Source organism: Nocardioides ferulae, from assembly GCF_003660455.1.
GTDB lineage: Bacteria > Actinomycetota > Actinomycetes > Propionibacteriales > Nocardioidaceae > Nocardioides > Nocardioides ferulae.
Window position 1 is genome coordinate 1 of record NZ_QZVR01000004.1, and the last position, 112,524, is coordinate 112,524.

General features: G+C 72.8%; 105 protein-coding genes, 1 tRNA gene and 2 pseudogenes (1 of these 108 only partly in view). 72 read left to right on the forward strand and 36 right to left on the reverse strand.

Annotated elements, in window-relative coordinates; genetic code table 11:
- Window positions 1-40: 40 nt before the first annotated feature.
- Window positions 41-1,123: a DNA integrity scanning diadenylate cyclase DisA gene (disA, locus tag D6B71_RS06280; RefSeq protein ID WP_121253185.1), complete on the reverse strand. Its 1,083-nt coding sequence runs from the start codon at window positions 1,121-1,123 to the stop codon at window positions 41-43.
- A gap of 47 nt (window positions 1,124-1,170) precedes the next feature.
- Window positions 1,171-2,604: a DNA repair protein RadA gene (radA, locus tag D6B71_RS06285; protein ID WP_121253187.1), complete on the reverse strand. Its 1,434-nt coding sequence runs from the start codon at window positions 2,602-2,604 to the stop codon at window positions 1,171-1,173.
- 178 nt (window positions 2,605-2,782) lie between these two features.
- Here radA and D6B71_RS06290 point away from each other — a divergent pair, with 178 nt between their 5' ends.
- Window positions 2,783-3,820 carry a LacI family DNA-binding transcriptional regulator gene (locus D6B71_RS06290; RefSeq protein ID WP_121253189.1) on the forward strand — a complete coding sequence of 346 codons (1,038 nt, stop codon included), beginning with the start codon at window positions 2,783-2,785 and terminating at the stop codon, window positions 3,818-3,820.
- A 4-nt stretch (window positions 3,821-3,824) separates the two neighbouring features.
- Here D6B71_RS06290 and D6B71_RS23385 read toward each other — a convergent pair whose 3' ends face one another.
- From D6B71_RS23385 to D6B71_RS06315, 5 genes and pseudogenes are all read right to left on the reverse strand, one after another.
- Window positions 3,825-5,363, reverse strand: coding sequence for an Ig domain-containing protein (locus tag D6B71_RS23385; RefSeq protein WP_121253191.1), 1,539 nt, complete (start codon window positions 5,361-5,363; stop codon window positions 3,825-3,827).
- Between the two features lie 302 nt (window positions 5,364-5,665).
- Window positions 5,666-6,634: pseudogene (locus D6B71_RS23895) on the reverse strand (hypothetical protein); the annotation flags it as partial.
- Window positions 6,635-6,828: 194 nt separating this feature from the next.
- Entirely contained in the window at window positions 6,829-7,554 is a 726-nt protein-coding gene (locus D6B71_RS06305) for a class I SAM-dependent methyltransferase (RefSeq protein WP_121253194.1), read from the reverse strand.
- A gap of 157 nt (window positions 7,555-7,711) precedes the next feature.
- Window positions 7,712-8,350: a VOC family protein gene (locus D6B71_RS06310; protein WP_121253196.1), complete on the reverse strand. Its 639-nt coding sequence runs from the start codon at window positions 8,348-8,350 to the stop codon at window positions 7,712-7,714.
- A gap of 117 nt (window positions 8,351-8,467) precedes the next feature.
- Window positions 8,468-9,229 (reverse strand): DUF3109 family protein, encoded by a 762-nt coding sequence (locus D6B71_RS06315; protein ID WP_121253198.1) that lies wholly within the window; start codon window positions 9,227-9,229, stop codon window positions 8,468-8,470.
- 33 nt (window positions 9,230-9,262) lie between these two features.
- On the opposite strand from D6B71_RS06315, the gene D6B71_RS06320 reads away from it, so the two are divergent.
- From D6B71_RS06320 to proC, 7 genes are all read left to right on the forward strand, one after another.
- Window positions 9,263-10,219 carry a Ppx/GppA family phosphatase gene (locus tag D6B71_RS06320; RefSeq protein ID WP_121253200.1) on the forward strand — a complete coding sequence of 319 codons (957 nt, stop codon included), beginning with the start codon at window positions 9,263-9,265 and terminating at the stop codon, window positions 10,217-10,219.
- 16 nt (window positions 10,220-10,235) lie between these two features.
- Window positions 10,236-11,036 (forward strand): sugar phosphate isomerase/epimerase family protein, encoded by an 801-nt coding sequence (locus D6B71_RS06325; protein WP_121253202.1) that lies wholly within the window; start codon window positions 10,236-10,238, stop codon window positions 11,034-11,036.
- Window positions 11,033-11,659, forward strand: a complete 627-nt coding sequence (locus D6B71_RS06330) for a TetR/AcrR family transcriptional regulator (RefSeq protein WP_240641178.1) — start codon at window positions 11,033-11,035, stop codon at window positions 11,657-11,659. Before D6B71_RS06325 ends, D6B71_RS06330 begins: the two co-directional genes overlap by 4 nt.
- Window positions 11,660-11,937: 278 nt before the next feature.
- Window positions 11,938-12,654: an ABC transporter ATP-binding protein gene (locus tag D6B71_RS06335; protein WP_121253204.1), complete on the forward strand. Its 717-nt coding sequence runs from the start codon at window positions 11,938-11,940 to the stop codon at window positions 12,652-12,654.
- Window positions 12,651-13,391, forward strand: coding sequence for an ABC transporter permease (locus D6B71_RS06340; RefSeq protein WP_121253206.1), 741 nt, complete (start codon window positions 12,651-12,653; stop codon window positions 13,389-13,391). The genes D6B71_RS06335 and D6B71_RS06340 overlap by 4 nt, the downstream gene beginning before the upstream one ends.
- 53 nt (window positions 13,392-13,444) lie before the next feature.
- Complete coding sequence (locus D6B71_RS06345; RefSeq protein ID WP_240641179.1) at window positions 13,445-14,380, forward strand: proline dehydrogenase family protein; 936 nt, start codon at window positions 13,445-13,447, stop codon at window positions 14,378-14,380.
- Between the two features lie 59 nt (window positions 14,381-14,439).
- Window positions 14,440-15,264, forward strand: a complete 825-nt coding sequence (gene proC, locus D6B71_RS06350) for a pyrroline-5-carboxylate reductase (RefSeq protein WP_121253208.1) — start codon at window positions 14,440-14,442, stop codon at window positions 15,262-15,264.
- Window positions 15,265-15,267: 3 nt separating this feature from the next.
- Here proC and trpS read toward each other — a convergent pair whose 3' ends face one another.
- Window positions 15,268-16,302: a tryptophan--tRNA ligase gene (trpS, locus tag D6B71_RS06355; RefSeq protein WP_121253210.1), complete on the reverse strand. Its 1,035-nt coding sequence runs from the start codon at window positions 16,300-16,302 to the stop codon at window positions 15,268-15,270.
- A gap of 295 nt (window positions 16,303-16,597) precedes the next feature.
- Here trpS and D6B71_RS06360 point away from each other — a divergent pair, with 295 nt between their 5' ends.
- The 5 genes from D6B71_RS06360 to D6B71_RS06380 all read left to right on the forward strand — a co-directional run bounded on the left by D6B71_RS06360 (window position 16,598) and on the right by D6B71_RS06380 (window position 20,753).
- Window positions 16,598-17,788, forward strand: a complete 1,191-nt coding sequence (locus D6B71_RS06360; protein ID WP_121253212.1) for an acetoin utilization protein AcuC — start codon at window positions 16,598-16,600, stop codon at window positions 17,786-17,788.
- A 178-nt stretch (window positions 17,789-17,966) separates the two neighbouring features.
- Complete coding sequence (locus tag D6B71_RS06365) at window positions 17,967-18,173, forward strand: helix-turn-helix domain-containing protein (protein WP_121253214.1); 207 nt, start codon at window positions 17,967-17,969, stop codon at window positions 18,171-18,173.
- 183 nt (window positions 18,174-18,356) lie between these two features.
- Window positions 18,357-18,458 (forward strand): 30S ribosomal protein bS22, encoded by a 102-nt coding sequence (locus D6B71_RS06370; protein WP_008356322.1) that lies wholly within the window; start codon window positions 18,357-18,359, stop codon window positions 18,456-18,458.
- Window positions 18,459-18,481: 23 nt separating this feature from the next.
- Window positions 18,482-19,525: an NAD-dependent epimerase/dehydratase family protein gene (locus D6B71_RS06375; RefSeq protein WP_121253216.1), complete on the forward strand. Its 1,044-nt coding sequence runs from the start codon at window positions 18,482-18,484 to the stop codon at window positions 19,523-19,525.
- Window positions 19,518-20,753, forward strand: a complete 1,236-nt coding sequence (locus tag D6B71_RS06380; RefSeq protein WP_121253218.1) for a lysophospholipid acyltransferase family protein — start codon at window positions 19,518-19,520, stop codon at window positions 20,751-20,753. Before D6B71_RS06375 ends, D6B71_RS06380 begins: the two co-directional genes overlap by 8 nt.
- 63 nt (window positions 20,754-20,816) lie before the next feature.
- On the opposite strand, the gene D6B71_RS06385 is transcribed toward D6B71_RS06380, so the two are convergent.
- The 3 genes from D6B71_RS06385 to D6B71_RS06395 form a co-directional block, all read right to left on the reverse strand.
- Window positions 20,817-22,040: a DUF5667 domain-containing protein gene (locus D6B71_RS06385; RefSeq protein WP_121253220.1), complete on the reverse strand. Its 1,224-nt coding sequence runs from the start codon at window positions 22,038-22,040 to the stop codon at window positions 20,817-20,819.
- Window positions 22,041-22,143: 103 nt separating this feature from the next.
- Window positions 22,144-22,944, reverse strand: a complete 801-nt coding sequence (locus D6B71_RS06390) for a sigma-70 family RNA polymerase sigma factor (protein ID WP_121253222.1) — start codon at window positions 22,942-22,944, stop codon at window positions 22,144-22,146.
- A gap of 153 nt (window positions 22,945-23,097) precedes the next feature.
- Window positions 23,098-23,985 (reverse strand): HAD family hydrolase, encoded by an 888-nt coding sequence (locus D6B71_RS06395; protein WP_476739131.1) that lies wholly within the window; start codon window positions 23,983-23,985, stop codon window positions 23,098-23,100.
- A gap of 106 nt (window positions 23,986-24,091) precedes the next feature.
- On the opposite strand from D6B71_RS06395, the gene D6B71_RS06400 reads away from it, so the two are divergent.
- From D6B71_RS06400 to hemB, 7 genes are all read left to right on the forward strand, one after another.
- Entirely contained in the window at window positions 24,092-25,804 is a 1,713-nt protein-coding gene (locus D6B71_RS06400; RefSeq protein ID WP_121253224.1) for a class I adenylate-forming enzyme family protein, read from the forward strand.
- On the forward strand, window positions 25,801-26,058 hold the full coding sequence (locus D6B71_RS06405) for a glutaredoxin family protein (RefSeq protein WP_121253226.1): 258 nt from the start codon (window positions 25,801-25,803) through the stop codon (window positions 26,056-26,058). Before D6B71_RS06400 ends, D6B71_RS06405 begins: the two co-directional genes overlap by 4 nt.
- 274 nt (window positions 26,059-26,332) lie before the next feature.
- Window positions 26,333-26,998: a redox-sensing transcriptional repressor Rex gene (locus D6B71_RS06410; protein WP_121253228.1), complete on the forward strand. Its 666-nt coding sequence runs from the start codon at window positions 26,333-26,335 to the stop codon at window positions 26,996-26,998.
- A gap of 73 nt (window positions 26,999-27,071) precedes the next feature.
- Entirely contained in the window at window positions 27,072-28,394 is a 1,323-nt protein-coding gene (locus D6B71_RS06415) for a glutamyl-tRNA reductase (protein WP_121253230.1), read from the forward strand.
- Window positions 28,391-29,365: a hydroxymethylbilane synthase gene (gene hemC / locus D6B71_RS06420; RefSeq protein WP_121253232.1), complete on the forward strand. Its 975-nt coding sequence runs from the start codon at window positions 28,391-28,393 to the stop codon at window positions 29,363-29,365. The genes D6B71_RS06415 and hemC overlap by 4 nt, the downstream gene beginning before the upstream one ends.
- Window positions 29,366-29,425: 60 nt before the next feature.
- Entirely contained in the window at window positions 29,426-31,105 is a 1,680-nt protein-coding gene (locus D6B71_RS06425; RefSeq protein ID WP_121253234.1) for a bifunctional uroporphyrinogen-III C-methyltransferase/uroporphyrinogen-III synthase, read from the forward strand.
- 164 nt (window positions 31,106-31,269) lie between these two features.
- Entirely contained in the window at window positions 31,270-32,271 is a 1,002-nt protein-coding gene (gene hemB / locus D6B71_RS06430) for a porphobilinogen synthase (RefSeq protein WP_206051601.1), read from the forward strand.
- Between the two features lie 27 nt (window positions 32,272-32,298).
- On the opposite strand, the gene D6B71_RS06435 is transcribed toward hemB, so the two are convergent.
- Window positions 32,299-33,402 carry a lytic transglycosylase domain-containing protein gene (locus D6B71_RS06435; RefSeq protein WP_240641180.1) on the reverse strand — a complete coding sequence of 368 codons (1,104 nt, stop codon included), beginning with the start codon at window positions 33,400-33,402 and terminating at the stop codon, window positions 32,299-32,301.
- A gap of 493 nt (window positions 33,403-33,895) precedes the next feature.
- On the opposite strand from D6B71_RS06435, the gene hemL reads away from it, so the two are divergent.
- The 6 genes from hemL to ccsB are packed head-to-tail and all read left to right on the forward strand — an operon-like array spanning window position 33,896 to window position 40,078.
- On the forward strand, window positions 33,896-35,251 hold the full coding sequence (gene hemL, locus D6B71_RS06440; protein WP_121253238.1) for a glutamate-1-semialdehyde 2,1-aminomutase: 1,356 nt from the start codon (window positions 33,896-33,898) through the stop codon (window positions 35,249-35,251).
- A complete protein-coding gene (locus D6B71_RS06445) occupies window positions 35,248-35,952 on the forward strand; it encodes a histidine phosphatase family protein (protein WP_240641181.1) in 705 nt (234 codons plus the stop codon). The genes hemL and D6B71_RS06445 overlap by 4 nt, the downstream gene beginning before the upstream one ends.
- Window positions 35,953-35,954: 2 nt before the next feature.
- Complete coding sequence (locus D6B71_RS06450; protein WP_121253242.1) at window positions 35,955-36,569, forward strand: TlpA disulfide reductase family protein; 615 nt, start codon at window positions 35,955-35,957, stop codon at window positions 36,567-36,569.
- The gene (locus D6B71_RS06455; protein WP_121253244.1) at window positions 36,562-37,317 is read left to right on the forward strand and encodes a cytochrome c biogenesis CcdA family protein; all 756 of its coding nucleotides are present in this window, start codon (window positions 36,562-36,564) and stop codon (window positions 37,315-37,317) included. Before D6B71_RS06450 ends, D6B71_RS06455 begins: the two co-directional genes overlap by 8 nt.
- Window positions 37,314-39,056, forward strand: a complete 1,743-nt coding sequence (gene resB, locus D6B71_RS06460; RefSeq protein ID WP_240641182.1) for a cytochrome c biogenesis protein ResB — start codon at window positions 37,314-37,316, stop codon at window positions 39,054-39,056. The genes D6B71_RS06455 and resB overlap by 4 nt, the downstream gene beginning before the upstream one ends.
- Entirely contained in the window at window positions 39,053-40,078 is a 1,026-nt protein-coding gene (ccsB, locus tag D6B71_RS06465; RefSeq protein ID WP_121253246.1) for a c-type cytochrome biogenesis protein CcsB, read from the forward strand. Before resB ends, ccsB begins: the two co-directional genes overlap by 4 nt.
- Window positions 40,079-40,182: 104 nt before the next feature.
- Here the strand turns inward: ccsB and D6B71_RS06470 are convergent, their stop codons facing one another.
- Window positions 40,183-40,395, reverse strand: a complete 213-nt coding sequence (locus tag D6B71_RS06470) for a hypothetical protein (RefSeq protein ID WP_121253248.1) — start codon at window positions 40,393-40,395, stop codon at window positions 40,183-40,185.
- A 44-nt stretch (window positions 40,396-40,439) separates the two neighbouring features.
- Between D6B71_RS06470 and D6B71_RS06475 the strand changes: the two genes are divergently transcribed.
- The gene (locus tag D6B71_RS06475) at window positions 40,440-40,679 is read left to right on the forward strand and encodes a DUF4229 domain-containing protein (RefSeq protein ID WP_121253250.1); all 240 of its coding nucleotides are present in this window, start codon (window positions 40,440-40,442) and stop codon (window positions 40,677-40,679) included.
- Between the two features lie 92 nt (window positions 40,680-40,771).
- Here D6B71_RS06475 and D6B71_RS06480 read toward each other — a convergent pair whose 3' ends face one another.
- Entirely contained in the window at window positions 40,772-41,647 is an 876-nt protein-coding gene (locus tag D6B71_RS06480) for a 1,4-dihydroxy-2-naphthoate polyprenyltransferase (protein ID WP_121253252.1), read from the reverse strand.
- Between the two features lie 81 nt (window positions 41,648-41,728).
- Here D6B71_RS06480 and D6B71_RS06485 point away from each other — a divergent pair, with 81 nt between their 5' ends.
- From D6B71_RS06485 to menD, 3 genes are read left to right on the forward strand one after another with little or no spacing between them, the layout of a single operon-like run.
- Window positions 41,729-42,778, forward strand: coding sequence for an AMP-binding protein (locus D6B71_RS06485; RefSeq protein ID WP_121253254.1), 1,050 nt, complete (start codon window positions 41,729-41,731; stop codon window positions 42,776-42,778).
- Window positions 42,775-43,755, forward strand: a complete 981-nt coding sequence (locus D6B71_RS06490) for an o-succinylbenzoate synthase (protein WP_121253256.1) — start codon at window positions 42,775-42,777, stop codon at window positions 43,753-43,755. The genes D6B71_RS06485 and D6B71_RS06490 overlap by 4 nt, the downstream gene beginning before the upstream one ends.
- Complete coding sequence (menD, locus tag D6B71_RS06495) at window positions 43,752-45,518, forward strand: 2-succinyl-5-enolpyruvyl-6-hydroxy-3-cyclohexene-1-carboxylate synthase (RefSeq protein ID WP_121253258.1); 1,767 nt, start codon at window positions 43,752-43,754, stop codon at window positions 45,516-45,518. Before D6B71_RS06490 ends, menD begins: the two co-directional genes overlap by 4 nt.
- A gap of 131 nt (window positions 45,519-45,649) precedes the next feature.
- Here the strand turns inward: menD and D6B71_RS06500 are convergent, their stop codons facing one another.
- Window positions 45,650-46,189, reverse strand: a complete 540-nt coding sequence (locus D6B71_RS06500) for a GNAT family N-acetyltransferase (RefSeq protein ID WP_121253260.1) — start codon at window positions 46,187-46,189, stop codon at window positions 45,650-45,652.
- On the reverse strand, window positions 46,186-46,851 hold the full coding sequence (locus D6B71_RS06505; protein WP_164519562.1) for a LysE family transporter: 666 nt from the start codon (window positions 46,849-46,851) through the stop codon (window positions 46,186-46,188). The genes D6B71_RS06500 and D6B71_RS06505 overlap by 4 nt, the downstream gene beginning before the upstream one ends.
- On the opposite strand from D6B71_RS06505, the gene D6B71_RS06510 reads away from it, so the two are divergent.
- Complete coding sequence (locus tag D6B71_RS06510) at window positions 46,850-47,485, forward strand: MBL fold metallo-hydrolase (RefSeq protein ID WP_121253264.1); 636 nt, start codon at window positions 46,850-46,852, stop codon at window positions 47,483-47,485. The two genes, D6B71_RS06505 and D6B71_RS06510, sit on opposite strands and share 2 nt — an antisense overlap.
- A gap of 82 nt (window positions 47,486-47,567) precedes the next feature.
- Here D6B71_RS06510 and D6B71_RS06515 read toward each other — a convergent pair whose 3' ends face one another.
- Window positions 47,568-48,839, reverse strand: coding sequence for an isochorismate synthase (locus tag D6B71_RS06515; protein ID WP_121253266.1), 1,272 nt, complete (start codon window positions 48,837-48,839; stop codon window positions 47,568-47,570).
- 65 nt (window positions 48,840-48,904) lie between these two features.
- Here D6B71_RS06515 and D6B71_RS06520 point away from each other — a divergent pair, with 65 nt between their 5' ends.
- Window positions 48,905-49,522, forward strand: coding sequence for a hypothetical protein (locus tag D6B71_RS06520; protein ID WP_121253268.1), 618 nt, complete (start codon window positions 48,905-48,907; stop codon window positions 49,520-49,522).
- Between the two features lie 17 nt (window positions 49,523-49,539).
- On the opposite strand, the gene D6B71_RS06525 is transcribed toward D6B71_RS06520, so the two are convergent.
- Window positions 49,540-50,511 carry a L,D-transpeptidase family protein gene (locus tag D6B71_RS06525; RefSeq protein ID WP_121253270.1) on the reverse strand — a complete coding sequence of 324 codons (972 nt, stop codon included), beginning with the start codon at window positions 50,509-50,511 and terminating at the stop codon, window positions 49,540-49,542.
- 206 nt (window positions 50,512-50,717) lie between these two features.
- Between D6B71_RS06525 and D6B71_RS06530 the strand changes: the two genes are divergently transcribed.
- Window positions 50,718-51,407 carry a demethylmenaquinone methyltransferase gene (locus D6B71_RS06530; RefSeq protein ID WP_121253272.1) on the forward strand — a complete coding sequence of 230 codons (690 nt, stop codon included), beginning with the start codon at window positions 50,718-50,720 and terminating at the stop codon, window positions 51,405-51,407.
- A gap of 87 nt (window positions 51,408-51,494) precedes the next feature.
- Here the strand turns inward: D6B71_RS06530 and D6B71_RS06535 are convergent, their stop codons facing one another.
- Together D6B71_RS06535 and cobT are read right to left on the reverse strand one after the other, a co-directional pair.
- A complete protein-coding gene (locus D6B71_RS06535) occupies window positions 51,495-52,271 on the reverse strand; it encodes an adenosylcobinamide-GDP ribazoletransferase (RefSeq protein ID WP_121253275.1) in 777 nt (258 codons plus the stop codon).
- Window positions 52,268-53,344, reverse strand: a complete 1,077-nt coding sequence (cobT, locus tag D6B71_RS06540) for a nicotinate-nucleotide--dimethylbenzimidazole phosphoribosyltransferase (RefSeq protein ID WP_240641183.1) — start codon at window positions 53,342-53,344, stop codon at window positions 52,268-52,270. The genes D6B71_RS06535 and cobT overlap by 4 nt, the downstream gene beginning before the upstream one ends.
- Window positions 53,345-53,746: 402 nt before the next feature.
- Here cobT and D6B71_RS06545 point away from each other — a divergent pair, with 402 nt between their 5' ends.
- The 16 genes from D6B71_RS06545 (at window position 53,747) to D6B71_RS06620 (ending at window position 72,013) form a co-directional block, all read left to right on the forward strand.
- Window positions 53,747-54,106: an NADH-quinone oxidoreductase subunit A gene (locus tag D6B71_RS06545; RefSeq protein WP_121253277.1), complete on the forward strand. Its 360-nt coding sequence runs from the start codon at window positions 53,747-53,749 to the stop codon at window positions 54,104-54,106.
- A gap of 78 nt (window positions 54,107-54,184) precedes the next feature.
- Window positions 54,185-54,739: a NuoB/complex I 20 kDa subunit family protein gene (locus D6B71_RS06550; protein WP_121253278.1), complete on the forward strand. Its 555-nt coding sequence runs from the start codon at window positions 54,185-54,187 to the stop codon at window positions 54,737-54,739.
- A complete protein-coding gene (locus D6B71_RS06555; RefSeq protein WP_121253280.1) occupies window positions 54,736-55,476 on the forward strand; it encodes an NADH-quinone oxidoreductase subunit C in 741 nt (246 codons plus the stop codon). Before D6B71_RS06550 ends, D6B71_RS06555 begins: the two co-directional genes overlap by 4 nt.
- Window positions 55,477-55,534: 58 nt before the next feature.
- The gene (locus tag D6B71_RS06560) at window positions 55,535-56,875 is read left to right on the forward strand and encodes an NADH-quinone oxidoreductase subunit D (RefSeq protein WP_121253282.1); all 1,341 of its coding nucleotides are present in this window, start codon (window positions 55,535-55,537) and stop codon (window positions 56,873-56,875) included.
- 61 nt (window positions 56,876-56,936) lie between these two features.
- Window positions 56,937-57,728 (forward strand): NADH-quinone oxidoreductase subunit NuoE, encoded by a 792-nt coding sequence (gene nuoE / locus D6B71_RS06565; protein WP_121253284.1) that lies wholly within the window; start codon window positions 56,937-56,939, stop codon window positions 57,726-57,728.
- A gap of 5 nt (window positions 57,729-57,733) precedes the next feature.
- Entirely contained in the window at window positions 57,734-59,038 is a 1,305-nt protein-coding gene (nuoF, locus tag D6B71_RS06570) for an NADH-quinone oxidoreductase subunit NuoF (RefSeq protein ID WP_121253871.1), read from the forward strand.
- The gene (locus D6B71_RS06575) at window positions 59,038-61,506 is read left to right on the forward strand and encodes an NADH-quinone oxidoreductase subunit G (RefSeq protein WP_121253286.1); all 2,469 of its coding nucleotides are present in this window, start codon (window positions 59,038-59,040) and stop codon (window positions 61,504-61,506) included. The genes nuoF and D6B71_RS06575 overlap by 1 nt, the downstream gene beginning before the upstream one ends.
- Before the next feature lie 2 nt (window positions 61,507-61,508).
- Window positions 61,509-62,831 (forward strand): NADH-quinone oxidoreductase subunit NuoH, encoded by a 1,323-nt coding sequence (gene nuoH, locus D6B71_RS06580; protein WP_420846314.1) that lies wholly within the window; start codon window positions 61,509-61,511, stop codon window positions 62,829-62,831.
- Window positions 62,831-63,430, forward strand: a complete 600-nt coding sequence (gene nuoI, locus D6B71_RS06585) for an NADH-quinone oxidoreductase subunit NuoI (protein ID WP_121253290.1) — start codon at window positions 62,831-62,833, stop codon at window positions 63,428-63,430. Before nuoH ends, nuoI begins: the two co-directional genes overlap by 1 nt.
- Window positions 63,427-64,302 carry an NADH-quinone oxidoreductase subunit J gene (locus tag D6B71_RS06590; RefSeq protein ID WP_121253292.1) on the forward strand — a complete coding sequence of 292 codons (876 nt, stop codon included), beginning with the start codon at window positions 63,427-63,429 and terminating at the stop codon, window positions 64,300-64,302. Before nuoI ends, D6B71_RS06590 begins: the two co-directional genes overlap by 4 nt.
- Window positions 64,299-64,601, forward strand: a complete 303-nt coding sequence (gene nuoK, locus D6B71_RS06595) for an NADH-quinone oxidoreductase subunit NuoK (RefSeq protein WP_121253294.1) — start codon at window positions 64,299-64,301, stop codon at window positions 64,599-64,601. Before D6B71_RS06590 ends, nuoK begins: the two co-directional genes overlap by 4 nt.
- Window positions 64,602-64,623: 22 nt before the next feature.
- Window positions 64,624-66,546, forward strand: a complete 1,923-nt coding sequence (gene nuoL / locus D6B71_RS06600; protein WP_420846315.1) for an NADH-quinone oxidoreductase subunit L — start codon at window positions 64,624-64,626, stop codon at window positions 66,544-66,546.
- Between the two features lie 61 nt (window positions 66,547-66,607).
- Window positions 66,608-68,248, forward strand: a complete 1,641-nt coding sequence (locus tag D6B71_RS06605) for an NADH-quinone oxidoreductase subunit M (protein WP_121253298.1) — start codon at window positions 66,608-66,610, stop codon at window positions 68,246-68,248.
- A complete protein-coding gene (gene nuoN / locus D6B71_RS06610; protein WP_121253300.1) occupies window positions 68,248-69,843 on the forward strand; it encodes an NADH-quinone oxidoreductase subunit NuoN in 1,596 nt (531 codons plus the stop codon). Before D6B71_RS06605 ends, nuoN begins: the two co-directional genes overlap by 1 nt.
- 44 nt (window positions 69,844-69,887) lie before the next feature.
- Complete coding sequence (locus tag D6B71_RS06615; RefSeq protein ID WP_420846305.1) at window positions 69,888-70,859, forward strand: polyprenyl synthetase family protein; 972 nt, start codon at window positions 69,888-69,890, stop codon at window positions 70,857-70,859.
- Between the two features lie 71 nt (window positions 70,860-70,930).
- Window positions 70,931-72,013: a winged helix DNA-binding domain-containing protein gene (locus D6B71_RS06620; protein ID WP_164519563.1), complete on the forward strand. Its 1,083-nt coding sequence runs from the start codon at window positions 70,931-70,933 to the stop codon at window positions 72,011-72,013.
- Window positions 72,014-72,104: 91 nt separating this feature from the next.
- Here D6B71_RS06620 and D6B71_RS06625 read toward each other — a convergent pair whose 3' ends face one another.
- Together D6B71_RS06625 and rarD are read right to left on the reverse strand one after the other, a co-directional pair.
- Entirely contained in the window at window positions 72,105-74,174 is a 2,070-nt protein-coding gene (locus D6B71_RS06625) for a PhoX family protein (protein WP_121253304.1), read from the reverse strand.
- A 144-nt stretch (window positions 74,175-74,318) separates the two neighbouring features.
- Window positions 74,319-75,227 carry an EamA family transporter RarD gene (rarD, locus tag D6B71_RS06630; protein ID WP_121253875.1) on the reverse strand — a complete coding sequence of 303 codons (909 nt, stop codon included), beginning with the start codon at window positions 75,225-75,227 and terminating at the stop codon, window positions 74,319-74,321.
- Window positions 75,228-75,347: 120 nt separating this feature from the next.
- On the opposite strand from rarD, the gene D6B71_RS06635 reads away from it, so the two are divergent.
- Window positions 75,348-75,752, forward strand: a complete 405-nt coding sequence (locus tag D6B71_RS06635) for a hypothetical protein (RefSeq protein WP_121253306.1) — start codon at window positions 75,348-75,350, stop codon at window positions 75,750-75,752.
- Window positions 75,753-75,846: 94 nt separating this feature from the next.
- Window positions 75,847-76,164 (forward strand): hypothetical protein, encoded by a 318-nt coding sequence (locus D6B71_RS06640; RefSeq protein WP_126688197.1) that lies wholly within the window; start codon window positions 75,847-75,849, stop codon window positions 76,162-76,164.
- 34 nt (window positions 76,165-76,198) lie between these two features.
- On the opposite strand, the gene D6B71_RS06645 is transcribed toward D6B71_RS06640, so the two are convergent.
- A complete protein-coding gene (locus tag D6B71_RS06645; RefSeq protein ID WP_121253310.1) occupies window positions 76,199-77,305 on the reverse strand; it encodes a 2-oxoacid:ferredoxin oxidoreductase subunit beta in 1,107 nt (368 codons plus the stop codon).
- On the reverse strand, window positions 77,302-79,302 hold the full coding sequence (locus D6B71_RS06650; protein WP_121253877.1) for a 2-oxoacid:acceptor oxidoreductase subunit alpha: 2,001 nt from the start codon (window positions 79,300-79,302) through the stop codon (window positions 77,302-77,304). Before D6B71_RS06650 ends, D6B71_RS06645 begins: the two co-directional genes overlap by 4 nt.
- A 257-nt stretch (window positions 79,303-79,559) precedes the next feature.
- Between D6B71_RS06650 and D6B71_RS06655 the strand changes: the two genes are divergently transcribed.
- From D6B71_RS06655 to D6B71_RS06675, 5 genes are all read left to right on the forward strand, one after another.
- Window positions 79,560-80,612 carry a sulfate ABC transporter substrate-binding protein gene (locus D6B71_RS06655; RefSeq protein ID WP_240641185.1) on the forward strand — a complete coding sequence of 351 codons (1,053 nt, stop codon included), beginning with the start codon at window positions 79,560-79,562 and terminating at the stop codon, window positions 80,610-80,612.
- Between the two features lie 3 nt (window positions 80,613-80,615).
- Complete coding sequence (gene cysT, locus D6B71_RS06660; protein ID WP_206051603.1) at window positions 80,616-81,497, forward strand: sulfate ABC transporter permease subunit CysT; 882 nt, start codon at window positions 80,616-80,618, stop codon at window positions 81,495-81,497.
- Entirely contained in the window at window positions 81,490-82,299 is an 810-nt protein-coding gene (locus D6B71_RS06665; RefSeq protein ID WP_121253313.1) for a sulfate ABC transporter permease, read from the forward strand. Before cysT ends, D6B71_RS06665 begins: the two co-directional genes overlap by 8 nt.
- Before the next feature lie 61 nt (window positions 82,300-82,360).
- The gene (locus tag D6B71_RS06670; protein ID WP_121253315.1) at window positions 82,361-83,386 is read left to right on the forward strand and encodes a sulfate/molybdate ABC transporter ATP-binding protein; all 1,026 of its coding nucleotides are present in this window, start codon (window positions 82,361-82,363) and stop codon (window positions 83,384-83,386) included.
- A 56-nt stretch (window positions 83,387-83,442) separates the two neighbouring features.
- Window positions 83,443-86,136, forward strand: coding sequence for an AMP-binding protein (locus D6B71_RS06675; protein WP_121253317.1), 2,694 nt, complete (start codon window positions 83,443-83,445; stop codon window positions 86,134-86,136).
- Here the strand turns inward: D6B71_RS06675 and D6B71_RS06680 are convergent.
- The 4 genes from D6B71_RS06680 to D6B71_RS06695 form a co-directional block, all read right to left on the reverse strand.
- Window positions 86,025-87,116 carry an ABC transporter ATP-binding protein gene (locus D6B71_RS06680; protein WP_121253319.1) on the reverse strand — a complete coding sequence of 364 codons (1,092 nt, stop codon included), beginning with the start codon at window positions 87,114-87,116 and terminating at the stop codon, window positions 86,025-86,027. The two genes, D6B71_RS06675 and D6B71_RS06680, sit on opposite strands and share 112 nt — an antisense overlap.
- On the reverse strand, window positions 87,116-88,801 hold the full coding sequence (locus D6B71_RS06685; RefSeq protein WP_121253321.1) for an ABC transporter permease: 1,686 nt from the start codon (window positions 88,799-88,801) through the stop codon (window positions 87,116-87,118). Before D6B71_RS06685 ends, D6B71_RS06680 begins: the two co-directional genes overlap by 1 nt.
- A 59-nt stretch (window positions 88,802-88,860) precedes the next feature.
- Window positions 88,861-89,898: an extracellular solute-binding protein gene (locus D6B71_RS06690; protein ID WP_121253323.1), complete on the reverse strand. Its 1,038-nt coding sequence runs from the start codon at window positions 89,896-89,898 to the stop codon at window positions 88,861-88,863.
- A gap of 118 nt (window positions 89,899-90,016) precedes the next feature.
- The gene (locus D6B71_RS06695) at window positions 90,017-90,508 is read right to left on the reverse strand and encodes a YajQ family cyclic di-GMP-binding protein (protein WP_121253325.1); all 492 of its coding nucleotides are present in this window, start codon (window positions 90,506-90,508) and stop codon (window positions 90,017-90,019) included.
- 189 nt (window positions 90,509-90,697) lie between these two features.
- Here D6B71_RS06695 and D6B71_RS06700 point away from each other — a divergent pair.
- Window positions 90,698-90,779, forward strand: a tRNA-Tyr gene (locus D6B71_RS06700).
- Between the two features lie 110 nt (window positions 90,780-90,889).
- Here the strand turns inward: D6B71_RS06700 and D6B71_RS06705 are convergent.
- On the reverse strand, window positions 90,890-92,344 hold the full coding sequence (locus D6B71_RS06705) for a CAP domain-containing protein (protein ID WP_164519564.1): 1,455 nt from the start codon (window positions 92,342-92,344) through the stop codon (window positions 90,890-90,892).
- Window positions 92,345-92,841: 497 nt separating this feature from the next.
- Between D6B71_RS06705 and D6B71_RS06715 the strand changes: the two genes are divergently transcribed.
- A complete protein-coding gene (locus D6B71_RS06715) occupies window positions 92,842-93,357 on the forward strand; it encodes a hypothetical protein (RefSeq protein WP_121253330.1) in 516 nt (171 codons plus the stop codon).
- A gap of 33 nt (window positions 93,358-93,390) precedes the next feature.
- Here the strand turns inward: D6B71_RS06715 and D6B71_RS06720 are convergent, their stop codons facing one another.
- Together D6B71_RS06720 and D6B71_RS06725 are read right to left on the reverse strand one after the other, a co-directional pair.
- On the reverse strand, window positions 93,391-94,113 hold the full coding sequence (locus tag D6B71_RS06720) for a DUF305 domain-containing protein (RefSeq protein ID WP_240641186.1): 723 nt from the start codon (window positions 94,111-94,113) through the stop codon (window positions 93,391-93,393).
- A 150-nt stretch (window positions 94,114-94,263) separates the two neighbouring features.
- On the reverse strand, window positions 94,264-94,671 hold the full coding sequence (locus tag D6B71_RS06725; RefSeq protein WP_121253331.1) for a four-helix bundle copper-binding protein: 408 nt from the start codon (window positions 94,669-94,671) through the stop codon (window positions 94,264-94,266).
- A 788-nt stretch (window positions 94,672-95,459) separates the two neighbouring features.
- On the opposite strand from D6B71_RS06725, the gene D6B71_RS06735 reads away from it, so the two are divergent.
- From D6B71_RS06735 to D6B71_RS06770, 8 genes are all read left to right on the forward strand, one after another.
- A complete protein-coding gene (locus tag D6B71_RS06735; protein ID WP_121253333.1) occupies window positions 95,460-96,842 on the forward strand; it encodes an HNH endonuclease signature motif containing protein in 1,383 nt (460 codons plus the stop codon).
- Between the two features lie 112 nt (window positions 96,843-96,954).
- The gene (locus tag D6B71_RS06740) at window positions 96,955-97,278 is read left to right on the forward strand and encodes an ArsR/SmtB family transcription factor (RefSeq protein WP_121253334.1); all 324 of its coding nucleotides are present in this window, start codon (window positions 96,955-96,957) and stop codon (window positions 97,276-97,278) included.
- Window positions 97,275-98,327, forward strand: coding sequence for a permease (locus tag D6B71_RS06745; protein WP_121253335.1), 1,053 nt, complete (start codon window positions 97,275-97,277; stop codon window positions 98,325-98,327). Before D6B71_RS06740 ends, D6B71_RS06745 begins: the two co-directional genes overlap by 4 nt.
- Window positions 98,328-98,361: 34 nt before the next feature.
- Entirely contained in the window at window positions 98,362-98,601 is a 240-nt protein-coding gene (locus D6B71_RS06750; RefSeq protein WP_121253336.1) for a thioredoxin family protein, read from the forward strand.
- A gap of 41 nt (window positions 98,602-98,642) precedes the next feature.
- The gene (locus tag D6B71_RS06755) at window positions 98,643-99,029 is read left to right on the forward strand and encodes an ArsR/SmtB family transcription factor (RefSeq protein WP_121253337.1); all 387 of its coding nucleotides are present in this window, start codon (window positions 98,643-98,645) and stop codon (window positions 99,027-99,029) included.
- Window positions 99,026-100,156, forward strand: coding sequence for an ACR3 family arsenite efflux transporter (arsB, locus tag D6B71_RS06760; RefSeq protein WP_121253338.1), 1,131 nt, complete (start codon window positions 99,026-99,028; stop codon window positions 100,154-100,156). The genes D6B71_RS06755 and arsB overlap by 4 nt, the downstream gene beginning before the upstream one ends.
- Window positions 100,153-100,614 carry an arsenate-mycothiol transferase ArsC gene (locus D6B71_RS06765; protein WP_121253339.1) on the forward strand — a complete coding sequence of 154 codons (462 nt, stop codon included), beginning with the start codon at window positions 100,153-100,155 and terminating at the stop codon, window positions 100,612-100,614. Before arsB ends, D6B71_RS06765 begins: the two co-directional genes overlap by 4 nt.
- A 67-nt stretch (window positions 100,615-100,681) precedes the next feature.
- The gene (locus D6B71_RS06770) at window positions 100,682-102,253 is read left to right on the forward strand and encodes a peptide chain release factor 3 (protein WP_121253340.1); all 1,572 of its coding nucleotides are present in this window, start codon (window positions 100,682-100,684) and stop codon (window positions 102,251-102,253) included.
- Window positions 102,254-102,288: 35 nt separating this feature from the next.
- On the opposite strand, the gene D6B71_RS23980 is transcribed toward D6B71_RS06770, so the two are convergent.
- The 5 genes and pseudogenes from D6B71_RS23980 to D6B71_RS06790 all read right to left on the reverse strand — a co-directional run bounded on the left by D6B71_RS23980 (window position 102,289) and on the right by D6B71_RS06790 (window position 105,978).
- On the reverse strand, window positions 102,289-102,726 hold the full coding sequence (locus tag D6B71_RS23980) for an STAS domain-containing protein (protein WP_476739132.1): 438 nt from the start codon (window positions 102,724-102,726) through the stop codon (window positions 102,289-102,291).
- Between the two features lie 27 nt (window positions 102,727-102,753).
- Window positions 102,754-103,709, reverse strand: a pseudogene (locus D6B71_RS23900) (SulP family inorganic anion transporter); the annotation flags it as partial.
- A 272-nt stretch (window positions 103,710-103,981) separates the two neighbouring features.
- The gene (locus D6B71_RS06780) at window positions 103,982-104,383 is read right to left on the reverse strand and encodes a MerR family transcriptional regulator (protein ID WP_121253341.1); all 402 of its coding nucleotides are present in this window, start codon (window positions 104,381-104,383) and stop codon (window positions 103,982-103,984) included.
- A gap of 145 nt (window positions 104,384-104,528) precedes the next feature.
- Window positions 104,529-105,179 (reverse strand): maleylpyruvate isomerase family mycothiol-dependent enzyme, encoded by a 651-nt coding sequence (locus D6B71_RS06785; RefSeq protein WP_121253342.1) that lies wholly within the window; start codon window positions 105,177-105,179, stop codon window positions 104,529-104,531.
- Window positions 105,180-105,237: 58 nt separating this feature from the next.
- A complete protein-coding gene (locus D6B71_RS06790) occupies window positions 105,238-105,978 on the reverse strand; it encodes a hypothetical protein (RefSeq protein WP_121253343.1) in 741 nt (246 codons plus the stop codon).
- A 177-nt stretch (window positions 105,979-106,155) separates the two neighbouring features.
- Here D6B71_RS06790 and D6B71_RS06795 point away from each other — a divergent pair, with 177 nt between their 5' ends.
- From D6B71_RS06795 to D6B71_RS06820, 6 genes are all read left to right on the forward strand, one after another.
- Window positions 106,156-107,106 (forward strand): pirin family protein, encoded by a 951-nt coding sequence (locus D6B71_RS06795; protein WP_121253344.1) that lies wholly within the window; start codon window positions 106,156-106,158, stop codon window positions 107,104-107,106.
- Entirely contained in the window at window positions 107,103-108,986 is a 1,884-nt protein-coding gene (nhaA, locus tag D6B71_RS06800) for a Na+/H+ antiporter NhaA (RefSeq protein WP_206051604.1), read from the forward strand. The genes D6B71_RS06795 and nhaA overlap by 4 nt, the downstream gene beginning before the upstream one ends.
- 115 nt (window positions 108,987-109,101) lie before the next feature.
- A complete protein-coding gene (locus D6B71_RS06805; RefSeq protein WP_121253345.1) occupies window positions 109,102-110,145 on the forward strand; it encodes an ABC transporter ATP-binding protein in 1,044 nt (347 codons plus the stop codon).
- The gene (locus D6B71_RS06810) at window positions 110,142-110,948 is read left to right on the forward strand and encodes an ABC transporter permease (RefSeq protein ID WP_121253347.1); all 807 of its coding nucleotides are present in this window, start codon (window positions 110,142-110,144) and stop codon (window positions 110,946-110,948) included. The genes D6B71_RS06805 and D6B71_RS06810 overlap by 4 nt, the downstream gene beginning before the upstream one ends.
- A gap of 13 nt (window positions 110,949-110,961) precedes the next feature.
- Window positions 110,962-112,161, forward strand: coding sequence for a sensor histidine kinase (locus D6B71_RS06815; protein WP_121253349.1), 1,200 nt, complete (start codon window positions 110,962-110,964; stop codon window positions 112,159-112,161).
- Window positions 112,158-112,524, forward strand: partial view of a response regulator transcription factor gene (locus tag D6B71_RS06820; RefSeq protein WP_121253351.1) — the 5' portion only. The gene runs 239 nt beyond the window's last position; 367 of the gene's 606 nt are visible here — the first part of the coding sequence; the start codon lies at window positions 112,158-112,160; its stop codon lies beyond the right edge, outside the window. Before D6B71_RS06815 ends, D6B71_RS06820 begins: the two co-directional genes overlap by 4 nt.

Here is a 112,524-nt window from a genome sequence, read left to right on the forward strand (position 1 = left end):
TCGCTCAGGGCTGGCGGGGGTTCCGCTGCGCAGCGGCTTCTCAGACGTAGCGCTCGAGGATGGTGGACTCGGCGAGGCGGGAGAGGCCCTCGCGCACGCTGCGCGCCCGCAGCTCGCCGACGCCTTCGACGGCCTGGAGGTCGTCGATGCCGGCCGAGAGCAGCTTCTGGAGGGTGCCGAAGTGGTCGACCAGGCGGTCGACGACGGTCGGTGGGAGGCGCGGCACCTTGGCCAGGAGCCGGTAGCCGCGGGGGGCGACGGCGCCGTCGAGGTGCTCGCCGTTGCCGAGGCCGAGCACGCGTGCCGCCGAGGCGGGGTCGACCAGCTCGGTGGGGGAGAGCGCCTCGAGCCGGGTCAGCAGCTCCTCGGCGCTCTTGCTGCGCTTGCCGCCGGGCAGGTAGTCGCGGATGACCAGCTCACGCTCGGCGTCGACGCCGGTGATCAGCTCCTCCAGTTGCAGGGAGAGGAGGCGGCCGTCGGTGCCGAGCTCGAGGACGTAGTCCTCGATCTCGCGGGCGATGCGGGTGACCATCTCGAGCCGCTGGGCGACGACGGCGACGTCGCGCACGGTGACGAGGTCCTCGATCTCCAGCGCCGACAGGGTGCTGGCGACCTCGTCGAGGCGCAGCTTGTAGCGCTCGAGGGTGGCCAGCGCCTGGTTGGCGCGCGAGAGGATCTGTCCGGAGTCCTCGAGGACGTGGCGGGTGGCCCCGACGTAGGCCGCGATGATCTGCATCGACTGGGAGACCGAGATGACCGGGAACCCGGTCTGCTTGGCCACCCGGTCGGCCGTGCGGTGCCGGGTGCCGGTCTCTTCGGACGGGATCGTGTGGTCGGGCATCAGGTGGACGGCGGCCCGGAGGATGCGGGTGACCTCGCGGTCGATGATGATCGCGCCGTCCATCTTCGCCAGCTCCCGCAGCCCTGTGGCGGTGAAGGGCACGTCGAGGACGAACCCGCCCGTCGCGATCGACTCGACGGTCTTGTCGGAGCCGAGCACGATCAGGGCGCCGGTGCGCCCCCGCAGGATGCGTTCGAGACCGTCACGCAAGGCGGTGCCGGGGGCGATCGCCTCCAGCGTCGCTCTCAGGCGCAGGGTCTCGTCCGAGCGGTCCGTGGCCACACGCCCTCCGTTTCGGCTGCGGCGCTGGTCAGGCCGCGGGCAGGAGTCTATCCGTCGACCGCCATGTGGAGCGGCGTCTGGCCCGCGGGTGCCTGAAGCTGCAGCACCCGCAGCGCGCTGGCGAGGTCGGGGACGTCGACCACGCGCATGCCGTCGACGACGCGGGCCGAGGCGCGGGGCGCCCGCGGGTCGGCCACCTCGGAGGGGACCACGGCCAACGAGAACCCCAGCCGGGCCGCCTCGGCCAGCCGTTGCGGCAGGTCGCGGACCCGCCGCAGCTCACCGGCCAGGCCGATCTCGCCGAGCACCACGGCCCCGCGCGGCGGTGGCTTGCCCAGCCACGCCGAGGTGAGCGCCACCGCCAGCGCCAGGTCGGTCGCGGGGTCGGTGAGCCGTGCGCCACCGACCGAGGAGGCGAAGACGTCCATCTGGTGCAGCCGCACCCGGCAGTGCTGCTGCAGCACCGCGAGCACCAGCGCCACCCGGGAGGAGTCGATGCCGGTGGTGGTGCGCCGCGGTCGCTCCAACGCCGAGTGGGTGACCAGGGCCTGCACCTCGGCCAACAGGGGGCGCCGGCCCTCGAGGGTGACCGCGACACAGCTGCCCGGCACCCGGCCGTGCAGACTCTCGACGAACAGCCCGGTGGGGTCGGTCACCGCGTGGATGCCGTCGGAGCCGAGGTCGAAGCAGCCCACTTCGTCGACCGGTCCGAAGCGGTTCTTCACCGCCCGGACCATGCGGAAGCGGGAGGCCCGCTCGCCCTCGAAGTGGAGCACCACGTCGACGAGGTGCTCGAGCACTCGAGGCCCGGCGATGGAGCCGTCCTTGGTGACGTGACCCACCAGCACGGTCGTGATGCCCTGCGTCTTGGCGACCCGGATCAGCGCGGCGGCGACCTCCTTGACCTGGGTCACCCCGCCGGGGACGCCCTCGACGCCGGCCGCGGCGATGGTCTGCACGGAGTCGACGACGAGCAGGTCGGGGCGCACCTGCTGGATGTGGGTGAGCACGGCGCCGAGATCGGTCTCGGCGGCGAGGTAGAGCTCGTCGTGGACGCCGTCGGTGCGGTCGGCGCGGAGCCGCACCTGCGAGGCGGACTCCTCGCCGGTGACGTAGAGGGTGCGCCGACCCGAACCTGCGGTGCGCGCCGCGACCTCGAGCAGCAGCGTGCTCTTGCCGACCCCGGGTTCGCCGGCGAGGAGGATCGCCGCCCCGGGCACCAAGCCACCCCCGAGCACCCGATCGAGCTCGTCGACGCCACTGCCTCGGAAGCTGGCCTCGGCGACGTCGACCTGGCCGATCGGCACCGCGGGCCGGCTCACCGGCCCGGCCGCCGCCCGATGGACGGGAGCGGCCGCCTCGGCCACCGAGCCCCAGGCCTGGCACTCCCCGCAGCGGCCCACCCACTTGCCGGTCTCCCACCCGCACTCGGAGCAGCGGTACGCCGGTCGGGGAGGTCTGCTGCTCGTCCGCGATGCCATGCCCGGAACGCTAGGGGAGACCGCCGACAGCCGCCGCGACGCCACCCCGGCGACCATGGTCCGCGTCACAGCCTCCACGGGCCTCGCCGAGCGTGCCACGTTCGGCCGCTTCCGGGCCTAGACTCGACTTGGATCGATCCACGACCGTTCGGTCGCGGATGCTCGAGAGGGGGAGCCGGTGTCGTCCAGTCCTGGTCGCGCGGGCACACCACCCACGCTCGCCGATGTCGCGGAGCTCGCGGGTGTCTCACGTCAGACCGTCTCGAACGCGGTGAACAACCCCGACCTGCTGCGTGCCGACACCCTCGAGCGGGTGCAGCAGGCGATCGACGAGCTCGGCTACCTGCCGAACCGGGCGGCTCGCAACCTGCGTACCCGCGCCTCCCACCTCATCGGCATGCGGATCAAGCCCGCCCAGGAGGGCACGGCCAACGCCACGATGGACCGCTTCGTGCACTCGCTGGTCGACACCTCCCGCGAAGCCGGCTACCACGTCCTGTTGTTCTCCGGCGAGCTCGACGACCCGCTGGCGGGCTACGACGACCTGCTTCGCTCGACGGCCGTCGACGCGTTCGTCATCTCCGACACCTTCCTCGGCAACCCGCAGGCGGCCTGGCTGGAGACCAAGCGGGCACCGTTCGTGGCGTTCGGCCGGCCGTGGGACAACCCGGTCGCCCGCCACCCGTGGGTCGACGTCGACGGTGCCGCCGGGTGTGAGCTGGCCACCAACCACCTGCTCGACCGTGGCCACGAGCGCATCGCCTGGATCGGCTGGCGCAAGGACTCCTTCATCGGAGAGGACCGCCGCGCCGGCTGGGCGCGGGCCATGCGCACCCGGGGCCTCTCGACCACCGGTCTCGCCTCACGGGTCGAGGACACGGTCGCCAGTGGGCGGGAGGCGGCCACCGTGCTGCTCGACGAGGCCCGCCCGAGCGGCTTCGTGTGCGCCTCCGACACCTTGGCCATGGGGGTGTTGCACGCCCTGAGCGAGCGGGGCCTGCTGCCCGGTCGCGACATCGCCGTGGTCGGTTTCGACGACTCCCAGGTCGCCCAGGTGGTCCCACCCGGCCTGACGTCGGTGCGGCAGCCCCTGGAGGACGTCGCGATCGAGACCGTGAAGGCGCTCGAGGGGCTGCTCGCGCACCCGCCGACGGCCTCGGCAGGAGTGCTGCTGAAGCCGTCACTCGTGGTCCGCGGGTCGAGCGGGCCGGAGTGACCGGCTACCGGGTGACCCGCACCCGAACGACGCCGTGGGCGGTGGATCCTCCGCTGGTGACCTGCACCCGGCACAGGTAGCGCCCCGGGCGAGGAAGTACGCCGGTCAGCCGGCCGGCCTTCGAGACCCGGAGGCCTCGTGGCAGTGTCCGGGCTCGCCAGACGAAGGCGCCGTCGCCACCGCTTGCGGCGAGCCGGAGCCGAACCTGCCGGCCCGCGCGGACGGCCACCGACCGGTCCACGACCGAGACCGGCCCCGGTGACACCAGCACGGTGACCTGGGCGCCGGCCCGCTGCGTACCCGACACCACCTGGACCGGGAACCGGTGCTCGCCCACGGAGGCCCGGGCAGCGGTCACGACACCGTCGCCGGATAGCAGTACGCCGGGCGGCAGGTCGTGGGCCTGCCACGCGTACTCCCCGGTGCCGCCGGCGGCGGCCAGTCGCAGACCGTCGGCGGTGCCGTAGCCGAGGCGCACCGTCTGGTCCGTGACCGTCAGGGGGGCCGGGGTCACCTCTACGGTCACCGTCGCCTCCCCGACGAGCCCGGCGGAGTGGGCCCGGACGACGAACCGGAAGGTGCCGGCCTCGTGCGCCAGGCCGCTCAGCGTGCCTCGGTCGCCGAGCGCGAAGCCCGGGGGCAGGGCCTGGGCCGACCAGGTGAAGCTCCCGTCGCCGCCTCGCGCCGAGAGTGTGGCCACGAACGGGTGGCCGGCGACCGCGGCGAGCCGGTGGTCCTCGACGACGACGGCGGCCGGTGCCTCGGTGACGTCGACGGTCACCTGGACCGTGAGTCGCTGGGTGCCCGACTCGACCGTCACGGACCAGGTGGACGAGCCCGGACCGGGCGGCGTCCCGGTGAGGACGCCGTCCGCGGCCACGCGCAGCCAGGGGTGCGGGGCGGGGGCCGACCAGGCATGGGAGCCGGTGCCCCCGGCTGCGACGAGCCGGGCGGCGAACGGCTCGCCGGCCTGCCCGACGAGATCGTGAGGGCCCGCTGTCAGCTCGGGAAGGACGGTCAGCGTGAGGGGGATGGACGCCGACGCGTCGCGGCCGTCACGCACGGTGACCGTGGCCGCGAAGGTCCCCGCCACGGTGGCGCGTCCGTGGAGCCGGCCGGTCGCCGGGTCCAGGGACAGGCCGCTGGGCAGACCGGTGGCTGACCAGGTGTAGTCCGGCGTGCCTCCCGCCGCCTCACCGGCCGGAGCGTCGACGGGGCGACCGGACACCAGCTCGGGAAGCAGTGCCGGGCCAAGGGTGAGTGCCGTGTCGGTGACGCCGACCTCAACGGTGTAGCCGCCGAGCGAGCCGTAGTCGTCGTAGCCGCCGGGGGTGCTTGGTGAGCCGTGGCCGACGCCGTCGAGCCGGACCAGGTAGCGGCCGGCCGGCAGCGTCCCGGACCAGGTGGCGTCCAGGCCCGCCGCCGTCCGGCGACTGAGCTCGACAGCCGGCGGGTCCGCGAAGCCGACGGTGTTCCCGGCGAGATCGAGCACGGTGAGCGAGAGGTCCAGGTTCGGGGCGCCGGAGGTGGGTGCGGCGGACACGTGACCGGGCCGGCGCCGGTGGTGAACGTGAACGTGTCGACATCGCTGCGCTGCGCGATCACACCGGGGGTCGCAACGCCGGGGACGAGGGGGGAGGCGCTCGCCGCGACGTCACCGTGGTCGTCGGCGCGCGGCCCGGCGACCGCGGCGATGATCGCGACGTCGTCCTCGCGGTTGCTCGCGCCTGGGTAGTCCCCGCGCGACCACTGGGTGATCGGATGGTAGTAGCCGGCACCCATGATCGGAGCCCAAGGTGCCCACCCGAGGCTGTACTGCCTGGTGCTGTCGCCGTCGTGCCTGAGGCCGAAGCTGTGCCCGGCCTCGTGGGAGGCGGCCTCCCCGATCGAGTGCCCGTCGGGGCCGGTGCCGGCGGTGAACACCCAGGCCGGGGAGTAGTAGCCGTAGGAGGTGTCCCTGCCGAGGATTCCGACGTAGGCGACGCCGGCGCAGCCGCAGCTGGTCCCGATCGGCCCGCTGTCCGTCACCACCACGCGGATGCCGAAGCGCGGGTCGGTGGGGCTGGACCGGTCGATCGCGTCGGGCCCCGGGTCGCGGGTGGTCACGTTGACGTCGAACGGCGCGTAGTCCTCGGCCACCACCTGCCAGGCCCGTTGGATCGAGGTGAGCTCGGCGTCGGTGAAGGCGGTGTCGGTCGGGGCGGAGAGGGAGAAGGGCGCGGCCACGGTCGGGTCGCCGTAGGTGCGGTTCCAGGCCGTGCCGCTCACGGTCTCGCCGGTGAAGTCGAGGTAGATCGTGACCGGGGCGCCGGGGCGGGACTCCAGGGCGAAGGTCTGGGGGAGCGGGGCGAGGCCGGCCGCTGCGGCGAGGTCCGGGGCCGGGGACTGCTCCTCGGGTGCGGTCGCCGGGTCGAGGTAGAAGGCACGTCCGCAGCGGTCGAGCCACAGTGACCCGTCGTCCGCGGCTCGGCGCAGCTCCTGTCGTCCGACGTCGTTGCGCTCGGCGGCCAGTGACAGGTCGTCACCGGACCGCGCCGCGAGCCTGGGCAGCGCGGCCGTGGCGGGTGCCGGGCGCGCCAGCAGGGGCCGCTCGCAGTCCTCGGCGCCGTCGCCGGCGGTGACGCCGAGCTCCGGCGTGAAGGCCGGTGCCGTGGCGGGGGACGCGGCTGCCGTGGGTGCCGCGAGCAACAGGCTCAGACCCACGGCCAGGCACAGTGAGTACGCCGTGCCGCCGGTGCGCGACCCTGGGTGCGGGCTGCCGGCTGGCCGTGCGGGCCTGGCCGGCCTGGCCGGCCTGGTGAACCACGTGGGCATGGTCGCGTCCTCGGGTCGGTGCTCGAACGCGTCCGGGGGCGGCCGCGCTCACGGCGGGACAGACAGGCGGGCCGCCCTCTCGTGGCATCGGTGAGGTGGGCCCTTCCTTGAGCATTTCCACCGTCTCGCGGGGTCGTGCGCCCCACGACGCGCCATGGCGCGACCTCAGGCACACGACCCGTGTGCCGCGGGCCTCAGAACCGCCGCCACCACAGGTTGACCGCGTAGTCGACCTCGGTGCCCTCGTGCTCGGCGAGCACCTCGGCCGCCACCGCCGTGGGCAGTTCGATGCCGACCACCGCCTCGAGGTCGGCGCGCGAGTCGAACGACCACCGCAGGTCGACCGGGAGGCGGCCCCATCCACGGTCGGACCAGAACCGCTCCACCGCGGCCGGGTCGACGTCGGGGAAGCCGCGCCGGAACCAGCCGCCGAACGTGGACCGGGTGGCGTCGTTGTCGATGACCAGCGCGACGCCACCGCGGCGCACGACCCGGTCGAGCTCGGCGAGCCCGGGTTCGCAGCCTGGTCCGAAGAAGTAGGCCCAACGGGCGTGGACGACGTCCACCGACGCGGGCGGCAGCGGCAGCGCCTGCGCGGTGCCCTGCTGCACCGTCACGTGCGGCAGCCGGCGGGTACGCCGTCTGGCGAGCGCCGCCAGGTCGGGGTGCGGCTCCACACCGACGACGGCCCTGGCCTCCTCGGCGAACCAGGGCAGGTGGAAGCCGGTGCCGCAGCCGATGTCGAGGACGTCGGCGCCCGCCCATCCCGCGGTGCGCCCCGCCGCGGCCAGCGCGGACCGCATCGCCTGCTCCAGGGCGCCGTCGGGGTCGACCGCGCGGTTCTCGAGCTCGTAGGTCGCGGGGTGGTGCCAGATGTTCGGACTGGGCACCGCGCCGCGGGGGAGCGAGCGGTTGGTCACGGCCCGTCCCCGAGAGTGGTGGCGGGCGTGGCTGGATGCCGGGTGGATCTCGACCCGCCCGTCGCGGCCTCGTGGCTCGGTCGCGGGGCTTGCTCGATCTCCCCGCGCACCGCAGCCCGCTCCTGCGTCGCGGTCTGCTGCGCGGTGAGCTGCGCGGTCAGATCCGGACCAGGCCGCTCGGGGTCTGGAACTGGGCGGCGATCACGCCCGGGGTGCCGTGGGGGGCCACCCACTCGACCTTGACGTCCTCCAGCGGCGACTCGACGGGCTCGCCGAGCCACTCGCTGACCCGCAGCGGGTCGCCCGCGATCTCGAGAGCGTGCAGGGACAGCTCGCCGGTGGCCCCGCTGCTCGGGTGCAGCTCGTCGGGGCTCTGCCACTGCACGAAGAACGGCAGCTGCGGGTCGGAGATCAGCCCGTTGACGCCGATCTGCCGCCACAGCAGCTCGGTGCCGTCGGGGCGGTGGCGGTTGCCCTTGACGGCTTCGCGGCCGAGTCGCTGTTCGACCACGGCGATGTCCTTGACGGCGACCACCCAGCCGAGCCAACCGCCGCCGAGTGCGGACCGGGCGCGGACCGCCTGGCCGAACGGGGCCTTGTCGGAGGCGGGGTGGTCGAGGACCTCCACGATCTCGAGGTAGGTCTTGTCGGCGAGCGGCAGGGTCATGTTGCGGGTGCCGAAGCGGGGGTGGATGCCTCCGTCGACGAACTCCTGCCCGAGCAGCTTCCCGATGCGCTGGGCGGTTCCGGCGAGCCCATCCGGTCCTGCTGCGTACGAAAGGTGGTCCAGGCGCATGCCAGATTGTGGACACAGTGCCGCGGGCCGCCCACATCGGGGTCGCTGTCTCTTGACGTCGAGACGGTTGAGATCCGCGCTGCCGCAGGTCAGGCCGGGTGTGCCGGCGCCGCGCGATCAGGCGGGGTCGGCGGGGTGCCGGCCGAGGGTCGAGCGGGAGCGCACGTGCGACTCGCAGTGCCGGACCAGCTCGGCGTACGCCGCCTGGCCCATCAGCGCGACCAGCTCGGCCTCGTGGGTGAGGTAGACCGGCTCGGCGGCGACGTGGGCCTCGGTGTTGCCCGAGCAGTACCAGTCGAGGTCGTGGCCCCCGGGCCCCCAGCCGCGGCGGTCGTACTCGCCGATCGTGACCTCGGTGTAGCTGGTGCCGTCCTGCCGCTCGACGTCGCGGAAGGTGCGCCGGATCGGCAGCTGCCAGCACACGTCGGGCTTGGTCTCCAGTGGGTGCCGGTCGAGGCGGAAGGCGAGCTGGTGCAGGGCGCAGCCGGTGCCCGCGGCGAACCCGGGGCGGTTGTGGAACACGCAGGCCTGCTGCCCGTCGACCTCGGCGGTGCGGGTCTTGCGCTCGCCGTCGTCGTCGGCCTCGACCCAGTCGGCCGCAGTCACCTCGCGCCCCGGGTGGAGCTGCCACTGCTCGGGGCCGAGCTGGGCGACGTACGCAGCCACTCGGCGCTCGTCGTCGGCGTCGGAGAAGTGCGCCCCGAGGGTGCAGCAGCCGGAGTCGGGGGCGTCGGCGTAGATGCCGCGGCAGCCCTGGCCGAAGATGCAGGTGTAGGCCGAGGTCAGCCAGGTGAGGTCGCAGCGCAGCACCTCGGCGTCGTCGTCGGGGTTGACGAACTCGACGTAGGCGCGCGGGAAGGCCAGGTCGACTTCGGGCACCGGGCCAGACTACGCGGCGGGTAGGTTGGAGCCATGCGGCTGGGCGTCCTCGACATCGGCTCCAACACGGGGCACCTGCTCGTGGTCGACGCCCATGGCGGCGCGGCACCGCTGCCGGCCTTCTCCCACAAGCAGCCGTTGCGCCTGGCCGAGCACCTCGACGCAACGGGGGCGGTCACCCAGGCCGGCGTCGACGCGCTGGCCGGGTTCACGGCCGAGGCGCTGGTCGTCGCCGAGGACAAGGGCTGCGAGGAGATGCTGGCGTTCGCCACCTCGGCGGTCCGCGACGCAGGCAACAGCGAGGCCGTGCTGGAGCACGTCCACCAGCGCACGGGCGTCGAGATCACGGTGCTCTCGGGCGAGGACGAGGCCCGGCTCACGTTCCTGGCGGTGCGCCGCTGGTTCGGCTGGTCGGCGGGCCGCCTGGCCGTGTTCGACATCGGTGGCGGCTCGCTCGAGATCGCGGCCGGGGCCGACGAGGCCCCGCACGTGGCCTGGTCGCTGCCGCTGGGTGCCGCCCGGCTGGCGAGGGCCTTCCCGTGGGCGGGGGGCGCAGAGGCCGCGGGTGCGGGCGAGGTCGAGGAGGCGGTGCGCGAGCTGCGCCGCCGCATCCGCACCGAGATCGCCCGCGACGCCGGGCAGCTGCTCCGCGGCGGCCCGCCGGACCGGGCAGCGGCGACGTCGAAGACGTTCCGGTCGCTGGCTCGCATCTGCGGCGCCGCGCCGTCGGGCGAGGGGCCGCTGGTGCCGCGCACCCTTCCGTTCGCGGAGCTGTGCGAGTGGGTGCCGAAGCTGGCCGGCATGCGGCTCGAGGACGTGGCGGCGCTGCCGGGGGTCTCGGCCAGCCGGGCGCACCAGGTGCTCCCGGGGGCGTTGGTGGCGGAGGCCTGCATGGACATCTTCGGGCTGACCGAGCTGGAGGTCTGTCCCTGGGCGCTGCGCGAGGGCGTCATCCTCGAGCGCCTCGACCGGCTGAGCGTGCTGGGCTGAGGGTGGGCAGCAGGAGATGACCACCTCCAACACTCGCGTGGGGCTGTCGAGCGCCTCGGTCTATCCCGAGAGCTCGGCCCGTGCCTTCGAGTACGCCGCCGAGCTGGGCTACGACGCCGTCGAGGTGATGGTGGGCATCGACGCGCTCAGCCAGCAGACCTCGGCGGTGCTCCAGCTCTCCGAGCACCACGGCGTGCCGGTCTGCTCGGTGCACGCGCCCACGCTGCTGTTCACCCAGCGCGTGTGGGGCACCGAGCCGTGGGGCAAGCTCGAGCGGTCCGCCGAGATGGCGAACGCGGTGGGGGCCGAGGTCGTCGTCGTCCACCCGCCGTTCCGGTGGCAGAAGGAGTACGCCCGCGACTTCGTCGACGGCATCGCGGCGCTGGAGGAGTCCAGCGGGGTCGCGTTCGCGGTCGAGAACATGTATCCGTGGCGGGCGACCTCCAAGCGCGGCGTCGAGATGTACCTCCCCGGGTGGGACCCCTCCGCCGAGCCGTATGCCAACACCACCATCGACCTCTCCCACGCGGCGATCGCCGGCGACGACCCCATCGAGATGGCCAGGCGGCTGGGGTCCCGGCTGCGGCACATCCACCTCACCGACGGCACCGGCTCGGCCAAGGACGAGCACCTGGTGCCCGGTCGTGGCGGCATCGGCGCGGCCTCGTTCCTGCGGCACCTGGCGCGCAGCGGGTTCGGGGGCGACATCGTCGTGGAGATCAACACCCGGCGCTGCGAGACGCGCGAGGAGCGCGAGATCGATCTTCGGGAGTCACTGGAGTTCGCCCGGCAGCACTTCGCGGTGACCACGCCGTGAGCGAGGACGCGGCTCCGTCGGCGACGGTGGGGCGCGCGCCGCAGCGGCGCGGCCGGCGTCCCGGCGCCCCCGACACTCGGGCGGCGATCCTGGCGGCCGCCCGCACCTCGTTCGCCGCCACCGGCTTCGCCGGCACCTCGATCCGCTCGGTCGCCGCCGCCGCGGGGGTCGACCCGGCGTTGGTGCACCACTACTTCGGCACCAAGGACGACCTGTTCCTCGCCGCGCTGGAGCTGCGGGTCGACCCGAGGGTGGCGCGGCTGCCGGTGCTCGAGGGCGGACCCGAGCACGCCGGGCGTCGGATCATGGAGCTGTTCGTCTCGGTCTGGGACGACGAGGAGACCCGGCTCCCGCTCCTGGCGCTGGTGCGGGGGGCGGTCGAGCCGGGCGGCGCCCGGCTGGTGCAGGACGGCTTCTTCCGGCTGGTGCTCCGGCCGATCGGCGACGCGTTCGACCTCGACCAGCCGGACCGGCGGATGGCGCTGGTGGCCTCCCAGCTGTTCGGGTTGATCGTGGTCCGCTACGTGCTCGCGCTGGAGCCGCTGGCCTCCGCGCCGGCCTCCGAACTGGTGGCGACGTACGCCCCCGTGCTGCAGGGCTACCTCACCGCCCCGCTGCCCTGACCTTCGTCGCCGCGCGCTCCCGTCCGCCCTCTCGGGGTGGTGGTGCGGTTTCCCCAGGGGATGCAGCCGAACCGGCACTTCCCTAGGCGGGTACGACGCGGGAAGCGTGGTTTCCCCAGGGGATGCAGCCGAACCGACACCGCCCCGGCACGGGGGTTTCGTCTGCATACCGTGGTGAAGCGACAGCAGTCCGCGCCCTGCCCGGTGATCGTCGCCGCGGCGGGCCGCCACGTCGAAACCGCTTGCACATCCCCGCCCCGAGGAGCACAATTCATCACATGATGAAAAACGTCGTGGAGGTGCGGGGGCTCACGGTGGTCCGAGGGGGGCGCGGGGTGTTGGACTCGCTCGACCTCACGATCGGCGGCGGGGTGACCGGGCTGCTCGGTCCGTCCGGCTGCGGCAAGACCACGCTCATGCGGGCGATCGTGGGCGTGCAGCGCACCGCGGGCGGTGAGGTCCGCGTGCTCGGCGCACCTGCCGGCAGCAAGGGGCTGCGCGACCGGATCGGCTACGTGACCCAGGCGGCCAGCGTCTACGACGACCTCACCGTCGCCGAGAACCTGCGCTTCTTCGCGCGCGTGCTCGGGGCCGACCCGGGCGAGGTCGACGCGGCGGTCGACGCCGTCGACCTCGCCGACCATCGCGACGTCGTCGTCGGACGCCTCAGCGGCGGTCAACGCTCGCGGGCGAGTCTCGCGGTCGCGCTGCTGCGGCACCCCGACCTGCTCGTGCTCGACGAACCCACGGTCGGCCTGGACCCGGTGCTGCGCCGCGACCTGTGGCGGCTGTTCCATCGCCTCGCCGACGCGGGCGCGGCGGTGCTGGTCTCCAGCCACGTGATGGACGAGGCCGAACGGTGCGACCGGCTGTTGCTGATGCGCGAGGGGCGGATCCTCGCCGACGACACCCCCGACGGGCTCAGGCAGCGCACCGGAGGCGCCGACATCGAGGCCGCCTTCCTCGCCCTGGTCGACGCGGAGGCCGCGGCATGAACGCCCGGATCCTGCTCGGGGTGACCGTGCGGGTGCTCCTCCAGCTGCGCCGCGACCACCGGACGCTGGCGATGCTGATGCTGCTGCCGTGCCTGCTGATGTCGCTGCTGTGGTGGATGTACGAGGACGTGCCCGGCGAGAGCATGTTCGACCGGGTCGGGCCCGCCCTGCTGGCGATGTTCCCGTTCATCGTGATGTTCCTGGTCACCAGCGTCACCACCCTGCGCGAACGCTCTAGCGGCACCCTGGAGCGGCTGCTGGCGATGCCCACCGGCAAGCTGGACTTCCTCGGCGGCTACGCCCTGGCGTTCGGCCTGGTCGCCGCCGTGCAGTCGGCTCTCGCCGTGGGGGTGAGCGTGGGTCTGCTCGGGCTCGAGATCACCGGCCCGCTGTGGCTGCTGACCGTGGTGTCGGTCGCCGACGCCGTCCTGGGCTCGGCGCTGGGCCTGTTCGTGTCCGCCTTCGCGCAGACCGAGTTCCAGGCGGTGCAGTTCATGCCCGCGCTGGTGATCCCGCAGATCCTGCTCTGCGGACTGTTCATCCCCCGCGACCGCCTCCCGGACGTCCTCGAGGTGATCAGCGACGCCTTGCCGCTCTCCTACGCCGTCGACGCCATGACCCAGCTGACCGTGTCGAGCTCGACCGGCGAGGTGTGGTCGGACCTCGCGGTCGTGGCGGCGTTCGCGGTGGCGGTGCTGGCCCTCGGCGCCGCCACCCTGCGACGGCGTACGGCGTAGCCTGGGGCCCGCGCCGGTCGGCACGGCGCTGCCAGTCCAGGACGAGGAGGACCATGTCTCTGCTCCGCCAGCCCTTGCTGCTCCTCGCCCGCAGCGCCAAGGTCAAGCGGCTCGTGACCACCATGCCGGTCACCTCCTCCCTCGTCGACGGCTACGTCCCGGGCGAGGGTCCGCAGGACGCCGTCCGGGCCACGGCCGACCTGGTCGACGACGGCCTGCGGGTGACGCTGGACTACCTCGGCGAGGACACCCGCGACGCCGACCAGGCCGAGCGCACGGTCGCCGCCTATGCCGAGGTCCTGCACCAGCTGGCCGCACGCTCGCTGACCCGGCACGCGGAGGTGTCGGTCAAGCTCACCGCCATCGGGCTGGCGCTGCCCGACCACGGCTACAAGATCGCGCTCGAGAACGCCCGCACGATCTGCCGGGCCGCCCGCAACGCCGGCACCTCGGTGACCATCGACATGGAGGACCACACCACCACCGACCGCACCCTGGCCATCCTGCGCGACCTGCGCAAGGACTTCCCCGAGACGGGCGCGGTCCTCCAGGCGGCGCTGCGGCGCACCGAGGACGACTGCCGCGCGCTGGCCCACGAGGGGTCGCGGGTGCGGCTGTGCAAGGGCGCCTACCTCGAGCCCGACGAGGTGGCGTTCACCGACCGGCACGAGATCGACCGCTCCTTCGTGCGCTGCCTCAAGGTGCTGCTCGCCGGGCAGGGCTATCCCATGATCGCCACCCACGACCCGCGGATGGTCGAGATCGCCTGCTCCCTGGCCAGCCGCTACGACCGCACCCAGGGCTCGTACGAGTTCCAGATGCTCTATGGCATCCGCCCCGCCGAGCAGCGCCGGCTGGCGTCGGTCGGCGAGGAGGTGCGCGTCTACGTCCCCTACGGCACCGAGTGGTACGGCTACCTGATGCGCCGGCTCGCCGAGCGACCGTCGAACCTGGCACTCTTCGCCACGTCGCTGATCTCCAAGAAGTAGCCCGGCGGCCCACAGCTTGCCCGACCGCAGCCACCACGAGTAGGACGGTGCCCCCCACCATGGCCGAACAGTCGCACTCCACCGGGCAGACCGCGATCCTCGGGGCGGGGGTGATGGGCGAGACCCTGCTGTCCGGCCTGGTCCGCGCCGGCCGCCGGGTCGACGCGCTGCTGGTCGGTGAGAAGCGCCCCGAGCGAGCCCGCGAGCTGGAGGAGCGCTACGGCGTCTCGGTGGTCAGCAACCGGGAGGCCGCCGCGGCCGCCGACACGCTGGCTCTGGTCGTGAAGCCCCAGGACATGGGCGACCTGCTCGACGAGATCGCCCCCGACCTGCGCTCGGGCCAGTTGATCGTGTCGCTGGCGGCCGGCATCACCACGGCGTTCATCGAGGCCCGGGTGCCCGAGGGCGTCGCGGTGGTCCGGGTGATGCCGAACACTCCCGCCCTCGTCGACGAGGGCATGGCCGCGATCTCCCCCGGCTCCCACTGCGACGAGGCCCACCTCGCCGAGGCCGAGGCGCTGATGGGCTCGGTGGGGCGGGTGCTGCGCATCCCCGAGCGCCAGCAGGACGCGGTGACCGCGATCTCCGGCTCTGGCCCGGCCTACATCTTCTTCGTGGTCGAGTCGATGATCGAGGCCGGCGTCCACCTCGGGCTGCCGCGCACCACCGCCAGCGAGCTGGCGATCCAGACGCTGCTCGGGTCGGCCAAGATGCTGCGCGAGACCGGCACCCACCCCGCGGTGCTGCGGGAGCAGGTGACGTCGCCGGCCGGCACCACGGCCGCGGCGCTGCGCGAGCTGGAGATCCACCGGGTGCGGGCCGCGTTCCTGGCCGCGATGGAGGCCGCCCGCGACCGCTCTCGCGAGCTCGCCGCCGGCAGCTGAGCCTCAGCGCAGTCCCATGGCGGCCTGGGCGGCGGTGAGGACCGGAGCGGTGACCTCCAGGCACCGCGCCGCGCCCTCGGCGTACACCCGCTCGACCGCGGCCGGGTCGTCGGCCAGCTCGGCGTAGCGGCGCTGGATCGGCTCGAGCCGGGCGACGACCGCGTCGGTGACCGCCCGCTTCAGCGCGCCGTACGTCGCGACGCCGTCGGTCGAGCCGCCGCAGGCCTCGAGCACGTCGAGCAGGTTGGTCACGCCCGGCTTGCTCTCGCGGTCGCGGCGCACGGCGTCGGGTCCGGTGTCGGAGTCGGTCACCGCCCGCGCCACCTTGCGGCGCACCACGTCCGGCGGGTCGAGCAGGTGGATCGTGCCCGCGGTCGACGCGTGCGACTTGCCCATCTTGACGGTCGGCTGCGCCAGGTCCATCACCCGGGCGCCGCTGGCCGGAGTCGTGATCTCCGGGACCGTGAAGACCGGCCCGTACGTCGTGTTGAAGCGCACCGCCAGGTCGCGGGTCAGCTCCACGTGCTGGCGCTGGTCCTCGCCGACGGGCACTCGCTGCGGGCGGTAGAGGAGGATGTCGGAGGCCATCAGCGTCGGGTAGGTGTAGAGCGCGGCGCGGGTGGAGTCGCGGCCGCGCCCCTTCTCCTTGAACTGGATCATCCGGTTCAGCTCGCCGGTGCTGGCGACGCACTCGAGGAGGTAGCCGAGCTGGTTGTGCGTGGGCACCCGGCTCTGCACGAACAGCGTGGCCCGGTCGAGTCCCGTGGCGAGCAGGAGGGTGGCCATCTCGCGGGTGCGCTCGCGGACGTCGGCGGGGTCCTGGGGCACGGTGAGCGCGTGCAGGTCCGCGACGCCGAAGAAGCAGTCGGCCCGGTCCTGGGCCGCCGCCATCGGTGCGAGCGCCCCGAGCAGGTTGCCCAGCGTGAGTCGACCGGTCGGCTTCAGCAGCGAGAGTTGGCGGGCCGTCGCGCCGTCCTCGGCGGCCGGGGGCAGGGTCGGACGGGTCTCCGGCCGGGTGTCCGGGGCGGTGGTGGTCATGGCTCCTCCTGGTGTCGTCGCCCGCGGGAGGGGCGCGTCGACCGGAGGTCCGGAGTCGAGCACGGCCGCCCGTGGGCGGCCGTGGTGTGGGATGTGCTGGTGGGGTGGCCGCCCTCAGGCGGGCCACCACGCGGTGCGCACGACAGTGCGGTTCTCGATCAGCACCGGGCCAGGATGCCACACCCCGCCGTCCGGACGGGCCGACCTCCCCGGGGCCCGTCCTGCTGGCCGTCCTGCTGCCCGTCCTGTGGCGTTGTGTCGGCGACCACCGCCGACGGCGAGTAGCGTCCGCCACATGGCCTCCTGTCCCGGACCGGCGTGCGTCGTCTTCGACTCCTCTCTCACCGACTACGACTTCGGGCCGGCGCACCCCATGTCGCCGCTGCGTGTCGACCTGACCATGCGGCTGGCCGGAGAGCTCGGCGTCACCGGACCGGGCGGACTGATGACGGTGCCGGCGGTGGCCGCCGACGAGGACACCATCGCCACGGTCCACGACCCGCGGCTGATCGAGGCGGTCCAGCAGGCCGGCCGCACGCCCAGCGAGGCCAAGGCGTCCTTCGGTCTCGGCACCGAGGACAACCCGGTGTTCGCGCGCATGCACGAGGCGTCGGCCCACGTGGTCGGGGCCAGCCTCGAGGCGTTCCGCAGGGTCTGGAGCGGCGAGGTGCTGCACGCGGCGAACATCACCGGCGGGCTGCACCACGCGATGCCCGACCGGGCTTCGGGATTCTGCATCTACAACGACGTCGCGGTCGGCATCAAGCACCTGCTCGCCCAGGGCGCCGAGCGGGTCGCCTACGTCGACGTCGACGTCCACCACGGCGACGGGGTCGAGCGGATCTTCTGGGACGATCCGCGGGTGCTGACGATCTCGTTGCACGAGACCGGCCAGATGCTGTTCCCCGGCACCGGGTTCCCCGTCGACCTGGGCGGCCCCGATGCCCGCGGCTCCGCGGTCAACGTGGCTCTGCCGCCCGGCACCTCCGACGCCGGCTGGCTGCGGGCCTTCCACGCCGTGGTGCCGCCGCTCCTGCGCGAGTTCCGCCCGGACGTGCTGGTCACCCAGCACGGGTGCGACTCGCACGCCGACGACCCGCTCGCCCACCTGATGCTCACCGTCGACGGCCAGCGCGCGGCGTACCTCGCGCTCCACGAGCTGGCGCACGAGGTGGCGGGGGGCCGCTGGGTGGCGACCGGCGGCGGCGGCTACGCCCTCGTCGGTGTGGTGCCCCGGGCCTGGACCCACCTGCTGGCGATCGTCGGCGGTCGCCCACTCGAGCCGGACACCGAGACGCCGGGCGGCTGGCGCGAGCACGTCCGGGCCAGCCTGGACCTCACCGCGCCGTTCCGGATGACCGACGGCCGGCACCCCCGCTACCGCGACTGGAGCGAGGGGTACGACCCCGAGACCTGGCTGGACCGGGCGATCCACGCGACCCGCACCGAGGCGTTCCCCCTGCACGGTCTCGACCCGATGCCCTGACCGCAGCGGCGCACCGGACTGGTCCAGTGGGCGATTGCAAGGCGACACGCCGAATTCACAGCAGTTGCTTCAGTGTTCCTCTTCCCCAGCAGTCACACAGGCCCTATTCTCACCACGTCGCGGCGTTTTGTTCACCGGTGGGGAAGCCGGAGCGTCCGCTCAGAAGGATCGGTGCACGATGGCTGCCAACTCGTCCGGTGAGATCTCCGAAGCGAAGTTCCTGACCGTCGCCGAGGTGGCGGCGATGATCCGCGTCTCGAAGATGACCGTCTACCGGCTCGTCCACAACGGCGAACTGCCCGCGGTGCGGGTCGGGCGCTCCTTCCGGGTTCGCGAGGAGGACGCCAACGAGTACCTCCGCAAGAGCTTCTACAACGCCGGGTAGTCTCGCGCGGGCTCCCCTGGCGGGCGTCGTGTCGCCTGGTGCGCGGACCTGCGGGCGCCCACCAGGCGTCGTCGGATTCTGCGGGTACTGGTCCGGCCGATAGGCTGTCCTGGTTCTCCGCCCTGTCCGGAGGACGCATCCGCCGGCAGGTGCCGGCCGTTGGTCATCATCGGAAGGTAACTCGTGGGTTCTGTCATCAAGAAGCGGCGCAAGCGTATGGCGAAGAAGAAGCACCGCAAGCTGCTGAAGAAGACGCGCGTGCAGCGTCGCAAGCTCGGCAAGTAGCACCCGGCCCCGCCGCACCACGCATGGGCTCGGCCGGCAAGACCGTTCTGGTCACCGGGGTCTCGCGAGACCTCGGTCGCCGGTTCGCGCGCGCGCTGGCCTCCGAGCCCGAGGTGGGGCGGGTCATCGGCGTCGACGTCGTGCCGCCCCGCGGCGACATCGGCGACGTCTCGTTCGTCCGTGCCGACATCCGCACGCCGGTGATCGCCAAGGTCATCGCCAAGGAGGACATCGACACGGTCGTCCATCTCAGCGTGGTCTCCACCCCCGGCATCGCGGGTGGCCGCAGCTCCATGAAGGAGCTGAACGTCATCGGGACCATGCAGCTGCTGGCCGCCTGTCAGCGCGCTCCCGGTGTCGAGCACCTGGTGGTCAAGTCGACCACGTCCGTCTACGGCTCGAGCAACCGCGATCCCGCGATGTTCACCGAAGACATGGAGCCGCGCCGCGCACCCCGCTGGGGCTATGCCAAGGACGTCGCCGAGATCGAGAGCTACGTGCGCGGCTTCGCCCGCCGTCGAGCCGACGTGCGGGTCACGATGCTGCGCACCGCCAACGTGATCGGGCCCGGTGTCGCCAATCCGCTCACCTCCTACTTCCGCCTCCCCGCGATCCCGACCGTGGCCGGCTACGACGCGAGACTGCAGTTCCTGCACGAGGCGGACCTGATGGCGGTGCTGGGGCACGCCGTGCGCAGCGAGGTGCCGGGCACCTTCAACATCGCCGGTGAGGGCATGCTCATGCTCTCCCAGGCGGTGCGCCGGCTTCGCCGGCCATCGGTGTCCCTCCCGGGCTTCATGGTCGGGCAGCTCGGCAGCGCGCTGCGCTCGGCCCGCGTCGCCGACTTCTCGCCCGAGCACGTCTCCTACCTGACCTACGGACGCGGCGTCGACACGACCCGGATGCGCGAGGTGCTCGGCTTCCGGCCCCGCTACTCCACCGCGGAGGCCTTCGCCGACTTCGCCGAGTCGCTCGGGGTCTCCGCCCGTCCGACCGAGCGGGCCCTGGCCGGCCTCGAGGGCCGACTCGCCGGCGGCTCCACGACCCTGGGAGGACCGCATGGGTGACGCCGAGATCATCCCGATCGGCACACGAGGACGCCCGGGGCGCGGCACCGGCACCGCGCCCTCGTCCGCCGCGAGGGGGCTCGCCGGCAAGGAGGCGCGTGGTGCCTCCGGCCAGGGTGCCGCGAAGGCCAAGGGCGCCGGGAGCGGCAAGTCGGCCTCGGCCAGGAGCGCCAGGGGCGGGCCTCGTCACGGCGCCGACCGTGCCGCCACTGACGCGCCGGCCTCGAGTCCGGCCCCGCAGACCGGGCAGGACTCGGCCTCCGAGGCAGCGTCTGCGGCGGCCGCGCCCACCCCCCGGCCGCCGATCACCACCGAGGAGCGCGCCCCCGGGGCGGGCATCCCGGTCGGTGACTGGCTGGCCGCCTTCCAGTACGCCGCCCGCGAGCTCTTCGGTGACGAGTGGGAGCCCGAGCTCGCTCGACTGCTGGCCTTCCTCCGGCGTCGGGTGACCGGCGACTACACCGTCGACGAGTACGGCTTCGACCCCGAGGTCACCCAGCGGTTCTTCCTGGCGGCGCTGCGTCCGATCGCGCAGAAGTGGTTCCGCATCGAGGTCCGCGGCATCGAGAACATCCCCGCCGAGGGCGGTGCGCTGGTGGTGTCGAACCACTCCGGCACGATCCCGGTCGACGGCCTGATGACCATGGTCTCGGTGCACGACCACGCCGGCCGGTTCCTGCGCCCGCTCGGCGCGGACCTGGTCTTCCGGCTGCCCCTGGTCGGCACGTTGGCGCGCAAGGGCGGCGCCACGCTCGCCTGCGGCGACGACGCCGAGCGGATGCTGCGCGGCGGAGAGCTGGTCGGTGTCTGGCCGGAGGGGTTCAAGGGCATCGGCAAGCCGTGGTCGGAGCGCTACAAGCTGCAGCGGTTCGGCCGGGGAGGCTTCGTCTCGGCGGCGCTGCGCACGGGCGTGCCGATCGTGCCGCTGTCGGTCGTCGGCGCCGAGGAGATCTATCCGCTCGTCGGCAACCTGCCGGCGGTCGCCCGCCTGCTGGGCCTGCCCTACGTCCCGATCACGCCGCTGTTCCCGTGGCTGGGGCCGCTCGGCCTGTTGCCGCTGCCGTCGAAGTGGCTGCTGGAGTTCGGCGAGCCGATCCGCACCGACGACTACGACGCGGCGGCCGCCGACGACCCGATGCTGGTCTTCAACGTGACCGACCAGGTGCGCGAGACGATCCAGCAGACGTTGTACTCGCTGCTGATGGAGCGGGGCTCGGTCTTCCGCTGACCGCGACCGGCCGGCTGCCCGTGCCGGACCGCCGGTGCCGGGTCGGGTACCGACTGCCCGGGCTCAGGGCTCGGTGGGCGAGTCGCCGGTGCCGAGCAGGGCGCCGGTGAGCTCCTCGAGCAGTGCGCCGACCCCTTCGAGCACCGGGCTGACCACCGGGATCGAGACCTCGGGAGCGCCGCCCTTGCCGCCGCCGGACCCGGTCGTGCCGGACCCGTCGTCGCCGGTGCCGCCGGCTCCGCCGAGCGGAGCGGTGCCGGGCAGACCCGGGGTGGGCTGGCCGGTGTCGGGGTTGCTGACGCTGCCCGGCTGGTCCTCGCCGAGCTCGATCTGGGGGAGCCCGGGCCGCCCATCGCCCTTGCCGGCCTTGCCCGGCTTGCCGCCCTTGTCGGAAGCGGCCGCGGGATCGGTCGGCTCGTCGTCGGTGGTGGTGAGCTCGGTGGCCAGGTCGGAGAGGAGGCTCTCCACGCTGACGGTGACGAACTGGGGCGGGATGACCGAGATGCCCTGGCCGCCGCAGACCGAGCAGAGGTTCTGCGCCTCGGCGTCGATGCGGGTGAGCGCCTGGGCCGCGGTGACCAGCGCGCCTCGCGCCGTCTCGGGGACGCTGGCCTCCAGCGCGGTGAGCTGATCCATGCTGGTGGCGGTGAAGTCGCGCAGCTCGGCGATCGCGCCGGCGTTGGCGTTGGTCTCGTAGTCGTCGACCAGCAGATCGGATGCCTCGGTGGCCTGAGCCGTGAAGGTGTCGAGCGTGGCGGCGATCTCGTCGGCCTGGTCGGCGTCGTCGCGGCTGGCGAGTGCGTCGGCCTCGGCGAGACGGCCGCGGGCGTTGGCCAGCAGGGTGGCGCCCTTCTGGTGCTCGTTGACGCTGAACCCGGCCTCCGCGTTCTCGATCGCGCGCTTGACGGGGTAGAGGGCGTCTCCGGGCAGGGCGGACTGGGAGGCGACCGCCACCGAGCCGGTGGCGCCGACCATGGCCAGTCCGGCGGCGGCGACGGCGAGGCGCCGGTCACGCGCGGTGCGCCGCGGGGCGACGGTGAGTCGTGCCTCGAGGCGATTGTCGGCGGAGCTGCCCGACTCGGGCGCCGTGGCGAGCGCGGTGGCCGCCTCGGCCATCAGCCGCTCTCGGAGCGAGGTCACGAACTCCGGGCGAGCCGTCGGCTGGGGGGTCGCCCGCAGCGCGGTGACGAGCTCGAGCAGCTGGGCGTCCTGCGCCGACGCGGAGCCGTGCTCGAGCGCGGCGTCGAAGGCCTCGGCGCGACGCTGCGCCGGAAACCGCGAGATCATCGCTGCCGTCCTGGGTTGGTCTGGGACATGGGGTTGACGGAGCGCGTGGTGGTGTGCGCCGTCGACAGGAGCAACGAGCCGGGGCGGGCGGAGGTTACGGTGCTCACGAGCCGCGAATCCCTTCCGGCATCAGCTTGGCGAGGTTGCGCACCCCGCGCAGCTGGAGCTGCTTGACCGCGCCGTCGCTTCGGCCCAGCACGGCGGCCGTCTCGGCGATGCTCATGCCCTGGAGGAAGCGCATCACCAGGCAGTCGCGCTGCTCGTTGGGCAGCTGGGTGAGGGCCTGGAGCAGGATCTCGTTGGTGAGTCCGGCGAGGACGGCCGACTCGGGCCCCTCGGTGGAGTCGTCGTGCTGTCCCATGTCCTCGGTGGTCAGCTCGAGGCGGGTGCGCCCTGCCTTGAAGTGGTCGGTGGCCAGGTTGCGGGCGATGGTCATCAGCCAGGCGCCGAAGTCCTTGCCCTGCCACCGGAAGCCGGTCATGCTCCGCAGCGCTCGGAAGAAGGTCTCGGAGGTGAGGTCCTCGGCCAGCGCCGCGGACCGCGTGCGATAGAAGAGGAAGCGGTAGACCGAGGGCTGGTAGTGGTCGTAGAGCAGCCCGAACGCCTCGGTGTCGCCCTTGCGGGCCAGCTCGACCAGGGCGATCAGTCGGGTGCGCTCGCTCTCGGACTCCTCCGAGGAGACGGCCAGCTCGGCGTCGTCGAAGCCGTCGCCGCCGTGGGAGGCCGATGTCGAGGCGGGGCCGGCCACGACGGTGCCGGGCGGGGCGCCCTTGGCCTCGGACCACAGCATCGAGGCGCTGCCGGCGGGGGCGGGAGAGAGCTGCGCCGGGGCGCTGAGTGCGACCGCGACGGCGCGACGCAGAGCCTCCCAGCCCAGCGCGTGACCCTCACCGTGGTACGGCATGCCGCTGCCAAACCCTCCCGTTGCGAACCCCCGAGCCCGACGATGATACGTCGGTCACACTTCCCTGACCAGGGAGTGGACAAACCACCGATCTCGGCTGGTCTGGCCCAGCCGCAGGCGCGCCGGTGCCCGGCGCGGGTCCGATGTGGCCGGTCAGCGCTCCCGGGACCGGAGCGCGGCGAGCGCCGCGGCCGCCCCGCCGGCGGCGCCCGCGACGGCGCCGGCCGCGAGCCCGGCTCGTGCGGCCCGGCGTCCGGTGCGGTAGTCGCGGATCCGCCACCGCTGTTCGCGAGCGTGGTGTCGCAGGCGCGCGTCGGGGTTGATCGCGCAGGGGTCGCCGACCAGGGAGAGCATGGGCAGGTCGTTGTAGGAGTCGGAGTACGCCGAGCAGCGGGCCAGGTCGAGCCCCTCCCGCTCGGCGAGTGCCAGCACTGCCTCGGCCTTGGCGGGCCCGTGCAGCAGGTCGCCGACCAGGCGGCCGGTGTAGACCCCGTCGACGTGCTCGGCGACGGTGCCCATGGCGCCGGTCAGCCCGAGCCGCCGGGCCAGCAGCGAGGCGAGCTCGATCGGCGCGGCGGTGACCAGCCAGACGCGTTGGCCCTGGTCGAGGTGGAGCTGCGCGAGCGCGCGGGTGCCGGGCCAGATCCGGTGGGCCATCGCCTCCTCGAAGATCTCCGAGCCGAGCTCCTCGAGCTCGGCGACGGTGTGCCCGGCGATGAACGCCAGGGCGGAGGCGCGGGCCTCCGCCACGTGCTCGGGGTCCTCGACCCCGACGAGGCGGAAGTAGGCCTGCTTCCAGACCGCGCCCAGGATCTCCCGCGTGGTGAAGAACTTGCGCCGGTAGAGGCCACGAGCGAAGTAGAAGATGCTCGCACCCTGCATCACGGTGTTGTCGACGTCGAAGAACGCGGCGGCCGTGGGATCGGCGGGGGTGTCGAGCGCGGCCTCGACCTCGGCGGCCGCGGCCGCGGCCTCTCCGGCCAGCGCCGAACGCTGCTGGAGGTTCATCAGCGGGCGAGGACGCTCCGCGGGCCGGGTCACGCCGGCCAGCGTAGGGCCTCCTCGGCCGGCGTCCCAGCCCCTCGGACGGCCGCGACCGGGCGGCGAGGGCCTGCCGAGGCTCGGCACGGTGTGCGACCATCCCGGCATGTCCTCCGACGCCACGGCCGCGGACCGAAGCGACCTGACCCACCTGGTGGCCCGCGCTGCCGGCGAGGCCCCCGACCGGCTGGCCGTGGTCGAGCCCGGCGGCCGCGGCCGCACCTGGGCCGAGCTCGACGACGAGGTGTCCCGGGTGGCGCACGGGCTGGTCGACGCCGGCGTGCTGGCGGGCCAGCGGGTGCTCTTCGCGCTCGGCAACCGGCTCGAGTTCGTGACCACCTATCTGGGGGTGTTGCGGGCCCAGGCGGTGGCGGTGCCGGTCAACCCGGGGTCGACCGTGGGGGAGCTGGCCCGGATGATCGCCGACTCGGGGTCGCGGCTCGTCGTCGCCGATGCCTCGACGGTGGAGCCGGTCCGCGCCGCGGCTGCCCTGCTGCGACGGGCATTGGGGCAGACGCCGGAGGGGGCGCAGGAACCGGCTGACCGGGACTCCGCTGCCGGTGACCGCCTGGACCCCGACCTGCTGCGTCGGGCGGTGCCGCCCCGGGTCGTGGTGGTCGACGTCGAGCCGGAGGCGGATGAGCGCACCTACCGCCAGCTCTGCGAGGCGCCGGCGGCGCGGCTGCCGCTGCTGCCCGACCCGGAGAAGCTGGCCGCGCTCCTCTACACCAGCGGCGCGTCGGGCCGGCCGCGGGCGGCGATGCTGAGCCACCGGGCGCTGCTCGCGAACATCGAGCAGGTGGCCGAGGTCCGGCCGCCGATGATCCACGGGGACGACGTGGTGCTCGGCGTGCTCCCGCTCTTCCACGTCTACGGCCTCAACGCGGTTCTGGGAGGCGTGCTGCGGCACCGCGCCAAGCTGGTGCTGGTCGACCGGTTCCACCCCCACGACGTCCTCGACCTGATCGAGGACGAGGCGTGCAGCGTGCTCCCGGTGGCGCCGCCGGTGTTCGGCTACTGGCGGGCCGAGCCCGACCTCGCCGACCGCCTCGGCCCGGTGCGACTGGTGCTGTCCGGGTCGGCGCCGCTGGCCGCCGAGCTGGTCGAGGAGTTCACCGCTCGCACCGGGCTGCCGGTCCACCAGGGCTACGGGCTCACCGAGGCGGCCCCGGTGGTCACCAGCACGCTCTGCTCAGCGGACCCGCGACCGGGATCGGTGGGGTCGGCGCTGCCGGGCATCGACATCCGGCTGGTCGACGACTCCGGTCGTCCGCCCGAGGGCGAGGACCCCGGCGAGATCTGGATCCGTGGTGCCAACCTGTTCGGGGGCTACTGGCCCGACGGCGCCGGCGCGCCCGATGACGAGGGCTGGTGGGCCACCGGCGACGTCGGCTTCCTCGACGCCTCCGGCGACCTCACCCTGGTCGACCGGCTCAAGGACCTCGTGGTGGTCTCCGGCTTCAACGTCTATCCGGTCGAGGTCGAGGACGTGATCGCCGAGGTGCCGGGTGTCGCGGGCGTGGCGGTGATCGGCGTTCACGACGCCGAGACCGGCGAGGCGGTGGTCGCCTACGTCCGAGGGGCCGGACCCGGCTCCCCCGAGGAGCTGGCGGAGGCGGTGCGGGCCCACTGCGCCACCCGGCTGGCCCGGTTCAAGTGGCCGAGCCGGATCGAGGTGGTCGACGAGCTGCCGATGACGGCGACCGGCAAGGTGCAGAAGGGGCGGCTGCGGGGCATCGAGCGGCGTCGCTCGCTCGGGCTGCTGGAGGCGGGTCCCGAAGCCGGTCCCGGAGCCGACACAGACGCGGGCCCCGCGTGAGCACCGACCCCGGCCCGGCCCGGGTGCTCCTCTACACCCGACCCGGGTGCCACCTGTGTGACGACGCCCGGGCGGTGATCGCCGCGGTCTGCTCCGACCTCGGTGAGCGCTTCGAGGAGCAGTCGATCCTCGACGACCCGGCGCTGCTCGAGCGGTTCGCCGAGGAGATCCCGGTGACCTTCGTCGACGGGCGCCAGCACTCCTTCTGGCGCGTCGACGAGCAGCGGCTCCGGCGCGCGCTGACCGGCGCCTGAGCCGCGGCCCGGCTCTCCGGCGTACGACGCGGAGCGGCCTCGCGACCCGCCTGCCGAGGCCCTCCCGCCGCCCGGGGAGACGGTGCCAATGCCGGCCGACGGGGGCGACGTGCCCGATATCACAGCACCTCCCGCCCGCCTGCCGGCGCCCCTGAGACCGGTTTGTTCTCGCGTTCACAAACTCATACAGTGAAGTCGCCCCCCGGTTCCGGGATGGCGGTTCCCAGCGCCGTCACCCCCGCGTCCGGCGACCTGTGGCCTGGAGAGAAGAGCTTTGACCGCACGGACTTCCACCGAGAGCTCTCGGGACATCCCCGAGGCGACGGTCGCCAGGCTCCCCGTCTACCTGCGCGCGCTCACCTCGCTCGCCGAGGCGGGCACCAGCACCTGCTCGAGCGAGGCGCTGGCCGCCGCGGCCGGCGTGAACAGCGCCAAGCTGCGCAAGGACCTCTCCTACCTGGGCAGCTACGGAACCCGCGGGGTCGGCTACGACGTCGACTACCTGCGCTACCAGATCGCCCGGGAGATCGGGGTCACCCAGGACTGGCCGGTCGTGATCGTCGGCATCGGCAACCTCGGCCACGCCCTCGCCAACTACTCCGGGTTCCGCAGCCGCGGCTTCCGGGTGGTGGCGCTGCTCGACGCCGACCCGGCCAGGCACGGCGAGCTGGTGGCCGGCATCGAGGTGCGTCCCTTCGACGATCTGGAGCGGATCGTGCGCGAGCACGCCGTCGCGATCGGCGTGATCGCGACGCCCGCCGGCTCCGCACAGGACGTCGCCGACCGGATGGTCGCGTGCGGCGTCGGCAGCATCCTCAACTTCGCGGCCACGGTGCTCACGGTGCCGGCCGGGGTCGACGTCCGGAAGGTGGACCTCTCCATCGAGCTGCAGATCCTCGCCTACCACGAGCAGCGCAAGGCCCAGGGGGAACCCGCATGAACACCCCACGAAGGCGCTCGCTGCGGACCCTCCTGAGCCTTCCGAAGGGCTCGCGCCTCCGCGGGGGCCCCGAATGAGCGTGCTGGTCGTGGGCATCTCCCACAACTCCGCCCCGGTGAGCCTGCTCGAGCGGGTCGCGCTGGACGGCGACGGCGTGCACAAGCTCATGCACGACGTGGCGGCCTGCGAGCACGTCAGCGAGGCGACGGTGATCTCCACCTGCAACCGGCTCGAGATCTACACCGACGTCGACCGCTTCCACGGCAGCGTGGAGGAGCTCTCCAAGCTGTTGGTCGAGCGGGCCGGGCAGACCACCGAGGCCATGCTGCCCCACCTCTACGTCCACTACGACGACGGCGCGGTCTCCCACCTGTTCCAGGTGGCGGCCGGGCTCGACTCGATGGCCGTCGGCGAGGGGCAGATCCTCGGCCAGACCCGCGAGGCGCTGCGGCTGGGCCAGGAGCTCGGCACGGTCGGACCGTCGCTGAACGTGCTGTTCCAGCAGGCGCTGCGGGTCGGCAAGCGCTCGCGCGCCGAGACCGACATCGACCGCGCCGCACCCTCGCTCGTCACGGCGGCGCTGGAGCGCTCGAGCGCCTCGGTGGGCGGGGTCGCCGGCAGCCGGGTGCTCGTGCTGGGCGCCGGCTCCATGGCTGGGCTGGCCACGGCCACCGTCGCCCGCCTGGGCGCCGCCGAGATCGTGGTGGCCAACCGCAGTGCCGACCGGGCGTCCCGCCTGGCCCGTGAGTACGCCGCCCGCCCGGTGCCGCTGGGCGAGCTCGCGGTCGAGCTGCGCCAGGCCGACCTGGTGATCGCCTGCACCGGCGCCACCGGGGTGCTGATCACCGCCGACATGGTGGCCGACGCCCGCCCCGACGGTCGGCCGCTGGCGCTGATCGACCTGGCGCTGCCGCACGACATCGACCCCGCGGTGTCCCGGCTGCCCGGAGTGAGCCTGGTCAACCTGGCCGACCTCGCCGCCGACCTGCACGACACCGACGCCGGCCGCGAGGTGGCCGAGGTGCGCCGCATCGTCACCCAGGAGGTCACCGCGTTCCTGGCGGCGCGCCGCCAGGCCAGCGTGACCCCGACGGTGGTCGCGCTGCGCTCGATGGCCACCTCGGTGGTCGAGGGCGAGATGGAGCGGCTCCTGGGCCGGCTGCCCGACCTCGACGACGAGGTGCGCTCCGAGGTCCAGCACACCCTGCGCCGGGTCGCCGACAAGCTGCTGCACGAGCCGACGGTGCGGGTCAAGGAGCTGGCCAACGAGGCCGGTGCGATCTCCTACGCCGCGGCGCTGGCCGAGCTGTTCGCGCTCGACCAGGACGCGGTCGAGGCCGTCACCCGGCCCACCGTGCCCGACGAGTCCGGCGAGCGACGGGAGGGCCGCGCATGAGCTCCCCGATCCGCGTCGGCACCCGCGCCTCGCTGCTGGCCACCACCCAGTCCGGGCAGGTGGCGCAGCTGATCCGCGAGCGGCTGGGGCGCGAGGCGACCCTGGTCGAGGTCAGCACCGAGGGCGACCGCAGCCAGGTGGCCGGCACCCCGCTCACCGAGGCCGGCGGCACCGGGGTCTTCGTGGCGGCACTGCGCGAGGCCCTGCTGGCCGGCGAGGTCGACGTCGCGGTGCACTCCCTCAAGGACATCCCCACCTATCCGACCGAGGGCATCACCCTGGTCGCCGTCCCGGTCCGCGAGGACCCTCGTGACGTGGTCGTCGCCCGCGACGGGCTGACCCTGGGTGAGCTCCCGGTGGGGGCCCGGGTCGGCACCGGGTCGCCGCGCCGGGTCGCCCAGCTGCACGCGCTGGGGCTGGGCCTGGAGCTCGTCGGCATCCGCGGCAACGTCGACACCCGCATCCGCAAGGTCACCGGCGGCGAGCTCGACGCGGTCGTGCTGGCGCGTGCCGGACTGGCCCGCATCGGCCGCCTCGACGAGGTCACCGAGGTGCTCGACCCGCTGCAGGTGCTGCCCGCGCCGGGTCAGGGCGCGTTGGCGGTCGAGTGCCGCAGCGACGACCCGCTGGCGGCAGAGCTGGCCGTCCTCGACGACGCGCTCTCCCGGGCGGCGGTCGAGGTGGAGCGTGCGGTGCTGGCGCGGCTCGAAGGCGGCTGCTCGGCCCCGATCGGCGCGCTCGCCGAGGTCGTCGAGGGCGACGACGGCGAGGAGCTGTGGGTGCGCGCGGTCGCGATGTCGCTCGACGGCGCGCTCGGCGTACGCCGCTCGGCCAGCGGCCGGCTCGACGACCCGGTCGGACTCGGAGTCCGGCTCGCCGAGGAGATGCTCGACGACGGTGCCGGCGAGCTCACCGCCCCGCCCCCGGTCCCGACCCCCCAGGACTCCGACTGGGCCGGCCCGCCGCCCTGAACTTCATGACCCCGCCCTGAGCAACACACCCGCACAATCAGCAGAACAGGTGCAGAACGCATGACGCGAGGTAAGACCACCACCAACGAGACCGCCCCGACCCGTGGGTGGGTGTCGTTCGTCGGCAGCGGCCCGGGCGACCCGGAACTGCTCACGGTGCGCGCCGTCGACCTGCTGCGGCAGGCCGACGTCGTGGTCACCGAGTCACCCGAGCACGTCGACCTGGTCCGCACGCTGCTCGGTCTCCCCGAGCCGGCGGTTCCGGATGCCGACGAGGCGGCGACGCCGGTCGGCCCGGAGCTGGTCGACGGGGGCTTCGGCGAGGACGGCCAGCCGCTCACGCACGCCGCGCGGGCCAAGGTCGTCGTCAAGCAGGCCAAGCGGGGCCGGCGCGTGGTCCGGCTGATCGGCGGCGACCCGTTCGTCTACGCCTGCGGCCCGGAGGAGGCGCAGGCGTGCGCCAAGGCCGGCATCGGCTTCGAAATCGTGCCCGGGGTCTCCTCGGTGTCCGCGGTGCCGGCCTACGCCGGGGTGCCGCTGACGACCAAGGACCACCGCGAGGTCACCGTGGTGACCTGCGGCGACAAGGTCGACTGGAAGCGCTACGCCGACGACCGCACCCTGGTGCTGCTCTCCGCGGTCGGGGCGATCGGCGAGATCAGCAAGCAGCTGGTCGCCGCGGGGCGCTCGCCGCAGACCCCGGTCGCGATGACCCGGGTCGGCACCACCACCCACCAGGCCACGGTCACCTCCACGCTGGAGCACATCGCCGCCGACGCCCGGGCCGCCCGGATGGCGCCGCCCGCGGTCACGGTGGTCGGCGACGTGGTCGACCTGCGCCAGACGCTGTCGTGGTTCGAGACCAAGCCGCTGTTCGGCTGGCGGGTGCTCGTGCCGCGCACCAAGGAGCAGGCGGCCTCGCTGTCGGTGCGGCTGCGCGGCTACGGCGCGGTGCCCGAGGAGGTGCCGACGATCTCGGTCGAGCCGCCGCGCAACCCGCAGCAGATGGACAAGGCCGTCCGCGGCCTGGTCGAGGGCCGCTACGAGTGGATCGCCTTCACCTCGGTGAACGCCGTCAAGGCGGTGCGCGAGAAGTTCGAGGAGTACGGCCTCGACGCCCGCGCCTTCTCCGGGCTGAAGATCGCCGCGGTGGGCGAGAAGACGGCCGCCTCGATCGCGGCGTGGGGCCTGCGCGCCGACCTGGTGCCCTCCGGCGAGCAGTCCGCGGCCGGACTGCTGGCGGAGTGGCCGGAGTACGACGAGGTCCTCGACCCGATCAACCGGGTCTTCCTGCCGCGGGCCGACATCGCCACCGAGAACCTGGTGGCCGGCCTGGTCGACCTGGGTTGGGAGTGCGACGACGTGACGGCCTACCGCACCGTCCGGGCGGCGCCGCCGCCGGCGCCGACCCGCGACGCGATCAAGACCGGCAAGTTCGACGCGGTCGTGTTCACCTCGTCCTCGACGGTGCGCAACCTGGTCGGCATCGCCGGCAAGCCGCACCCCTCGACGATCATCGCGGTGATCGGGCCGGCCACCGCCAAGACCGCCGAGGAGCACGGGCTGCGGGTCGACGTGATGGCTCCCAAGCCCGACGTCGACGTGCTCGTCGACGCGCTCGCCGACTTCGGTGCCGCGCGACGGGCGGCCATGGTCGAGGCCGGGCAGCCGGTCACCAAGCCGTCGGAGCGCAAGCCCGCCTCCCGTCGACGCGCGAGCGAAGCGAAGGCGTCGCTGTAAGGCGACGGGGTCGAGCCGGCGGCGCTCCTGAGGCACGAAGGAGCGTGCGCCGTGTCGAGACACCGGTGAGTGAGGCAGCGCGGTGACCGCCGCCGTAGTGTCGTAGGTCGAGCCGGAGGCGTGCCAGCGCCGACGAGTCGAGACCCGGTGAGAGAGGCAGCACCATGGTCGAGCAGGTTCCACCGATCACCCCGCCCACCGTCCGACCGCGTCGCCTGCGCACCAGTGCGGCGATGCGGCGGATGGTGGCCGAGACCGCGCTGGAGGCCCGTCAGTTGGTGCTCCCCGTGTTCGTGCGGGAGGGCCTCGACGAGCCGCGTCCGATCGGGTCGATGCCGGGCGTGGTTCAGCACACCCGCGACTCGCTGCGGGCGGCGGCCACCGAGGCCGCCGAGCTGGGCATCGGCGGGCTGATGCTCTTCGGCGTGCCCGCCCACCGCGACCCCGTCGGGTCGGGCGCGCTGGAGCCGTCGGGCATCCTCAACGTCGCGATCGCCGACGTGGTCGCCGAGGTGGGCGACGCGCTCACGGTGATGAGCGACCTGTGCCTCGACGAGTTCACCGACCACGGCCACTGCGGGCTGCTGACGCCCGACGGCCGGGTCGACAACGACGCCACGCTGGCGGTGTACGCCGAGATGGCGCGCGCCCACGCCGCGGCCGGCGTGCACATGGTCGGTCCGAGCGGGATGATGGACGGCCAGGTCGCCGTGGTGCGCGCGGCGCTCGACGGCGCCGGCCACACCGACGTCTCGATCCTGGCCTACTCGGCGAAGTACGCCTCCGCGTTCTACGGGCCGTTCCGCGAGGCGGTCGACTCGTGCCTCGACGGAGACCGGCGCACCTACCAGCAGGATCCCGCCAACGCGGTCGAGGGCGTGCGCGAGGCGCTGCTCGACGTCGAGCAGGGCGCCGACGTGGTGATGGTGAAGCCTGCCCTGGCCTACCTCGACGTGCTGCGCCGGGTGCGTGACGCGGTCGACGTGCCGGTCGCGGCGTACAACATCTCCGGGGAGTACGCCATGGTCGAGGCCGCCGCGGCGCGCGGCTGGATCGACCGCGAGGCGGCGATCCTGGAGACGCTCACCTCGATCCGCCGCGCCGGCGCCGACGTGGTGCTGACCTACTGGGCCGCCGAGGCGGCCCGGCTGCTGGCTCGCCGCTGATCGCGCAGCGACGAGCCGGCCACCCGGTCAGGGGTTCATGTAGCCCTCGACGCACTTGTCGAAGGGGTCGTCCTTCTTCAGGATGTTGTCGACGTAGCCGTCGAGGGTGCACTGCAGCACGGCCTGGGCGAACGAGAGCACCTCGTCGACCGGCTCGATCGACGTCGAGGGCAGCGGCGGCACGGTGACCGGGATGCTCGGCAGCGGGCCCTTGGGCTCGTCGGGCTCCGGCTCGGGCTCGGGCTGCTGGCTGGGCGGCGAGGTCGGGTCGGCCGGCGGAGGCTGCTCGCCGCCGCCGTCACCGGGACCGTTCGTGGAGACGTTGCTGCCCTGGTTGCCGCCGTTGCCCTGCCCGGGCTGGTCGCCCGCCTCGGCGGTGTAGTCGGGGTCGGGCACGAAGTAGCCGGCCGAGGTCGTGGAGTTCGGCACCGAGGTGAAGTCGCCGTCGAGGTAGGCCTCCATGATGGAGAGCACCAGGTCGACGTAGCTGGTGGAGTGGTTGTAGCGGAACACCGCGGCGCGCTGGCCGGCGCTGGTGGACAGGTCGTCGTCGCCGGAGCACAGGTAGACCGCGGAGGCGAGCGCGGCGTCGTCGATGTCCTGGGGGTTGCGCTTGCCGTCGCCGTCGGCGTCGACGCCCACCACCGACCAGGTGGACGGGATGAACTGCATCGGGCCGACCGCCCGGTCGAAGGTGGTGTCGTCGTCGACCTGGCCGGCGTCGGTGTCGCGGATCGTGGCGGTGCCGCGCTTGCCGTTGAGCGCGATGCCGTAGATGCCGGGCTTGGCGACGCCGTCGGCGTCGAGGCTGTTGCCGTCGAAGCGGCCGTGGTCGGACTCGACCCGACCGATGGCGGCGACCAGCTGCCAGGACAGGTTGCAGGTCTTGTCGGCGGCGTTGATGACGGTCTCGGCCCGCTGGTAGGCGGCCAAGGCCGCCGAGGGGATGCCGTTGGTGGAGGAGGTGCGCACGATCTGCGCGGCCTTCTTGGCGTTGGGCCCGTCGGCCACCACGCCGGGCGAGGAGACGCTGGCCGGCGCCTCGATCGCCTGGGTCGGCACGGTGGTGCCGTCCGGCATCGCCGGGTCGGCCGGCTGCTGCTGGCTGGCCACGGCCGAGGTGGCGCCCATCCCCGCCACGCTGGCCGTCCACGCCACCGAAAGCACCGCCAGCGGCACGATCGCCGAGGCGCGCTGCAGGCGTCCGGATCGCGGTGCTGGCCTGTTGTCAGGCTTGCTCGCAGGCATTGTCTGTCGCTCTCCCCTGTGTCATCCCCGGCGGCTCCCTCAAGCGCCGGTGACGAACACAACGAATCGTGTCACATCCAAGTTACGGGTGAGTTTGGTATCTGTTCTAGTTTCGCTCGAATCCGGGAGGGGTCCGCATCCTGGTGCGCCGACGACCGGACTCGCGACAGGGACGATGATCCCCGTCACATGTGACGCCGAAACCTCGAAGTGTTCCGTCTGGCGGGTGAAGACTTCGCCCCCCAGAGGGAGTTCCGGCCACCCAGTGGGGCGCCTGAGGCGAGAGTGGTGCCGGCGCCCGGCCTCAGGCGACTGCCCGCGCCCACCCGCTCGCCCCCACCTGATCCGGGTTGGCCCGCTCGGGGACAATGACCCGGTGAGCTCCGCCCGCCCCACCCCCGTCGACCGGTCCGAACCCACCCCGGCCCCCGCCTCCGAAGCGCTGTTCGAGCGCGCCCGGGCGGTCACCCCCGGCGGCGTGAACTCCCCGGTGCGGGCGTTCAACGCCGTCGGCGGCACCCCGCGGTTCATCCGTTCCGCCCGGGGCGCCTGGCTCACCGACGTCGACGGCACCGAGTACGTCGACCTGGTCTGCTCCTGGGGGCCGATGCTGCTCGGCCACGCCCACCCCGAGGTCACCGCCGCGGTGGCCGACGCGGTCTCCCGCGGGACCTCCTACGGCACCCCCACCCCGCCCGAGGTCGAGCTCGCCGAGGAGATCGTCGACCGCACCCCCGTCGAGCGGGTCCGGTTCGTCTCCTCGGGCACCGAGGCGACGATGTCGGCGATCCGGCTGGCCCGCGGGTTCACCGGTCGCGACCTGGTCGTGAAGTTCGCCGGCTGCTACCACGGCCACGTCGACGCGCTGCTGGCCTCGGCCGGCTCCGGCCTGGCCACGTTCGCGGTGCCCGGCACCCCCGGCGTCCCGCAGAGCGCCACCGACCTGACCCTGGTGCTGCCCTACAACGACCGGGCCGCGGTCGAGGCGGCCTTCGCCGAGCACGGCGACCGGATCGCCTGCCTGATCACCGAGGCGGCTCCCGGCAACATGGGCGTGGTCCCGCCTGAGGATGGCTTCAACGCGTTCCTCGCCGAGACCTGCCGTCGGCACGGGGCCCTGTTCGTCTCCGACGAGGTGATGACCGGCTTCCGGGCCAGCCGCCAGGGCCAGTGGGGCCTCGACGGCGCCGTCGAGGGCTGGGTGCCCGACCTGATGACCTTCGGCAAGGTGATGGGCGGCGGCTTCCCGGCCGCCGCGTTCGGCGGCCGCGCCGACGTCATGCACCAACTGGCCCCCGAGGGGCCCGTCTACCAGGCCGGCACGCTGTCGGGGAACCCCGTGGCCACCACCGCCGGGCTCGCCACACTGCGGCTGGCCACCGACGAGGTCTACGCCCACCTGCACACGGTCGGCGACACGATCAAGGCCGCCGTCGCCGAGGCCCTGACCGCCGCCGGCGTGCCGCACCGCATCCAGTCGACCGGCACGATGTTCTCGGTGTTCTTCGCCGACGGCGCGGTGCGCGACTTCGCCGACGCCTCCCGCACCGACTCGAGCGCGTACGCCGCCTTCTTCCACGCCATGCTCGACCGCGGCGTCCACCTGCCCCCGTCGGCGTACGAGGCATGGTTCCTCTCCGCCGCCCACGACGAGCGCGCCGTCCAGACCGTGCTCGACGCCCTGCCCGACGCCGCGCGCGCCGCGGCCGCCGCCCGCGAGGAGCGCCCGTGACCCAGAGTGCCGACCAGAGCCCTGACAAGCCGGTGAAGACCGTCGTCCACCTGCTGCGCCACGGCGAGGTCTACAACCCCCAGGCGGTCCTCTACGGCCGGCGAGACGGCTTCCACCTCTCCGAGCTCGGCCGGCAGATGGCCGACAAGGTGGCCGGCGCGATCAAGGACCGCGACATCACCCACGTGCGGTGCTCGCCGCTGGAGCGGGCCCAGGAGACCGCGGCCCCGCTGCTGGCCGCCCGCGGGCTCGAGGCGGTGATCGACGTGCGCGTCATCGAGTCCTCGAACATCTTCGAGGGCCAGCGCTTCGACGTGCGCGACAGCATCCTGCGCAAGCCCTCGATCTGGCGGCACCTGTGGAACCCGTTCACCCCCTCGTGGGGCGAGCCCTACAAGGAGATCGCCGCCCGGATGATGGCCGCGGTGCACGACGCCCGCGACGCCGCGGCCGGCCACGAGGCCGTGATCGTCTCCCACCAGCTGCCGATCTGGACCACGCGGCTGCACGTCGAGGGCCGCTCGTTCGTGCACGATCCCCGCAAGCGCCAGTGCACGCTGTGCTCGCTCACCTCGCTGCACTTCACCGGCGACCGGCTCACCCAGGTCGCCTACAGCGAGCCCGCGGGCGACCTGATCCCGGTCACCGACCGCAAGGCGCCGTTCTCGGCCGGTGGCGCGCCGGAGGAGAAGAGGCCCTGACCATGCGACACCCCCGTCCCGGCCGAGCGGCCCGCCTGCTCGCCGGCCTGCTGCTCGGCGGCCTGCTGCTCAGTGGCTGCGGCGACAACGAGGGCACCAACGACGGCGGCTACATCAGCGGCGACGGCTCCTTCGTGCAGTACGCCGAGGACGACCGCAGCGAGCCGGTCGAGCTGGCCGGAGAGACCCTCCAGGGCGACGCGCTCGACGTGGCCGACCTGCGTGGTGCGCCCGTGGTCGTCAACGTGTGGTGGTCGCTGTGCGGACCGTGCCGCGTCGAGATGCCGATGCTGGTCGAGGCGGCCGCCGAGCTCGAGGGCGAGGCGGCGTTCATCGGCGTGAACATCCGCGATGCCAGCCCGGAGAACGGGCTGTCGTTCGAGCGCAGCATGGGCGTCGACTACCCCACGATCTACGACCCGAGCGGTGAGGCGCTGCTGGCCTTCGCCGGCAAGGTCAACCCGCGCACGATCCCCACCACGATCGTGCTCGACCCCGAGGGCCGGATCGCGGCCGTCGTGAACGGCCCGATCCCCTCCAAGCGCACACTCGTCGGGTTGGTCGAGGACGCCGCGGAGGGCGCGAGCGGGGGCACCGGCGAGGCCGTCGATGGGTGAGTGGTTCCAGCAGACCGCGGGCTCCGGCTCGTTGGCGCTCGCCATCCCGGTCGCGGTCATCGCCGGCCTGGTCTCCTTCTTCTCCCCGTGCGTGGTGCCGCTGCTGCCCGGCTACCTCTCCTACGCCACCGGGCTCTCCGGCGCCGACCTCGCCTCCGGCGACGTACGCCGCGGCCGGATGCTGGCCGGCGCCGTGCTGTTCGTGCTCGGCTTCTCGGTGGTCTTCGTCGCGCTCGGCGTCGCCTCCGGGTCGCTCGGGTCCTGGCTGGTCACCAACCAGCGCACGATGAACGTCGTGCTCGGGGTCGTGGTGATCCTGCTCGGGCTGGGCTTCCTCGGGGCCGTTCCGTTCCTGCAGCGCGACGTGCGGATCCACAAGGTGCCCGCCGTGGGCCTGGCCGCCGCGCCGCTGATCGGCTTCCTGTTCGGCCTGGGCTGGATGCCCTGCGTGGGCCCCACCCTCGGCGTCATCTCCACCCTTGCCTGGAACGAGGGGGCCGCCTCCCGCGGCGGCCTGTTGCTCGCCTTCTACTCCCTGGGCCTGGGCATCCCGTTCGTGCTGGCCGCGCTCGCCTGGCGCCGGGCCCTGGGCGCGCTGAAGTTCGTGCGCCGCCACCAGCAGTGGGTCACCCGCGCCGGGGGCGTGATGCTGCTGGTCGTCGGCGCGCTGCTGCTCACCGGCTGGTGGGACCAGATGGTCACCTGGCTCCAGATGAACCTGATCAGCGACTACGAGGTGAGCGTGTGAGCACCCCGCCCCGGCCGTCGCTCCCGGACGGCCACGCCGGCGGGACCGCCGAGGACCTCTCCGCCGGACCGGCGGGCACATCCGGCGCGCCGCGGCGCCCCGGTGAGCTGACGCCCCGTGAGCTGCTGCGCTGGCTGTGGCGCCAGCTGACCTCGATGCGCACCGCGCTGGTGCTGCTGCTGCTTCTCGCGCTCGCCGCCGTGCCCGGGTCGGTGGTCCCCCAGGAGGGCGTCGACTCGCTCAAGACGTCGAACTGGAAGGAGGAGCACCCCGACCTCACGCCGATCTACGAACGGCTCGGCCTCTTCGACGTCTACGACTCCCCGTGGTTCGCCGCGATCTACCTGCTGCTGTTCGTCTCGCTGGTGGGCTGCATCATCCCGCGGCTCGGCGTCTACTGGCGGGCGCTGCGGGCTCAGCCGCCCGCGGCCCCCCGCAACCTGACCCGGCTGCCGGACTCCACGGCGTACCGCACCGACGCCTCCGCCGACGAGGTGTTGGCCCGCGCCCGCGAGGTGCTGCGCGGACGCCGCTACCGGCTTCGCCGCACGGACCCCGCCGGGCCCGGCGCCGACGCCGTCTCGGCCGAGCGGGGCCACCTGCGCGAGGCCGGCAACCTGGTCTTCCACCTCTCGCTGCTCGTGGTGCTGGTCGGGTTCGCGATGGGCGGCCTGCTCGGCTACCGCGGCGGCGTGATCGTGATCGTCGGCGACAGCTTCAGCAACGGACTCACCTCCTACGACGACTTCGCCCCGGGAGACCTGTTCGACGAGACCGACATGGAGCCGTTCTGCTTCACCGTCGAGGACTTCTCGGCCGAGTGGGTGATGAGCGGCCCCGGCCAGGGCACCGCCCGCGGCTTCCGCGCGCCCATCAGCTATCGCGAGGACTGTGCCGGCACCGACGCGAGCGAGGCGAAGTCCTACGACCTGCGGGTGAACCACCCACTGTCGATCGGCGACACCGACGTCTTCCTGATCGGCCACGGCTATGCGCCCGTGGTGACGATCCGCGACGGCGAGGGCAACGTGGCCGCCGGTGGTCCGAGGGTCTTCCTGCCGCAGAGCCAGGACTTCTTCTCGTTCGGGGTGATCAAGGCTCCCGACGCGAAGCCGGGGCAGATCGCGCTCGAGGGGCTGTTCTATCCGACCTTCGCCAACATCGACGGCGACCCGGTCAACATCATGGGCGACGACAAGAACCCGCTGCTGTCGATGTCGGTCTACACCGGAGACATCGGCCTCGACAACGGCAGCGCGCAGTCGGTCTACGCCCTCGACAAGACCGGCACCGAGCAGGTGATGAAGGCCGACGGCAAGCCGTTCCGGCTCGACATCGCCCCCGGGCAGACCGTGCGGCTGCCCGACGGGCTGGGCTCGGTCACCTTCGAGCGGGTCGTGCCCTGGACCCGCCTGCAGATCAGCCAGACGCCCGGCATGAAGCTCGCCCTCGGCGGCGTCGTCCTGGCGCTGGTGGGGCTGCTCGGCTCGCTGTTCATCCGTCCGCGTCGGGTCTGGGTGCGCGCCCGGGCGGACGGGGCAGGCACACTGGTCGAGGTCGCCGGGTTGGACCGATCCGGTGGCGGCGACGTGGCCGCCGAGCTGGCCGAGGTCGTGGCCGCCCTGCGCGGCACCGACGACACCACCGCCCGCGGGGGGTCCGGGCCCAGCCGTGCGGCCGACCCCGACGCCGCACAGGCCACCCCCGAGGCCACCGGCACGAACGAGGAGGACGCGTGAGCGACCAGGCATGGGAGACCCTGAGCAACCAGGCGGTGGCCGCCAGCGGGGTCGTCTACTTCCTCGCACTGCTGGCCCACCTGGTCCAGTGGTCGGTGCTGCGCAAGCTGCCGGTCTCGGTCGGTGCCCAGAGCGCCCCCGCAGCGGCCGCCGACGCGTCCGGAGGCGTGGCGGTGGTCACCGGCCCGGCCACGCACACCCACACCGCGGAGCCGCGCGACGACGAGCAGCGGATCGAGCTGTTCGGCAGGCTCGGGCTGCTGCTCACCGGCATCGCCGGCCTGGCGCACGCCCTGGCGCTGGTGGCGCGGGGCATGGCCGCGGACCCGAACCGGGTGCCGTGGGGCAACATGTACGAGTTCACGGTCTCCGGCACCTTCGTGGTCACGGTCACCTATCTGGTGCTCTACCGCCGGTTCGCGCTGGCCTGGATGGCCCCGATCGTGACCTTCCTGGTGCCGAGCCTGCTGATGGCTGCGGTGATCTGGCTGCACAAGCCGGTCACGCCGCTGATGGACGCCCTCGAGTCGCCGTGGCTGGTCATCCACGTGGTCTCCGCGGTGATCGCCACCGGCGCGTTCACCGTCGGGGGCATCGCCTCGGTGCTCTACCTGGTGCAGGACCGGCGGCTGCGCAAGGGCGAGGTCTCCGACCGCGGCTACCTGGCCCGGGTGCCGGGGCCGGCGGTGCTCGACCGGATCGCCTACCGGCTGCACGCCTTCGCGTTCCCGGTGTGGACCTTCGCGGTGCTCATCACCGGGCCGATCTGGGCGCACCAGGCCTGGTCGACCTACTGGAACTGGGACCCCAAGGAGGTCTGGGCGTTCATCACCTGGGTCGTCTACGCGGCCTACCTGCACGCCCGCTCGACCGCCGGCTGGAAGGGCCGCAACGCCGCGATCCTCGCGCTGGTCGGTCTGGCCACGCTCTGGTACAGCTTCATCGGGGTGAACTTCTTCTCCACCACCAGCCAGCACTCCTACGCCGCGCCCGCCGTGGTGGTCACCCCCGAGGCCCGCTGACCCCGGGGTTGCCGCCGAGCCGTCACTGGTTCACGGGTTCTCGCGGCGTGTCGAGGAACGGTTGACGCCTCGACCGCGGACTGACGGCTCAGCCCCGATCGGGCTCAGGTCTCGGGGTCCTCGGGGTGGCGGCGCTTGCGGTCCAGGTCGCGCAGGAAGTCGTCATCGTCGTCGGGGCCTATCGGCCGCGGCGGGGCCGGCGGGCGCCCGGGACCACGTGATGCCTGCCCGCGTCCGGGCAGCTCACCTTGGAACATGCGGACGGCCAGGTAGACCGCGACTGCGATCACGATCACCACGAGCAGGAGCTTGAGCACCCCTCCAGGGTAGGTGGGCACAGGTGAGCGCCTACCCTGAACCCGTGAAGGAGTTCTGGGTCTACACCGGCCTGCGGCTGTCGCTGTTCGCCGCTTCGCTCGGGGTCGTGTTCGGCATCTGGGCGCTGGTCGCCGACTCGGTCCCGCTGCTGTGGGTGATCGTGATCGCGTTCCTGGTCAGCGGAGTGGCGTCGTACTTCCTGCTCAACGCCCAGCGCGACGCCTTCGCCCGCCGGGTCGAGTCCAGGGTGGAGCACATGAAGTCGAAGGAAGACATCGACTGACAGGCGAGGAGGTCGCTCCGCTCGCCGAGGCTCGCCCCGTCTGATGTGGAGTTCGCTGCCACTGGGTGACAGCAGGTTCCACATCAGTCGCGTCAACCGCCGAGCAGCAGCCCGAGGGCGACCAGAGCGGCCCAGAGCAGCTCGGCGACCCCGACCTGCTGCAGCACCGGGATCAGCGCCGGTCCGGTGGCACCGCCGGTGACGGTGCTGACCGCCCGCCCCGCGGGAAGCAGGAAGCCGAGCCCGAGCAGCGCCCACCAGGTCGTGGCCACCGCGACCGCCACCACGGCCACCGCCGCCGCGAGCACCAGCAGGGCGAAGAAGCCGCGGGTCCGCGGCTCGCCGAGGCGCACCGCGAGCGTGCGCTTGCCGGCGACGGTGTCGGTGGGGATGTCGCGCAGGTTGTTCGCGACCAGGATCGCGCAGGCCAGCGCGCCGACGCCCACCGCGGCGTACAGCGCCGGCCACTCCCAGCTCTCGGTCTGCACGTAGGTGGTGCCGACCACGGCGACCAGCCCGAAGAAGACGAACACCATCACCTCGCCCAGCCCGAGATAGCCGTAGGGCTTGGAGCCGCCCGTGTAGAACCAGGCCGCCACCACGCAGACGACGCCCACCGCGACCAGCCACCACGCGGTCGTCGCCGCGAGCGCCAGCCCGGCGATCCCGGCGACGCCGAAGGCCAGGAAGGCCGCCCGCTTGACCGACCCGGCAGCGGCGGCGCCGGAGCCGACCAGCCGCATCGGCCCGACCCGGTCGGCGTCGGTGCCGCGCACCCCGTCGGAGTAGTCGTTGGCGTAGTTGACCGCGACCTGCAGGGCCAGGCTCACCACCAGCGCCAGCAGCGCCTTCCACCACACCACGCCGTCGACGTACGCCGCGACGCCGGTGCCGGCGAGCACCGGTGCGACCGCGGCGGGCAGGGTCCGGGGCCGGGAGCCGGCGAGCCACTGAGCTGGAGTTGCCACGACCGGCCATTCAACACGCCCCCGCGCGGGCGCGGGGAGACGGGGCCGGTGGCGGTGGGACCCCCGGATAGCGTGCTCGCCATGGATCCACTGCGGCCGGTGACCGGCGCCGCCCCCGAAGCCGTGGCGGCGCTGGAGCGGTGGCTGGCGGTGCCGGACGAGCCGCCGCCCTTGACCGTGGAGACGTCCGGGTCGACCGGGCGCCCGAAGCGGGTCGTGCTCTCGCGGGCCGCGGTGCTCGCCTCGGTCGAGGCGAGCGCCCGTCGCGTGGGCGGCACCGGCCGGTGGCTGCTCGCGCTGCCGTCGGCGTACGTCGCCGGGGTGCAGGTGGTCTGCCGGTCGCTAGGCGCGGGCCACCGGCCGGTGCTCGCCGAGGAGCACCCGGACTTCGCCGCCGCCACGGAGGCGCTCGGCGCCGGTCCCCGGTTCACCTCGCTGGTGCCGACCCAGCTGCACCGGCTCCTCGACGACCCGGCGTCTGCGGCGGCGCTGGCGACCTTCCACACGATCCTGCTCGGCGGCGGCCCGATCGACCCCGCGCTGCGGGACCGTGCGGAGGCTGCAGGGGTGCTCGTGATGGCGACCTACGGGTCGGCCGAGACCGCCGGCGGGTGCGTCTACGACGGGATGCCGCTCGACGGGGTCGGTCTCGCGATCGGTGGGGACGGCCGGATCCGGCTGGCCGGGCCGACGCTGTTCGACGGCTACGACGGCGACCCGGAGCTGACCGGGCAGGTGCTGGTCGACGGCTGGTTCCTCACCTCCGACGCGGGACGGCTCGACGAGGACGGCCGGCTGCAGGTGCTGGGCCGCCTCGACGACGTCGTGGTGACGGGCGGGGTGAACGTGCCGGCGCCCGCGGTGGCCGCACGGCTGCGGGCACACCCGGCCGTGGCCGACGCGGAGGTGCTGGGCGTGACCGACGAGGAGTGGGGCAACCGCCTGGTGGCGTTCGTCGTGACGTCCGAGGGTCGCGGCGTCTCGCTGGCGGACCTGCGGGACTGGGTTGCCGAGGAGCGGCCGCGGTCCTGGGCGCCGCGGCAGCTGGTTGCGCTCGAGGCGATGCCGCTGCTGGGCAACGGCAAGCCGGACCGGATGCGGCTGCGGGCGATGGCGGAGGAGGACCGATGAGCTCGGCGCCGGGCGAGGTGCGGGTGTGGTCGGTGCCGATGCGCACCCGGTTCCGTGGCATCACGGTGCGCGAGGGCGTGCTGCTCCGGGGCGCGGCGGGGTGGGGCGAGTGGTCGCCGTTCCTGGAGTACTCCCCGCAGGTGGCCGCTCCGTGGCTGCGCTGCGCCGAGGAGGCCGCCGCCGCCGACTGGCCCGACCCGGTGCGCGACTCGGTGCCGGTGAACGTGACCGTGCCGGCGGTCGACGCGGAGCGCGCGCACGCGATCGTGACCGCCGGCGGCTGCCGCACCGCCAAGGTGAAGGTGGCCGAGCCCGGCCAGGGCCTCGCCGACGACCAGGCCCGCCTGGAGGCGGTGCGCGACGCGCTCGGCCCCGACGGCCGGGTGCGGGTCGACGCCAACGGCGGCTGGGACGTCGACGCCGCGGTCGCCGCCATCGGGCTGCTCGACCGGGCCGCCGGCGGACTGGAGTACGTCGAGCAGCCGTGCGGGAGCGTGGAGGAGCTGGCGCTGGTGCGGCGCCGGGTCGGCGTACCGGTGGCCGCCGACGAGTCGATCCGCCGGGCGGCCGACCCCTACCGGGTGCGCGACCTCGAGGCCGCGGACGTCGCCGTGCTGAAGGTGCAGCCGCTCGGCGGGGTGCGCGCCTGCCTGCGGATCGCCGAGGACATCGGGCTGCCCGTCGTGGTCTCGTCGGCGTTGGAGAGCTCGGTCGGGATCGCGGCCGGCGTGGCGCTGGCGGCCGCGCTGCCCGAGCTGCCCTACGCCTGCGGGCTCGCGACCGTGCAGCTGCTCAGCGACGACGTCGTGGCCGCACCGCTGCTGCCGGTCGACGGGGCGCTGCCGGTGGTGCGCCCCGAGGTCGACGAGGCCGCCCTCGGGCGGCTGGCGGCGGACCCGGACCGGGTGGCCCACTGGGAGGAACGGCTGGCCGCGGTGCGTTCGCTGCTCGAGGTGGGGGAGGATCGGGGACTGTGAGCCCGCCGCCCGACCCCACGCCCGAGCCCTCGACCAAGCTCGCCCGCGCGGCGGTGCTGTCGCTGCTCGCGCAGGGGGTCACCGACGTGGTCCTCTCGCCCGGCTCGCGCAACGCACCGCTCTCGTTCGCGGTGCACGAGGTGGCGGCGGCCGGGCTGCTGCGGCTGCACACCCGGATCGACGAGCGCAGCGCCGGGTTCCTGGCGCTCGGGCTCTCGCGGGTGGACTCGCCGGCGGCGGTCGTCTGCACCTCGGGCACCGCGGTCGCGAACCTGCACCCGGCGGTGCTGGAGGCCGCGCACAGCGGGGTGCCGCTGGTCGTCGTCACTGCCGACCGGCCCTCGCGGCTGCACGGCACCGGCGCCAACCAGACCACCGACCAGGTCGGCATCTTCGGCCCGCTGGTGATGACACTCGACCTCGAGGCGCAGCCGGGCACCGGACAGTGGGCGATGTGGGTCGGTGACGGGCCGGTGCATCTCAACGTGCGGTTCGATGAGCCGCTGGTGCCGGCCGAGCCGTGGACCACCCTTGCTCATGATCTGGCCGACGCGCTCGGTGGCGAGGACGAGCACGAGGACGAGTCTCAGGCGAACGAGCACGGGATCCTGCCGAGGCGGTCGCCCGACCTGGACCCGCGACCGGTGCCCTCGGCCCAGGAGCTGGTGGCCACGGCGAGGGCACGACGCAGCGCCGGCGGCTGGGGCCGGTCGGTCCGCGGGCCGGCGGCTCCCGAGACCCTCCCGCTCGGCCCCCGCACCGTCGTCGTCGCCGGCGACGACGCCGGCCCGCCGGCCCGCCAGCTCGCGGAGCGCGCCGGCTGGCCGCTGCTGGCCGAGCCGAGCAGCGGCGCGCGCACCGGCGAGAACGCGATCCGCGCCTACCGGCTGCTGCTCGGCACCGACCTGGGAGAGCGCATCGAGCGGGTCGTGGTCTGCGGACACCCGACGCTGTCGCGGCCGGTCACCCGGCTGCTGACCCGGCCGGGCGTCGAGGTCGTCTCCGGGCCGGTGCGCGGCGTGTGGAGCGAGCGGCCGTTCCCCGTCGCCTCGAGCCACCCCGTCGTGCCGACCGTCGCCGGCTCCGACGACCCTGCCTGGCTCGACGCATGGCGCGACGCCGACCGGAGCGTCTCCCGCCAGGTCGACCGGCTGCTGGCCGCCGAGCCCGACCTCACGCCGTACGAGGTGGCCGGCGCGGTCAGCCGCGCACTCCCGCCGGGCGGGCTGCTGCACGTCGGCGCCTCCAGCCCGATCCGCGACCTCGATCTGATGGTCGCGAGGTACGCCGTGGGCGACCGGCGCAAGGTCGTCGCCAACCGCGGGCTGGCCGGCATCGACGGGGTGGTGTCGTCGGCGATCGGCGCGGCGCTGGGCCGCCCGCACGGCACCCGCAACCTGGCCCTGATGGGCGACGTGACGTTCCTGCACGACGCCAACGGCCTGGTGCTCGGCCCGCGCGAGGCGCGTCCCGACCTGACGATCGTGGTGGTCAACGACGACGGCGGCTCGATCTTCACGATGCTCGAACAGGGCGCCGAGGAGCACGCCAGCGGCTTCGACACCCTCTTCGGCACCCCCCACGGGGTCGACCTCGCGGCGCTCTGCGCGGCCACCCGCACGCCGCACTGGCGGGTCGGCTCGCTGCCCGAGCTCGAGCAGGCGCTGGCCAGTCCCAACGGCGGCATCGAGGTGATCGAGGTGCCGGTGCGTCGCGACAACCGCCGCGATCTCGACCTGCGGCTCCGGGCGCTGCGCCCGTGAACCCCGCCGTCGGCCAGGTCGTCGGCCCAGTCGCCGCTCCTCACGTCTGAGTCGTGATCGCGGCCCCGCGGCAGCAGGAACGTGCGGAGCGGCACCGGGCGGCCTTCGCGCCTGGCCCGAGGGCCGAGCCGTCACAGCCCGGCGCGTACCATCCGCACGTGGCGGCCCTCGTCGTGCTCGTCCTCGGTGCCGTCGAGCCGGAAGCCCTGCCGCTCGTAGAACCGGATCGCCCGGTCGTTGCCCGCCAGCACCCACAGGTACGCCGCGCGGTCGCCGACCGCGGCCTCGAACAGCGCGTAGCCCACCCCGCTGCCCCATCGCGATGCCCGGACATAGAGCGCCTTCACCTCGGTGTCGATCTCGCCGGCCAGGTCGTTGTCGCGACCGGGTCCGGCGCTGGCGAAGCCGACCATCCCGTCGGGGTCCTCGGCGACCCAGGTGGCGTCCTCCTCGCCGGCCTCGGCCAGGATCGCGCGCCACTTCTCGACCCGCTCCGCCCGGCCGGCGCGCCGCTCGGCGAGCGTGGACTGCGGCATCAGCCCGGTGTAGGCGTCGTCCCAGCAGTCCAGGTGCAGGTCGGTGAGCGGCTCGGCGTCCTCGGGCCGCGCCCGGCGCAGCCAGGTGCCGTCGGGGCGACGGGGTGACGGGGCGTCGGTCGTGCGGTGGGTCATCCCAGCATCGTATGGACCGCCAGGCCGGCGATCACGACCGCGGACACCAGCCCGGTGGCGACCCGGCCCCGGTGGCCGGTGGTGGCCCGGCCCAGTGCGGCCCCGCCGCCGGCGAGCAGCAGCTGCCAGGAGGCGGAGGCCACGAACGCGGCGACGACGAACACGCCACCCTCGACCGGGCCCGAGGTCAGCGTCCGGTTGCCCAGCACGATCGCGGTGAAGTAGACGACGGTCGCCGGGTTCACCGCGGTCACCCCGACGAAGACCGCGAACGCCCGGGCCGGCGACATCGGCCGGGCCTCCCGGGCGGTGCCAGAGGAGGTCAACGCGTGCCGGGCGACCAGCGCCGCGACCCCGAGGAGCACCACGCCCGACGCGATCCGCAGCGGTGTGGCGACCGGCTCGAGAAGCGCCGACAGCGCCGAGCCCGCGACGACCGCCAGCGCGGCGTACCCCCCGTCGACGGCGGCGATGCCGAGTGCCCCCGCGGCCCCGACCCGCAGCGAGGTGCGGGCGGTCAGCGTGACGAGGAACGCCCCGACCGCGCCGATCGGCACCGCGATCGCCCAGCCGGTGACGAGACCGGAGACGACCACCTCGACCACGCCCGGATCCTCCCGCGCCCGGAGGGCCGGCGACCAGCCGATTACGGTGGACGTCATGAGGATCACGAAGTTCGGTCACTCCTGCGTCCGGGTCGAGCACGACGGGGCCACCGTGGTCCTCGACCCCGGCATGTTCGCCGAGCCGGACGCCCTCGCCGGGGCGGACGCCGTGCTGATCACCCACGAGCACCCCGACCACTACCAGCCCGAGCTGCTGCGGGGGAGCGACGCCCCGGTGTTCACCATCGACGCCGTCGCGGCCCGGATCCGCGAGGACGCTCCGGACGCCGCCGAGCGGGTCACCGTCGTCGAGCCCGGCCAGGAGCTGGTCGCCGGGCTGCCGGTGCGGGTGGTCGGCGAGCTGCACGCGGTGATCCACCCGGAGATGCCGCGGTTCTTCAACTCCGGCTACGTGCTGACCTGCGGGGAGGAGCGGGTCTACCATCCCGGCGACGCGCTCACCCCGCCCGGCGAGCACGTCGACGTGCTGCTCGCGCCGGTCTGCGCCCCGTGGATGAAGGCGTCCGAGGCGGTCGACTTCGCCCGCGAGGTGAAGGCGCCGCGCAACGTCGCGATCCACGACCGGGTCTACTCCGACGTCGGACTCGCCATCGTCGAGAGCCACATGAACGCGTTCCTGCCCAAGGAGGGCCTGGAGTTCGTGCGGCTGGCCGACGGGCAGGACCTCTGACGCTGGCCCGCGGCCGAGGGCAGACGTCGTACGACGTGGCTGCGGTGCCGACCGGGTCGGATGACGTCGCGGCTAGGCGGCCTCAGGCTCCCGACAGCGCGTCGCGCACCGGCACGAACTTCGCCTGCGACTCGGCCAGCTCGGCCTCGGGGTCGGAGTCGGCGACGATGCCGCAGCCGGCGAAGAGCCGCACGGTGTGGCCGCTCAGCTCGGCGGAGCGCAGCGCGATGCCCCACTCGCCGTCGCCGGTGGCGTCCATCCAGCCGACCGGCCCGGCGTAGCGGCTGCGGTCCATGCCCTCGATCTCGGCGATCAGCGCCGTCGCGGTGGGGGTGGGGGTGCCGCCGACGGCGGCCGAGGGGTGCAGCGCCTCGGCCAGCTGCAGCGACGAGACCGTCGCCGCGTCGTGGACGACGCCGGCCACGTCGGTGGCCAGGTGCATCACGTTGGGCAGGTGCAGCACGAACGGCGCCTCGGGCACGTTCATCGACGAGCAGTGCGGCTCGAGCGCGTCGGCGACCGAGCGCACGGCGTACTCGTGCTCCTCGAGGTCCTTCGACGACCGGGCCAGCGTGGCCGCCAGCGCCAGGTCGCGGGTGTCGTCGCCGGTGCGCCGGATGGTGCCGGCCAGCACCCGTGAGGTCACCAGGCCGCGTTCGCGGCGCACCAGCATCTCGGGGGTGGCGCCGAACAGGCCGTCGACGTGGAAGGTCCAGCACATCGGGTAGCCCTCGGCGAGCCGGGCCAGCGGCCACCGCACGTCGAAGGGCTCGTCGGCGGTGGCGACGAGGTCGCGGGCCAGCACGACCTTCTCGAGGTCGCCGCGGCTGATCCGCGCCACCGCGTCGGCGACCACCGACATCCAGCGCTCGCCGTCGAGGGCGCCGTCGGCGAAGCGGACGCCGCGCGGCGATCGGGGCTCGTCGGTCACGGTGAGCTCCGGCTCGGGCGCGGCTCCGGGCCCGACCGTGGTGACCCAGGAGCGGTCGCCGCGCCGGCCGACCACCACCCGCGGCACCGTCAGCACGGAGTCACCGGGCTCGTCGGCGAACGCGAAGGAGCCGAACGAGACCAGGCCGGTGCCGGGCTCGTGGACCTCGTCGTCGACCCGGGCCTGCGCGACGGTCTCGCTCCACCACTTCGCCGCGTCGGCGAACCGGGTGGCGCCGGCGGTGTGCACCGAGGCGGCCACGCCCCAGCCGACCAGGCCCTCGCCGCGGCGCAGCCAGCTCACCGGTGCCTCACCGGGCAGGAGTCGCAGCAGCGACGTGGCGGCGTCGAGATCGAGGGGCAGCGTCCGGGCGACCAGGGGGCCGGCCGACGACTGCCCCGCCGGGGTCGCACTGGTCGTCACGGCGTCGAGGGTACTTCCCGCACCCGGGGAGGACGCCGCACGGCATCCGTCGGTACGGTCGGGGCGTGACGCGACGCACCCCGCACCCCGCCCTGATCGGCCTCCCCCTCGGCCTCGCCGTGCTCGCGGCGATGGTGGTCTTCTCGCTCGTCCTCGACGGACGCGGCTCCGGCGAGATCGAGCTGCCCGACTCGCTGCCGGGCGGCTGGCAGTCGGTCACGGAGCCGATGGAGGGACGCGACGACCCCGAGGCGGCCCAGGAGTACGCCGACCGCCAGGTGCAGGCGGTCGCCCACGTCGAGGAGCAGCTGGGCGAGGTGTACGACGACGAGCTGGCGTTCGCCGCCTACCTGCACGACGACCCCGAGATCGGGCCGCGCTTCGTCACGGTCACCGCGTTCGCTGCGCCGCCCGGCCCCTTCGCGCCCCCGAACGGCATCCTCGACCCGGAGGAGGTCGGGATGGCCCGCGCGCCGATCGAGGTGGTGCGCGAGGGCGACACCGTCTGCATCCTGGAGTGGGTCCAGCAGCCCGAGAGCGCGGAGATCGACGAGAGCGAGCCGCCGCTGACGACCACCTGTCAGCTCGGTGCCGACGGCCGCACCTACCTGCTGGCGGGCTCCAAGCTGATGCTCGACGACGCGGTCGAGCTGATCGAGACCGTCGCCGCCGACGCGTCCTGACGCATCCGCCGGCAGTCTCACGACCAGTAGACGACCACCTTGTCGCCGATGGCGACCTGGTCGTAGAGCCAGGCGATCTTGTCGTAGTCGCGCACGTTGACGCACCCGTGCGACGCCCCGGCGTACCCCACGGCGGCGAAGTCGGGGGAGTAGTGCACGGCCTGGCCGCCGGAGAAGAACATCGCGAACGGCATCGAGGTGTCGTAGAGGCTCGACACGTGGTCGCGGCTCTTGGAGAACACGCTGAAGACGCCCTCGCGGGTGGGGGTGGCGGCGCCGCCGAAGCGCACGTCGACGGTGAGCCGGACGTCGCCGCCGACCACCCAGCGCAGCGTGTTGCTCGACTTGTCGACGCACAGCACCCGGCCGGTGCGGCAGCGGGCGTCGAGCGGACCGGGGGCGTTGCCCGTGGTCGCGGCGCCGTGCAGCTCGGCGTCGGTCGGCTCGGTGGTCATCGCCTCGAGCCGGTCGAGGGTGCGCCGGTCGACCTCGCCGGTCACCGGGATCTCGCGCTTGGCCTGGAAGCCGCGCACCGCCGCGGTGGTGACCTCGCCGTAGTAGCCGGTCACCCCGGCGTTGAACCAGTCGATCTGGGCGAGCCGGGCTTGGAGCTCGCGCACGCCGGGGCCCTCGTCGCCCGCGGCGAGCAGCGCCGGGCCCGGCTCGAGCTCCGGGGCGCGGGTGGGCGAGTCGCTCGTGGCGGGGCTCGCGGGCTCGTCGGTCGGCTCGGACGTCGGCGGTGCTGTCGGGTCGGCGGAGTATGACGGGTCCGGTTCACCGGCCGACGGTGCGGGCCCGGTCGTGCCTCCGGTCGGGCCGTCGGAGGTGCCGGCGGGTGAGGGCGTGGCAGTGGCGGGCGGCAGCGTGGAGCCGCCGGAAGCGGGCTCGTCCGCCGCGCTGTGCAGCGACGCCGACCCGACGCCGTACGACACGGCGGCGACCAGCGCGGTCACCACCGCGACCAGCATCAACCGTCGAAAGAACCTCATCGCCCTGCCCGTCCTCCTGCGGCCTCGCCGCCGTCCAGCGGGACCACGTGCGTCCCGTCATCGAGGGTGACGCCCACGGGGGGCGTTTGGTTGCGACCCGGTCGGGGCGATCGCGATCGTCACCGTTCCGTGACCCGGCCGCCCGCTGGAGTGACCGCGGGGGCCGGACGCCGTGGGCGGGCCCGGCCACCCGTAGGCTTGCGCCCGTGGCCCGCGCAGACCTCGACAAGCAGCCCACCGACGTCCGTCGGATGTTCGACGCGGTCGCCCGCCGCTACGACGTGACCAACGACGTCCTCTCGCTGGGCCAGGACCGCCGGTGGCGCCGCGACGTGATCGAGGCCGTCGACCCGCAGTACGGCGAGCGGGTGCTCGACCTGGCCGCCGGCACCGGCACCTCCAGCCAGCCGTTCCACGACCGGGGGGCGCGCGTCGTCCCCTGCGACTTCTCGCTGGGCATGCTGGGGGTCGGCAAGCAGGCGCTGCCGCACCTGCCGTTCACCGCTGGCGACGGCACCCGGCTGCCGTTCGCGGACGCGACGTTCGACGCGGTGACGATCTCGTTCGGGCTGCGCAACATCGTCGACCCGCTGGCCGGGCTGCGCGAGCTGCGCCGGGTCACCCGGCCCGGCGGGCGTCTGGTGGTGTGCGAGTTCAGCCACCCCACGTGGGCGCCGTTCCGGCTGGTCTACCTCGAGTACCTCATGAAGGCGCTGCCGTCGATCGCCCGCGCGGTCTCGTCGGCCCCGGACGCCTACGTCTATCTCGCCGAGTCGATCCGGGCCTGGCCCGACCAGCAGGGCCTGGCCGATCTGGTCGCCGAGGCCGGCTGGCAGCGCCCCGAGTGGCGCAACCTCTCCGGCGGCATCGTGGCGCTGCACCGCGCCACCGCCTGACCCGACGACCGAGGGGTCGATCGTTCCGCGACACGCCGGGTCTCGACAGGCTCGACCACCGAAGGGTGGATCGGTGACGGGTCGGCGTCAGGAGGCGGCGAGGAGCATGACGGCCAGGGAGACCTCGATCGAGGCCCCGTAGACGTCGCCGGCGACCCCACCGAGGCGCCGGGTGGCGCGGCGGATCAGCCAACCGATGGCGACCAGCGCCACCGCCGAGCACACCAGCGCCCGCCACCACGGCTGGTCGTCGAGCACGAACACGCCGGCCACGAGGCCGGTCAGCAGCAGCCAGCTGGCCGCGGCGGTCCACGGCGACATCGAGTCGACGTACGACGACGCGAGGCCCGACTGGCGGGCGGGCTTGACACCGCGCAGCGACATCACGACCGCGGCCCCGCGGGAGACGCACACCAGCGTGCCGGCCAGCAGCGGCCCCCAGGCGGAGTGCTGGATCGAGGTGAGCGCGCCGATCTGGATGCCGAGCACCAGCACCAGGGCCGAGGCGCCGGCGGGGCCGGCGTCGCCGCGCAGCATCACCTGCAGCGACCGCTCCGCGTCGTAGGAGCAGGTCAGCCCGTCGGCGGTGTCGGCGAGGCCGTCGAGGTGGAAGGCGCGGCTGGCCAGGGCCAGCGCGGCGACCGCGGTCGCCGCGACCGCGACCGGCGCCAGCTCGAGCTCGCGTCCCGCCCACAGGATCGCGGTGACCAGCGCTCCCAGCGGCAGCACCGCCAGCGGTGCCAGCACCATCGCGGGGCGGGTCACCTCCCGCTCCACCGACGAGGGGGGCCGCACCGGGATCGCGGTCAGCGTGCCGACGGAGAACCGCAGCACGTCGACCGCCCGGGAGGGGGTTCCGCTCATCCGAGCACCTCCGACAGCGGCGCCACGTCGGCGAGCAGCAGGGCGGCGGACCGCAGGACCGGGACCGCGGCGACCGCGCCGCTTCCCTCGCCCAGCCGCAGGCCGAGGTCGACCAGCGGCTCGAGCCCGAGCTTCTCCAGGGCCAGCGACTGGGCGGGCTCGGTCGAGCGGTGACCCGCGGCGAACCAGGCGGCCGCTCCCGGGGCGAGTCGGTCCGCGGCCAGGGCGGCGGCGACGGTGATCAGCCCGTCGAGCAGGACGGGGACGCCGAGGCGGGCACCCTCGGCGAGGAAGCCGGCCATCGCGGCGATGTCGGCCGACCCGAGGGCGGCGAGCACGTCGGATGCCTCCTCGCGACCGCGGGTGCGCTCCAGCGCCTGCTGCACGACGGCGGTCTTGTGGGCCAGCCCGGCGTCGTCGACGCCGGTGCCCCGGCCGGTCGCCTCCGCCGCGGGCAGTCCGAGGAAGGCCGCCACGAGTGCGGCCGAGGCCGTGGTGTTGCCGATGCCGAGGTCGCCGGCGAGCAGCAGCTGGGCACCGGCCGCGACCTCCTCGCGGGCCACCCCGGCGCCGATCGCCAGCGCCCTCGCCACCTCGTCGGCGCTCAGGGCGTCCTCGAGGTGCAACGGCCGGCTGCCGCGGTGCACCTTGTGCCGCCGAACCGCCTCGCGGGTGGCGGGCTCCAGGTCGGCCAGGTCGTCGTCGACGCCCAGGTCGAGCACCCGGACCGCGACCCCGTGCTGGGCGGCCAGCACCGAGACACCGGAGCGGCCGGACACGATCGTGCGCACCATCGCGGGCGTGACGGCCTTCGGGTAGGCCGAGACTCCGTGGTCGGCGACGCCGTGGTCGCCGGCGAAGACCACCAGGTGCACCCGGTCGACGGGCCGCGGAGGTGTCACGCCCTGGGTCGCGGCCAGCCACACGGCCAGGTCGCCCAGCCGCCCCAGTGCACCGGCGGGGACGGCCAGGCCGGCGAGCCGCTCCGCGGCGTCCTGTCGGGCGGACTCCGACGGCGGGGCCACGGCGTCCACGGGGGTGGCGGGGTGCGGCGGGTGAGCGGAGTCGGGCACGGGACCTCCAGGTTCGGGCGGGCTGCGGCGGTCGGGCGATGGTCGGGCAGCGACGCTAGCGCCCGTCCGGGTCAGGACCGCCGCCGCGGGTGCGAACCGGTGGCGCCCGTCACCCACGCCGGGGGCACCGCGACGCGGCCCAGCCGGGCCGCAGCCGGCGGGACCGACAGCGGCATTTCCGCAACGCAACCGTGCGGTAAATCCCCAGGTCAGGGCGGTAGCAGGGACGTTGGTCCCGGGGCCGCCCCCGACTCGCCTCCCGTCGGGCAGAGTGGCAGACTGTGCACCGCGCCACTTCGTGATTCGCTTCACAAAGTCACAAGGTGATGGCCGCCGGCGCGCCGTCGGTCGCGCGAACGGCCCCGACAAGGCCCGCAGGCCAGAGGAAGGGAAAGCGAAGGCATGGAGCTCTACACGCCGGTGCTGGCACTGGTCCTGCTGTCGACGCTGTTCGGCGTCGGCACCCTGATCATGAGCGCGGGGGTCGGCCCCAGCCGCTACAACCGGGTGCGGCTCGACTCCTACGAGTGCGGCATCGAGCCGACGCCGCAGCCGGTCGGCGGCGGGCGCTTCCCGGTGAAGTACTACATCACCGCGATGCTCTTCATCATCTTCGACATCGAGACGATCTTCCTCTACCCGTGGGCGGTCCACTTCGACGCGTTGGGGCTGTTCGGCCTGGTCGAGATGGTGCTCTTCATCGGCACGGTCTTCGTCGCCTACGCCTACGTCTGGCGCCGCGGCGGCCTCGACTGGGACTGATCGCGCGACCCTGACCGCACCGACCGCGACCGGACACACCGGCGAGCGCACGAGCAAGCACGAGAGAGAAGGACACAGATGGGTCTCGAGGAGAAGCTCCCCAGCGGCGTCCTGCTGACGTCGGTCGAGGGCCTGGCCGGCTACATGCGCAAGGCCTCGTTCTGGCCCGCCTCCTTCGGACTCGCCTGCTGCGCCATCGAGATGATGACCAGCGGCGGCCCCAAGCACGACCTGGGCCGGTTCGGCATGGAGGTCTTCCGGGCCAGCCCGCGCCAGGCCGACCTGATGATCGTGGCCGGCCGGGTGAGCCAGAAGATGGCTCCGGTCGTGCGCCAGATCTGGGACCAGATGCCCAACCCCAAGTGGGTGCTCGCGATGGGCGTCTGCGCCAGCAGCGGCGGCATGTTCAACAACTACGCCGTGGTGCAGGGCGTCGACCACATCGTCCCGGTCGACATGTACCTCCCCGGCTGCCCGCCCCGCCCCGAGATGCTCATCGACGCGATCCTCAAGCTCCACCAGCAGGTGCAGGCCACCAAGCTCGGACCCAACCGGGTCGCCGAGATCGAGCAGCAGGAGGCCGACGCGCTGCGCGCCCTGCCCACCTCCGAGATGAAGGGCCTGCTGCGGTGACCGACAAGCCCGACGAGAAGAGCGCCCCGGAGCAGCCGGCGGCCGAGCAGTCGCCCGAGAACGTCCCCGCCCCCACCGGCGAGGTCCGCCAGGTCGGCGTCCGGCGCGGCATGTTCGGCGTCAAGGGCACCGGCGACACCAGCGGCTACGGCGGCCTGGTCAGCGCGGTCACCCTGCCCGGTGCGGCGCGCCGTCCCTACGGCGGCTGGTACGACGCCGTCGCCGACGCGCTCGGGGAGGGCCTGCGCGACGCGGGTCTGGAGCCGGCCGTCGAGTCGGTGGTGATCCACCGCGGCGAGATCACCTTCCACATCCGGCGCGAGGACGTGCTCACGGTGGCCAGGCTGCTGCGCGACGACCCGCGGCTGCGCTTCGAGCTGCTCGCCGGGGTCAGCGGCGTGCACTACCCGCAGGACACCGGTCGCGAGCTGCACGCGGTCTACCACCTGCTGTCGATGACCCACAACCGCCGCATCCGGCTCGAGGTCACCGCCCCCGACGCCGACCCGCACATCCCGTCGGTGGTCTCGGTCTACCCGACGGCCGACTGGCACGAGCGCGAGGCCTACGACATGTTCGGGCTGATCTTCGACGGTCACCCGTCGCTCACCCGGATCCTGATGCCCGACGACTGGCCGGGCCACCCGCAGCGCAAGGACTACCCGCTCGGCGGCATCCCCGTCGAGTACAAGGGCGGGCAGGTCCCGCCGCCGGACCAGCGGAGGTCCTACAACTGATGCGCTTCGCAGACGTGTTCGGTTTCGTCGGCGCGCTCGCGCCTCGGAGGGATGCCTGATGACCACCAACGACGCCTTCGCCGGCACCAGCGAGACCAGCGAGGGCCGGGTCTTCACCGTCACCGGCCAGGACTGGGACACCATCACCCAGGGCCTCGCCGACGAGGGCATCGAGGAACGGGTCGTGGTCAACATGGGCCCGCAGCACCCCTCGACGCACGGCGTGCTCCGCCTGATCCTCGAGCTCGAGGGCGAGACGGTGACCGAGGCCCGCTGCGGCATCGGCTACCTGCACACGGGCATCGAGAAGAACATGGAGTTCCGCTCCTGGACCCAGGGCGTCACGTTCTGCACCCGGATGGACTACCTCAGCCCGCTCTTCAACGAGGCGACCTACTGCCTCGGGGTCGAGCGGCTGCTCGACATCGAGGACCAGGTGCCGGAGAAGGCCCAGGTCATGCGGGTGCTCCTGATGGAGATCAACCGCATCTCCTCCCACCTGGTGGCGATCGCCACCGGCGGCATGGAGCTCGGCGCGCTCACCGTGATGACGATCGGGTTCCGCGAGCGCGAGCTGTGCCTGGACCTGTTCGAGCTGATCACCGGGCTGCGGATGAACCACGCGTTCATCCGCCCCGGCGGCGTCGCCCAGGACCTGCCGCCGGGGGCGCTGGAGGAGATCCGCGGCTTCGTCGCGTTGATGAAGAAGCGGCTGCCCGAGTACGCCGCGTTCTGCAACGCCAACCCGATCTTCCGGGGCCGCCTCGAGGGCATCGGCCACCTCGACCTCGAGGCCTGCCTGGCGCTGGGCATCACGGGCCCGGTGCTGCGCAGCACCGGCTACCCGTGGGACCTCCGCAAGACCGAGCCCTACTGCGGCTACGAGGACTACGAGTTCGACGTCCAGACCTGGGACACCGCCGACTCCTACGGCCGCTTCCGCATCCGGCTCGCCGAGATGTGGGAGTCGCTGCGGATCATCGAGCAGGCCGCCGACCGGCTGGCCGGCCTCGAGGGCGCCCCGGTGATGATCGGCGACAAGAAGATCGGCTGGCCCAGCCAGCTGGCCATCGGCAGCGACGGCATGGGCAACAGCCTCGACCACATCCGGCACATCATGGGTGAGTCGATGGAGGCGCTGATCCACCACTTCAAGCTGGTCACCGAGGGCTTCCGGGTGCCGGCCGGCCAGGCCTACGTGCCGGTCGAGGCGCCCCGCGGCGAGCTCGGCGCGCACGTCGTCTCCGACGGCGGCACCCGCCCGTTCCGGGCCCACTTCCGCGACCCCTCGTTCACCAACCTGCAGGCCACCAGTGCGATGGCCGAGGGCGGCATGGTGGCCGACGTGATCGTGGCGATCGCCTCGCTCGACCCGGTCATGGGCGGGGTGGACCGGTGACCAAGCGCGGGGCACAGGCGAGCGCATCGAGGCCGGGCCGCCAGGCCCGCCAGGAGGAACAGTGAGCATCGACGAGAAGACCTACGGCGAGCTGCGCGAGATCGCGGCCCGCTACCCGGAGGGCCGCTCCGGGCTGCTGCCGATGCTGCACCTGGTGCAGTCGGCCGAGGGCCGGATCACGCCCGAGGGCATCGAGGCGTGCGCCGAGATCCTCGGGATCACCGCGGCCGAGGTCAGCGGGGTGGCCACCTTCTACACGATGTACAAGCGCAAGCCGGTCGGCGACTACCACGTCGGGGTCTGCACCAACACGCTGTGTGCGGTGATGGGCGGCGACGCGATCTTCGAGCGGCTCAAGGGCCACCTCGACGTCGGCAACGACGAGACGACCGACGACGGCAAGATCACCCTCGAGCACGTCGAGTGCAACGCCGCCTGCGACTACGCGCCGGTGATGATGGTCAACTGGGAGTTCATGGACAACATGACCCCCGAGCGGGCCGTCGAGGTCGTCGACGACCTCCGCGAAGGGCGCGACGTGCACTCCACCCGCGGCCCCCGCGTGTGCACCTGGCGCGAGGCCGAGCGGGTGCTCGCCGGCTTCCCCGACGACCTCGCCGACGAGGGCCCGGCCGCCGGCCCGGCGTCCCTGGTCGGCCTCGGCATCGCCCGCGAGCGCGGCTGGACCGCACCGGGCCGGGAGGCCGGAGGCGCGCCGGCGCCGGCGATCGGGCGCGACCAGTCGGCCGAGCAGGCCGACACCGCGCGCGCCGGCACCGAGGAGAAGATCGACGAGTCCCCGGCGGACCTGCAGCACGACCGCAACCCGGCCAAGGGAGAGGACGCCCAGTGAGCGAGATCAGCACCCTCACCCCGGTTCTCACCGACAACTGGGACGCCGAGCGCAGCTGGACCCTCGCCTCCTACGAGGCCCACGGCGGCTACGACGGCCTGCGCAAGGCGCTGTCGATGGAGCCCTCCGCGGTGATCGACGAGGTCAAGGAGTCCGGCCTGCGCGGCCGGGGCGGTGCGGGGTTCCCGACCGGCATGAAGTGGAGCTTCATCCCGCAGGACAACCCCAAGCCCAAGTACCTCGTGGTCAACGCCGACGAGTCCGAGCCGGGCACCTGCAAGGACATCCCGCTGATGATGGCCAGCCCGCACACGCTGGTCGAGGGCGTCATCATCAGCTCCTACGCCATCCGCGCCAACCGGGCCTTCATCTACGTGCGCGGCGAGGTGCTGCACGTGATCCGCCGCCTCCAGCGCGCGGTGCAGGAGGCCTACCTGGCCGGCCACCTGGGCAAGAACATCCACGGCTCCGGCTACGACCTCGACCTGGTCGTGCACCCCGGCGCCGGCGCCTACATCTGCGGCGAGGAGACCGCGCTGCTCGACTCGCTCGAGGGACGCCGTGGCCAACCGCGGCTGCGTCCGCCGTTCCCGGCCGTGGCCGGCCTCTACGCCAGCCCCACGGTGATCAACAACGTCGAGTCCATCGCCTCGGTGCCCAGCATCATCGCCAACGGGGCCGAGTGGTTCGCCTCGATGGGCACCGAGAAGTCGAAGGGCTTCGGCATCTTCTCGCTGTCGGGTCACGTGAAGAACCCCGGCCAGTACGAAGCACCGCTCGGCATCACGCTGCGCGAGCTGATCGACCTGGCCGGCGGCGTCCGCGAGGGCCACGAGCTGAAGTTCTGGACCCCCGGCGGCTCCAGCACCCCGCTGTTCACCGCCGAGCACCTCGACGTCCCGCTCGACTTCGAGAGCGTCGCGGCCTCCGGCTCCATGCTCGGGACCCGGGCGCTGCAGATCTTCGACGACAGCACCTGCGTGGTGCGCGCGGTGCTGCGCTGGACCGAGTTCTACAAGCACGAGTCCTGCGGCAAGTGCACTCCCTGCCGCGAGGGCACCTGGTGGCTGGTGCAGACCCTGGCCAAGCTCGAGCGCGGCGAGGGCACCGAGGCCGACCTCGAGCTGCTCCTCGACCAGTGCGACAACATCCTGGGGCGCGCGTTCTGCGCCCTCGGCGACGGCGCGACCAGCCCGATCACCAGCTCGATCCAGTTCTTCCGCGACGAGTACCTCGCCCACCTCACCCACGGCGGCTGTCCGTTCGACCCGGCCGCCTCGACGGTCTTCGCGACCGCTGGAGCCCACTGATGACTACCTCCCCCGAGAGGACCGGCGCCGAGGTCGAGCACGTCACGCTCACCGTCGACGGCGTCCAGGTCAGCGTCCCCAAGGACACCCTGGTGATCCGCGCCGCCGAGCAGGTCGGCGTGCAGATCCCGCGGTTCTGCGACCACCCGCTGCTGGCCCCGGTCGGCGCCTGCCGCCAGTGCCTGGTCGACGTCCCCGACGCCGGCAACGGCCGCGGCTTCCCCAAGCCGCAGGCCTCCTGCACGCTGCAGGTCGCCGAGGGCATGGTCGTCAACACCCAGGCCACCAGCCCGGTCGCCGACAAGGCCCAGCAGGGCATCATGGAGTTCCTGCTGATCAACCACCCGCTGGACTGCCCGGTCTGCGACAAGGGCGGCGAGTGCCCGCTGCAGAACCAGGCGATGTCCAACGGCCGCGGCGAGTCGCGCTTCTCCGAGGGCGGCGGCGTCAAGCGCACCTACCCCAAGCCGATCAACATCTCGGCCAACGTGCTGCTCGACCGCGAGCGGTGCGTGCTCTGCGCCCGCTGCACCCGCTTCTCCGAGCAGATCGCCGGTGACCCGTTCATCGCGCTGATCGAGCGCGGTGCCCTCCAGCAGGTCGGCATCTACGAGAAGGAGCCGTTCGAGTCCTACTTCTCGGGCAACACGATCCAGATCTGCCCGGTCGGCGCGCTGACCAGCGCCGAGTACCGCTTCCGCTCGCGCCCCTTCGACCTGGTCTCGACCCCCTCGATCGCCGAGCACGACGCCTGCGGCGCCGCGATCCGCGTCGACCACCGCCGCGGCAAGGTGATGCGCCGGCTGGCCGGCAACGACCCCGAGGTCAACGAGGAGTGGATCACCGACAAGGACCGCTTCGGGTTCGCCTACGCCCAGCTGCCCGACCGGCTGACCTACCCGCAGGTCCGCGACGAGTCCGGTGAGCTCCGCCCGGCGTCGTGGCCCGAGGCGTTCGCCGTCGCGGCCCGCGGCCTGCGCGCCGCCGGCGCCTGCGCCGTGCTGCCCGGCGGCCGGGTGACCGCCGAGGACGCCTACGCCTACGCCAAGTTCGCCCGGGTCGCGCTCGGCACCAACGACGTCGACTTCCGGGCCCGTCCGCTCTCCGCCGAGGAGGCCTCGTTCCTGGCCGCCGAGGTCGTGCTCCGCGGCCCCGGCGACGGCGGCGTGACGTACGCCGACCTCGAGGCCGCCTCGACCGTCGTGCTCGCCGGGCTCGAGCCCGAGGACGAGGCGGGCACGATCTTCCTGCGGCTGCGCAAGGCCAACCGCGCGCACGGCACCCGCGTGCTCGCGCTCGCGCCGTACTCCTCGCGCGGCCTGCAGAAGATGGGCGGCCGGCTGCTGCCCACCGCCCCCGGCGACGAGCCGGCGGTCCTCGACTCGCTCGTCGGCCACTCCGACTTCGGCCTCGACGCCTCGTCGGTGCTGCTCGTCGGTGAGCGGCTCGCGACGGTTCCCGGCGCGCTGTCCGCGGCCGCCCGGCTCGCCCACCGCACCGGCGCCCGGCTCGCCTGGGTGCCGCGTCGAGCCGGCGACCGCGGCGCGCTCGAGGCGGGCTGCCTGCCGACCCTGCTGCCGGGCGGGCGCCCGGTGGCCTCGCCCGACGCCCGTGTCGACGCCGCCACCGCGTGGGGCGTCGACCGGCTCCCCGAGACCCCCGGTCGTGACACCGACCAGATCGTCTCCGCGCTCCGCAGCGGCGAGCTCGGCGGCCTGGTGATCGGTGGGGTCGACCCCGACGACACCAGCGACCCCGCGGCCACGCGGGCCGCGATCGAGGCCGCCTCGTTCGTGGTGGCGCTGGAGCTGCGGGAGACCGAGGTGACTCGAGCCGCCGACGTGGTCTTCCCCGTCGCCGCGGCCGTCGAGAAGGCCGGCATGTTCGTCACCTGGGAGGGGCGTCCGCGCGAGTTCCCGGCGGTGCTCAGCGTCCCCCATGCGCTGCCCGACCTGCGGGTGCTCGCCGGCATCGCCGAGGAGCTCGGCGCTCCGCTGGGCTTCCGCACGGTCACCGAGGTGCGGGCGCAGCTGACCGAGATGGGCCCCTGGGACGGCGAGCGTGCCACGCTCGACGAGGCCGCTCCTGCAGGCGCCGCGTCCGGCGAGGGCCTGCGGCTGGCCACCTGGAAGCAGATGATCGACGACGGCTCGCTGACCGACGGCGAGCCCTACCTGCGCGCCACCGCGCGGGCGCCGATCGCCCGGGTCAGCCCCGCGACCTACGCGACACTGCCCGCCGGCACGGCCGCGGTCGTGGTCTCCGGTGACCGCGGCGAGCTGACGCTGCCGGTCGAGGTGGCCGACGACATGGTCGACGGCACCGTGTGGGTGCCGGCTCGGTCGGCCGGCGCGGGCGTGCTCGCCGCGCTGGCCGCGCCCGGCAGTCCGGTGCGGCTGGCCGCCACCGAGACGCCGGCCACTCCCGCAGGCGCGAGCGACCCGGCCCACCACGGAGGTGTCCAGTGACGATCCCCAGCGCCGTGCTCCCTCTGGCCGACGGCACCCTCTCGGCGTTCGGCCGCGACAACGGATGGGTGATCACCCTCAAGGTGGTCCTGATCCTGGTCGTGCTGCTGCTGCTCACGCTGTTCAACATCTGGTTCGAGCGTCGCGTCGTGGCCCGCATGCAGCACCGTCCCGGCCCGAACGTTAACGGCCCCTTCGGCCTGCTGCAGTCGCTGGCCGACGCGATGAAGCTGATCTTCAAGGAGGAGATCATCCCCAAGGCCGCCGACAGGGTGGTCTACCTCATCGCTCCGGTCATCGTCGTGGTGCCCGCCTTCGTCACCTGGGCGGTGATCCCGTTCGGTCCCGAGGTGACGATCCCGTTCACCGACACCGTGACCCCGCTGCAGCTGACCGACATGCCGGTCGCGGTGCTGTTCGTGCTCGCGATCGCCTCCATCGGCATCTACGGCATCGTGCTCGGCGGCTGGTCCAGCGGGTCGACGTACTCCCTGCTCGGCGGGCTGCGCTCCAGCGCCCAGATGATCTCCTACGAGGTCGCGATGGGCCTGGCGCTGGTCGCGGTGTTCCTCTACGCCGGCTCCATGTCGACCTCCGAGATCGTCGAGGCCCAAGACGACCTCTGGTTCGGCCTGGTCCTGCTGCCCTCGTTCGTGATCTACGTGATCGCGATGGTCGGCGAGACCAACCGCGCCCCCTTCGACCTCCCCGAGGCCGAGGGCGAGCTGGTCGGCGGCTTCCACACCGAGTACTCCTCGATGAAGTTCGCGATGTTCTTCCTCGCCGAGTACATCAACATGGCGACGGTCTCCGCGCTGGCCACCACGCTGTTCCTCGGCGGCTGGCACGCTCCGTTCTGGATCGACGAGGTCTGGGCCGGCGCCAACGAGGGCTACTGGCCGCTGCTGTGGTTCTTCGGCAAGGTCCTGTTCTTCGTCTTCATGTTCATCTGGCTGCGCGGCACCCTGCCCCGCCTTCGCTACGACCAGTTCATGGCGTTCGGCTGGAAGCGGCTGATCCCGATCTCGCTGGTCTGGATCGTGGCGGTCGCCACGATCCGGGCGATCTCGCTCGAGGACGGCATCGACCGGCAGTGGTTGCTGATCGGCATCGGCGTGCTCGCCGTGCTGCTGCTCGCGCTGTTCTTCTTCGGCGAGGACGACCAGGCGGAGGCGCAGAAGGGCGAGGCCGTGCTCCCGACCACGGGCAGCGGCTCCTTCCCGGTGCCGCCGATGCCGGCCGGCGGGCCGGTCCGGGGTGCCGCCGCGCCGCTGGAGTTCGAGTCGACGTCCCCGTCCACCGTCTCGACGGCAGGAGAGAGCTGATGGCCACGCTCAAGGAACAGTTCTGGGACCCGATCGCCGGGTTCGGGGTCACGTTCCGGACCATGTTCAAGAAGACCGTCACGGTCCAGTACCCCTTCGAGAAGCGCCCGACCGCGCCGCGCTTCCACGGCCGGCACCAGCTCAACCGTTGGCCCGACGGCCTCGAGAAGTGCGTGGGCTGCGAGCTGTGCGCCTGGGCCTGCCCGGCCGACGCGATCTACGTCGAGGGTGCGCAGAACACCGACCTGCCCGACGGCTCGGGGCGCTTCAGCCCCGGTGAGCGCTACGGCCGCGTCTACCAGATCAACTACCTGCGCTGCATCCTGTGCGGGCTGTGCATCGAGGCGTGCCCCACCCGGGCGCTGACGATGACCAACGAGTACGAGCTGGCCGACGACAACCGGACCGACCTCATCTACGAGAAGTCCGACCTGCTCGCCCCGCTGCTGCCGGGCATGGAGCAGCCGCCGCACGCGATGCTGCTCGGCGACGACGAGCAGGACTACTACCGAGGCGCGTACGCCGCCCCGGCGCCCGGCGCGACCGCCCAGGTGCCGGTCGACGGCGACCCCACCACCAGGAAGGCCGAGACCAAGTGACCGCCTTCTGGATCCTCGCCCCGATCATGGTGATCGCGGCGCTCGGCATCCTCTTCGTTCGCAAGGCCGTGCACGCCGCGCTGCTGCTCGCGGTGGTGATGATCAGCATCGCGGTGCTCTACGCCGTGCTCGAGGCGCCGTTCCTGTTCGCGGTGCAGATCATCGTCTACACCGGCGCGATCTTGATGCTGTTCCTGTTCGTGGTGATGCTGGTCGGCGTCGACGCGTCCGACTCGGTGGTCGAGACGATCCGCGGCCAGCGGGTGCTGGCGGTGCTCGCCGGCCTCGGCCTCGGCGTCGTCCTCGCCGTCGGGCTGAGCCAGATCACCCTCGGCACCGTCGTGGGCCTCGAGAACGCCAACGAGGGCGGCAACGTCGAGGCGCTCGCCAACATCCTCTTCTCGCGCTACGTCTTCGCGTTCGAGACCACCAGCGCGCTGCTGATCACCGCGGCCGTGGGAGCGATGGTGCTCGCGCACCGCGAGCGGCTCACCCCCAAGGCCCGCCAGCCCGAGACCGCGGCCCAGCGGATGCGCGACTACGCCGAGCACGGCAAGCACCCCGGGCCGCTGCCCTCGCCCGGCGTCTACGCCCGCCACAACGCCGTCGACACCCCGGCGCTGCTGCCCGACGGCAGCCCGGCCCCCACGTCGGTCTCCCGGGTCCTCACCGCGCGGGGCACCGTGCGGTCGGCTCCGGCGTTCGCCGACGACATCGAGGATGTCAAGGCCGCCCTGGCCGGTCCGGACGGCGGCGCCAGCAGCGGCGGCGACCAGTCCGCCGGGTCGGGCTACAACACCGAGAACCCCAGCACGAGCGCCGAGACCCGGGAGTCCACCCCGGGCGGCGAGGAGCCGGAGGTGTCGCGATGACCGACGTCACCCCCTACATCGTCCTCTCGGCGATCCTGTTCACGATCGGCTGCGTCGGCGTGCTCACCCGCCGCAACGCGATCGTGGTGTTCATGTGCATCGAGCTGATGCTGAACTCCTGCAACCTCGCGCTGGTCGCGTTCGCCAAGCAGCACGGCAACCTCGACGGCCAGATCGCGGCCTTCTTCGTGATGGTGGTGGCCGCGGCGGAGGTCGTGGTCGGCCTCGCGATCATCATGACCATCTTCCGGACCCGTCGCTCGGCCTCGGTCGACGACGCGAGCCTGCTGAAGTACTAGGACCAGGTGACCGATGCTCAACATGTCCGAAGGCGGCCACATCCCAGTGGTCGATCCCACCGGCACCGACGGGATCTCCTCCCTGCTGTGGCTGGTCATCGCGCTGCCCCTGCTGGGTGCCGCCGTGCTGCTCCTCGCCGGCCGGGCCACCGACAAGTGGGGCCACTGGCTCGGCACCTTGATGTCGGCCGGCTCGTTCGTGGTGAGCCTGCTGCTCTTCGTCGACCTGCTGGGTCGTGACGAGGGTGACCGGCAGGTCTCCCAGCACCTGTGGGAGTGGTTCTCCGTCGGCGGCCTAGAGGTCGGGTTCGACCTGCTCTACGACCCCCTGGCAGCGCTGTTCCTGCTGCTGATCACCGGTGTCGGCACGCTGATCCACGTCTACTCGATCGGCTACATGGAGCACGACCCCCGCCGACGCCGGTTCTTCGCCTACCTGAACCTGTTCGTCGCGGCGATGCTGATGCTGATCCTGAGCGAGAACTACCTCGGGCTGTTCCTCGGCTGGGAGGGCGTCGGCCTGGCCTCCTACCTCTTGATCGGGTTCTGGCAGCACAAGCCGTCCGCCGCCGCTGCCGCCAAGAAGGCGTTCGTGATGAACCGGGTCGGCGACATGGGCCTCTCGCTCGCGATCGCCCTGATGTTCGTCACCTTCGGCACGACCAGCTTCTCCGGCGTCAGCGCCGCGGCCTCCGGCGCCTCCGAGAACACCCTCACCGCGCTCGGCCTGCTGCTGCTGCTCGGCGCCTGCGGCAAGTCGGCCCAGGTGCCGCTGCAGGGCTGGCTGCTCGACGCGATGGAGGGCCCGACCCCGGTGTCGGCGCTCATCCACGCCGCGACCATGGTCACCGCCGGCGTCTACCTCATCGTCCGCTCGAACTTCATCTTCGAGCTCGCGTCCACCGCGCAGACCGTGGTCGTCATCGTCGCGGTCGTCACGCTGCTGTGGGGTGCGATCATCGGTTGCGCCAAGGACGACATCAAGAAGGCGCTGGCCGGCTCCACGATGAGCCAGATCGGCTACATGATGCTCGGCGCCGGCCTCGGTGCCGCGGGCTACGCCTTCGCGATCTTCCACCTGCTCACCCACGGCTTCTTCAAGGCCAACATGTTCCTCGGGGCCGGGTCGGTCATGCACGGCATGAACGACGACGTCGACATGCGCCGCTACGGCGCCGTCCGGCACGCGATGCCGGTGACGTTCCTGACCTTCGCGATGGGCTACCTCGCGATCATCGGGTTCCCCGGGTTCTCCGGCTTCTGGTCCAAGGACAAGATCATCGAGAGCGCCCTCGCCGACAGCTGGCTGGTCGGCGGCCTGGCGCTCCTGGGCGCCGGCATCACCGGCTTCTACATGACCCGGCTGATGCTGCTGACCTTCTTCACCGAGAAGCGGTGGAAGGACGACGTGCACCCGCACGAGTCGCCCGCGGTGATGACGGTCCCGCTGATCGTGCTCGCGGCGCTGTCGGTGCTCGCCGGTGTGCTGCTGCTCGGCGACTGGATCACCGACTTCCTCGCACCCGTGGTGGGCGAGGTCGCCCACCACGACCCGCCGCTGCCCGCCCTGGCGATCACCGCGCTGGTGACGCTGGTGGTGGCCGTCGGCGTCGCCGCCGCCTGGTTCCTGGTCGGCAAGCGCGAGGTGCCGATCACCCCGCCCCAGGACGTCTCGTTCGCGACCCGGGCCGCCCGCAACGACCTCTACGGCGACGCGATCAACGAGGGCCTGGTCATCGGCCCCGGCCGGCACGCGGTGCACGGGGTGACGCTCGCCGACCGGCGGGCCGTCGACGGCGTCTTCACCGGCACCGCCGCGGGCATCGGCGCGCTCGGCACCGTGCTGCGGCGCGCCCAGAACGGCTTCGTGCGCTCCTACGCCCTGTCGCTGCTGGGCGGCGTGCTGCTCGTGCTCCTCGCCCTGTTGGCGGTGAACCTCGTATGAGCCGCACCATCGCAGCTCGCACTGCCCGCCCGTCCCGCTCCTGCCTCCGAGGGGTCCTGCTGTGAACGACTTCCCCTGGCTCACCGTCCTGGTCGCGCTGCCGCTCGTCGGCGCGCTGGCCGTGGCGTTCCTGCCGAAGACACCCGGGGCGGAGCTGCCCAAGCAGGTGGCGCTCGGGTTCGCGGCCCTCACGCTCGCCGTCGGCGTCGCGATCGCGGTGCAGTACAACACCGGCGACGGCATGCAGCTGACCGAGACCCACAGCTGGGTCGAGGCCTTCGGGGTGCACTACGCGCTGGGCGTCGACGGCCTCGGCCTGCTGATGATCCTGCTGACGGTGGTGCTGACCCCGATCGTGATGGTCGCGGTCTGGAGCGACACCGACGACGGCAACAGCACCGCGTTCTTCGCCTGGACCCTCGCCTTGGAGGCGTTCTCGCTGGTGGTCTTCGCCGCGACCGACGTGTTCTTGTTCTACGTCGTCTTCGAGGCCACGCTGATCCCGGCCTACTTCATGATCGGCGGGTTCGGCCGCGAGGGCCGCGGCCGGGCGGCGATCAAGTTCTTGATGTTCCAGCTCGGCGGCGGCCTGGTGCTGCTGGCCGGTGTGATCGGCCTGTACGTCGTCTCCGCCGACGCCGGCACCCCGTCGTACCTCCTCTCCGACCTGTCCGAGATCGAGATGAGCACCACCGCGGAGCGCTGGCTGTTCGTCTCGTTCATGGTCGCGTTCGCGATCAAGGCGCCGCTGTTCCCGCTGCACACCTGGCTGGCCGACACGACCGAGAAGGCCACCACCGGCACGAGCGTGATGCTGGTCTGCGTGCTCGACAAGATCGGCACCTTCGGGATGCTGCGGTTCTGCCTCGAGCTGTTCCCGAACGCCTCCCAGTGGGCGACCCCCGTCGTGGTCACCATCGCGCTGATCTCGATCATCTACGGCGCACTCGTCGCGATCGGCCAGGACGACCTGCTGCGGCTGATCGGTCTGACCTCGCTGAGCCACTTCGGGTTCATCACGCTCGGCATCTTCGCGTTCAGCAGCCAGGGCGCCTCCGGGTCGATCCTCTACATGGTCAACCACGGCATCGGCACCGCCGCGCTGTTCCTGCTGGCGGGCTACCTCATCAAGCGCCGCGGCACCAGCCTGATCAGCCGGATGAGCGGCGTCGAGAAGACCGCGCCGGTGCTGGCCGGCCTGTTCCTCGTGGCGGGTCTGGCCACGCTCGGCCTGCCCGGGCTCAGCCCGTTCGTCTCCGAGATGCTCGTGCTGATCGCGGCGTTCGACTACCACTGGTGGGTCGGCGCGATCGCGACGAGCGGCATCGTGCTGGCCGCGATCTACGTCTTGTGGGTCTACCAGCGGGTGATGGCCGGTCCCGACCTGCAAGCGGGTGAGACCGCGGTCGCGTCCGACCGCGAGAGCGACCCGGTCACCGAGCCGGCCGGCGGCGGCACCGCGACGGCGACCGCCGCCCGCGCGGCGACGCTCACCGAGACCCGACGTGACCTGAAGACCCGCGAGGTGGCCGCCGTGGCCCCGCTGATGCTGGCGCTCGTGCTGTTCGGCTTCTACCCGATGCCGCTGCTCGACGTCAGCAACCCCACCGTCCACACCCTGCTGGAGCACGTCGGCGTGAGTGACGACGAGCCTGTCGTCCCGGCGACGGAGCACGACGCGGCCGAGGAAGGCGAGCACTGATGGAGTTCGACAAGCCGCAGATCGAGTACGGCCACCTGTGGCCGCTGCTGGTGGTCCTCGGCGTCGCCTGCCTCGGGGTCCTGGTCGAGGCGTTCCTGCCGCGTGAGCGGCGCCGGCTGACCCAGACGATCCTGGCGATGCTCGGCCTGCTCGCGGCGCTGGGCGGTGCGATCTGGGTCGGCCTGGACCTGCCCAAGCTGGGCGACGGAGTCGCTCGCGGAGACCTGATGATGGAGGGCACGCTCGTCGTCGACGGCCCGACGGTCTTCCTGTGGGGCCTCGTGCTGGTCTTCGCGATCGGTGGCGTGCTGCTGTTCTCCGAGCGTCGGCTCGAGGGCGGGGTCAGCGCGTTCGCCGGCCAGGCCGCCGCGCTGCCGGGCACCGAGGCGGAGCGCCAGGCCTCGACCCGGGGCCTGGAGCAGACCGAGGTCTTCCCGCTTCTGATGTTCGCCGTGGGCGGCATGATGCTGTTCCCGGCGGCCAACGACCTGCTGACGATGTTCGTCGCCCTCGAGGTGCTCTCGCTGCCCCTCTACCTGCTCAGCGGACTGGCCCGGCGCCGGCGGCTGCTGAGCCAGGAGGCCGCGCTGAAGTACTTCATGCTCGGCGCGTTCTCCTCCGGGTTCTTCCTCTACGGCGTCGCCCTGGTCTACGGGTTCGCCGGCTCGATGCGGTTCGCCGACATCAACGAGGCGGTCCGCAACGACACCGAGAACCAGACCCTGCTGCTGGTCGGCATGGGCATGCTCGCGGTCGGGCTGCTGTTCAAGGTCGGTGCCGTGCCGTTCCACAACTGGACGCCCGACGTCTATCAGGGCGCTCCGACCGCGGTCACCGGCTTCATGTCCGCGTGCACCAAGATCGCGGCGTTCGGCGCGCTGCTGCGGCTGTTCTACGTCGCCTTCGGCTCCGACCGCTGGAGCTGGCAGCCGATGATGTGGGTCATCGCGATCCTGACCATGCTGGTCGGCTCCGTGCTCGCGATCGTGCAGACCGACGTCAAGCGGATGCTGGCCTACTCCTCGGTCGCCCACACCGGCTTCATCCTGACCGGCGTGCTCGGCGTGCAGGCCGCCACCGATCTGGCCGACCACGAGGTGACCTCGCTGCAGGCGGTGCTGTTCTACCTCACGACGTACGGCTTCGCGATGGTCGGCGCGTTCGGCGTGGTGACCATGGTCCGCGACTCCGGCGGCGAGTCGGCGACGTTCGCGCGGTGGGCGGGCCTCGGGCGCCGCGCGCCGGTGATCGCCGGCGTGTTCGCGTTCTTCCTGCTCTCGATGGCCGGCATTCCGCTGACCGCCGGGTTCGTGGGCAAGTGGGCGGTGTTCACGGTGGCGCTCTCGGCGGGCGCCTGGCCGGTGGTCCTGGTCGCGATCCTCGCGAGCGTGATCTCGGTGTTCTTCTACGTGCGGCTGATCTGGTTGATGTTCTTCTCCGAGGAGCCGACCGAGGGCGAGGTCGCGGCGGTGCACACGCCGTCGTTGGCGACCCTGGTCACGGTCGCCGTGGGGGCGGCGGGCACGCTCGTGCTGGGCGTGGTGCCGGGTCCGGTGCTCGACCTCGCGGCCCATGCGGGAGAATTCATCAGGTGACCCCAGGTTCTGGCCCCGCCTCTCCGGCAGACCTCGCTCTCCCGGTGACCGACGAGGGCCTCGCCGCCCGGCTGCGCACGCGGATGGAGCGGGTCGAGGAGGCCCTCTCCGGCCACGCGCGCAGCCGCGCACCGTTCGTGACCGCGGCCGCCAGCCACCTGATGACCGCAGGCGGGAAGCGCTTCCGCCCGCTGCTGGTGCTGCTGGCCGCCGAGACCGGCGAGCACCCGGACGCCGACGAGGTGATCACGGCCGCGTGCGTGGTCGAGCTGACGCACCTGGCCTCGCTCTACCACGACGACGTGATGGACGAGGCCGAGCTGCGGCGCGGTGCTGACTCCGCCAACGCCCGCTGGGACAACCTGGTGGCGATCCTGACCGGCGACTTCCTGTTCGGGAAGTCCTCGGAGCTGACGGCCGACCTGGGGCCCGACGCGGTCCGCATCCAGGCGCAGACCTTCACCCGGCTGGTCGAGGGCCAGATCCTCGAGACGGTGCCGCCCGGCGCGGGTGACGACCCGCTGGCCCACTACCTCGAGGTGGTCGCCGGCAAGACCGGCTCGCTGATCGCGACCTCCGCGCGCTACGGCGCCATGTTCGGGGGCGCCTCGACGCAGGTGCAGGAGGCGTTGACGGCGTACGGCGAGATCGTCGGCTCGGCGTTCCAGCTCTCCGACGACATCCTCGACGTGGCCTCGGAGTCCGGCGAGTCGGGCAAGACCCCCGGCACCGACCTGCGCGAGGGGGTGCCGACGCTGCCGGTGTTGATGGCCCGCGCGGCGGCCGACCCCGCCGACGCCCGCCTGTTCGAGCTGCTCGACGGCGACCTCTCCGACGACGGCCGTCATGCCGAGGCGCTCGACCTGCTGCGCAAGCACCCGGCGATGGACGAGGCTCGCGCCTACGTCGTGGCGCGCGCCCAGGAGGCCAAGGACCGCCTCACGGTCCTCCCGGAGGGCCCCGTGCGCTCCGCCCTCGAGGCCTTCGCCGACATCGTGGCCGTCCGCTCCGCCTGATTCGCCTCGCGCCGGCTGGGCCGGGCGGCGGCGGTAGCGCCGACTCGCCGGGACAGGGCAAGGTTTGCGGCGTGACGACAGATCGTGAGATCGCCCGGTGGCGACTGCACAACCAGCGGCTGGTCGCACCGCACGCGAACACGGCCGCCGAGGTGGTGAGCGGGCTGCTGGCCGTGCAGGCCGAGAACCCGAGCCAGTCGGCATGGGCGGTCGCCTGTCGCACCGGCTCTCGCAGCGCCGCCGATCTGGATGCCCTGCTGGACTCCGGCGAGGTCCTGCGCACCCACGTGCTCCGGTCCACCTGGCACTACGTGGCCGCTGCCGACGCCGACTGGCTGCTCGAGGTCACCGCGCCCCGCGTGCGGCCGGTGGCCGAGCGGGGGCTCACCGACGGCCATGGCTGGAGTGCCGACGACATCGACCGTGGCCTCGCCGCCGTGGTCGAGGCGCTGTCGGCGCGCCCCCACCAGACCCGCGACCAGCTGGCCGAGAGCCTGCGCGAAGCCGGGCAGGACCTGCCTGGCCACGCGCTGATGATGCTGATGGCCTATGCCGAGCTCGACCGGGTGGTGATCAGCGGCCGGCCCGACCGGGGGGCCCACACCTACGCGCTGTACGCGGACCGGGTGGGGGTGCCGGGGTCCCGCCCCCGCGACGAGGCGCTGGCCGAGCTGGCGCTGCGCTACTTCACCGGCCACGGACCGGCCACGGTGAAGGACCTCGCCTACTGGGCGACGCTGCCGGTGACCGACGTACGCCGTGGACTGGCGCAGGTGCGTGAGCGGCTGGAGAGCTTCGAGCACGGCGGCCGCACCTTCTGGCACGCGCCCGGCGAGGCACCGCCGGCAGCCCCGCAGCAACCGGTGGCCCACCTGCTGCAGATCCTCGACGAGACCTACCGCGGCTATCAGGACAGCCGGATGGTGCTGGACGCCGACAGCGTCGTGCCCCGAGGCCGGGAGACCTCGATCGGCATGGCGCTGGTCGACGCCCAGATGGTGGCGGCGATGAAGCGCACCGTGGGCAGCCGGGTCAGGTTCGACCTGGCCCCCTACCGGCCGCTCGGACGCGGGGAGCTGGCCGCGCTGGAGGAGGCGGGCGCTGCCTACGCCGAGTTCCTCGGCCTCGAGCACGAACTGCGCGTCGGATCCTGAGAGACCCCGGATCGGTCTGTACAAGCGCCGAGTCGGCGCCAATGCGACTGCACTGACGCCGACTCGGCGGGGGAGGGGCCAGGTTGGCGCGTCAGGCCTTGCGGTAGGCCACGGCCACCGACGGGCGGGGGAAGTCGTGCGTGTGCGGCCAGGTGCTGGCCGGGGCCTCGAAGGTGGCACCGTCGATCTCACCGGGGTGCTGGACCGCCACGAACAGCGACCGGTCGCCGTCGGCGATCAACGGGCCGCAGGCCTCCGCGCCGCGCGGCACGGTGAGGAACTGCTGGACCTTGCCGCGGTCCGGGCCCTCGACCGGCACCCGGAAGATGCCGTCGTTGGAGCCCAGCACGTTGCCGTCGGTGGAGATCCACAGGTTGCCGTCTTCGTCGAACGCGACGTTGTCGGGGCAGCTGATCGGGCTGACCTGGGACTTGTCGAAGCCCGCGAAGTAGGTCTCGGGGGCCTCGGGGTCGCCGCACACCAGCATCAGGTTCCAGGTGAACGACGCCGCGGCGTGGTCCCGCTTGGCCGGCTCCAGCTCGAGCACGTAGCCGTTGCGGTTGCCTGCCTTCTTCTCCAGCGCGCCGCCCAGGCTGGAGCGGACCATCGACTCGGTGACCGGGTTCGCCTCGTCGGCCGGCATCGACTCGCTGCCACGGTTGGAGTTGTTGGTGAGCGCGACGTAGACGCGGCCGTTGACCAGGTTGGGCTCGACGTCCTCGGGGCGGTCCATCTTGGTCGGTGCGAGCTTGTCCGCAGCGAGCCGGGTGTCGATGAGCACGTCGGCGACGCTCATGCCGGGCACGAACGACTCGGTGTCGCTGGCCAGCGCGATCCACTCGCCGGTGCCGTCGAAGGTGCCGTCGTCGGCGCCGTCGCCGGTCAGCTTGGCGACGTAGAGCGTGCCGCGCTCGAGCAGCCGCATGTTCCTCTTGCGGGCCGCGGCGTTGCCGCGCTTGTCCATCTTGTCGCGCGAGACGAACTTGTAGAGGTAGTCGCCGCGCTCGTCGTCGCCCATGTAGGCCACCACGCGGCCGTCCTTGGCGACGGCGACGTTGGCGCCCTCGTGCTTGAACCGGCCGAGCATCGTGTGCTTGCGCGGGGTGGAGGTGGGGTCGTAGGGGTCGATCTCGACCACCCAGCCGAACCGGAACGGCTCGTGCGGCTCCTCGGTGAGGTCGAAGCGCGGGTCGACGTGGTGCCAGCCCCGACCGCCGCTGCCGCTGATGCCGTAGCGGGCGTAGGACTCGGCGTACGCCGGGTCGATGTCACCGCTCTTCTCGAAGTACTGGTTGAAGTTCTCCTCGCCGGAGAGCACGGTGCCCCACGGCGTGGTGCCGCCGGCGCAGTTGTTCAGCGTGCCGAGCACCTTGGTGCCACTGGGGTCGGCGCTGGTCTTCAGGCGGGCGTCGCCGGCCGCGGGGCCGGTGAGCTTGAACGCCGTGTTCGCGGTGATCCGGCGGTTGTGCCGGGTGCGGCTCGGGTTCACGGTCAGCCACGAGCCGGGCACCTTGCCGCGCTTGATCGTCACCACGGACATGCCGTGCGAGGCGAGCCCGATCCGGCGGACGGTGTCCTCGTCGTAGACGCCCTCGGGGAACATCAGGGTCTCGTCGGTGTACTCGTGGTTGACCACGAGCAGGGCCTTCTTCTTGTCCAGCTCGAGCACGCCGACGTAGTCGCAGTTGTAGCCGAACTGGCCGGCGGCGGCCTCGGGGGTCTGGTTGCGCACGTCGAAGGCGGGCGCACCCTTGACCACCGGGTCGCCCCAGGCGATCACGACATCGCTGCGCCACCCGCTCGGCACCACGACGGCGTCCCGGCGGTTCGGGGCCACCGGGGTGAACGAGGTGCGGCCGAGGTCGCCCGCGCGACCGCGCGTGACGGGTGCGGCCGGGGTGGACGTGGCCGCCGCGGCGCCGGTGGCCTGGAAGGCCAGGCTGCCGGCGATCAGGGCGCCGGAGCCGATCGCCGCACCGCGCAACACGGTACGCCGCTCGAGCGCCTTCGCGACGACGTCCTGGACGTGCTCGTTGCGGCTGGTGTTGGGGATGGGCTGGTCGCACGCGTTGCCGCAGCGGAACTGGCACGTCATGTGGCTGCGGGAGCCGTGCGGTCCGCTGGTCAGCAGCGGCAGGGTCCTGCGGGGGGCGATCGTCATCTGCGTCCTCGTCCTCGGGTGTGCTCGTGTCAGGGGGCAGCCCGGACCGTAGGGACGTCAGATGGAGGGCGCGGGGAGCGCAGGTGACGGGGGGATGAACGTCTCGAGCCGCGGCGGCGCGGCGGTCGGGAGGGTGGCAGCGCGTCAGACGGCCGAGGCCTCGGCGGTGAGCCGCAGCTGGCGCCGCCGGTGGTTGGTGGCCTCGACGGTGAACACCGACAGCGCGACCCAGACCAGCAGGAACCCGGCCCACCGGCCCGGCGGCATGTCCTCTCCGAACCAGAGCACCCCAAGCGCGAACTGCAGGATCGGCGCGAGGTACTGCAGCAGCCCCAGCGTCACCATCGAGACCCGCGTCGCCGCGGCGCCGAAGCAGATGAGCGGCACCGCGGTGATCACGCCGGTCGTGGCGAACAGCAGCGCGTGCCCGACCCCGTGGTGGCCGAACGAGGAGTCGCCGGTGGCGGCCAGGAATCCGAGGTAGGCCGCGGCGACCGGGGTCAGCACGATCGTCTCCAGCGTCAGGCTCTCCAGGGCGCCGGAGTTCGCGGTCTTCTTCAGCAGCCCGTAGCTGCCGAACGAGAACGCCAGCACCAGCGCGACGTACGGCGGTCGCCCGTAGTCCCAGGTGAGCACGGCGACCGCGCTGGCGGCCACGCCCATCGCCACCCACTGCAGCGGACGCAGCCGCTCGCCGAGCAGGAAGACGCCCATCAGCACCGTGACCAGGGGGTTGATGAAGTAGCCCAGCGACGCCTCGACGACCCGGCCGTTGTTCACACCCCAGATGTAGGTCGCCCAGTTCACGCTGATCGTCACCGCGCCGAGGCTGAGCAGCAGCAGCGTGCGCCGGTCCCGGAACAGCGCGACCAGCTGTCGCCGGCGTGAGAGTGCCAGGACCAGGACGACGGTGGTCAGCGCCGACCAGACGATGCGGTGGCCGAGGATCTCCACCGCCCCGGCGGGCTCCAGCAGCGGCCAGTAGAGGGGGAACGCGCCCCAGATGAGGTAGGCCACGACACCGAGCCAGAACCCACGACGCGACTCCGACACCGCCACATTCTAGGAGGGCGCTCCTGTGGCCGGACGCCGGGCTGCGTCGGCGGCGGGGCAGGGCTTGCCGGATGCGCCGGGTCGGCGAGACTGGAGCTCCGTCACCACGCAGGAGGACCCATGAGCCACCGCCTCTGCTGCCGCGCCGGCGTCGTCGCGGTGCTCCCGCTCCTCGCGGTGCTGACATGGCCGGGCACCGCGCCGGCGTCCGCCGCGGCCGAGGACCTGCCCGAGCGCCGGATCACCATCCACGGCACCGAGCCCAAGCAGCACGTCTTCGGCATCCGCGGCCGGGTGGAGGGCGCCTGGGCCGAGAAGCGGGTGACGGTGCAGCGCAAGAACTGCCGCGACTGCGGCTGGTTCGCCTGGCGTACGGTGCGCACCGACACCGACAAGCGGTACGCCGCTCGCGTGCGGCCCTCGGCCGAGCCTGGGGTGGTCTGCTACCGGGCGAAGGTGCGAGCCACCCAGCGGTGGGCGGTGAGTCACTCCTCGCAGGTGTGCCTGGTGACCCGCCGGCTGTGAGCATGACCCCGGGGCTCCGGGATGCTCGGGAGGCCGGCCCCGCGTGGGCATCGGCCCGTTGACGGCGGGCGCGCGATCGAGCAGCATCACCGAGGTGAGCACAGACACCGGCGTCCGGGCCCAGCAGTCACCGCGGACAGCCGCCGTCGCGGGCGCCGCCACCTTCGTCCCCATCGTCGCCGTCGCCTACCTGGCCTGGCAGATCCTGGAGGACGGGCGCGAGACGCTGACCAGGTCGGACTTCGCGCCGTGGTTGCTGGTCACGGCGGCCGTCGCCGTGGTGACCTGCGCGACGACCGCGCTCCTGTGGCGCAGGGGCCGGATCGGCGTGGCGCTCGGAGCCGTTCTCGCGGTGCTGGCGATCGTTGCCGGCCTGGCCGTCGACCTCGTCAGCTCGGGCGGCCTGGCCTGACGGGGGCTCGTTCAGCCCCGGCCCGGATCCCGGCTCAGACGGCCGTCCAGGTGTCGCCGCCGCCGATGAGCGCGGCGAGCCGCTCCGTGGGCTCGCCACTCACCGCGGACTTCGCGGTGGCGACCTGGCCGCGCGCCTGGTCGTCGTAGGTGGGGCGGTCGACCTGGCGGAAGATGCCGATCGGCGCCTGGTGCAGGTAGTCGTTGGCGGTGAGCCGGGAGATCGCGAACGCCATGGTGGGGTCGGGGTTGTGCGCGTCGTGCACGAGGATCGCGTCCTCGCCGACGTCGGCGACCAGCGCGACCTTCACCCCGCCGGTCTCGGTGTCGCGGATCAGGCCCTTGGCGCCGTCGGCGCCGAACCGGATCGGCTCGCCGTGGACGAGCGGGATGATCGCGTCGGCCTTGGTGTCGCCGGACTTGATCGCGTCGAAGGCGCCGTCGTTGAAGATCGGGCAGTTCTGGTAGATCTCGACCAGCGAGGTGCCGCGGTGGGCGGCGGCCGCGGCGAGCACCGAGGTGAGGTGCTTGCGGTCGGAGTCGACGGTGCGCGCCACGAAGGTGCCCTCGGCGCCGAGCGCCAGCGAGACCGGGTTGAACGGGTGGTCCAGGGAGCCCATCGGGGTCGACTTGGTGATCTTGCCGGCCTCGGAGGTGGGGGAGTACTGGCCCTTGGTGAGGCCGTAGATGCGGTTGTTGAACAGCAGGATCGTCATGTTGACGTTGCGCCGCAGCGCGTGGATCAGGTGGTTGCCGCCGATGGAGAGCGCGTCTCCGTCGCCGGTGACCACCCACACCGAGAGGTCCTCGCGGGCGGTGGCCAGGCCGGTGGCGATCGCCGGGGCCCGGCCGTGGATGGAGTGCATCCCGAACGTGTCGAGGTAGTAGGGGAACCGGCTGGAGCAGCCGATGCCGGAGACGAACACGATGTTCTCGCGCCGCAGGCCCAGGTCGGGCAGGAAGCCCTGCACCGCCTTGAGCACGGCGTAGTCGCCGCAGCCGGGGCACCAGCGGACCTCCTGGTCGGAGGTGAAGTCCTTGCCGGTCTGCGGTTCGTCGGTGGTCGGGACCAGCTCGACGCCGGAGCGCAGGGCGGGGATGCCCAGCTCGGTGGTGTGGTCGGAGGGCTGGGTGGTGGTCATCGGATCGCCTTCGCGTGCTTGTCTGCGGGGCTGTCGGGCTCGGAGCCGGAGAGGTCGACGGGGGCGCCCTCGACCTGGGCGACCAGCTCGCCGATGGCCGCGGCGAGGTCGGCGGCCTTCAGCGGCAGGCCGCGCACGTCGTTGTAGCCGACGGCGTCGACGAGGTACTTGGCCCGGACCAGCATCGAGAGCTGGCCGAGGTTCATCTCGGGAACGAGGACCTTCTCGTAGCGCGACAGGATCTCGCCGAGGTCCTTCGGGAACGGGTTGAGGTGGCGCAGGTGCACCTGGGCGACGTCGTAGCCGGCCTTGCGCACTCGACGTACGCCGGCGCCGATCGGCCCGTAGGTGGAGCCCCAGCCGAGCACGAGCACCTTGGCCCGGCCCGAGGGGTCGTCGACCTCGAGCGGGGGCAGTGAGTCGGCGATCCGGTCGACCTTGGCCTGGCGGGTGCGGACCATCAGGTCGTGGTTGGCGGGGTCGTAGGAGATGTTGCCGTGACCGTCGGCCTTCTCGAGGCCGCCGATGCGGTGCTCGAGCCCGGCGGTGCCCGGCACCGCCCACGGACGGGCCAGGGTCTCCTCGTCGCGCAGGTAGGGCCAGAACTCCTCGACCTCGGTGACCGTGCCGTCCTTGGCGGTCTGCTCGACGGTGTGGTTGCGCGCGGTGGCGAACGCGGGGTCGATGACCGGCAGGTCGGCGACCTCGGGGATCCGCCACGGCTCCGATCCGTTGGCGAGGTAGCCGTCGGAGAGCAGCATCACCGGGGTGCGGTAGGTGACCGCGATGCGCGCGGCCTCGACGGCGGCGTCGAAGCAGTCGCCGGGCGACTGGGGGGCGACGATCGGCACGGGGGCCTCGCCGTTGCGTCCGAACATCGCCTGGAGCAGGTCGGCCTGCTCGGTCTTGGTGGGCAGCCCGGTCGAGGGGCCGCCGCGCTGCACGTTGACGATCAGCAGCGGCAGCTCGGTCATCACCGCGAGGCCGATCGTCTCGGACTTCAGCGCGACGCCGGGCCCGGAGGTCGAGGTGACGCCGAGGGCGCCGCCGAACGAGGCGCCGAGGGCGGCGCCGATGCCGGCGATCTCGTCCTCGGCCTGGAAGGTCGTGACGCCGAACGCCTTGTGCTTGCTCAGCTCGTGGAGGATGTCGGACGCCGGGGTGATCGGGTAGGTGCCGAGGAAGAGCGGCAGGCCGGACTGGACGCCGGCGGCGACCAGGCCGTAGGCGAGCGCCAGGTTGCCGGTGATGTTGCGGTAGGTGCCGGCCGAGACCGGCGCGGGCTTGATCTCGTAGGAGACCGCGAACGCCTCGGTGGTCTCGCCGAAGTTCCAGCCGGCCTTGAACGCGGTGATGTTCGCGTCGCGGATGGCCTCGACCTTGGCGAAGCGCCGCTCCAGGAACGCGATCGTGGACTCGGTGGGGCGGCCGTACATCCACGACAGCAGGCCGAGCGCGAACATGTTCTTGGCCCGGGCGGCGTCCTTGCGGGAGAGCCCGAACTCCTTGACCGCCTCGACGGTCATGCCGGTGAGGTCGACCGGGTGCACGGCGAACTCGGCGAGCGAGTCGTCCTCGAGCGGGTTGGCGGCGTAGCCCGCCTTGGCCAGGTTGCGCGCGGTGAAGTCGTGGGTGTCGACGATGATCGTCGCGCCCTTGGGCAGGTCGGAGAGGTTCGCCTTGAGCGCCGCCGGGTTCATCGAGACCAGCACGTCGGGGGCGTCGCCGGGCGTGAGGATGTCGTGGTCGGCGAAGTGCACCTGGAACGACGACACGCCGGGGATGGTGCCCTGGGGAGCCCGGATCTCGGCGGGGAAGTTCGGCAGCGTCGCCAGGTCGTTGCCGAACGAGGCGGACTCCTGGGTGAACCGGTCACCCGTCAGCTGCATGCCGTCGCCGGAGTCGCCGGCGAACCGGATGATCACCCGGTCGAGCTGCTTGACCTGCTTGGACACTGCGCCCACTTCCTGGCTTGCCGATTCTGCTGGGTCCGACATCTTGGTGGCCACGGCCCGAGACGACCGTCACCGGATCGTACTCCCGGTATGCGCGGACATAGAACGTGTTCCAGTTCTTCGTCCGGACGGGCCGAGTTAGTCCCACCTTAGTCAGTCAACAGCGGCGCGGCGGTCTGTCTTCCGGACTGGACCGGTGACACACCGCACCCCCTGCCGGCTGACCTATTCGAGTAAATCCACTAAGGTGATCGACATTAGGCAGTAACTGACCTGCCCCACCCGAAGGGATGACCGACATGCGTGACCTGCGGACGAGGACGACGAGGCTGGCAGCGCTCGCGGCGGCGGGGGCGTTGGCGACCGCCGCCTGCTCCACGGCGAGCGGCGACGAGAGCTCCGGGCCGACGGTGAACATCAACGCGTTCTCGGTGATGGAGGCCGCCAACGAGCCCGTCTTCGCCGACTTCGTCGGCACCGGCGCCGGCGACGGCGTCCAGTTCGAGACCTCCTACGGCGCCTCGGGCGACCAGAGCCGCGCCGTCGCGGCAGGCGCCGACGCCGACGTCGTGCACTACTCGCTGGAGACCGACGTGACCCGCCTGGTCGACGAGGGTCTGGTCGCCGAGGACTGGAAGGAGAACGCCACCGGGGGCATCGCGACCTCCTCGGTCGTCGTCTTCGTGGTGCGGGAGGGCAATCCCGAGGGCATCGAGACCTGGGACGATCTGGTCGAGCCGGGCGTCGAGGTCATCACCCCGAACCCCGGCTCCTCCGGCTCCGCGCGGTGGAACATCCTGGCCGCCTGGGGCCACGCGGTCGGCAACGGAGGCAGCGAGGACGACGCGCGCGAGTTCGTCTCGGCCCTGCTGGAGAACACGATCGCCCTGCCGGGGAGTGCCCGCGAGGCCACCACCGCGTTCACCGACGGCAGCGGGGACGTGCTGATCTCCTACGAGAACGAGGCGATCCTCGCCAAGCAGAGCGGTGCCGAGATCGACTACGTGCTGCCGCCCGACACCCTGCTCATCGAGAACCCCGCCGCCGTGACCGAGGACGCGAGCGAGGCCGCCGAGGCGTTCCTGGCGTTCATGACCAGCCCGGAGGCGCAGGCCGACTACGCCCAGTCCGGCTTCCGCCCGGTCGTCGACGGCGTCGAGATCGGCGACGTGGAGGGTGCCAACGACCCGGCCGACCCGTTCCCGACTCCGGAACAGCTGTGGACCATCGACGGCGACTTCGGCGGCTGGGGCGACGCTGCCGACCGCTTCTTCGGCGACGGCGAGGACGGCAACCCCTTGGGCGTCATCACCGAGCTCCAGCAGGAGACCGGCACCGTCGGTGAGGAGTAGATCGTGACCTCCGTGCTCACCGCACCCGCGGTCGAACCCCCGGCGGCGTCCCCCAGGGGGCGCCGCCGGGCACGCCGCTCCCCCCGCTCTGCCCCCCGCAGCACGCTGACTCGTGGCTCCGCGCTGGGCCTGGGGATCGCCATGGTGTGGTTCAGCCTGCTGGTGCTGATCCCGCTGACCGCCGTGGTCGCCACCGCGGGCGAGGGCGGCTGGGACCGCTACCTCTCCGTGCTCCGCAACGACCAGACCTGGGCAGCGGTGACCCTCACCGTCGGGCAGGCGCTGCTCGTCACCGCGCTGAACGTGGTGGTCGGCACGGTCATCGCCTGGGTGCTGGTGCGGGATCGGTTCTGGGGGAAGGCCGCGCTCGACGTCGTCATCGACGTCCCGTTCGCGCTCCCCACGATCGTGGCCGGCCTGGTGCTGCTCTCGCTCTACGGGCCGAACAGCCCGCTCGGAGTGCACTGGGCGTTCACCGAGCACGCCGTGACGCTGGCCCTGGCCTTCGTCACCCTGCCGTTCGTCGTGCGCACCGTGCAGCCGGTCCTGGAGGAGCTCGAGGTGGACGTCGAGGAGGCGGCCGCCTCGCTCGGCGCCCGCCGCGGCACCATCCTGCGGCGGATCCTGCTGCCGTCGCTCGCGCCGGCGATCGCCGCCGGTGCCGCGCTCTCCTTCGCACGGGCGATCTCGGAGTACGGCTCGCTCGTCCTGCTCAGCGGCAACCGCCCCTACGAGACCGAGGTGGTGTCGGTGCGCGTGCTGACCTTCATCGAGAACGGCAACACCGCCTCGGCGGCGGCGTTGGCCTCGGTGATGCTGGCGATCGCGCTGGTCGTCATCGTCGCGCTCGACCTGGTCCAGCGGAGGGTGGCGCGTCGTGGTTGAGCTCTCGACCCCCGTCCGCTGGGGCCTGCGCCTGCTCGCGATCGGCTACGTCTTCTTCCTGATCGCCTGGCCCGTGGGGCTCGTCGTGAAGCACACCTTCACCGGCGGCCTGGGCGTCCTTGCCGACACGCTCACCGACGAGAGCGTCGCCGGCGCTCTCCGGCTCACCGCGATGGTCGCCACCTGGGCGGTGCTGATCAACCTCGTCTTCGGCGTGACGATCTCGGTGCTGCTGGTGCGCTACGAGTTCCCGGGCAAGCGGGTCCTCTCGGCCCTGATCGACTTGCCGCTGTCGGTCTCGCCCGTCGTGGTCGGACTGGCCCTGCTGCTGGTCTACAACGGTCGCACCGGCTGGTTCGGTCCCACCGCCGAAGGCGCCGGCCTGACGGTCATCTTCGACTCTCCCGGCATGGTCATGGCCACCTGCTTCGTCGCGCTGCCCCTCGTCATCCGCGAGGTGGTGCCGGTGCTCGTCGAGATCGGCGACGACCAGGAGCAGGCGGCTCGCAGCCTCGGTGCGGGTGCGGTGCAGACGTTCCGCAGGATCACGCTGCCCAGCATCAAGTGGGCGGTCGTGTACGGCGTGGTGCTGAGCCTGGCTCGCTCGCTCGGCGAGTTCGGCGCGGTCAAGATCGTCTCCGGCAACATCACCGGCCGCACCCAGACCGCGACCCTCCTCGTCGAGGCGAAGTACCAGAACTTCCAGCAGGAGACGGCGTACGCCACCTCGTTCCTGCTGATCCTCGTCAGCATCGCCTGCCTGGTCGTCGTCGCCTTCCTGCGACCCCGGGCGGCGCGCTGACCCAGTGCCCCGGCGCTGCCGTCCCCCTACCTGCGATCCACCTGCACCCGAAAGGCTCTCCATGAGCATCGAAGTTCGCGGCATCACCAAGCGGTTCGGCGACTTCGTCGCCCTCGACGACTTCAACGTCCTCCTCCCCAGTGGGCAGCTGACCGCGCTGCTCGGACCCTCCGGCGGCGGCAAGTCGACGCTGCTGCGGATCATCGCCGGCCTCGACCGCGCCGATGCCGGCTCGGTGAGCATCGAGGGCGTCGACGCCACCGGGTTGCCGGCCCAGAAGCGCGACGTGGGCTTCGTCTTCCAGCACTACGCGGTCTTCAAGCACCTCACCGTCGCGAAGAACGTCGCGTTCGGCCTCGAGATCAGGGCCCACGGAGGCCTCCGCCCGCCGTGGGCCGCACAGCGGCGGGCCGACCGGGCGCGCATCGACCGCCGGGTCGCGGAGCTGCTCGAACTCGTGCACCTCTCACAGTTCGCGGACCGGCTGCCCTCCCAGCTCTCCGGCGGCCAGCGCCAGCGGATGGCCCTGGCCCGCGCGCTGGCGGTCGAGCCGAAGGTGCTGCTGCTCGACGAGCCGTTCGGGGCGCTCGACGCCAAGGTGCGCAAGGAGCTTCGTGAGTGGCTGCGGCGGCTGCACGACGAGGTGCACGTGACCACGGTCTTCGTGACCCACGACCAGGAGGAGGCGCTCGAGGTCGCCGACGAGATCGTGGTCATCAACGACGGCCGGGTCGAGCAGATCGGCACGCCGGACCGTCTCTACGACGAGCCGGCGAACGACTTCGTGATGGGCTTCCTCGGCGACGTGACCCGCGTCAATGGGCAGCTGGTGCGCCCCCACGACATCGACATCTCGCGGGTGCCGCTCCTCGCGGGTGCGGTCGAGGGCACGGTCGCGCGGCTGTTGCGGGTGGGCTTCGAGGTGCGGGCGACGGTGCTCACCGACGACGGTGAGGAGGTGCTGGTGCAGCTGACCCGCACCCACGCCCGGGCCGTCGGTCTGGAGGAGGGGGTCACCGTCTGGCTCACTCCGGTGACCGGCGCCGCCACGGTGCCCGCCCTGCCGTCGATGCGATCGGCGGGGTGAGACATCGGCGGCTTGGACGGATCTGCGGATAGGTGAGCCTTGCCTTACCATGAGGCGTGCTCCTCGACCCGGCCCCTACCGCCGGGGTCGCCCTGGCGACCCGGCTGCGTGACTTCGGCGCGCGCCAGGCACTGCTGGCGGCCGAGGGGACGCTCACCTACGCCGAGCTGGCCGACCGGGTCGAGGCCCGCGCCGCCGCTCTCGGTCCGCAGCGTCGGTTGCTGCTGCTGGAGGCGGCCAACGACGTCGAGACCGTCGTCACCTATCTCGCCGCCCTCGCCGGGGGACACCCGGTGCTGCCCGTGGCCGCCGAGCAGCCCGACAACGCCGCCGCGCTGGTCGCCGCCTGGGACCCCGACGTGGTGGCCCGCGGCGCGCAGCTCGACGAGGCCCGCCCGGGCACGCGGCACGACCTGCACGACGACCTCGCCCTGCTCCTGTCCACGTCGGGGAGCACCGGCTCGCCGAAGCTGGTGCGGCTCGGTGCCGAGGGGCTGCAGGCCAACGCCGAGGCGATCGCGGGCTACCTCGGCATCCGCGACACCGACGTCGCGGCGACCACGCTGCCGCTGCACTACTGCTACGGGCTCTCGGTGCTCAACAGCCACCTGGCCCGCGGCGCCGCCGTCTGGCTCACCGACGCCTCGGTGGTCGACCCCTGCTTCTGGGACGGCGTCGAGCGGCACCGGGTGACCACCTTCCCCGGGGTCCCGCACACCTTCGACCTGCTCGACCGGGTCGGCTTCGCCGAGCGGGAGATCCCGTCGCTGCGCTACCTCACCCAGGCCGGTGGCCGGATGCCCCCGGAGACCGTGCGCCGCTACGCCGAGCTCGGCCAGCGCCGCGGCTTCGACCTGGTCGTGATGTACGGCCAGACCGAGGCCACCGCCCGGATGGCCTGGCTGCCGCCGGACCAGGCCCTGCAGCGTGCCGGCTCGGTCGGGATCGCGATCCCCGGCGGGCGGTTCGAGCTCGAGCCCGTGCCCGAGGCGCCTCCCGGGGTCGGCGAGCTCGTCTACTCCGGCCCCAACGTGATGCTCGGCTACGCCCACACCGGCGCCGACCTGGCGCGCGGCCCCACCGTCGACCGCCTGCACACCGGCGACCTGGCCCGCATCGACGCCTACGGGTACGTCGAGGTGGTCGGCCGCCGCTCCCGGGTCGCGAAGCTCTTCGGTCTGCGCCTCGAGCTCGACCAGGTCGAGGCGCTCTGCGAGCAGGCGGGTCGCGCGGCCTGCTGCATCGCCACAGACGACGCGCTGGTCGTCGTCACGCAGCGCGACCCCGGCCACGCACTGCCCGCGGCCGAGCTGGCCGCGCTGGTGCGCCGGCGTACCGGTCTGCCCGCCGCGGCCGTGCACTCGCTCGAGGTTGACGACGTCCCGCGCCTGCCCTCCGGCAAGCCCGACCGGCCCGCCCTCACCGCGCTCGCCGGCCGCTGCCTGACCCAGCAGGCGCCGGGCGAGGAGACCCCACCCGTCCCGGGCGAGGTCACCGCGGCGACGCTGCGCGAGCTGTTCGCCACCCTGCTCGGCCGCCCCGACGCCAGCGAGCGCGACTCGTTCGTCTCCCTCGGCGGCGACTCCCTGTCCTACGTCGAGATGTCGATCCGCCTCGAGCAGGCGCTGGGCCGGCTGCCCACGGGCTGGCACCTGCTCCCGGTCGCCGAGCTCGCCGAGCACGCCGAGCGAGGGCGAGGAGCCGTCCACCCGTCGACCACGGGCGCGGCCGACCGTGCGGTGCCGCCGCGGCGCTGGCGCACGGTCGAGACCAACGTGCTGCTGCGCGCGCTGGCGATCGTCGCGATCGTCGGCACCCACGGCAACCTCTTCGTGCTCACCGGCGGCGCCCACCTGCTGCTCGGGGTGACCGGCTTCAACCTCGCCCGCTTCCACCTCACCCCGGCCGCCCGGCGCGAGCGGGCCCGCCGCCTGGTGCACAGCGCCGCCCGGATCGCCGTACCGGCCTGCCTCTGGATCGGCGCGGTCACGGTCCTCACCGGTCAGTACCCGTGGCGCACGGTGCTGCTGCTCAACGGTGTCGTCGGCCCGCCCGGCTGGTCCGAGCCGGCCTGGCACTACTGGTTCATCGAGGCCCTGGTCGCCACCCTGCTGCTGGTCGCCGTCCTGCTGCTGGTCCCGGCGTTCGACCGAGCCGAGCGGCGCTGGCCGTTCGGTCTCCCGGTGGCGCTGGCGCTCGCCGGCCTGCTCACCCGCTACGAGGTGGTCGCGCTGCGCGACGGCGACGTCATCCACCGCGCCTCCGTGGTGTTCTGGCTCTTCGCGCTGGGGTGGGCCGCCGCCCGCGCCGGCGACCCGCGCCGGCGGCTGCTGGTCAGCGCCCTCGTCGTCGCCACCGTGCCCGGCTTCTTCGACGACCCGCAGCGCGAGGCCTTCGTCGCCGTCGGACTGCTCCTGCTCCTGTGGCTGCCGCACCTGCGGGTGCCGGCCCCGGTCGCCGCGCTGTCCGGCACCCTCGCCGGGGCCTCGCTGTGGACCTACCTCACCCACTGGCAGGTCTACCCGCACCTCGAGGACGACGTGCCGCTGCTCGCGCTGCTGCTGTCGCTGGCCGTGGGCGTGCTCGCCAGCCGGATGGCCGGGCGAGTCACCGCCGGCCTGAGCCGCGCGGCCGCGGGTCAGAGGCGACGAGCCGCCTCCGGCGGAGCGCTCAGCGCCACCTCGCCCGAGAGCAGCACCGGCCGGGCACCGGGCACCACGCTCACCGCGACCGGAGTGCCCGCCGGGTGACGCACCCCGTGCTGCTGCCACGACCGGAGCGTCGCGCCGGAGCCGAGCCGCACGGTGTGCAGCACGAACGCGCCGTGGTACTCCACCGCGACCACCCGTGACGTCGCGTCCGGGTCGACCTCCAGGGCGACCTCGTGCGGGCGGAGCATCACCTCGACGTCGAGGTCGGTGCCGCCCCAGCCCGGCACGGTCGAGACCACGCCGATCTCGCTGGTGAGCAGCGCATCGTGCACATGAGCGGGCAGGAAGTCGGCCTCGCCCATGAACGTCGCCACGAACCGGTTCACCGGCTCCTCGTAGACCGTGGCCGGCTCGGCCACCTGCTCGAGGACGCCGTCGCGCATCACCGCGACCCGGTCGCCCAGCGCGAGCGCCTCGGTTTGGTCGTGGGTGACCAGGATCGCGGCGCTGCCGGACTCGCGCAGCAGGGCCAGGGTGTCGGTGCGGACCTTGGCCCGCAGGTTCTCGTCGAGGCTGGAGAACGGCTCGTCGAGCAGCACCACGGCGGGGCCGGGGGCGAGCGCCCGGGCCAGCGCCACCCGCTGCTGCTCGCCGCCGGACAGCTCGTGGGGATGCCGGTCGGCGACGTGCGCGAGGCCGACCCGCTCGAGGGCCTGGGCGACCCGGGCGGCCCGCTCCTTGCGGGGCAGCCGGTCCAGGCCGAAGGCGACGTTGCGGGCGACCGTGAGGTGCGGGAACAGGGCGTGGTCCTGGAACACCAGCCCGACCCGGCGCCCCTCCGGCGGGCGCCACGCGCCGTCGCCGGCGACCGCCCGTCCCTCGATCTCGATCCGTCCCGCGTCCGGGCGCTCCAAGCCGGCGACCAGCCGCAGCAGGGTGGACTTGCCGCACCCGGACGGCCCGATCACGGTCAGCAGCTCGCCGGGGGACACGTCGAGCGAGACGCCTCGCACCGCCGGGTCCGCGTCGCGGCCGCCGTAGGACTTCGAGACCTGGGTCAGGGTGAGCGCCGAGGTCATCAGCCGACCCTCGAGTTGACGTCGACCAGCTTGACCTGGCGGAACAGGAAGGCGACCGGCCCGACCGCCACGGTCACGATCAGCAGCGATGGCAACGCGGCCTCCTCCCAGAAGTTCTCCGATGCCAGCTCATAGACCCACACCGACAGCGTCGTGAAGCCGAACGGCCGCAGCAGCAGCACCAGCGGCAGCTCCTTGACCGCGTCGATCAGCACCAGGATCGTCGCCACCGCCACGCCGGGCCGCACCAGGGGCAGGTGGACGCGCGTCAGCACCCGCGTCGGGCGGGCGCCCAGGCTCAGCGCCGACAGGGTCAGCGGGGCGGGGATCCGGGAGAAGCTGGCGTCGACCGCCTGGTAGGCGGGCGCGGTGAACCGGACCACGTAGGCATAGAGGATGCCGATCACCGAACCCGTCGCGAGCAGGCCCGTGCCGCCCTCGACGCCGATCGCCTCGAGCAGGGTGTCGGCGCCGGCGAAGACGCCCAGCACGCCGATCCCGACGACGGCGCCCGGCACGGCGTACCCGAACGTGGTCAGCTGCGCGGCACCGCGCACCAGGCGTCCGCCCCCCAGGCGCAGCGCGTGCGCCATGCCGAGCGAGAGCAGCACGCAGGCGACCGCGACGATCGCGGCCACGCTGACGCTGTTGCTCAGGTGGTCGGCGAACCGCTCGTCGAGGACCCGGCCCGGGTCGCGGCGCAGCCCGGCCACCGCCCACGAGACGAGCTGGACCACCGGAAGCGCGAACGCCGCGGCGAGCACGACGAGGCCGGTCGTGGTCGCCAGGGCGGCGCGGGCACCCGAGAGCGGGCGGCGCTCGAGGCCCCGGCCGCGCCCGCCGCGCTGGGCGTAGCGGGCACCGCCGCGCAGCAGCCGCTCGCCGGCGAGCACCGCGACCGCGAACAGCAGCACCAGCGAGGCGAGGGCGACCGCGGAGTCGACCCGGTAGCTGCCCTTCCAGGCGAGGTAGACGCCGACCGAGACCGTGCGCACGTTGAAGTACTGCACGGTCGCGAAGTCGGTGAGGGTCTCCATCATCACCAGCGCCAGCCCGGCGGCCAGCGAGGGCCGCGCCAAGGGGAGCAGGACCTTCCGGAACGCCCGCCCACGGTCCGCGCCGAGCGTGCGGGCGGCGTCGTACGCCGTGGGGGCCAGCTCGAGGAACGCCGCGCGCGCCATCAGATAGACGTAGGGATAGAGGGTGAGGGTGAGCACCACGATCGCGCCGCCCAGCGAGCGCACCGGGAGCGGTCCGAGGTCGTCGCCGAGCACCCCGCGCAGCGCGGTCTGCGCCGGGCCGGCGTAGTCGAGGAACGAGAGGAAGACGAAGCCGAGGATGTAGGCGGGCATCGCCAGCGGCAGCACGAGCAGCCACGAGAGGACCCCGCGCAGCGGGAACTCGTAGGCGGTGACCAGCCACGCCAGCCCGGCGCCGAGCGCCAGCGTGCCGACCCCGACCCCGAGCATCAGCAGCAGGGTGGTGGCCACCATCGCGCCGACGCCGCTGGGCAGGTCGGGAGAGCCGGCGCGGGCGAGCGCCGAGGAGGCGACCGAGAGCACCGGGCTGGCCACCACCAGCGCCACCAGTGCCACCAGCGCGGACCAGGCGGGTCGCCCGGAGCCCAGCACGAAGCGGCGGACGCGGGCTCGCGGCGCCGCGGCGTCCACGGGGAGCGTGCTCACTGTGGCCTCATGGGGGAGATCATCGCGCGCTCGTCACCGGTCCGCTCACGCGGCTGGGTTCACCGGTAGCCGGCCTCGTCGAGCAGCGCGACGGCGTCGGCGTTGAGGGAGCCGTAGGCGGCGGCGTCGACCGGCATCCGCTCGAACTCGCCGAAGCTCGCGACGAGCGGCTCGGGCTCGACGTCGGGGTTGACCGGCAGCTCGTGGTTGGCGTCGACGAACGCGCTCTGCCCGTCGGTGGCCAGCCACTCCAGCAGCGCCTGGGCGTCCTCGCTGTTGTCGGCGGACTCGACGATGCCGGCGCCCGAGATGTTCACGTGGGTGCCGGCGCCGTCCTGGCTGGCCCAGAACGGCGCGACCCCGAAGTCCTCGTCGTCCTCGAGGAGCCGGGCGAGGTAGTAGTGGTTGCTGATCCCGACCTCGCAGCCGCCGGCGTCGATGGTCTCGAGCAGCTCGACGTCGTTGCTCATGATCTGCACGTCGTTCTCGACCCAGCCACGCACGATCTCCAGCGCCCGGTCGCGGCCGTGCAGGTCGATCAGGCTGGCCACGAGCGACTGGGTGTACGACGCGGTCTCGTCGCGCATGCAGAGCCGGCCGCGCCACTTCGGGTCACCGAGCCCGGCGTAGGTGTCCTCGGTGTCGAACTCGGCCGGGTCGACCGCGTCGGGGTCGTAGACGATCGTGCGGGCGCGCATGGCCAGGCCGTACCAGTGGCCGTCGGGGTCGCGCAGGTCCTCGGGCACGGCCTGGTCGAGGTCGGGGGAGTCGATGGGCTGGAGGACCCCCTGCTCGGCGGCGTTCCACAGCATGCCGGCGTCGACGGTGATGAACACGTCGGCGGGGCTGTCGTCACCCTCGGCCTTGAGCCGCTCGAGCAGCTCGGCGTCGTCGCCGTAGAGGAACTCGACGCTGATCCCGGTCTCGTCGGTGAACTCCTCGAAGGCGGCCTCGAGGTCGTAGTGCCGCGCGGAGTAGACCTGCAGGTCGGCCTCCTCCTCTGAGCCGAACAGGCCGCAGCCGGCGGTGCTGGCGGCGAGGACGCCGGCGGTGACGGCGAGCAGGGCGGCACGCCGGCGGCGTACGGGACCAGGCATGGGGCACTCCAAGGGATCGCGGGACCAGGCAAGGCTAACCTCACCCAATCGGAAGCCGGGCCGGGCCACCCCACCGTGGGGCGACCGGGCCCGGCGCGCCGCTCGTGGCTCGGCGGGCTCAGCGGTAGTTGGTGAACTGCACCGCGAAGTCGTAGTCCTGGCCCTTGACCAGCGCGATGACGGCCTGCAGGTCGTCGCGCTTCTTCGACGACACCCGCAGCTCGTCGCCCTGGATCTGGGCCTTGACGCCCTTGGGGCCCTCGTCGCGGATCAGCTTGGAGATCTTCTTGGCGTCCTCGGAGCTGATGCCCTCCTTGAGCGTGATCGCGATCTTCGACTGCTGGCCGGACTGGCGCGGCTCGGAGGCGTCGAGGACCTTCAGGCTCACGTCGCGCTTGATCAGCTTGGTCTTGAACACGTCGAGCACGGCGGTGGCGCGGTCGTCGGCGGAGGCGGAGATCTCGATCGCGTGCTCGCCCTGCCACTCGATGGTGGCGCCGGTGCCCTTGAAGTCGAACCGGGTGGCGATCTCGCGGGCGGTCTGGCCGAGGGCGTTGTCGACCTCCTGGCGGTCGATCTTGCTGACGATGTCGAACGACGAGTCGGCCATGGTCTTCTCCTCTGTGCTGCGGGGTGTGCTGCGGGCAGGCGTTCGGTCGGGCGTGGCTGAGGCGTTGGCATGTCGGCCACCGCCGGCGGCCCCGCCGCGTCGGGGACGCGGGCGTTTTCGTTCGCCGTCGGGGCTGCGCTATTCTTTCGCTTCGTCGCGCGTGGTCCAAACGCCGCGCTCCGACACCCCGGCAGGTTGCCCGAGCGGCCAATGGGAGCGGACTGTAAATCCGTCGGCTTTGCCTTCGAAGGTTCGAATCCTTCACCTGCCACTGGAGTTCCTCCAGACACAGAACCCCCGCCGCGTGCGGGGGTTCTGTGTTTCTACGAGAGAATCGGTGCGGGTCCGCCCTTCCGTCGAGCGATCCGCACCGCCGCTGAGTCAGCCGCGTCGTCCGGTCACCGGGCCGCGTGGCGGCGAGGTGGCCGTACCGGGCTGGTGCCCTTCGAGCGAAGCGGTGAGGCGCACCGAGATGAGCTTGCCGAGGTCGCGCCGCGTCAGGCGGTATCTCGAGCCGGTCGCGCCGGGGACAGCGCGGGTGCCGCGGAGCCACTGGAAGGTGACCCGGGTGGGGGAGGGCACCCACGTGGGGGCGAGCACCTTCAGCGTGCGTCCGACCTTCGGGCGGCCGGCGACGGTCGGCGAACCCGCGGCGGTCGGAGGAATGCCGGGTCTCACGGGCGCGAGTTCCGGCGTCGTCGCGCTGATCGAGGTGCCGTCCTCGGCGACGAGGGTGACGCGGGCGGCGAGGCGGGACCCCAGATCAGCGGCGGTGATGTCGTGGAAGACGTCGTGCCCGGAGTCGTGGTCGGCACCGCTGCCGGGGATCGGCAGGCCGTCGCGCAACCACTCGATGTGGTGCTCGCGCAGGGGCGCCGTGGCGTCGTACTGGTAGACGAGGAAGAGCTCCTCGCCGACGTCGGGCGTGCCGAGGAGCCACGGCAGCTCGGTGAACTCCACGGCCGGGGGCGCGGGCTCCTCATCTTCGTCCTCGGGGGAGACCAAGGTGACGGTGTAGCTCAGGTCGGGAGCCGCGGCGCCGGTGGACACACGCGTGGCCCCGCTGATCGTGACCGCGTAGGTGACGTCGTGCTTGGAGGAGGCCGGGACCTCGGAGGGGGCGACGTTGAAGACGACGGAGTCGGCCCCGATGGACTCGACCAGGGTCGGGACCGGGGTGTCGCCGCTGACGTCACGGCGGGTGACCGACACAGTCGCGGTCCTGAGGTCGAAGTCGAACGTCGGGTCGTCGTACGCGTCGAAGGACCACCGGCCGGAGCGGGGCACGAGCGGTCGCGGGAAGTAGCCGGCGGTGGGCCAAGTGATGGGAGGCCCGATATGGCGTCCGGGGGTCATCACGAGGTCGGCGCCGACCACGTGAATCGCCTGGCTCTGCGGCGTCTGCCCGATCCCGACGGTGCGCAGCCCCGGCTCCAGGAGCCAGGTGCGGTGGCCGACGCTGCCGTTGTTGGCGCCCGGATCGTTCATGAAGAGACCGACCGCGTTGACGCCGGTGGTGCCGAGAGCCAGGTTGGACCGTCTCGCGCCCTCGGCGCCGGACGGTGTGTAGCACCGCCAGGTCTCCGGCGGGTAGTGGGAGAGGGCATCGTTGGCGTCCATCATCAAGGCTGCCTGCTGGGCCATCGACGAGGAGGCCGGATTCTCGCTCACTGGCGGCAGGCCGGCCTGGGCGCGCACGTAGTCGATCGCCTCCATCGCGGCGTTCTGGACCGCCACCACGGGGGTCCCGGCACGGCAGTTGTCGACGTCGCCGCCGACCCAGTCGAACTCGACCATCGAGGCAGGGAGCCACCGGGTCAGGTACGCGTCGAGCACAGCGGCTCGATCTCCTGCGTCGACCGCCACGGACCCGGTCGTGCCGGCGGCCGGTCGGGCAAGGGCCGGTCGGGCGGGCAGAGGGCTCGGGGCGGCCGAGACGGGGCTGGCCAGCCGGATGCCGAGTGGTGACGGCGAGGTCGTCGTCGCGGGTGCTGGACTGCCGAGCCCGATGCTCGCGAGCAGAATCCCCGCGCAGCCGACGGCATTCGCCCAGAATCGCGATCGCATGGCATCCCCCGTGTCCGGCGGCCCTCCTGCTTGGCGCGCAGAGTGACGTCGGCGACCATCATCGCCGGATCCGAGTCGCCGCGGAGTCGTTCGGCACAACCCGGCCTTGGGTGGGGGTTCGCCGGCGACGAGCTGCAGATCTGGTCGAGGGCCGTGCAGACCTGGGTGATTCCGGCGATCGCCTTGGGCATGGCCTGCTGCATCCCGGCGACGTCGGCCCAGGTCCGTGGCGAGGTGGGGACCTGGTGGTGGTCGATGGTGGAACGATGCTTCCGCGGCGGCCCGGGAACCTGCCTGCGGGGGTAGCGGCCTGTCTGCTCTACGCCGCTTCCAGCGGCGCGTTCGGGGTCGCGGAGCTCGCAGGTGACGAGCCGTCCTGGTTCGCCGGGCTGATGCTGGTGTTCGCACCGTTCGTGCTGGCGGTGGGCATCTGGGCCGGTGTCGCCGGCGCGACCGGGCGGGGCCGGATGGTCCTCACCCCGTCGGGGCTCGTCTACGTGCCGCTGTTCGGCCGCCGCCCGGTGACCGTGCCGTGGACGACGATCGACGAGGTGGTCTCCGACGGCGGTTACGGCAACGGCATCTTCGTCCTCACCCACCAGCGCCGGATCGGTCTGTGGACCGGCGGGCAGGGCGTGCCGCCCGAGACACTCGTGGCGTCGCTGACCTGGTACGCCGAGCACGCACGCGACAGGCCGGAGACCATCGACTCGGCCGCCGTCACCCGCCGCATCCAGTCAGTGGCGGCGCGCAGCATGCGCATCAGCGGAGAGACCGACTGAGACCGCGCGGCGGGTGCCGACGCGAGCCTCGTGTCACTGGTCTGAGAGCGCCCGCCACCACCACGCGATCGGCCCCGTGGTCGCGCCCGCCGCGGCCAGCTCCCGAACCGGAGCTCGGTCGCCCACGCCGTCTCGTGGCCGGGGGAGCGGGGCTGCGGTGGCCTCGAAGTCGGGCACCGGCCTGGCGTCGGCCTCCTCCTGGGTGGTGGCCGGTCCGTTCTCGGCGATGTCGTCGATGAGCCAGTCCATCTCGTCGATCTCCCGGCGCTGCGCCTTGATGATCTCGTCGGCGAGCTTGCGGACCCGTACGTCGTCGATGTCGGCACGCTCGCTGGTCAGGATCGCGATCGAATGGTGCGGGATCATCGCGCGCATGTAGGTCGAGTCGTTCACCAGCGCCTGGGCTCTCGACGCGTACAGGGCCGCACCACCGACGACGAGCGCCGCGACGATGACCACGGCGTTCAGCGTGCGGTTGCGATACATCATCGAGACCATGAACGAGAGCATGACCAGCGCCATCGCGCCGCCCATGAGCAGCGCCATGTAGACGCGTTCGAGGCTGAACCGGACGTGATCGGCGGAGTAGGCGTTGGTGTAGGTCAGCACGAACATCACCACCGTCGAGGTGGTGATCATGGCGGCGAACCGGAGGTACATCCGGCGTTCGTGGGAGGAGTCGTCGTGGTGCCCGCCGTGGGCCTCCTGCGCGTCGTTCCCGTCCGTCGGGTCGTGGTTGTCGTTGCGGTCGTTCATGAGCTGGTTCCTCCAAGATGGTGTGACCCGGGGCGGGCACGGTCGGGACTGCCGGGCCGTCGCCCGTCGACGTTGCGGGCTGCCCGTCGACCTCGGGTCGGCGGGCCCGCCCAGAGCGGGCCCGCCTGGGAGCGGGCCCGCCGGCCGAGATCAGGCGAGGGCGGCGAGGAGCCGGTTGCAGGCCTCCTCGCAGGCGCGGCACGCCTCGGCGCACACGCGGCAGTGCTCGTGCATCTCCGCGTGAGTGCCGCACTCGTCGCCGCAGGCGCGGCACGCGGCGGCGCACGCCTGGACGATGGCGGTCACGACGGTGGCGTCGCCACCGGTCTGCCGCGACAGCACGCTGGCCGTGGTGGAGCAGATGTCGGCGCAGTCGGCGTTGAGACGGATGCACGCGCGCAGGTCGGCGACCATGTCCTCGCTCAGGCAGGCGTCTGCGCAAGCAGTGCAGGTCTGTGCGCACCGCAGGCAGGCATCGATGCACTCGGCGAGGGCCTGCTTGTCGGCGACCGGCTCGCCGGGGTGGGTGTCGAGCATGGCGGTGATGGTGTGGGTCATGAGACTTCCTTCGCTGTGATGCCCGCGATGGTGTGTGCGGGTGGTTGGCAGTGGTCAGCAGGGCGTCGGACTCTGCTGTCGTGGTGCGGCTGCAGGCCCGGCGCCTGTCACGTGCGAAGGACGGGCGAGGTGGTGGGTGGTGAGAGTGCCGGTGGGCCGGTCCAATCAGGCCACCGCCGAGGCGTCAACGCGGGCGAAGCTGGCGACGACGGGGAGGCCGGTGGTCCACTTCTGGCCTCGCGGGCGGCAGCAGTGAGTGCCACGCCCGCAGCGAGAAGGGCGAGGCAGGCGCCCAGCAGGTGCAGCAGGTGCTCGCCGGCGTCTGCCGGGGATCCGTGAGGCGACGCGACCGGCCCGGATGCCGTCCGGTGGCCGGCCGCTTCCGTGTCAGGTCCCATCGCCATGACCGTTCCGGCGGCTCCTCGGGCTCCGTCCGGCGGTGCAGCCGTGTGGAGGGCCAGGCTGCTCGGCGCTGACGCCTGGGCGGCGTCGTGGACGGCCGACATGCCGACGTGGAGCGCGAACGTGTTGGTCTGCAGCGCGGCCATCACGGCGGTGACCAGGATGAGAGCCACTCCGACCAGGACTCGCTGGCACCCGCCGGTCGTCACAACCGGGCGGGGGACGGTCGAGGAGGTGGACGCGCGCGAGGACATCACTTCCGCAGTGACCAGAACGCGGCAGAGGCATGCACGCATGGCGGAGATCAATGGCGAGGTCCGAGACTCGGCTGTTGCAGCCTGAAGAGGGTCTTGTGATCGAACACCAGTTCGAATAGAGTGTTTGGCATGTCTCACTCCTCCGCTCTCGATGCCGCGGCTGGTGCCGTGTCCGAGCTGGTGGGGGTGGACTGGTCGCAGGTCCCGGCGGGCGAGCTGCCGAAGGTCGCGGTGGTGTTGGAGCGAATGGCCGCTCAGCTGGATGCGGTCCGGTTGGCGGTCGCGGGCGAGGTGGAGGCCACCGATGCGGCCGCGGCGCACGGGTGGGCTTCGGCGAAGGACTTCTTGACTGCTGTCGCGGGGGGTCACAAGGGCGCCGGTGGGGGGATGCTGCGGCTGCAGCGGCGGCTGCGGTCCCTGGAGGCGACCCGGACGGCGCTGGCGGCCGGGGAGCTGTCGGTGGCCAAGGCGCGGGTGATCGCGAACCGGGTCTCCCAGCTGCCCCGCGACGAGAAGGTCCGCGCCGAGGCCGAGCGGCTGCTGCTGGCCCGCGCCGCCGAGCTGGACGCCACCGATCTCGACCATGCCTGGCCGGCGGTGGTCGCCGAGCTCGACCCCGACGGCGAGCTCACCGCCCGCGACCTCTCCTTGGACCGTCGCGAGCGCGCCGCCCACAACGCGCGGTTCCTGGCCTTCACTCCCGACCAGCTCGGCGGGGTGAAGATCCGCGGCTATGCCAGTCTCGAGGAGGTCGAGCTGGTCAAGGCCGCCCTGTTCGGGCTCTCCGCACCCCAGACCACGACCCCCGGTGCCTGTGGCGGTGCCCCCCGTGAGGTCGACCGGGCCGGGTCGCTGGCCACGCCGTGTCCGGACCCGGTCTGTGCCCACGACGGGCGTGACCCACGCGAGTTCGGGGTCCGGCTCTGGGACGCCCTGGTCGAGGGCTGCCGACGGTTGCAGACCGCCCGGGTGCTGCCCCAAAGCCACGGCGCCGGCCCCCGGCTGCTGATCACCCTGAACCTCGAAGACCTCCGTGGCCAACTCACCAACCAGCCCACCGACCGGCTCGATCTGCGTGGGCGTCTTGGGGGTCACCTGGCTGGTGGGGAGCCGCTCTCGGCCGGCGCGGTGCGCCGCCTGGCCTGTGATGCCGAGCTGATCCCGGTCGTCCTGGGGTCGGCCAGCGAGGTCCTCGACGTCGGCCGGGCCAACCGGCTGGTCACCCCCGGCATCTGGCGGGCCCTGGTTGCCCGCGACCGACATTGCGCCCATCCGGGCTGTCGCCGACCGCCCGATGCCTGCGATGCCCACCACATCGTCCACTGGGCCGACGGCGGCCCCACCTCCCTGGACAACCTGGTCCTGCTCTGCCGCACCCACCACACCCTGACCCACCACACCGCCTGGACCGTGAGCATCGACCCCACCACCCGCCGCCCGGTCTGGACCCCACCACCAGCCATCGACGACACCGACCGCTGCACCCGGTTCTTCCCACCCAACGCCGCCTGAGCGTCAGCTCGCCCTCTCGGTGCAGGATGGGAAGAAGGTCACCGCCGGGCAGGGCGTCGGCCTCTGGCCTTCGGTGCTCGCGCACGGTGACGCTTCAAGCGTGGCTGTTTCAATGCCGCTTGAAGTGTCGACGACACCCCCGGAGGCAGTCGCCCGATCGGCCACCCTGCTCGCCGTCGCCGCCGACCCGCTGCGCTGGCGCCTGCTGCGCCTGCTGGAGGCCGGCCCCACCTGCGTGTGCGAGCTGCAGCGGGCCTGTGACGTGCCGGCGAACCTGCTCAGCTACCACCTGCGGGTGCTACGTGAGGCCGACCTGGTCACCGCCAGCAGGCGCGGCCGGTGGATCGACTACGCGCTCGCCGAGGACGCCGGCACCCGGCTCGCCGCGGCGCTCCCCATCCGGGCCGGCGCGTGGGAGGTGGGTGATCGGTCGTGAGCGCCCTGACCGCTCACCTGCCCACGACCAGGTCCGGCCGCGGGCTGGCGCTGGGCGCCGCCGCCGTGGCCTGGGCCGCGGCGTACTGGGTGAACGAGCAACTCTGGGACCTGGTCTTCCACGACCTGCTCGCGATGGACCCCGACGCACGGCTCACCGAGGGCCTGCACTTCTTCTTCTACGACACCGCCAAGATCGCGCTCCTGCTCACCGGCATCATCTTCGTGGTCACCGTGCTCCGCTCGTTCATGAGCGTCGAGCGCACCCGCGCCCTGCTCGGCGGCAAGCGCGAAGGCGTCGGCAACGTGGCGGCGGCCGGGCTCGGAGTGGTCACCCCCTTCTGTTCGTGCAGTGCGGTGCCGGCGTTCATCGGGTTCGTCGCGGCCGGGGTGCCGATCGGGGTCACGTTGAGCTTCCTGATCGCCAGCCCGCTGGTCGACGTGGTCGCGATCGGGCTGCTGCTCACCCTGTTCGGGCTGAAGGTCACGATCGTCTACATCGCCGCGGGTGTCGCGGTGGCGATCGTCGCCGGCTGGAGCCTGGGCCGCCTCGGCGCTGAGCGGTGGGTCGAGCCGTTCGTGTTCGAGACCCGGCTCGGCGGCCAGGTCATCGACTCCACGGCCGGTCTCACCTTCGACCAGCGGATCCAGCTGGGCGCCGAGGAGGTCGGGACCGTCCTGCGCAAGATCTGGCCCTACCTGCTCGTCGGGATCGGCGTCGGCGCGGCCATCCACGGGTGGGTGCCCGAGGACTTCTTCACCGAGTACGCCGGCGCCGGGGCCACCTTCGGAGTCCTGGTCGCGGTCCTCATCGGCATCCCGCTCTACTCCAACATCGCCGGCATCCTGCCCCTGGTCGGTGCGCTGCACGACAAGGGGCTGCCGATGGGCACGCTGCTGGCCTTCATGATGGCCGTCGTCGCGCTGTCGGTGCCCGAGATGATTTTGCTGCGCCGCGTGCTGCGGCCACAGCTGATCGGCATCTACCTGGCCGTGGTCGGCGCCGCGATCGTCGCCGTCGGCTACCTGTTCAACCTGCTCCTCGCCTGACCGCGAGGCCTATCCACCCCACGAAGGAGACGCGATGATCGTCAAGATCCTCGGCCCCGGCTGCCGCAACTGCCAGAACCTCGAGAAGGCGGCCCGCCAGGCGTTGGCCGACCTCGACCTCGACGCGACCGTCGAGAAGGTCACCGACTACGCGGCCATCGCCGGCTACGGAGTCATGTCCACCCCCGGGCTGGTCGTCGACGACGCGGTGCTGGTGGCCGGACGGGTGCCGTCGGCGGCCGAGATCCGGCAGCTGCTGGAGGCGCGCGCCTGACCCGACTGGCGGACAATATCGACGTCTGTCAACATAGACGCATGTCGAAGTCCTCCCTGCGTGAGCTGCCGCTGGCCGACGATCCGCTGGCCTCCTGCGTGCCGCTGGCCCGGCAACCACTGACCGCCGACCAGGCGGCGGGAGTGGCGCCACTGCTGAAGGCGATCGCCGATCCGGTCCGGCTGCGGCTGCTCTCGATCGTGCTCTCATCGGCGGGCGGCGAGGCCTGTGTGTGCGACCTGACGCCGCACTTCGACCTCTCCCAACCCACCATCAGCCACCACCTGAAGGTCCTCCACGACTCCGGGCTGCTGGCCCGGGAGAAGCGCGGCACCTGGGTGTTCTACCGGGCCCGGCCCGAGGCCCTGGACGCGCTGGCCGGCCTGTTCGCCGCGGTCGCCCCGGCCGCCGCGGAGGTGCGCGCATGAGTGACACCGTGCACGAGCAGCCCAGCGCCGGCCCCGACGACCCGGTCCTCCAGCGGCTCTCGACCCTCGACAGGTTCCTGCCGGTGTGGATCGGGGTGGCCATGGTGGCCGGGCTGCTGCTCGGCCGCCTGGTCCCCGGTCTCGACGACGCGTTGGCCCGGGTCGAGATCGGGTCGGTCTCGCTGCCGATCGCGGTCGGCCTGCTGGTGATGATGTATCCGGTCTTGGCCAAGGTGCGCTACGACGAGCTCGGCCACGTCACCGGCGACCGCCGACTGCTGGTGGCCTCGGTCGTGCTCAACTGGGTGCTCGGGCCGGCCCTGATGTTCACACTGGCCTGGCTGATGCTGCCCGACCTGCCGGAGTACCGCACCGGCCTGATCATCGTCGGCCTGGCCAGGTGCATCGCGATGGTGCTGATCTGGAACGACCTCGCCTGTGGCGATCGCGAGGCGGCCGCGATCCTGGTCGCGCTCAACGCGGTCTTCCAGATCCTGGCGTTCGCGTTCCTCGGCTACTTCTACCTCGAGATCCTGCCCGGCTGGCTCGGCCTGGAGCAGTCCGCGCTCGAGGTCTCCACCTGGGAGATCGCCAAGTCGGTGCTGATCTTCCTCGGCATCCCGCTGCTGGCCGGCTTCCTGACCCGCACGCTCGGCGAGCGGGCCAAGGGCCGGGAGTGGTACGAGGCGCAGCTGCTGCCCAAGATCGGCCCGGCCGCGCTCTACGGCCTGCTGTTCACGATCGTGATCCTGTTCGCGCTGCAGGGCGACACGATCACCAACGAGCCGTTCGACGTGGCCCGCATCGCGCTGCCGCTGCTGGCCTACTTCGCGCTCATGTGGGGTGGCTCGATGCTGCTCACCTGGGCGATGGGCTTCGACTACCAGCGCGCCACCGCGGTCTCGTTCACCGCGGCCGGCAACAACTTCGAGCTCGCCATCGCGGTCGCGATCGGGGTCTTCGGCGTCGCCTCGGGCCAGGCCCTGGCCGGCGTCGTCGGCCCGCTGATCGAGGTCCCGGCCCTGGTCGGCCTGGTCTACGTCAGCCTCTGGGCGCGCCGCTTCTTCCGCGACCGCACCACCCCCGCCGCACGCACCCCCGCACCCACGTCAGGAGACCCCGCATGAGTGAACGTCCGAGCCAGACAACGACCGACCGGGTCCCGCAGGTCGTCTTCGCCTGCGTCCGCAACGGCGGCCGCTCCGTGATCAGCCGGGTGCTCACCGAGCACTACGCCCAGGGTCGGGTCCGGGCGCTGTCGGCCGGCACCCAGCCCGGCGAGCACATCCACCCCGAGGTCGCCGACGTGCTCGAGAAGCTCGGCCTCGACACGTCCCGCGAGACGCCCACCCTGCTCACCCGCGACACCGTGGCCGCCAGCGATCTTGCGATCACCCTGGGTTGTGGCGAGGAGTGCCCCTACGTGCCCGGGGTGAAGTACGTCGACTGGCCGGTCGCCGACCCTCGCGGCCAGGACGAGCAGACCGTGCGCGGCATCGTCGCCGACCTCGACGACCGGGTCCGTGCGCTGCTCGGCGAGCTGGTGCCCGACCTGGCCCTGCCGCCCTCGGTGGTCGCAAGCTGAGAACAGAGGTCGCGGCGAGACGGTCGGCGGTCCCCGCACTTTCACGTAACGGTAGGGTTCGGTGGTGATGGGACCGACCGACCCCCGACCGCGCCGCACGATCGCGGTGATCAGCCACCCCGACGCCGGAAAGTCGACGCTGACCGAGGCGCTGGCCCTGCACGCGCAGGTGATCACCGAGGCCGGTGCCGTGCACAGCAAGGGCAACCGCAAGGCCACCGTCTCTGACTGGATGGAGATGGAGAAGGCTCGCGGCATCTCCATCACCTCGGCCGCGCTGCAGTTCGAGTACGCCGGACACGTCGTCAACCTGGTCGACACCCCCGGTCACGCCGACTTCTCCGAGGACACCTACCGCGTCCTCGCCGCCGTCGACGCGGCGGTGATGCTGGTCGACGCGGCCAAGGGGCTCGAGCCGCAGACGCTGAAGCTGTTCCAGGTCTGCGCCCACCGGGGCATCCCGGTGCTCACCGTCATCAACAAGTGGGACCGCCCCGGACGCGACCCCTTCGAGCTGCTCGACGACATCGAGCGGGAGATCAAGCTCCGCCCCACCCCCCTGACCTGGCCGGTCGGCATCGCCGGCGACTTCCACGGCGTCCTCGACCGACGTGCCGGCGAGTTCGTGCGCTACACGCGCACCGCCGGCGGGGCCACCCGGGCCCCCGAGGAGCACATTCCGGCAGACCGGGCGGGCGAGGCGGTGGGAGCGCCGTGGGACGAGGCGCTGGAGGGGCACGAGCTGCTCACCGCCGACGGCGCCGACCACGACCAGGACGGCTTCCTCGCGGGCCGCACCACGCCGGTGATCTTCGCCTCGGCACTGCTGAACTTCGGGGTCGGCCAGCTGCTCGACCTCGTGGTCGAGCTCGCCCCCGCCCCCGGCGCGACCCGCGCCGCGGACGGCTCCCTGCGAGCCATCGACGACGAGTTCAGCGCGTTCGTGTTCAAGGTGCAGTCCGGCATGGACACCGCTCACCGCGACCGGCTCGCCTACGCCCGGATCTGCTCGGGCGTCTTCCACCGCGGCATGTCGGTCACCCACGCGGCGACCGGCAGGGCGTTCTCGACCAAGTACGCCCAGGTCGTCTTCGGCCGCGAGCGCACCTCGGTCGAGGAGGGCTACCCCGGCGACATCATCGGCCTGGTCAACGCCGGAGCCCTGCGGGTCGGCGACACCATCTACGCCGGCCCGCCGGTCGCCTTCCCCGCGATCCCCAGCTTCGCCCCCGAGCACTTCGCCACGGCGACCGTCACCGACGCCGGCCGCTGGAAGCAGTTCCGCAAGGGCATCGAGCAGCTCGACGAGGAGGGTGTCGTCCAGGTGCTCAGGTCGGAGCTCCGTGGGGAGCACGCGCCCGTGCTCGCCGCCGTCGGGCCCATGCAGTTCGAGGTGCTGGCCGCCCGGATGGACGCCGAGTACCGCGCCCCGGTGCGGCTCGAGACGCTCGGCTACTCGGTGGCGCGGCAGGTCCGCCCCGACCAGGCCGCCCGGGTCGCCGCGCTACGCGACGTGGAGGTCCTCACCCGCTCCGACGGCACGCCGTTGGCGCTGTTCTCCGATCGGTGGAAGGCGGAGGCGGTCGAGCGCATGCACCCCGACCTCGTCCTGGAGCGACTCCCGGCCAGCGGCGGCTGAGGGCCAGGCTCGTCCCGACTCCTCCACCGCTGACGTCAGTGGGAGGGGAGCTGCCCGGTGAGTCGCCCGTGCATGGCCGCGCTGGCGTCGTTCAGGCCATGGATCTCCACGCTCTTCCCCTTGTGGGCGTACTTGTTGGCGATCGCGTCGAGGGCGGCCACCGTCGAGGCGTCCCAGACGTGGGAGCCGGACAGATCGATGACGACCCGGCGCGGGTCCTCGGCGTACTCGAACTGGGTGTAGAGGTCGTTGCTCGAGGCGAAGAACAGCTCGCCGCTGACGGTGTAGAGGGCGTAGGTCTGCCCGCTCTCGTCCTCGAGCAGCTCGCGCTCGGTGGTCGCCAGGTGGGCGACGCGCCGGGCGAACAGGGTCATCGCGACGAGCACCCCGACGGCCACACCGATGGCCAGGTTGTGGGTGGCGACGACCACCACGACCGTCGACGCCATGACCGTGGTCTCGCTCTTGGGCATCCGCACGAGCGTGCGGGGATGGACGCTGTGCCAGTCGAACGTGCCGACCGCCACCATGATCATCACCGCGACCAGCGCCGCCATCGGGATGCGACCGACGGTGTCGCCGAACCCGACGACCAGGATGAGCAGGAAGACGCCGGCGAGGAAGGTGGAGACCCGGGTGCGCGCCCCGGAGACCTTCACGTTGATCATCGTCTGCCCGATCATGGCGCAGCCACCCATGCCCCCGGTGAACCGGTGATGATGTTGGCCGCGCCCTGGCCCCACGACTCGCGGGTCTTGTCGGAGTGCGTGTCGGCGACGTCGTCGACCAGCTTGGCGGTCAGCAGCGACTCGAGCAGGCCGACCAGCGCCATCGCGAGCGCGTAGGGCGCGATGATCTCGAGCGTCTCCAGGGTGAACGGGACGTCGGGGACGAACAGCGACGGGAGACTGGTGGGCAGGTCGCCCTCGTCGCTGACGTCGGGCAGCGACCACCCCGCGGCCAGGGCCGCCGCGGTGATCAGCACGATGGCGACCAACGGGGCGGGGACCACGGTGGTCAGCCTGGGCAGCAGGACCATGATCACAATGCCGGCCGCGACCATCGGATAGACCAGGAACGGTACGTCGATCAGGTGCGGCACCTGCGCGGTGAAGATCAAGATCGCGAGCGCGTTGACGAAGCCCACCATCACCGAGCGGGGGATGAAGCGCATCATCTTGGCCGCGCCGGCGAGGCCGAGCAGCACCTGGAAGACGCCCGCCAGGATCACGGTGGCGATGAAGTAGTCCAGGCCGTAGTTCTTGGCGACCGGGGCGATGACCAGGGCGACCGCTCCGGTCGCGGCGCTGATCATCGCCGGGCGGCCGCCGAGGAACGCGATCGAGACGGCCATCGTGAACGAGGCGAAGAGGCCGAGGCGGGGGTCGACGCCGGCCAGGATCGAGAAGGAGATCGCCTCGGGGATCAGGGCGAGCGCGACGACGAGGCCCGCCATGACCTCTCGCCGCAGGATGCGGGGGGAGCGCAGGGCGGCGATGACGGTGTCGTCGGTGGGTGCGGCGACCGCGACGGGGGCAGCAGTGGGCACGGGTGGTCTCCATCGAGGTTCGGCAGCGACCCGCGGCGAGGGCGAGGACACCTCGGCGGAGGGAGAAGAAGGGGGCGTTGCTGGGCAACATGCGGCCCGGCGCGTGCGTGACGCGGCCGGGCCGGGCCGGGCTCCACCCTACCCTCACGTGAGGGCAGAGTGGCAACTTCGTCGACGGCCTAGACGCGGGGGGCCTGGTGCTTGTGCACCTCGGCCTCGAGCTCGAGGGCGAACTCCTCGGCGGTGGTGAGCTGGGTGCGGATGGCCTCGACCCGGGCGCCGGCCGCCTCGCGATACATGCGCAGCCGGTCCACCAGTGCCTCTCGCTTCTTGCCGCGGGCGATCTCCAACCCGTCGACCACGGACAACAGGTCGCGCATCTCCTCCAGGCTGAAGTCGAGCGGCTTCATCCGCTTGATCAGGGAGAGGCGGGCCAGGTCGTCCTCGGTGTAGAGGCGGAAGCCGCCGGCGCTGCGCGCCGACGGGGTGACCAGCTCCATCTCCTCGTAGTAGCGGATGGTGCGCAGGCTCAGGCCCGTGCGGTTGGCCACCTCGCCGATCTGCATGTGCTGGCTGTTCATGGCTCCCTGACTCCGGCCGTTCGTGCGTCCGAGGGTAACGCCCACGGGTGTCCCCCGGCCCACAGTGTCGGACTCGGAGGTTGGTGACTCCTACGCTGACGTGAATGGAGGTTTGCCCGACGTGGCGCCCGCGGGGCCTGGGGGGTCAGGGCGAGGCTGGGCTGAGCCGATCCCGGAGCGTCGAGACGCCCGGCCCCTCGAGCTCGTCGAGGTACTCCGCGCGGCCGGCCAGGCTCATCACGAGGGCGAGCGTCGACCCGCTCACCAGCGGCCCCTCGCCCGCCGTGAACGGGCCGTCGTCCGCACGCAGCCGCAGGCCGGCCGCGTTCGTGCGGCTCGCGACGGCGAAGTCGCGCCGGGCGTAGAAGTCGGCCACGGGGGTCAGGGCCTCGACGCTGGGCGTGCCGGACAGTCCGAGCGGCCGGCGGACGTCCTGGGCGTGCACGACGACCTCGCCGAGGTAGGCGGGAGTGTGCCCCGAGGGTGCCGTGGTGTTGTCGACGACCCTGCGGAACCGCTCGAGCGTCTCCGCGGGCGTGGTGCCGCGATGCTCGGCCATCCGGCGCTGGTTGTGCACGTCGGGGCGGAACCGGGCGCCGACGATGCTGCGCAGCCACTGCCACTGGTTCAGGCTGGCCGCGGCGGTCAGGTGGGCCACGACCTCTTCGACCGTCCACTCCCCGCACAGGGTGGAGTGCCGCCACTGATCGTCGTCCAGCGTCGCCAGGTCCGCTGCGAGGGACGCCCGCTCGGCATGCGCCAGAGCCCACAGGTCGTCGTCCGGCCGGCTCGCCATCTCGGGTGCTCCTACTCGACGGCCACCTCGCTTGGTCGAGGCAGCAGGTGGCGGGTCTTCAGCGAAGGTTGCGGACCGCCGAGCGCGCGGGCAGCAGTCGCTTCGAGCCGGCGATCCGCGCCTGCCAGGACCCCGCCCTCGACACCGGCACCCGCGCGTTCCAACGGCCCTGGGAGTCGATGCCCGTGCGGGCGACCCGGCTCCATTTGGCACCGTTGGGTCGGAACCACAACTGCACGGTGACCGACTCCTGGACATACGTCGTCAGGCCGCGCTCGAACCCCTTGCCGCGGCTCCAGCTGCCGCGGAGGGAGGTGCGGCCGCCCGCGCGGCTGGCGCGCCGCAACGACACCGTGTCGTCGTACTTGATCGAGACCCGCTTGTGCAGCTCGACGGCCGGGTCGTCGTCGATGCTGAGGGAGAGCGCGATCCGGCCCGTGCCGGCGTAGGCGAGGGAGCCGCACAGCGTCAGCGGCGTGTCGAGCCGCACCTCGCCGGTCTCGCCGACGGTCCCCTCGAACGTGCCGCCCTCGATGCTGCGCCCGTTGCCGTCCGTGCCGTTGATGATGGCGAAGACCTCCTCGCCCTCGACCGCGTCGAAGACCGCGGTGGCGCGGTAGTCCTCCCGGCAGGACGGGCGCAGGATCATCAGGCGCGGCGCCTCGAGCGTGACCGACCGGCCCCCCTGTGCCCCGAGCTCGTCCGGGGCGTGCGGGATCGGCGAAGCGGCGGGGGCGGGCGCCGACGTGAGGGCCACGGTGAGCGCGGCGGCGACCGCGATGGTGGTGACAGGTCGCATGAACTCTCCCCCGAGGGTGTGGGCATCGGCGCTGCGGACCCGATCGTAGGAGCGCCGGACGGGACCGGTCCAGGGGCGAGGTGGCTGTCGGCATCGCGCCCGGCCCTGGCGCCGGCCGCCGGACGCGGGAATGCTGAGCTGTCCGGCGCCGTTCAGTGCCGACAAGGAGGTGGCGCGATGAGTGGTCCGGTGACCGAGGCCGACGCACGCTCCGACGTGGCACAGGCCAGCCACCCCGAGCACGCGTGCATGGAGATCAGCGAGTCCCACGAGAGCAGCGTCGGCAACATCACCGTACGACGAGCGCTCCCGCGCCGCGGCCGGCGCACGGTGGGCGCCTGGTGCTTCGCCGACCACATGGGCCCCGCCGACGTCACCGAGAACAGCGGGCTCGACGTCGGGCCGCACCCGCACATCGGGCTGCAGACCGTGACCTGGCTGACCGACGGCGAGGTGCTGCACCGCGACAGCCTGGGCTCGGAGCAGGTGATCGCACCCGGCCAGCTGAACCTGATGACCTCCGGCGAGGGGATCACCCACGCCGAGGAGGCCACCGGCCACTACCGCGGCACGCTCGAGGGCATCCAGCTGTGGGTGGCGCTGCCGGAGGAGACCCGACACGGCGGTGGCGGCTTCGAGCACCACGCGGAGCTGCCGCGCGCCGACGTCGACGGCGGCGTGGCGACCGTGCTGATGGGCGACCTCACCGGTCTGCACCGCGACCTGCGCAGCCCGGCCCGGCACGACACCCCACTGGTCGGCGTCGAGCTCGACCTGCACGCGGGCGCGACGGTGCCGCTGCGGCCCGATTGGGAGCATGCACTGGTCGTCCTCGAGGGCGCGGTCGCGGTGGGCGGCCAGCCGCTGGCACCCGGCCGGCTCGGCTACCTCGGCGAGGACCGCGACGAGCTGCATCTCGAGGTGCGGGAGCCCACCCGGGTGATGCTGCTCGGTGGCGAGCCGTTCCCGGAGCCGATCGTCATGTGGTGGAACTTCGTGGCGCGCACCCGCGAGGAGGTCGACGCGGCGTACCGGTCCTGGGCGGCCGACGACGGGGAGCGGTTCGGCCGGGTCCGCTCCGTCCTGCCGCGGATCCCCACCGCGGCCCCCTGGTGGCAGCAGCAGTGACCTCCGACCCCGAGGCGCCGACCTGCGGGGCGCCCTCGGACGAGCAGAGCGCGCCCCGGTCCCGGCGTACCTCGCTGGCCGCCCAGCTCTCCGCGCCGCTGCGCGGCTACCTCGCCACCGAGTCGGCGGGCGCCGGAGCGCTGCTAGCTGCGGCGCTGTTGGCCCTGGCGTGGGCGAACTCGCCCTGGTCGGACGGCTACCACGACCTGTGGGCGACCGAGGCCGTGGTGCGGGTCGGCGGTGCCGTGCTCGCGATGGACCTCGAGCACTGGGTCAACGACGGGCTGATGGCGGTCTTCTTCCTGGTGATCGGGCTCGAGGTGCGCCGCGAGCTCTCGGTCGGCGAGCTCACCGACCGGCGGCGGGTCCGGCTGCCGCTGGTGGCCGGGCTCGCCGGCATGCTGGTGCCGGCGCTGGTCTACCTGGCGCTCAACCCGACCGGCGAGGCCAGCCGTGGCTGGGGACTGGTGATCGGCACCGACACCGCCTTCATGCTCGGTGCGCTCGCCGTCGTCGGGCCCCGGTTCACCACGCAGCTGCGCATCTTCCTGCTGACGCTGACGGTGATCGACGACGTGGTCGCGGTCAGCGTGATCGGCCTGGTCTACTCCGACCACCTCGAACCGGCGTGGCTGGGCGCGGCTGTGGCCAGCCTCGTCGCCCTCGGTCTGCTCGACCGGGCCCAGGTGTGGCGGGCGGCGCCCTACGTCGCGGCGATCGTCGGCCTGTGGCTCTCGTTGGTGCAGGCCGGCGTGCACGGCTCCATCGCCGGGATGCTGGGCGGGCTGATGATCGCCGCACGCGACCCGTCCCGCGAGCTGGTCGAAGGGGCCGCCGGCCGGTTCCGGGCCTTCCGCCAGTCGCCGATGGTCGACCTGGGGCGCTCGGCTCGCGAGGGGCTGGCCCGTGCGGTGTCGGTCAACGAGCGGCTCCAGGCGGTGCTGCACCCGTGGTCGAGCTTCCTGGTGGTCCCGGTCTTCGCGCTCGCCAACGCCGGCGTCCCGCTCGGCGGGGGGCTGCTCGGCGACGCCGCCGTCTCGCCGATCACCTGGGGGGTCGTGCTCGGCCTGGTGCTCGGCAAGCCGGTCGGCATCGTGGCCAGCGTGCTGCTGGGCAGGCGCCTGGGCCTGGGCCGGCTGCCGAGCGGCGTCGGCATCGGCCACCTCACCGGCGGCGCCGCGCTGTCGGGCATCGGCTTCACGGTCTCGCTGCTCATCGCCGGGCTCGCCTTCGACGACGCCGCGATGCAGGACCAGGCCCGGGTGGGGGTGCTGGTCGCGGCCGTGCTCGCCACCGGCGCCGGCTGGGTCGCCTTCGCCGTGGCCGCGCGTCGGGGCGAGGGCGACGCCGACCTGCCGCGGACGCTCGACCGCGACGTCGACCCCGCGATCGACCACGTGCTCGGACCGCGCGACGCGCCGCTCACCCTGATCGAGTACGCCGACTTCGAGTGCCCGTTCTGCGCGCGAGCCACCGGGCTCGGCCACGAGATCCGCGAGCGGCTGGGCGACCAGGTCCGCTACGTCTTCCGGCACCTGCCGCTCCCCGACGTGCACCCCCACGCCGAGCTGGCCGCCCGCGCCGCGCTCGCTGCCGATGCGCAAGGACGGTTCTGGGAGATGCACGACCTGCTCTTCGACCACCAGGACGAGCTGCAGCTCGAGGACCTGGTCGGCTACGCCGGCGACCTCGGCCTCGACGTGGAGCGGTTCGTGCGCACCCTCGACGACCCCGAGCTGGACCGCCGGGTGCGCGCCGACGTGGTCAGCGCCGAGGCCAGCGGCGCACGCGGCACGCCCACCTTCTTCGTCAACGGGCGCCGCCACGTCGGACCGTACGACGCCGACACCCTGGTGCGGGAGCTCACCGCACGGACATAGGACGGCCGGGGGCGAGGCATCCATGACAGATGTCATGGGTGTCCTGTGACAGCGGCACCTGACGTCGTGAACGGGCGCACTACCCGGGCCACCGAGGCGGGTGGAGGGTGGAGGCATGACTGACACCGCGACCCGGAGCCCGGGGCCCTCCGACCAGCGCCTGGACGAGACGAACGAGTCGAACCGGCCTTCCGTCGCCGTCGAGGTGCACGGGCTGCGCCGCACCTACGGCAGCGGAGACGACGCGTTCGAGGCGGTCCGCGGCATCGACCTCGCCGTCCGCCGCGGCACCGTGCACGCCCTGCTCGGCGTCAACGGGGCCGGCAAGACGTCGGTGCTCGAGGTCATCGAGGGCCTCGCCGCCCCCACCGCCGGGTCCGTGCGGGTGCTCGGCCTCGACCCGATCGCCGACCGCCAGCAGGTGCGTCGCCGCACGGGAGTGCTGCTCCAGCGCACCGGCTTCGTCGGCGACCTCACCGTGCGCGAGACGTTGCGGATGTGGTCGGCCACCGTCACCGGGGCCCGCCCCGTCGAGGAGTCGCTCGCGCGGCTCGACCTCACCGCGCGGGCCGACACCAGGATGCGTGCGCTCTCCGGGGGTGAGCACCGGCGGGTCGACCTGGCCTGCACGCTGGCCGGTGACCCCGAGGTGTTGCTGCTCGACGAGCCGACCACCGGGCTGGACCCGGAGAGTCGCCGGGCCGTCTGGAGCCTGATCCGTGACCTGCGCGACCGCGGCGCGACCGTGCTGCTCACCACCCACTATCTCGACGAGGCCGAGGCGCTGGCCGACCAGGTCTCGATCATGCGGGCCGGAGAGATCGTCCGCGCGGGCACGGTGACGCAGATCGTCGCCGACCATCCGGCGCAGATCTCCTTCCGCACACCCGACCACGAGCTCGGCGACGGTCTCGGCCTGGCGGGGGAAGCGGTCGAGGTGGCCCGCGACGGCGCGACCACGGTGCTCCGCGTCCGCGACCTGCAGGGGGCGCTGACCGACCTGCTCGTGCGGGCCCGGGAGCACGGCGTCCGGCTCGAACAGCTCACCGCCCGGTCGGCCAGCCTCGAGTCGGTCTTCCTCGACCTGGCCCACGACGACCGCGCCGACGACCCCGCCCGCGATGAACCCGCCCACGACGACCTGGGAGCTACCCGATGACCGCCACCGGAACCCGGCCCCGGACCGCACCCCGCGCGCTCGCGCTGGCCCGCTTCAACTGGACGCTGATGGTGCGCAACCGCACCACGATGCTCTACGCCTTCGCGGTGCCGCTGCTGCCGCTGGCCCTCCTCTTCACCGCCGACGCGTCGGGCGCGGATCCGGGCGCGGTCGGAGACGCCGGCGTCGCGGTCGTGGGCGCCGCGCTGGTCACCGCGCTGCTCTTCCCCGGCTACTACAACCTGCTGTCGATGTTCGTGACCCGTCGTGACGAGCTGGTGCTCAAGCGGCTGCGTACCGGCGAGATCCGCGACGCCGAGCTGATCGTCTCGATGGCGCTGCCCGGGGCCGCGATCACGCTGGCCGTCGCGGTCGCCACGATCCCGGTGGCGGGCGTCGCCGGATTCCCCCTGCCGGGCAACCCGCTGCTGCTCGCGACGGGGATCCTGCTGGGGGTCGCCGCCTTCGCCGCGCTCGCGGTCTGGACGGCGGCCTGGACCCGCACCGCGGAGGCCGCCCAGCTGACCAGCGCCCCGGTCATGGTGATCGCGATCGCCGGCTTCGTCGCCCCCGCACTGCCCGACCGGTGGCAGTCGTGGTTCGACCTGCTCCCCGGCGCGGCCGTGGGGGACCTGGTGCGAACCGGGTGGTTCGGCCAGTCCGAGAGCGGCGCGGCGGTCGGCGGGCTGTCGTTCCTCGAAGCATGGGTCGCTGCCGCTCCGGCCCTGGGCGTCCTGGCCGGCTGGCTGCTGCTCGCCGCCTGGCTGGCTGGGCGGTCCCTGCGCTGGGAACCTCGGGCCTGAGAGGATCGGGCCCGTGAGTCACCGCCGCGTCCGCTTCGCACTGCCCCTGGGCTGGCGGGGGCGCACCGACGTCCAACGGGTCGAGCTCTACACCCTCGGCACCCTCCACGTGATGTTCTGGTTCCTGCTGGCGGTCGGGGTGCTCAACGGGGTCGCGGTGCTGACCACCCGCTCGGCCATCCTGCTCATGGTGGTCGCCTCGGCCGCCCTCGGCTGGACCGGCGCGACGGTGCTGCGCGCCGCCGCCGCGCTCTACCCGGAGCACCGCCCGATCCCGGTGCGCCCGCTGCTCGTCCTCGCCGTGGTGGCGCTGGCGGTGCAGGGCTGGATCCTCACGCTGCCGGCCGACGAGCGGTTCCCGGCCACGCTGGTGCTCGTGGGGGTGCTGGCCTGGGCGTGCGGTGGGCTGCGCGACTCGGTGATCCAGAGCGTGGTGGTGCTGCTCGGAGGGGCGGTGGCGCTGCTGTCGACCCAGCACCCGGGCATGGCCGTCTACGGCGCGGCGGTGGCGGCGTTCTTCGTCTTCACCGTGCAGAGTTCGCTGTGGCTGCTCGGGGTGGTCACCGAGCTCGACCAGGCCCGCCGCAGCCAGGCGGCGCTCGCCGTCGCCGAGGAACGGCTGCGGTTCTCCCGCGACGTGCACGACGTGCTCGGGAGGCACCTGGCCACGATCGCCGTGCGGGCCGAGCTCGCCGCCACCCTGGCCGAGCGCCACGACGCCCGGGCCCCCGAGCTGGTGCGCGAGCTGCGGACCACCGCGCACGAGGCGCTGCGCGAGGCACGCGAGCTGGCCCGCGGCTACCGCCCGCTCGACCTGAGCCAGGAGCTGGACGGCGCGGTCGCCCTGCTGAGGTCGGCCGGCATCGACGCCACGGCCTCGCTCGACGGGCTGCCGGAGGGCTGGCACGAGGCGGTCGCCCGCGTCGTACGAGAGGCAGTCACCAACGTGCTGCGGCACTCCAGCGCCACCCGGGTCGAGATCTGCTACGCCGACGGCCTCGTCGAGATCCGCAACGACGGTGTGGCCGCGCCCGCCGGCCACGAGGACGACGGCGGCACCGGCACCGGCTTGGCCACCCTGGCCGCCGACCTGGCCGCGAGGGGGGCCTCGCTCGAGCGCGCCGCGGCGAGCGGGGAGTTCGTGCTGCGGCTGCGCCTGGACCCCGCCACCCCGCCGACGCCCGCCTCCGCCCTCGTCGGGAGCCGGCGATGATCCGGGTGCTGCTCGCCGACGACGAGAACCTGATCCGCGGCGCGCTCGCCCAGATGCTCGACCTCGAGGACGACCTCGAGGTGGTGGCGCAGGCCGCCACCGGCGCCGCGGCGCTGGCGGCCGCCCGGGCGCACCGGCCCGACGTGGCGGTGCTCGACCTGCAGATGCCCGACCTCGACGGCATCGAGGTCGCCGAGCGGCTCGGCCGCGAGCTGCCCGGCTGCGCCTGCATGATCGTCACCAGCCACGGGCGCCCGGGCTACCTCAAGCGGGCCCTGGAGAGCGGCGTCCGCGGGTTCCTGCCCAAGACCACCACGGCGTCCACGCTGGCCCAGGTGGTGCGCACCGTGCACACCGGTGGCC

Coding starts and splice junctions, on each gene's coding strand:
- radA (WP_121253187.1), bottom strand. CDS start 2,604: ATGGCATCGCGGACGAGCAGCAGACCTCCCCGACCGGCGTACCGCTGC.
- D6B71_RS06310 (WP_121253196.1), bottom strand. CDS start 8,350: ATGCGCCTGGACCACCTTTCGTACGCAGCAGGACCGGATGGGCTCGCC.
- D6B71_RS06320 (WP_121253200.1), top strand. CDS start 9,263: ATGCGGCTGGGCGTCCTCGACATCGGCTCCAACACGGGGCACCTGCTC.
- D6B71_RS06325 (WP_121253202.1), top strand. CDS start 10,236: ATGACCACCTCCAACACTCGCGTGGGGCTGTCGAGCGCCTCGGTCTAT.
- D6B71_RS06335 (WP_121253204.1), top strand. CDS start 11,938: ATGATGAAAAACGTCGTGGAGGTGCGGGGGCTCACGGTGGTCCGAGGG.
- D6B71_RS06340 (WP_121253206.1), top strand. CDS start 12,651: ATGAACGCCCGGATCCTGCTCGGGGTGACCGTGCGGGTGCTCCTCCAG.
- D6B71_RS06345 (WP_240641179.1), top strand. CDS start 13,445: ATGTCTCTGCTCCGCCAGCCCTTGCTGCTCCTCGCCCGCAGCGCCAAG.
- proC (WP_121253208.1), top strand. CDS start 14,440: ATGGCCGAACAGTCGCACTCCACCGGGCAGACCGCGATCCTCGGGGCG.
- trpS (WP_121253210.1), bottom strand. CDS start 16,302: ATGACCACCACCGCCCCGGACACCCGGCCGGAGACCCGTCCGACCCTG.
- D6B71_RS06360 (WP_121253212.1), top strand. CDS start 16,598: ATGGCCTCCTGTCCCGGACCGGCGTGCGTCGTCTTCGACTCCTCTCTC.
- D6B71_RS06365 (WP_121253214.1), top strand. CDS start 17,967: ATGGCTGCCAACTCGTCCGGTGAGATCTCCGAAGCGAAGTTCCTGACC.
- D6B71_RS06375 (WP_121253216.1), top strand. CDS start 18,482: ATGGGCTCGGCCGGCAAGACCGTTCTGGTCACCGGGGTCTCGCGAGAC.
- D6B71_RS06380 (WP_121253218.1), top strand. CDS start 19,518: ATGGGTGACGCCGAGATCATCCCGATCGGCACACGAGGACGCCCGGGG.
- D6B71_RS06385 (WP_121253220.1), bottom strand. CDS start 22,040: ATGATCTCGCGGTTTCCGGCGCAGCGTCGCGCCGAGGCCTTCGACGCC.
- D6B71_RS06390 (WP_121253222.1), bottom strand. CDS start 22,944: ATGCCGTACCACGGTGAGGGTCACGCGCTGGGCTGGGAGGCTCTGCGT.
- D6B71_RS06400 (WP_121253224.1), top strand. CDS start 24,092: ATGTCCTCCGACGCCACGGCCGCGGACCGAAGCGACCTGACCCACCTG.
- D6B71_RS06415 (WP_121253230.1), top strand. CDS start 27,072: ATGAGCGTGCTGGTCGTGGGCATCTCCCACAACTCCGCCCCGGTGAGC.
- hemC (WP_121253232.1), top strand. CDS start 28,391: ATGAGCTCCCCGATCCGCGTCGGCACCCGCGCCTCGCTGCTGGCCACC.
- D6B71_RS06425 (WP_121253234.1), top strand. CDS start 29,426: ATGACGCGAGGTAAGACCACCACCAACGAGACCGCCCCGACCCGTGGG.
- hemB (WP_206051601.1), top strand. CDS start 31,270: ATGGTCGAGCAGGTTCCACCGATCACCCCGCCCACCGTCCGACCGCGT.
- D6B71_RS06435 (WP_240641180.1), bottom strand. CDS start 33,402: ATGGGCGCCACCTCGGCCGTGGCCAGCCAGCAGCAGCCGGCCGACCCG.
- D6B71_RS06450 (WP_121253242.1), top strand. CDS start 35,955: ATGCGACACCCCCGTCCCGGCCGAGCGGCCCGCCTGCTCGCCGGCCTG.
- D6B71_RS06455 (WP_121253244.1), top strand. CDS start 36,562: ATGGGTGAGTGGTTCCAGCAGACCGCGGGCTCCGGCTCGTTGGCGCTC.
- D6B71_RS06485 (WP_121253254.1), top strand. CDS start 41,729: ATGGATCCACTGCGGCCGGTGACCGGCGCCGCCCCCGAAGCCGTGGCG.
- D6B71_RS06490 (WP_121253256.1), top strand. CDS start 42,775: ATGAGCTCGGCGCCGGGCGAGGTGCGGGTGTGGTCGGTGCCGATGCGC.
- D6B71_RS06500 (WP_121253260.1), bottom strand. CDS start 46,189: ATGACCCACCGCACGACCGACGCCCCGTCACCCCGTCGCCCCGACGGC.
- D6B71_RS06510 (WP_121253264.1), top strand. CDS start 46,850: ATGAGGATCACGAAGTTCGGTCACTCCTGCGTCCGGGTCGAGCACGAC.
- D6B71_RS06505 (WP_164519562.1), bottom strand. CDS start 46,851: ATGACGTCCACCGTAATCGGCTGGTCGCCGGCCCTCCGGGCGCGGGAG.
- D6B71_RS06525 (WP_121253270.1), bottom strand. CDS start 50,511: ATGAGGTTCTTTCGACGGTTGATGCTGGTCGCGGTGGTGACCGCGCTG.
- D6B71_RS06535 (WP_121253275.1), bottom strand. CDS start 52,271: ATGAGCGGAACCCCCTCCCGGGCGGTCGACGTGCTGCGGTTCTCCGTC.
- D6B71_RS06545 (WP_121253277.1), top strand. CDS start 53,747: ATGGAGCTCTACACGCCGGTGCTGGCACTGGTCCTGCTGTCGACGCTG.
- D6B71_RS06550 (WP_121253278.1), top strand. CDS start 54,185: ATGGGTCTCGAGGAGAAGCTCCCCAGCGGCGTCCTGCTGACGTCGGTC.
- D6B71_RS06560 (WP_121253282.1), top strand. CDS start 55,535: ATGACCACCAACGACGCCTTCGCCGGCACCAGCGAGACCAGCGAGGGC.
- D6B71_RS06575 (WP_121253286.1), top strand. CDS start 59,038: ATGACTACCTCCCCCGAGAGGACCGGCGCCGAGGTCGAGCACGTCACG.
- nuoI (WP_121253290.1), top strand. CDS start 62,831: ATGGCCACGCTCAAGGAACAGTTCTGGGACCCGATCGCCGGGTTCGGG.
- nuoK (WP_121253294.1), top strand. CDS start 64,299: ATGACCGACGTCACCCCCTACATCGTCCTCTCGGCGATCCTGTTCACG.
- nuoL (WP_420846315.1), top strand. CDS start 64,624: ATGTCCGAAGGCGGCCACATCCCAGTGGTCGATCCCACCGGCACCGAC.
- nuoN (WP_121253300.1), top strand. CDS start 68,248: ATGGAGTTCGACAAGCCGCAGATCGAGTACGGCCACCTGTGGCCGCTG.
- D6B71_RS06625 (WP_121253304.1), bottom strand. CDS start 74,174: ATGACGATCGCCCCCCGCAGGACCCTGCCGCTGCTGACCAGCGGACCG.
- D6B71_RS06635 (WP_121253306.1), top strand. CDS start 75,348: ATGAGCCACCGCCTCTGCTGCCGCGCCGGCGTCGTCGCGGTGCTCCCG.
- D6B71_RS06645 (WP_121253310.1), bottom strand. CDS start 77,305: ATGACCACCACCCAGCCCTCCGACCACACCACCGAGCTGGGCATCCCC.
- D6B71_RS06650 (WP_121253877.1), bottom strand. CDS start 79,302: ATGTCGGACCCAGCAGAATCGGCAAGCCAGGAAGTGGGCGCAGTGTCC.
- D6B71_RS06655 (WP_240641185.1), top strand. CDS start 79,560: ATGCGTGACCTGCGGACGAGGACGACGAGGCTGGCAGCGCTCGCGGCG.
- D6B71_RS06670 (WP_121253315.1), top strand. CDS start 82,361: ATGAGCATCGAAGTTCGCGGCATCACCAAGCGGTTCGGCGACTTCGTC.
- D6B71_RS06680 (WP_121253319.1), bottom strand. CDS start 87,116: ATGACCTCGGCGCTCACCCTGACCCAGGTCTCGAAGTCCTACGGCGGC.
- D6B71_RS06690 (WP_121253323.1), bottom strand. CDS start 89,898: ATGCCTGGTCCCGTACGCCGCCGGCGTGCCGCCCTGCTCGCCGTCACC.
- D6B71_RS06695 (WP_121253325.1), bottom strand. CDS start 90,508: ATGGCCGACTCGTCGTTCGACATCGTCAGCAAGATCGACCGCCAGGAG.
- D6B71_RS06715 (WP_121253330.1), top strand. CDS start 92,842: ATGCTTCCGCGGCGGCCCGGGAACCTGCCTGCGGGGGTAGCGGCCTGT.
- D6B71_RS06720 (WP_240641186.1), bottom strand. CDS start 94,113: ATGAACGACCGCAACGACAACCACGACCCGACGGACGGGAACGACGCG.
- D6B71_RS06725 (WP_121253331.1), bottom strand. CDS start 94,671: ATGACCCACACCATCACCGCCATGCTCGACACCCACCCCGGCGAGCCG.
- D6B71_RS06735 (WP_121253333.1), top strand. CDS start 95,460: ATGTCTCACTCCTCCGCTCTCGATGCCGCGGCTGGTGCCGTGTCCGAG.
- D6B71_RS06740 (WP_121253334.1), top strand. CDS start 96,955: ATGCCGCTTGAAGTGTCGACGACACCCCCGGAGGCAGTCGCCCGATCG.
- D6B71_RS06750 (WP_121253336.1), top strand. CDS start 98,362: ATGATCGTCAAGATCCTCGGCCCCGGCTGCCGCAACTGCCAGAACCTC.
- D6B71_RS06755 (WP_121253337.1), top strand. CDS start 98,643: ATGTCGAAGTCCTCCCTGCGTGAGCTGCCGCTGGCCGACGATCCGCTG.
- arsB (WP_121253338.1), top strand. CDS start 99,026: ATGAGTGACACCGTGCACGAGCAGCCCAGCGCCGGCCCCGACGACCCG.
- D6B71_RS06765 (WP_121253339.1), top strand. CDS start 100,153: ATGAGTGAACGTCCGAGCCAGACAACGACCGACCGGGTCCCGCAGGTC.
- D6B71_RS06770 (WP_121253340.1), top strand. CDS start 100,682: ATGGGACCGACCGACCCCCGACCGCGCCGCACGATCGCGGTGATCAGC.
- D6B71_RS23980 (WP_476739132.1), bottom strand. CDS start 102,726: ATGCCCAAGAGCGAGACCACGGTCATGGCGTCGACGGTCGTGGTGGTC.
- D6B71_RS06780 (WP_121253341.1), bottom strand. CDS start 104,383: ATGAACAGCCAGCACATGCAGATCGGCGAGGTGGCCAACCGCACGGGC.
- D6B71_RS06785 (WP_121253342.1), bottom strand. CDS start 105,179: ATGGCGAGCCGGCCGGACGACGACCTGTGGGCTCTGGCGCATGCCGAG.
- D6B71_RS06790 (WP_121253343.1), bottom strand. CDS start 105,978: ATGCGACCTGTCACCACCATCGCGGTCGCCGCCGCGCTCACCGTGGCC.
- D6B71_RS06795 (WP_121253344.1), top strand. CDS start 106,156: ATGAGTGGTCCGGTGACCGAGGCCGACGCACGCTCCGACGTGGCACAG.
- D6B71_RS06805 (WP_121253345.1), top strand. CDS start 109,102: ATGACTGACACCGCGACCCGGAGCCCGGGGCCCTCCGACCAGCGCCTG.
- D6B71_RS06810 (WP_121253347.1), top strand. CDS start 110,142: ATGACCGCCACCGGAACCCGGCCCCGGACCGCACCCCGCGCGCTCGCG.